The following is a 115,343-nucleotide window of genomic DNA, read 5'->3' as shown; positions in this document are numbered from 1 at the left end:
GCAGCCACCGAGCGCCTGAGCGGGTTTGCCCGTCAGGCCCGCGTCACGCCCAACACCCTGCTGCAAGCGGCGTGGCTGTTGCTGTTGCAACGCTACACCGGCCAGTCGACCGTGGCGTTCGGCGCCACCGTGTCGGGGCGTCCGAGCGAACTGCAAGGCATCGAGCAGCAGATCGGCCTGTTCATCAACACCTTGCCGGTGATCGCCACGCCGCACCCCGAACGCACGGTCAGCCAATGGATCGATGAAGTCCAGGCGCTCAATCTCAAGCTGCGCGAAGTCGAATACACACCGCTGGCGGATGTGCAGCGTTGGGCCGGTCACTCCGGCGAAGCGCTGTTCGACACCTTGCTGGTGTTCGAAAACTACCCGGTGGCGCAAGCGCTGGAGGAGGGCAATACCAGCGCGCTGAAGTTCTCCGGCATCCGTCACCACGACCAGACCAGTTTCCCCCTGGCCATCGCCGCCGAACTGGGCGAATGCCTGGACCTGCGCTTCAACTACGACACGGCGCTGTTCAGCGCCGAGGCCATCGCCGGATTGAGCGCACGTCTGCTGGCGCTGCTCGATGCCATGGTCGGCGCGCCGCAACAGCCATTGGGCCGCTTGAACCTGCTCGATGCCGCGCAAACCGCTCGGCAGGTCGAAGGCTTCAACCGCACCGTACAGACCTGGGCGGATGTGCGCCCGGTCTACCAGTGCTTCGAAGCCCAGGCACTGCAAACCCCGCAGGCGCCCGCCCTGGTGTTTGCCGGCCAGACCCTCAGCTATCGCCAGCTCGACCAACAGGCCAACCGCCTGGCGCACTACCTGCGCAGCCAGGGCGTGGGCGCCGAAGTGCTGGTGGGCATCGCCGCCGAGCGCTCGCTGGAACTGGTGATCGGCCTGCTGGCGATCATGAAGGCCGGTGGCGCCTACGTGCCGCTCGACCCGGACTACCCGCGTGAACGCCTGGAACACATGTTCGACGACAGCGGTGTGCACCTGCTGCTGACCCAGCGTCATCTGCTTGGGCAACTGCCGATTCCGCCCGTCACCACGGCGATCTGCCTTGACGACATGGGCGCACTGCTGGACGGCCTGAGCGACGAAAACCTGCCCTGCGTGGTCGGGCCGCAATCGCTGGCCTACATGATCTACACCTCCGGCTCCACCGGCAAACCCAAGGGCGCAGCCAACCACCATGAGGCCTTGTACAACCGCCTGGCGTGGATGCAGGACGCCTATCCGCTGGACGGGCGCGACACCGTGTTGCAGAAAACCCCGTTCAGTTTCGACGTGTCGGTCTGGGAGTTCTTCTGGCCATTGATGACCGGCGCACGCCTGGCCGTGGCCGCACCGGGCGCCCATCGCGATCCGGCGCAACTGGTCAGCCTGATCGAGCAGTACCGGGTCAGCACCCTGCATTTCGTGCCGTCGATGTTGCAGGCGTTTGTCCAGGGCGAAGGCTTCGAGCGTTGCGCCAGCCTGCGGCAGATCATGTGCAGCGGCGAAGCCTTGTCGGCGGACTTGCAGCACAGTCTGTTCCGCGTGCTGCCGAACGTTGGCCTGTACAACCTGTACGGCCCGACCGAAGCGGCCATCGACGTGACCCACTGGACCTGCATCGACGACGGCGCCGTCAGCGTGCCGATCGGTTATCCGATTGCCAACCTGGTCACCTACATCCTCGACGACAGCCTGCAACCGCAGGTGCAGGGTTGCGTCGGTGAGCTGTACCTGGGCGGCATCGGCCTGGCTCGCGGTTATCACAATCGTCCGGAGCTGACCGCTGAGCGCTTCGTCGCCAGCCCGTTCGGTGAGCGGGGCGAGCGCCTGTACCGCACCGGCGACCTGGCGCGCTACCGCGAGGACGGCGTGATCGAATACGTCGGGCGCATCGACCATCAAGTGAAGATCCGCGGCCTGCGCATCGAGCTGGGGGAAATCGAAGCCTGCCTGCTGGAACATCCGTCGGTGCGCGAAGCGGTGGTGATCGCCCTCGATGTCGGCAAGTCCAAGCAACTGGTGGCCTACGTCATCGGTGATGCCGACCTTGAGCCACTCAAACAACACCTGCGCAACGCACTGCCCGAGCACATGCAGCCAAGCCATGTGCTGCTGCTCGATCAGTTGCCGGTCACGCCCAACGGCAAACTCGACCGCCGTGCGCTGCCACAACCGGACCAGCAGGTGCGCGAGTACGTGGCGCCGCGCAATGCCGTGGAGTCGACATTGCAAGCGGTGTGGCAGGCGTTGTTCGAAGTGCCGCAAGTGGGCATGCACGACAACTTCTTTGAACTGGGCGGCGATTCCATCGTCTCGATCCAGGCCGTCAGCCGTGCACGCAAGGCCGGCTTGAGCATTTCGCCCAAGCATGTGTTCAGCCATCCGACCCTGGCCGAACTGGCCACGGTGGCCCAACCGGTTGCGGCGCACGAAGCCGTGCCGACGGTGGCTGCAATGGCGGCGAAAATCGAACTGAGCGAAGCGCAGTATCAGGCGCTGGAATTGACGGCGGACGAAGTCGAGGACGTCTATCCGCTGTCGCCGATGCAGCAGGGCATGCTGTTCCACTCGGTGCAGGACGGCGATTCGGGGCTGTACGTCAACCAGATCGAAGTGGGCGTGCGCGGCGTTGATGGTCCGCGTTTCCGTGAAGCCTGGGCCGATGCCGCCCGGCGTCACGGGATTCTGCGCACGGCATTCCTCTGGGAAGGCGACAAGGAACCGCTGCAAGTGGTGCTGCGTAACGCGCCTTCGCTGCTGACCGAACTGGACTGGCGCGGGCTGGATGATCAGCCTGCACGCGTCCGCCAACTGGCTCTGGAGGAGCGCGAACGCGGCTTCTCGCTGAACCGCGCCCCTTTGTTGCGCCTGTTGCTGGTACGCCTGGAAGACGACCGCTATCGCCTGATCTGGACCTACCACCACATCCTCATGGACGGCTGGAGCGTGTCGCGCCTGATCGGCGAAGTGCTGCGCCATTACAGTGGCGACGAGCACGAGCCGGTGGCCGCCTATCGCGACTACATCGACTGGCTCGGCCAGCAAGTCGCCGAGGCCAGCGAGGTGTTCTGGAAAGGCAAGCTCGCCAGCCTCGAAGGCGCCACGCATCTGGCCCGCGCCTTGCCGGTCAAGGCGCCGCAGGCGGGTTACCACGCGATCTACACGCACCTGAGTACCGGGCACACCGCACGTTTGCAGGCCTTTGCCCAACAGCAGCAAGTGACCCTCAACACCCTGGTGCAAGCCGCGTGGCTGTTGCTGCTGCAACGCTACACCGGCCAGCGCACGGTGACGTTCGGTGCCACGGTGTCCGGGCGTCCGGAAACCCTCAACGGCTCGGAGAACATGCTCGGCCTGTTCATCAACACCTTGCCGGTGGTCAACAGCGTGCCGACCGAGGTCAGCGTCGGTGACTGGCTGCGGGACATCCAGGCCTACAACCTCGACATCCGTGACTTCCAGCAAACCCCGCTGAGCGACATCCAGCGTTGGGCCGGGCAGGGCGGGCAGGCGTTGTTCGACAGCATCATCGTCTTCGAAAACCAGCCGGTGGACCGCACCCTGCGCGAGTGGAACGGCGACTCGCTGCGCTTCGAGGACGTTTCCGACTTCGGCCTGACCAGCTTCGCCATGGACCTGATGGTCAGCCTCGACGAAGGGCTGCGCATCGAATACATGCACCAGCGCGACCAGTTCGATCTGGCGACCGTCGAGGTCCTGCGCAGCCACATGGAAAGCCTGATGCAGCGCCTGTGCGACGACGCCGGACGTGCCGTCGGTGAGTTGGGCTTGCTGACCCTGGACGAAGGCCGGGCGCTGGACGGCGAACTGCCGGTGGTGGCGGACGGCGACGAGACCCCGGTGCACGAGCTGATCCGTCAGCGAGCGCGCCTGCAACCTGATCACACGGCGCTGGTCCTGAGCTATGCCGAGCGTGACGCCGAACAATTGAGCTACGCCGAACTGGACCGGCGTTCCGATGCCCTGGCGGTGCATCTGCTGGAGCAGGGCGTGCAAGCCGAAGACGTGATCGGCGTGTTCATGGAGCGTTCGCTGGAGCTGGTGGTGTCGCTATTGGCGGTGATGAAGTGCGGTGCCGCCTACGTGCCGCTGGACCCGCAATACCCGCAGGAACGCCTGCGCTACATGATGGCCGACAGCGACATGCGCCTGCTGCTGACCCAGGAGCGTCTGCGCGATTCGGCGCAGCTCAATCCGGGCACGGCGATGGTCGCGGTGGACCGCTTGAACCTCGATGTCGAGGTGACGCTGCCTTCGTGTTCCGTGCATGCCGAGCAACTGGCGTACCTGATCTACACCTCGGGCTCCACCGGCAAACCGAAAAGCGTCGCCGTGGCCCACGGGCCGTTGAGCATGCACGTGCAAGCCATCGCCGAGCTGTACGAGATGGACCCGGACAATCGCGAACTGCACTTCATGTCGTTCGCCTTTGACGGTGCCCATGAACGCTGGATCACCGCGCTGATCAGCGGCTCGACCCTGGTGATCCGCGACAACAGCTTGTGGACCGCCGAACAGACCCTGGCGGTGCTGCACCGCCAGCGCATCAGCGTCGCGTGCTTCCCGCCGGCGTACCTGCTGCAATTGGCCGAACACGCCGAGTTGCAGGGGGGGGATCCGCCGCCGGTGCGCATCTACTGCTTCGGTGGCGATGCGGTGCCGGACGCCACCTTCGAAAGGGTCAAGCACACCCTCAAGCCGCAATACCTGGTCAACGGCTACGGCCCTACGGAAACAGTGGTCACGCCGCTGCTGTGGAAAATCGCCGCCGACGGCCATTGCCAGGCGATGTACGCGCCGATTGGCCAACGCGTCGGCACTCGCAGCCTGCACGTGCTGGACATGGACCTCAACCCGCTGCCGGTGGGCATGGTCGGAGAGCTGTACATCGGCGGACGGGGTGTCGCACGCGGCTACCATCGTCATCCGTGGCAGAGCGCCGAGCGTTTCGTCGCCGATCCGTTCAGCAGCGAAGGCGGGCGCCTGTATCGCACCGGTGACCTGGTGCGCCGTCGCGAGGATGGCGTGTTCGACTACGTCGGGCGCATCGACCATCAGGTCAAGGTGCGCGGCTTCCGCATCGAACTGGGCGAAATCGAAGCCCGCCTGCGCGAGCAGGCCGGGGTCAACGATGCACTGGTGGTGGTGCGCGACAACGGCCAGGGGCCGCAACTGGTGGGTTATGTGGTGGCGGCGCAAGACGATGGCCTCGGTCCGCGTTGCCAGGTGGCATTGCGCGAGAGCCTGCCCGACTACATGGTGCCGACGCAGGTCGTGGTGTTGCCGCGCTTCCCGTTGACCCCCAACGGCAAGCTCGACCGCAAGGCCTTGCCGGATCCGGCCTTCACCGGCCGCGACTACGTGGCACCGCGCACGCCGCTGGAATGGGCGCTGGCGGATATCTGGCAACAGGTGTTGGGCATCGAGAAGGTCGGCATCACCGACAACTTCTTCGAGTTGGGCGGTGATTCGTTGCGCACCCTCAAGGTGATCTCGAAAGTCCGTGCCCTGAACGAGCCGGGCTTCCAGCTCAAGCTGCGCGACATGATGGCCAAGCCAACGATCGCCGGGTTGTCCGGTGTCGATGAGCAACCCGTGCGCCAGAGTCCGCAACCGCTGTTGTTGCTCAATCAGGTGGTAGGCGATCAGCCACCGCTGTTCTGCCTGCACGCCGGTTTCGGCACGGTGTTCGACTATGAACCGCTGGCCCGGCGCCTGGATGGCGAGCGCACGGTGTACGGCGTGCAATGCCGGATGCTGCTCGACCGCCAGTGGCACGACACCTCGCTGGCGCAGATGGCCGCCGACTACGTCGAGGCGATCCGCGCCCGGCAGCCCCAGGGACCGTACCACGTGCTGGGCTGGTCGTTGGGCGGAGCGTTGGCGTTGCTGGTCAGTGACTTGTTCGAACAGCAGGGCCAGCGTGTGGCGTTCGTCGGTCTGGTGGACAGCTTCGTGCCGACCCAGGCCAATGCTGTCGCCAGCGCGGATGAGTGGCATGTGGATCTGGCCGAGTTCCTCGGTGCCGCGTTGGGCATGGATGGCGAGGTGATTGCCCGGGCGTTGAGCAGCGAGTCGGCGGGGGACTTGGACGCCGTCGCGCGGATCATTCGCGCGGTGATCGACAGCCAAAGCGATCAGGCCAGCGGCTATGCGCTGCTCGGTGCCGATGAGCTGGCTCACACGTTCATGGTCAGCACGCGCTTGAAGGCGCTGTCGCGGCAGGTCGAAACCTTGCCGATCCCACAAGCCGGGCTGCATTGCTGGTGGGCCGATGGCAACCCGACGGCCGAACGCGCGACCCTGGAGTGCCAGCAGCCACGGTTGCGCAAGGTGCAGGTGGTGACGGCGGGGCACTTCGATATTTTGCAGCGGGATGAGTGTCTGGATGCCGTGGTGGTGGCGCTTGCGCGGGAGGTGGTGGCAGAGTTCTAAGCCGATAAATTGGTGAACTGGCTTCTCTGTGGCGAGGGGGCTTGCCCCCGTTCGGCTGCGAAGCAGTCGTAAACCCGAACATCGCGGTACGCCTGAATAACCGCGATGGCTGGCTTTGGGGCCGCTTCGCGACCCAACGGGGGCAAGCCCCCTCGCCACAGGTTTCATGTTCGGTCAGGGAGATTCTTCATTGATCAGGATGACGTCCTAATGAACAGCCCTCCCGGTTCGTTTATTGGGCGAGCTTTTTATTTTTTGGAGACTACCGCCCATGGCACTGCACCCGGACATCGAAGGTTTTCTGGAGCTGGCCGAGTTCGGCCGCCTCAGCGGCAAAAGCCAACCCATGCATGAGCTGAGCCCTCGGGACGCGCGACAACAATTCGAACAGACTTCACAGTTGCTCGATGCCGCCCCTTCGGGCGCGTTGACGGTGACGGCGGTCAGCATTCCTGCGCGGGACGGGCATTCGCTCAACGCGCGGCTGTACACCAAAGCGCAACCGGACAGCGAGCCGCGCCCGGTGTTGTTGTATTTCCATGGCGGCGGTTACGTGGTCGGCAGCCTCGACTCCCACGACACCCTGTGCCAGCGCCTGGCGCTGGCAGGGGAGTTTGCCGTGTTGTCGGCGGACTATCGCCTGGCGCCGGAACATCGTTTTCCGACCGCTTACAACGATGCCGAAGACGTGACGCGCTGGCTGGCAACTACCGGTGCCCAGGCATTGGGGCTGGACGCGAAGCGTATTGCGCTGGCCGGGGACAGCGTCGGCGGCAGCCTGGTGGCATCGTTGTGCATCGCCATTGCCCAGGATCCGTTGGGATGGCCGCTTGTGCCGCGCCTGCAAGTGTTGCTGTACCCGGTGATCGACGCGGTAAAAAAACGTCCGTCACTTGCGCGCTTCGCCGAAGGTTATCTGCTCGAAGCCACCACGCTGGAGTGGTTTTACCAGCAATACCAACGCAGTGAAGCGGATCGTGCCGACTGGCGTTTTTCACCCCTGTACGCCGAGGGCCTGCAACGGCTGACGCCGACGGTGCTGTGGCTGGCCGAGTACGATCCGTTGCTCGATGAAGGTCTGGCCTGGGCCGAGAAACTGCGTGCCGCGGGGCAACCCTTGGTGCTGGAGGTCAAGGCCGGCATGACCCACGACTTTGCGCGCATGGGCGAGATGGTCCAGGAAGTGCCGGGGATGCTGGTGCAACTGGCGGCGCAGATCGGCGAGAGTCTGGCCTGACTGCCCCCCCCTGTGGGAGCGAGCAAGCTCGCTCCCACAGGTTTTCCAGTGATCTGGAAATTGTGGTCAGGGCGGATCAAGCCGATCCAGCGCCCGATTCACCGCCAGTTCCCCCAGCATAATCACCTGCGCAATCCCCAACAGTGCATTGCGACTCGTCCCCTGCAGATGATCCACCAGATCGTTGGCCATGACACTGGCCGACGCCAGCGATTCGCAGGCGTGCACCAGCAGGGTTTCGGTACTGAGTTCGGGATTGACGATGAACATGGAGCAGGGTGTGCGCGGGGTGGCCATGATGTTGGGGCCGGGATCGAGGGCGCGTTCGGCGGCTTCGTGGAATTGTTTTGAGTCGGGGCTTTCGTACGGCGAGGCCGGGTCGGAGTCCGGCGGATTTGGAGTTACCTTGAACATAAAAATCTTCCTCTAGTAGGGAGCCCACAACCATCTCGCTACTAAACGAAAGGGTGGCGGCTGTGCGCAAGTTAGTAGACCGGTGAGGAAGCGAACCGGCGCGCCCGAGGGCGCCATGCACACAGCCACCATCAAGTGCAGACGAATGTCCGACTGGATGAAACTTGTGCAACCGTTCAACCTCATCGGGCTACTAAACCCGATCACTGACAATCAGTGACGGACTCAAGTTACCGACACCCCCAAAGGCGCACAAGCCGGCGGATTCTGGCGTACCTGTAGGCAACGACGCAAGGCGTTATGGCTTTCACGAAGTAACCTGTAGGCCGCTTAAACAAGCACTATCGAGTGGTCTTTAACCTGCTGTTTTACCTTGTCAAAGAGCGTTGAACTCCTCGGAGTCGGCAGGAAGAGTCCTACGAAAGTTTGCGGTTGGCCCTCGGACGTACAGCCCTTACGATCTGACGCGACGCAATGGTCGGTTAATCCAATGACATTCATCATTGCCAATGACGACAGCGGCTCTGGAGGCCAAAATGAACGCCGAACTTTCCCCCATCGTTTCCGGGCTGGAGACCGAAGAGCAAGTCGCCAGCCATGACCGTTGGTTCCGCGCCAAGGTGCAAGCTTCGATTGACGACCCGCGCCCGAATGTCCCGCATAATCGGATGATGGAAGATATGCGAGCCCTCATCGAGTCAAAGAGCAATATCAATGGACGAATGGGTGATATGTAAAATCTCCGGGCTCGCACCGCAAATCCGCGAGCTGGAAGAGCAGGCCGTTGCAGAAGGCTTCAGGTTCCTCACCCGGTTGATTGCGGAATGGGAAAGCGGCGCCAATCGATTCGATCAGCAAGGTGAGTGCCTTTTGGGGGTGTTTCGCAACGGACGGCTGATAGCCGTTGGAGGTCTTTCATCCGATCCATTTTCCGAACCGGGCGTAGGAAGATTACGGCGGGTGTACGTCGCCCCTGCATCAAGGGGTCGGAATGTGGGCAAAGCGCTGGTGCAGCAGCTACTGGAACTGGCGTCTGGGCATTTTCGCGTTGTGCGACTGTCCACGGACACGCCCGAGGGCGCTGCCTTTTATCTTCGCTGCGGGTTCCAGCCGATACACGCTGAACATGCGACGCATATGAAGTCATTGGTTGAGATCACATAGCCAATACGAAGTCACCGATCAAGTGCCTTGCCAGAGGCAAAGCACTGCGAAGTACGAAAAAACTGCCCGTTAATTGGCGGCATCAAAAAAGGTTTTCACGCAATTCCGGGAAACACCGATAACGCAATGCCTGTAGGAGCCGGCTTGCCGGCGATGGACTCAAGTGCACCGCGTTTATCCAGTTCACACGCGTTATCGTTAACGACCATCGCTGCGATGCGGCGACCCGACAAGCCAGCTCCTACAAGATCAAGTGACCTCCAAACCAGTGAAAGCCCTAAAAAACCTCATCAGTTGCCTGATATTCCCCATCGCTCCTGTCGCCGTCATTTTTCTCACTTGCGCCCTGTGCAGGGACATCTGGATGGAAAGCTTCTACACGCCTGGAGAGGACGGCGGCGAAGTGGAACCCACGCTGGCGCTCGTTATCATTCCGATCCTGCTGGTAATTGCCGCGCCATTGCTGGCGGGGCTGACAGCGTTGACTCGTTGGGGCACGCGGCGCTTTGAACCCGGTGCCTGGTGGCGATGGCTGATGGCGATTCCACGCGTTGTCCTGGTGGCCATTGCGTTGTTTCTGTTTGTGCTTTCGAGCGGTTTCCTGATGGGCGACACGTTCGGTCCGCTCAGGCATTGGCAGGTGGCTTGCGCATGGGCAGCCAGCGCAGTGACCGTCGGGGCATTTGTGCTTCAGCAACTTTCACGTCTGAGGGAATAGTCCTCAGGGCTCGGACAGGGTTCTGCCGAGCCATCTTCCGCATCCCCTGTCGGCTATGTATCATCGACCCCGGCCCGATGCTGCCCGCCGCTCGCTCCCGTTGGGAAAGGTGAAAGCATCGCCTTTTCATGCGAACCCAATCGCCTCTCTTGACGGTCGAGGTTTGGCAATGCGAGCACCAGAGCATCTCGGCCACAGGAGTAGCCATGTTTTCAATCGAGCAAGCCAAGCAAATGGCCAAACAGTTGCGCGCCTCGCTGGAGGAGCGCAATCAGGCGGTGAGCCATTCCACCGCGCTGGAACTGGTCGCGCAGCAACTGGGCTACAAGGACTGGAACACCGCATCGGCGTTGCTGGCCGAGGCCAACACCCCGCCAGTGCCGAGCATTACCTTCGATAAACCGATCCCCATCCTGCGCAGTTTCGACGAAGCCAAGGCGCGCGAGTTCTACCTGGATTTCCTCGGGTTCAGCGTCGAGTTCGAGCACCGTTTCGAGGCTGACCTGCCGTTGTACCTGGGCATCAGCCGCGACGGGCTGCAACTGCACCTTTCCGAACATCATGGCGATGCCAGCCCGGGAGCGACGGTGTTCGTGCCGATGCACAACATCGAACTGCTCAGGGACGAATTGCAGGGCAAGCGTTACGGCTACGGACGCCCGGATATTGTTCAGCAGGGCTGGGGCAAGGAATTGCAAGTCTACGACCCGTTCGGCAACCGGATTCGCTTCTGCCAATATTGATCAGGCGCAGCGGACCGGGGCGACCCGGTCCGCTTTCAATCACCCGGCATTAAGGATGAACAGGCTATGAGCACGCAGGACATTTCGCTTCAAGACATCGCCGCGCCAGAAGGCGTTTGTTATGGCTGCGGCAGCCAGAACCCGCACGGGCTGCACATCAAGAGCTTCTGGCATGAAGACGGCGTGCATGTCATGGCCGAGCATTTGCCCGATGACAAGTTTTGCGGCTGGCCGGACCTGGTCTACGGCGGTTTGATCGCGATGCTGGTCGATTGTCATTCCAACTGGGCGGCGATGGCTTATCACTACCGCGCGGAACAGCGTGAAGTGGGCAGCTTGCCGCACATTACCTGCGTCACCGGCAACCTCGGCATCAAGTTCATCAAGCCTACGCCGATGGGCGTTCTGCTGACATTGCGGGCGAAGGTCGAAGGTGAGGTCGGGCGCAAGAGCCGGGTCATCTGCGAGGTCTTCGCCGGGGATGTGCTGACCGCTGTCGGCGACTCGGTTTTCGTTCGCGTCGACACCGAGCAACTCCGGACCGCCGCGCACGACAAGAAAGTAGAGCTCTGACCCTGTTCTTTGCCGTTCGTCAGCGCGCCCGCACCTTTGCCGATGCCGGGTCTTCCAAGGTTTTATACCTCACCGGGAAGACCCCAATGATCAACAGAAAAATGCTCGCGCTCATGGCTGCGGGCCTGCTGTCGACGGCTTCGTCTTTTGCACTGGTCACCGAGAACGCGATGGCGGGCTCAGCCGCACCACCGGCTGCCATTCCCGGTATCAACCAGCCTCGGGGCGATGAACCCAAAAACGAGAAGGCCGACAAAAAGGGCGAGGAAGCCTCGGGTTCAAACTCTGGCGCCGAATCCCATGAGATGGAAAAGGACGCCGCGACCTCAAGCGGCTCGATGGACGATGAAAAACAGCCCAAACCCTAGTGGCTTGAGTCGCCAGGATTCGCGCAGGGCCTAGGCCATCACGCGGTTACGCCCGCTCTGTTTGGCCAGGTAGAGGCGCTCATCGGCTCGTTTGAGCACGCTTTCGGGCGTCAGGCTGTCCGCGTCCCGGCAAGCCGCGCCGATGGACATGGTCAGCCAGCCAACCTGCGGCACCTCGGTCTTCTCGATGTGTTCGCGTATCCGTTCGGCGATGGTCCTGGCGGTATCCAGCGGCGTGTCCGGCAGGATCAGCGCAAACTCTTCACCACCGGAGCGGCAGGCGAGGTCGCCGGTCCGCGAGTTCTGCTTGAGGATGTCGGCGACCGTTTTCAGTGCCACGTCACCGGCGTCATGGCCGAAGGTGTCGTTGACCTTTTTGAAGTGATCGATATCCAGCGCCAGCACCGAATACGCTTGCCCGGTTTTTTCCAGCAGTTCGAGAACGCTGCCCATGGCCCTTCGATTGGCCAGGCCGGTCAGGGGATCGCTTTGCGCTTGATGGCTGAGCTGCCCGAGCTTTTGCTGGAGCAACTGCACGCCGGTCAGCATGGCCTGGCGAATGGCCGACGCATCGCGGTACCAGGCATGGATCTGCTGCAGTTGCTGCGTCGTTTGCGGCGCGGCCAACTGGTCGGCGGCGGCCGATAACTGGCGCAGCGGGCGGGCGATCAATGCCGTACCCGCCAGAATCAGCCCGAGCCCCAACAGCCCGGCGGGAATCATGCCCAGCACCATGTCGCGCATGAGTTGGCCCAGCGGGGCGAGGCTGCGGTCCCTGGGTTGTTGCACGACGACCGCCCAGTTGGAATCCGGTACCTGGGCAAATCCGGCGAGCATGGGAACACCTTTGTAGTTCGGGCCTTCCAGGGAGCCATGTTCGCCGCGCAAGGCCGCATCGACCGTCAGGCTCCAGCCCAGGACTTCACCGATGCGCTTCTGGTCCGGGTGATACAGCAGCCGACGATTGCCGTCGGCGACGAAAGCAAAGGTCCCTTCGTGATGAAAATGCCGGCTGATGACCGTATGAAAGGCACTTTGCTTGAGCAGGTAGACAGAGCCGCCGACGACCCCGAGGAATTCCCCCGAAGCGTTGAAAACCGGCTGTGAAATGAACACCACCAGATTGCCCGCCATGGAGGTATAGGCCGCGCTGACCGATGGACGGCGCTCCTTGAGTAGCTGCTGGACACCTTGCGAAGTCAACGTGGCGCCGACAATCTGCGCGGTGTCGGGATAGGCCTGCAGCACTTTGCCGGCTGCATCCATGATGGCAATGGAGTTGAAATCGGAGTCCTGTGCTTGCAGGCGAATGGCTTCCTTGCGCAGCACTTCGGGGTCGTTCCAGTGCTGGCCGAGCGTATTGGCGCTGTAGTTCAGACGACTGTGCGCCGAGTTGAGAAACTCACCGATGCTGGAGGCGACCTTGGCTGCGTAGGCGGCGTTGGCCTCAAGCGTCGTATGGATCAGCGACTGGCGCTGCACCCGGTAGGCGACGTAGAGGCTGTTGCACAGCGTCGCCAGGACCGACAGCAGGACGAAGAAAAGAATCAGCCCTCGCAGGTCGATGGGCAAGGGCCTGGACAGCTTCGCGCGGCTGCCTTGCTCGTTGATGGCGCTGTTGGGTTCATCCGCTGGCGTCGCCATTTTCGGTCCGTGAATGGGAGTGGCGTGAGGGGGGTAAAGACTGCCTTGCAGGATAGGCAGAGCGCGCGGAGTTGTCACATACCCGGCGTAGAAAACAGAATCTGGCCCTTGCGGCAGTCAATGGACTGCCTTTTTTCTCCGGACTCGGAATCAGGACAGGAACCTACCATCCGCACTCAACGAAACCCCGAGTGGTATAGCTGCCAAGTACAGCACCACGCCGGCCATGTTCTGGATAGTTCTGTTTTTTATAGTAATTGGTTCTAAAGAACTGTCATTTATAACAGTTTTAATGAGGCAGGCGTTCATCGATATTAGAGCGCCACGTCGTTAAATGGCAATTCTGATTATCGAGACCAAATCATGACTGACACTATATCCGGAACAACCCAACCAAACCCTTTGCTGATCTGTCATGGGGCCGAAGGCGAACTTTCTCATACTTGCACTCTAATGCCTTTTGCAGATAATCCGTGGGCCAATCAGAAATTTAGTTTTCGCGACATCCTTTTTGAGGGCGGCGGTACACAGCCGTTTCCGATTACAGTTGCGCCTGGATTTGGTGAACTTCAGGAAATGCCAATTATTGAAGGGGCAAAGTTCAGAATTCATTGCCCAAAGGAAGGCACGGATCATAACTTTAGATTACGCTTGCAAAGTGAATTTACTGCCCCGCTTTACGAAATATCCATGACGGTAGGACACTATCGACGCAAAATTCTGGTCGAACTCGCCCCGCCCGGTGTTGTGACGAAGGGCGATGAAATAACGGCCGAAATTGCCGTTGAGTCGTTCTACATTCCGGGAAAATTGTTGGAAAGCATTGAAGTGGAGTGGTGGGTTGGGGGGGAGAGGGTGGCTACCGAACCGACATCGGATTCTGGCAAAAGCAAGTTTACCCATATTGTCGACACGGTGGGTGAACTGACCATTGCAGCAAAAGTCCACAATCCGTTTGATGACAAAGTGATTGCTCAGGAATTTAAATTAAGCGTTATTTCCGAAAGTCCCTGGGAAGGCGCTCGATGGTTCATTAACGGAAACGAGTCGTATGAGTTCGTGCCTGCCCGATTGCCGCTGGGGCAGACAAACAAGGTGAAATTGATAGCGCCACAATTAAAGGGAGGGCAGATCCGCCTCAACGGCGAGGAAGCAGCAGCGTTAAAAATCCAGGCGAACCCCGATTTCAATGCGCTGGTGACGCTTGATGCTGATGGTGCGGCCGAATGGGAATTTACGCAGGCTGATCCCGTTCGCGGCCATCTCACCTTGAGTGCAGAGTATCCAGGCGTGGGCCTGTTGCTAGAGCTTCGTTGCTGGGTGATGTCGGACAAACTGGCCGAAGAGGCGGATGTTGAAGTTGACGGTGTACCGGTTACCTCTGATTTCATCTGGTTTTTTCGCGACCAACCTCGAATCATCACGCTGGTACCCAAACGTGGCAGTCCGATTGGCGACTATCCAGTCGGGCTGACTCGACAACCGGGTGGTGACGTTGAACCAGACAATGTGGTGACGGAACCTGCTGGTACAGTATTAACCCACCGCTGGACCGTAACCGGATTTAACCAAAGCGGTACTTTTGGCTTGAATCTAGGTTTCTGGGCGGCGAGTTCAATTCAGCTTACGTTCTGCAAGCTGTTGTCGACGGACCTGGCCGACGAGGCTGATGCCTTGATTGATGGTGAAGTCTTTCCCGAGGGTTTTATTTTCAAAGCAGGTGAAAAAAAATCGCTTTCGCTGAGAGTCAAGAACAACAGTCCATTGGCGACTGTTCCGTTGAAGCTGAGTTATCTGGTTGTTGAAGGCGACGACGTCCAACTTGTCAGTGAACCTGATTTTGGTGTGGCGCAAACCGATTTCCAGTGGGACGTCATGGGAGCAACCGGGAATGGTATGTTTAAACTGGGAGTTGAAGCTGACGGTATGAATTCAGTGCTGTATATGCCGGTTTGCAGGATAATGTCGGATTTTGAAGAGGAACGGGTGATCATGTTGTTCGATGGTAAGCCTGTTCGTCATGGTGGGTGGGTAGTAGCACCCCATGGCATTGCGCACACTGTTATAGTTAAACATAACATACTGAGGCCTGAGAGAGTGTGGATCGAAACCTCTGATGTAACGGCAATTCCAGGCGACAAGGTCCTTCAGGAGGTCGATCCAGTGGAAGGTGCAACTTGGCAAGTTACGGGTCGGTATAGTCATTGGACAGCTTCGGTGTTCTTCTATCATGAGGCTTCGGACTCGAAACGCGAGATGGTGGGTTTTTTTCAAATGGTTCATCGGCCTGACTGAAGGTTGAGAGTAATCTGCTGCAAAGCCTGATGAGAGCAACTGCGGTCACTGGGTAGACCATGGCAGATTTCCTGTAAATGTTAAAAGTTGACGCTACATTGATATTGTATTTTCAAGAAAATCAGAGCTTTTATCACGCCTTGTTCCAGCCATAAGGCGGGTTAGATGTGCCGATTGTTTCTTAATGGTTAAAGGGCTGTTTATTTATCCATCGGAAATCACCGAAGTATCCGATCATAAATAAAAATGCCAGTCAGCTTGACTGACTGGCATTAGCCCTTGCGGCCCGGATTGTTATTGCGGATCAAGCAACGGTTATCAGTACTGCGCGCGCAGGCTCAGGGTCACGGTGCGCGGGTCGCCGTAGAAGTTGGTGCCCCAGGAGGCATCGACACGATCGTAGTACTTGCGGTCGAACAGGTTGTTGGCGGTCAGTGTCGACGACAGGTTTTCGTTGAACTTGTAGCCGACCTGCGCCGTGGTGATTGCATAGCCGCCTTGCTGGAACTTCACGTCACGCTGGTAGTAGGTGTCGCTGACCGCACGCACGCCGCCGCCGACGCTGAAGTCCTTGAGTGGACCGTCGGTGAACTCGTACTTGGTCCACAGGTTGAAGTTGTGCTTGGGCGTGATGGTGCTGAAGGTCTTGCCCTGGTTGGCCTCATCGGCGTCCAGGAACTTGGTGGAGGTGTAGGCGTAGCCGGTGACGATGCTCCAGTTGTCTGTCAGGTTGCCGCTCAGCTCGGTTTCCCAACCTTCGCTGCGCGCCTTGCCTTCGGTCATGTAGGCACCGGAGTTGTTGTCGTATTCGGCGCGGTTTTCATCGTAGATGCGGAAGGCGGCGATGCTGGCGTTCAGGCGACCGTCGAAGAACTCGCGCTTGAGGCCGACTTCGTACTGCTTGCCTTTGCGTGGGCCGACCGGCTCGCCGTCCGTGCCGATTTCGCTCTGCGGTTTGAACACGCCGGTGTAGCTGAAGTAGGTCGACAGTTCCGGGGTGATCTTGCCAATGATGGCGCCGTACGGCACGACTTTGCGGTTGATGCTGGTGTGGGCTTCGCCGAAGTTGTTGAAGAAGGCGTTGGCGTTCTTCGCGTCGCTTTCGTACCAGGTCACACGGCTGCCGCCGATGACGTCGAGCCAGTCGGTGACATTGAGCTTGGCACGGGTGTAGACACCGTACTGGTCGGACTTGGACCAGTTGCCGTTGACGTGCTCGTAGTCGTTGCGGGGAATGTCGATGCTGCCCGGATTGAACACGTTGATCGGAAAGTACTCGCCACCGCCGTAGGTGAACTCCTTGTCCAGGTGCTGGTACTCGGCGCCCACGGTGAATTCGTGGCGGCGATCGGCGAACTCGAACGGCGTGGTGACGAAGCTGTCGACACCGACGGTCTTGATGTGGGTGTAGTAGTCGTAGGCCACGGCCCAGCTGTCACCGGTGGCCGGGTCGACAGCGCCATCGGCCCAGGTGAAGTTACGCTGCGGGGTTTCGGCGTCGCGGTAGGTCACGGTGGTCTTGAACTGACCGCCGTTGTCCAGCTCGTGATCGAGTTCGGCAAAGCTCTCCCAGACTTTTTCGTTCAGGGTGTTCCACTTGGCGTCGACGAAGGTCGAGCGCGGAACGTCCAGCAACGAGCCGTCGGCATAGGCCGGCAAGCCGAACGCCGGGGTGGAGTCGTTCTTCTGGTAGGCACCGCCGACCGACAATGTGGTGGCCGGGTCGAGGTCGAATTCCAGGCGACCGTAGACCATCGGGCGTTCGTTTTGCGCGTAGTCGACAAACGACTTGTTGTTCTCGTAGGCGGTGATGAAGCGACCGCGTACGGTGCCCTGGTCGTTCAGCGGGCCGGTAACGTCCACCGATGAACGGTAGTGATCGTAGGAGCCGGCGGCCAGTTCGCCACCGAGGGCGAATTTGCTCAGGGCGCGCTTGCGCACCACATTGATCGTACCGCCGGGTTCGCCCGCGCCCTGGTACAGGCCCGACGGGCCGCGCAGCACTTCGATGCGGTCGTACATCGCCAGGTCGAAACTGGTGGCCATGTCGCCCTGGCCGGTGGGTTGCGAGACGCCGTCGACCTGCACCTGGTCGACGAGGAAGCCACGCATGTAGACGTCGTTGAGGCTGGAGCCGGAGTTGTAGGTCTTGATGGTCACGCCGGTGACTTGACGCATGGCGTCCTGCAGGCTGTTCATGTTCTGGTCGTCCATGCGCTGGCGCGTGACGACGGACACCGACTGCGGAATGTCCTTGAGCTTGATGTTGCCCTTGCCGATGGACACTTCATCGCTGGTGTAGGAGTGCGTGCCTTCGGTGGTCGGCCCCAGCGCGACGCCGGTGATGGACGTCGCGCCGAGTTGCAATGCACTGGAATCACCGGCCGACGGCACCAGCGACACGGTGTTGCCATTCAACTGAAAATTGATGCCGCTCCCCAGCAGCAAGGTTTTCAGTGCCTGTTCCGGTTCCATGTTGCCGGACACCGCCGTGGACTTGATGCCGTTGACCATGTCCTGGCTGTAGAGAATCTGCAGGTTGGTCTGCTGGCCCAGTTGGCGCAATGCACTGGCCAAGGACTGAGACGGCACATTGACGTTGACCGGAGCTGCCTCGACCTGGGAAGTACCCAGCAGCAACAGGGTCAGCAGCGCGCCCGGCACGACCGTGCGGAATTTCTTTTGCCGTTCGATGGCGAGTGCCAAAGGTGCGCGGGACAGAGTAAGGCTTTGCATTGCTCGAATCGCTCCAGAAGGGTGTGTGCAGTTTTTTAGTTAATGATAATTATTATTAGACGGACCACTTTGCCTAAACCGGAAAACAAACTTCAAAAAAACAATGATCTGCGTGCGGCAACGAGCGTCAGGCGGTCGCACGCTCGGTGACGACCCGGCCCGATTCCATGCGCACCAGTTGATCGGCCATGTCGAAATAGCGGTCGTCGTGGGAGATCACGATGATGGTTTTGCCCAGGCGTTTGAGGTCCGGCAGCAGCTCGGTGTAGAAGATGCGGCGGAAGGTCGGGTCCTGGTCGGCGGCCCATTCGTCGAACACCAGTACCGGGCGTTCTTCCAGCCAGGCATTGACCAGCGCCAGGCGCTTGCGCTGGCCGGTGGACAGGTCGGTGGTGGTGAAGCTGCCGTCGCGGACGCTGACCTTGTGCGCGATCTCCAGGCGTTGCAGATATTTGTTGGCGTCTTCGGGGATGTGCTGGTCGCCCTGCACCACGTCATCGAACAGGTAGTAATCGGCAAAGATCGTGGTGAACAACTGGCGGTAGTCGTCGCGATTCTGCGCATCGATGCCTTGGCCGTTGAGCAGGATTTCCCCCTGTTGCGGCGCGTAGAGGCCCAGCAGCAACTTGATCAGGGTGGTCTTGCCGCAGCCGTTTTCGCCGACGATGAAAATGATGTCGCCTTGCTCGATGGTCAGGTTCACCGGGCCCAGGCGAAACGGGTCGCTGCCGGGTGCGGCGGGGAAGGCGTAGCTGACGTTGTTCAGCTGCAGGCTGTCGACCACGACCGGTTGGGTGCCTTTGTCGTTGAGCAGCAGGTGCGGTTCCGGCGAGGAAAACCGGCTCGACAGTTCGGCGATGCGGCGGAAGGCGATGCGCGCGCGGCTGACGATCGGCAAGGTGCTGACCAGGTGCTCGATCGGGCCTTTCATGTACAGCAACACCAGCACGAAGCCGCTCATCACCGCCTTGTCGGCGCTGGGCCAGAACGATTGCAGGGCCAGCGCCAGGCCGATGACCACGAAGAACAGCATCGAGCCCAGGGTCTTGGCGATCACGAAGGTGTTGATCGAACGCACCTGGGTGTCGCAGATGAAATCGGCGGTGCCCTGGATGCCCTTGACGAACATGCGCTGGCGGCGCGGGCGGTGGATGCGCAACTCCTTGGCGCCGCCGGCAATGGCGTTGTAGTGCTTTTGCAGCTCGTCTTCGGCGTCGCGGGCGGCCATGAAACCCTGGATGCCCTTGCCCTGCGCGTAGAACTGGATGCCGGTGCCGATGGCAATCGCCAGCACCATCATCAGGAACATCGGCCACGACAACATCGCCAGGTAACCCATGCAGCCGAGGGTCACGGTCAGGGAAATGGCGAGCGGCGCGAAGGCGAAGGCAAAGTCGCTGATGGTGTCGACGTCGTGGGTCAGCACCGGGATCAGCCGGTGGCTGCGGTAGCGCTCGATCTGCTCGATGGGCGCGGAAAGGACTTTCTCCCCAAGCGTTTTGCGCAGCTTGGCAATGATGTGCTGGCCGACGTAGTTGGTGCCGATGTCCGAGCAGATCGAACTGCCCAGGGCCAGCACGCACAGGCCGGCGAACAGCGCGACCACGCCCTGGGTCAGGCCGTCCGGCGAGTGCAGCGCGTTGTTGATGGTGGCCAGCAACACCGTCACGCTCAGGCCACCGACCATGCCCATGAGGATCGACAGACTGACGACGAGCCGGAACGGTTTCAGGAGGCTGAACAATTCATGAATTGCACCGCGCGTTGGCTGGGTCATGAGCAGAGGGTTCCTTGGGTCTTGAGGCAGATACCCAGTAGAACGTCTGGTGGAGGGCTTAATTTAAAAGGTGGGAGACGGGTGGCGGGGACTCGGTTCGCTGACAGGGTACAAAACAGTGTGGGAGCGAGCCTGCTCGCTCCCACAAGGGTTGCGCAGGGGCTCAGAGATTGGGGGTCAGGTCGCGTACGACACGGAAACCGATCCAGTCGCCACGGGTTTGCGGGTCGATGTCATTGCGGTTGCCCGAGCGGGAAAACACCGGCGCTTCGCCCCAGTCGTTGCCACGGATACGCAAGGTGTCGCAGTTCGGTTCGGTCCAGGCGCTGCCGTCAGTGGGCGCGCCGACGTAGTCCGGGTGGTAGCAGTCGGCGATCCACTCATAGACGTTGCCGTGCATGTCGTACATACCGAAGGCATTCGCCGGATAGCTGCCCACGGGGGAGGAATAGCTGTAGCCGTCGGTCGGGCCGTAGGTGTTGGCGTGGGTGGCGATGCTGTACTCGGTGCCGGGGTCGAACGGGAAGGGGAAGGCGCCCGTCGATCCGCCACGGGCGGCGTATTCGCGCTGGGCTTCGCTGACGATGTGGTAGTGCTGGCCGGTTTTCATCGACAGCCAGGCGACGTAGGCGCTGACCTCGGCGAAGTTCATGCACACCGCCGGCTGGCGCGGGCCCTGGGGGTAACTCGGCTTGCCATTGGTGCAGGCGCGGCCGGGGCGGGTGTCGCCATCGGGCAGGGTGATGCCGGTTTCCTTCATGTATTGGTTCCATTCGCCGGCGGTGATCTGGTAACGGCTCATGGCGAATGGTTTGTCGAACGTCACCTCATGCATCGGGCCTTCATCGGGCTCGCGGCCGATTTCGTCGTCCGGGGTGCCCATGATGAAGGTGCCGGCGGGCAGCACCACCATTTCCGGGCAGTTGCGGCAATCCTTGAAGACTTTGCCCGGCAGTGGTGCCGTGTAGGCCTGGGCGAGGCCGGGCACGGCGCTGCCGAGCACCCCCAGCAACATCAGGGCACCGAGGTTTTTCAGGGTGTTTTTCATAAAAAATTCTCGTCCATTTAAATCGGTGGGTCAGAGCTTGCTCGCCATCAGCTCCATCAACTTGTCGATGTGCGCCTCGGTATTGAGCAGCCCCGGCGACACACGAATGATCGGCCCGACATCCCGGTCCACGGCATCGCAGACCACGCGCTGATCCATCAGGTAGTTGGCGACTTCTTCGCAGTCCCGGTCCTTGATGCGGAAGAAGGTGAACCCGGCGGAATATTCCGGTGACGGCGGCGTGACCAGCTCCACCGACGGATGCTGCTGCAAGCGTTTTTTCAGGTAGCTGTTGATTTCATGGATGCGTGCCGCGACCTCGGCCTTGCCCAGGTCCAGGTGCAGCTTGAAGGCTTCGGTCAATGCCCAGCGGTGTTCGAATGAGTGGTAGCCGCCGTAGGTCATCACCGTGGAGAATTGCGTGGCTTCGGAGAAGGTCGGGATGGTCGGGGTCACGTCCTTGAGCTCGTCGGAGCGGGCGCAGATGATCCCGGTGCCCCGTGGACCGAACATCCATTTGTGGGTGCCGGCGATGAAGAAGTCGCAGTGCATGTCCGGGAAGTCGACGTTCTCCACGCCGAAGCCGTGCACGCCATCGATCACGTAGAGGATGCGGTCCTTGTCCTCGCGGCCACGGTTTTCCTTTTCCACCAGTTTGCCGATCTCGCCGATGGGCAGCTTCACGCCGCTGCCGGAATGCACCCAGGTCATGCCCAGCACGCGGGTCTCGGGGCGAATGTTGCGCTCGATCGCGGCCAGCACTTCGGCGGTCGAGACCTTGTACGGGTCTTCGAACAATTTGATCTTGCGCACCTGGGTGCCGTCTTTCTGGGTGCGGTATTCGAACACGCTGTTGGCGGCGTAGTGCTCGTGTTCGCTGGTGAGGATTTCCTGGTCCGGGCGTACGTGGATGCCGGCGTAGATCATCGCCAGGCCTTCGGTGGTGCTGCCGGTCAGGGCGATCTGCGACGGCTTGGCTTTCAAGTAACGGCCGGCCCACACGCGCACCTCTTCTTCGCGCCGCTCGGTTTCTCCGCGATGCCAGTCCATGGCCAGGCCCGGGTTGCGATCGAGATTCTCGCGGTGCATCTCGATGGCCTCACGCACCGGGCGCGGGTGCGAGGTCACCAGGAAGTTGGCGAAGTGCAGGTAGTTCGGGTCCTGGGTGAACAGTTGGCGCAACTGGTCCCATTTGTCCTTGGGCAGTGGCGCCGGGCTTGCGGCCAGTGCCGGCAGGTTCACGGTGGAGGCCAGGGGAATGCCGGCCGCCAGAATGCCGGCCTGCTTGAGGAATGAACGACGGTTGGTCATGGGTTCGGTTCGCTTTGGCAAAAGGACAAAATCAGTTCTGGACCACAGGCCGGGAGGACTTCTGCACCTGGTCCCAGACCCGCAGGAAATTGCCGCCCCAGAGCTTGGCGATGTCGGCCTCGCTGTAGCCGCGGCTGATCAGTTCGGCGGTCACGTTGCGGGCTTCGCTGACGTCTTTCCAGCCGTCGAGGCCGCCGCCGTCGTTGAAGTCGGAGCTGATGCCGACGTGGTCGATGCCGATTTTCTTCACGGCGTAATCGATGGCGTCGCCGTAGTCCTTGAGGGAGGCCTTGGGTTCTTCGTCGAGGATCGAGTAGAGCTGGCTGGCGTATTCGCCGAAACGCTGCTCCGGCCAGACGGTGATCACCGGATCGCCCGGCATCAGGGCCATCTCCAAGCCTTGCAGCGGTTGCAGGTCGAAGCGCGCGCGCAGGGCGTTGAGCTTGTCCCGGGTGGCCTGGCTCAGCGGGCGGATGTAGGTCGGGAAACCGACAATCTGCACCACACCGCCGCTGTTCTTGATCAACTGCATTTCCGCGTCGCTGAGGTTGCGCGGGATGTCCACCAGCGCTCGCGGTGCCGAGTGCGAGGCGACCATCGGCGTGCGGCTCAGGTGCGCGACCTGCTCCAGGGCCTTGGTGGACATCTGCGACACATCGACGATCACGCCCAGGTCGTTGAGGCGCTGCACCGCTTGCTTGCCGATGTCCGACAGCCCGCCGAGGGCATCGCGCGAGTCGTTGAAGAACGGCAGCGGCCGCGACGAATCGGCCCAGGCGTTGTTGCCTACATAGCTGAAGCCGAACATGCGCATGCCGCGCGCGGCCCACTTGTCCAGGGCGTTGAGGTCGTTGCCCAGCGGGTAGGCGTTGAGCATGCTGATGAAGATCGCGAACTTGCCTTCGCCGTGCAGTCGACGGAAGTCGTCGGGGGTGTAGGCGATGGCTGTCTGGTTGGGGAAGTCACGCACCATCGCGCTGATGATCTTGTAGCGGGTTTCCTGCTCATGGCGGGCCTCGTCGATGAAGCCTGCGGTGGGACGATGGGGGGCGTTGGGGCCGTTCCAGATTTCCGGCCAGCCGAAAATTGTCAGGGCCGCACCGGACAGGCGCCCGCGTCCGGTCTTGACCAGGTCGAACTGGCCTTCGCCATCCTTGTCGACTTCGTTGCCGGCGGTGCCGAAGTCCATCGGCACGGTGATGTGGCTGTCGAACGAGAGGATGCGTTCCTGCAACTGGTCGGCCTGTTTCATCACCTTGACCGGGTAGCCGGGGTTGTCCCGAAACCAGTAGTCCCAGGCCGCGTAGCCTGCACCCGCGCTGATCGCCAGGGCCAGCGGCAGGCCGATGGAAAGAGCCTTTTTCGAACGTGGTTTTGTCATTGCCGTCTCAGTCAGGTTCGCCGTCGAGGGTCAGGCGCGGGGGCCTTTGCTATCTGGGGGGAACGAGTGGCTGGCCGGAAAATTTAGCGAAGCTGATGGCCCCATCGCGGGCAAGCCCGCTCCCACACTGGATCTGTGTCGCACTGAAGATCCCTGTGGGAGCTGGCTTGCCAGCGATGCTTTTAAATTTGTCCGGGTAACAAACGTTCTAGCTTGGATAAAGCCTGCTCCATGGCTGACACAGGTAGGGCAATGACGATTTCTCGACGATGGTTCCTCGCGGGTCTGGCGCTGACCGGTGCCGCCGTGCCTGCGGTGTATTACAGGCATCGCGAACTGACCAGGCCGGACCCGACGATCACCCCGGGCGAAGCCTCGTTCGACGTGGCGGATGTCGCCGGTCAGCGCCTGGCCGATTCCTTGCGCGGGGTCTGGCAGATTCGTTTCGAAGGTCGTGACGCCGGGATCGAAGGCTTGCCGCTGGAGGGCCTGGAAGTGTTCATTGATATCGGCCACAAGGGGCGAGGTGTCAGCGGTTATCTCGATACCACCGAGCGTTTGCGTTCCAGCGAAGAGCCTCGCTACCGAGTGTTGGGCGATCTGTCCGGGGCCGACCCGAAGCAGCTCGCCTGGCGATTGCTGGGTGCCAGCGGCTGCTGCGAATACGAATTCGACATGAGCCTGGACGAGGTCTGGGCCGGTTTCGGCAACGCCGGCAGCGGCAGTCTCAGCGGGCGCGTGCTGGACCTCAAGCGCCCGTTGATGCTGACGGCCCAGGACAATCGCTTCATTGCCGTCAAACGGGTATTCCCGGAAGCGCGCGAGCGCACGGGCCTCAATCCGACACTGCTGGCGTGGCTGGTATCGCCGGAGCACCGATTGTTCCACCAGCTCTGGCATGCCTCCCGGGACAAGTGGCACAAACTGTCCGAAGACCAGCGCGGTGCCTTGCGCGGGCTCGGCTGGCAGCCCGGCCCTCGGGATCAGGAACGCGATGCCCGTGGCGCGCGCAAGGATCGCAACGGTTCTGGCGTGGACTTTTTCTTCATGCACCGGCACATGCTCGGCACTGCGCGGTCGATGCAGGACCTGCCTTCCTGGACGCACTTTCCGTTGCCGCAGCCGGAGCTGATGCGCGATCGGCCCGGCTTCGCGCGTTACTACGACAACCACGACGGCACGGCGTTGCCGCCGACCTGGCTGGCCGAGGACGATGACGAGTACACGCAATGGGTCAGCGACATCAAGACCGGCGAGACGTACTCCAGCAATTTCCAGGTCTGGGAGTCGCGCTACCGTGATCCGCGTTACCTGTCGACGCTGACCCTCGGCCAGTTCGGCTCGGAGGTCGAACTGGGCCTGCACGACTGGCTGCACATGCGCTGGGCTTCGGTGCCGCGTGACCCGTCCAACGGTCAGCCGGTGCCGTTCGCCCGTGATCCGGCGGACTTTTCCGCACGCTGGTTCGCGGCGGAAAACGACTTCCTCGGCGACCCGTTCTCCTCCCATGTGAACCCGGTGTTCTGGCATTTCCACGGCTGGATCGACGATCGCCTGGAGGACTGGTTCCGCGCCCACGAGCGCTTCCATCCGGGGCAGGTCAGTCGGCTGCAGGTCAACGGCGTGCCATGGTTTGCGCCGGGGCGCTGGGTGGAAATCGATGACCCGTGGCTCGGCCCGAGCACTCACGGGTGCAGCACCACGCCCGGGTTGCAGGCGGGCAAGTCAGTGGAAATGGACTCGGAAACCATGAAGCTGGCGCTGCGTATCACCTTTGGCGAGGACGAGACGAAACTGGCCGGCTTGTTCCGCAAGGTGCCGCAACGGCCGTGGTATGCGCGACATCTGAAGGCTAAACAGAACCAGGCTTGATACCGCGTTATCGTTCAATCGCTGCCAAGCAATGTTGATGTTGGATGTGCCGGCCTCTTCGCTGGCAAGCCAGCTCCCACAGGGTTTTGTGTTTGCCGCATGATCCGGGCACGACGCATAACCTGTGGGAGCGGGCTTGCCCGCGATGGCGTCCTGTCAGGCAATGTTGATGTTGGATGTGCCGGCCTCTTCGCTGGCAAGCCAGCTCCCACAGGGTTTTGCGTTTGCCGCATGATCCGGGCACGACGCATAACCTGTGGGAGCGGGCTTGCCCGCGATGGCGTCCTTTCGCACACCACAATTAAAGAACCTGCCACCCACCCCCTAGCGCCTTGTACAACGCAATACTCGCCTGCATCCGCGACAGGCGCAGTTGCACGTTCAGATCCTGCGCGGCATACAGCGTGCGCTGGGTTTCCAGTACCGTCAGCAAATCCTCGGCCCCGGCCTGATAGCGGCTTTGTGCAATGTTGAAGGCAGTCTGCGCCTGGCTCAGCTCTTCACTTTGCCACCCGCGCTGTTCATCCAGCCCGCGAATGCTGTTGAGGGCTTTTTCGACGTCGGCGAAACCGTTGATGATCGTGCCGCGATAGGTCTCCAACAGCTCTTCCTGACGCGCCGTGGCCTTGTCGCGCTGGGCGCCGAGGCGGCCGTTGTTGAACACTGGCGCAAGCAGCCCGGCGGTGAGGTTGTAGAAGGGGCTGCGCAGAATGTCGTTGGCCCGGTCGGCGCCGGAGCCGATTTCGGCGGTGAGGGTCACGGTCGGCAGCATTGCGGCGCGGGCGACGGTGACGTCGGCCTGGGCGGCGGCCAGTTGCGCTTCGGCGCGGGCAATGTCCGGGCGGCGGCTGAGCAACTGGCTGGGCACCCCGGCATCGATGGCGGGCCAGGTCAGTTGGTCGAAGTGTTCCTGCCCCAACGACAGCGCCTGAACCGGCCGGCCGAGCAGGGTGGCAAGGCTGATTCGCGCATCCTCGGCCTGTTGCCGCACCAGCGGCAGCTGGCGTTGCTGCGCCGCCACCAGGCTTTTTTGCTGCGCCAGCTCCAGGGCCGTGGCCGAACCGGAATCAAAGCGGGTCTGCACCAGTTTCAACACGCTTTGCGCATTGGCCAGGTTCAATTCGGCGATGCGGCTCTGCTCCTGCAACGACAAGGCCTGCGCATAGCCGCTGGCCACGCCGCTGAGCAACGTCAGCTCCACGGTGGCCTGGTCGAACTCACTGGCTCGCAGACTCAATTGCGCACTGTCGCGGCCGGCCCGCTGGCCACCCCAGAAATCGATTTCGTAGCTGGCGACCAGGTTCGCCGTGAAGTAGTCGACGGCGTCATTGTTGCTGTCGGCATCGAGCTGACTGTAGCCGCTGCCCCGAATCAGCTTCTGGCGGTTGGCGTTGAGCCCGGCCTTGACCTCCGGCAGTTGCGAGCCGCCGGCAATCACCGTGTCGGCCTGGGCCTGGCGCACCCTGGCGATGGCCGCGGCCAAATCGTAACTGCCGAGCCGCGCCTGTTCGATCAGGCGCCCCAGCTGCGGGCTGCCGAAGCGGTTCCACCATTGCTGGTTGTCATGGATCGCGCCGACGGTGTGCGGCGAGTGCCAGGCGGCCGGCGGCCGGATACCGCTGTCGGGGCGCTGCACCGGGGTGCTGCAGGCGCCGAGCAACAGGCACAGGGTGAGCAAACTGAGTGACGGCTTCATAAATCGATCATTCACTGGTAAGGGCCGTGACCGGGTCGAGCCGGGCAGCTTTACGGGCCGGCATGTAGCCGAAAACAACACCGGTGACCAGGGCGCAGCCGAAGGCGCCCAGCACCGCTATCAGGGAGAACGCGACAGCCACTTCGCTGAACATCAGCACGCCGCCGACGATCAGCGCCAGGGCGATCCCGGTGAGGCCGCCCACTACCGAGAGCATCACCGCTTCGGTGAGGAACTGGCGCAGGATGTCGCGCTGGCGGGCGCCGGTGGCCATGCGGATGCCGATCTCGCGGGTGCGTTCGCGCACGGTCATGAGCATGATGTTCATCACGCCGATCCCGCCCACCAGCAGCGAAATGGCGGCAATCGAACCGAGCATCAGCGACAGGGTGTTTTGCGTGCGGGCCTCGGCCTGGATCATCGCCGCGTTGTTGGTCAGTTCGAAATCGTGCTTGCCGTCGTGCAGGCGCAGCATCAATTGCTCGATGGCTTTTTCGGTTTCCTTGACCTTGCGCGCGTCGGCGGCGGCGATGGCGATGTACTCGGGATTGTGCGTGCCGAACAGGCGCACGCTCGCGGCGGAGTAGGGGATGGCGATGCGGTCGTCGCTGTCGGAGTCGCCGGAGCTGGCGCCTTTTTCGGCGAGCACGCCGACCACCTGGAAGGGTACGTTTTCGATCAGGATGTACTGGCCGATCGGGTTGGCCACGTCCTTGAGCAGTTTGGTCCGCACCTTGTGCCCGATCACCGCGACCGCTGCGGCGTTCTGTTCATCGGCGTGGGTGAAGTAGCTGCCTTCGACCACCGGCCAGTTGAAGATCGTCGGAAAATTGGTGTCATTGCCGCCGACATAACTCAAATGGTCGAGGTTGCCAAAGCGCACCCCGGCTTCCTGGCCAATCACCGGCATGATCCGCGTCACTTGCGGCAAGCTGGCAATCGCCGCGACCTCATCGAGGGTGACGATGCCCATTGGCGTGCGCGGGTTGGGCGCCGAGCCGCTGAGGTAAATGATGTTGGAGCCGAACGCGCCCATCTGCGCCATCACCTGGCGCTTGCTGCCTTCGCCCACGGCGAGCATCACCACCACCGAGGCCACGCCGATGATGATCCCGAGCAGGGTCAGCGCGGTGCGGAACTTGTTGATCCACATCACCCGCCACGCCGCGTGCACGGCATCGACCAATTCGCCTTTCCAGGCGCCGGTGGCTTCGGCGCCCTCGCTCAGGCGCTTGCGCAAATCGACGGCTTGCAGGGCGCCGGGATTGGCCGAGTTTTGCGCGGCGGGATTGTCCCGGGCACTGTCGCTGATGATCTCGCCGTCGCGGATCTCGATGATGCGTTTGGCCCGGGCCGCCACTTCGCGGTCATGGGTGATGAGGATCACTACGTGGCCCTGGCTGGCCAGTTCGTCGAGCAGGGTCATGACCTCGGCGCCGCTGTGGCTGTCGAGGGCGCCGGTGGGTTCGTCGGCCAGAATGATGTGACCGCCGTTCATCAGCGCGCGGGCAATCGACACCCGTTGCTGCTGACCGCCGGAGAGCTGGTGCGGACGGTTGCCGGTGCGCGAAGCCAGGCCGAGGCGGTCGAGCAGGGCGGCGGCGCGGGCGTGGCGTTCGGCGGCCGGGGTGCCTGCGTAGATCGCCGGCATCTCGACGTTTTCCTGGGCCGAACCGGACGGAATCAGGTGATAGCCCTGGAACACGAAACCAAAGGCTTCGCGACGCAGCCAGGCCAGTTCGTCACTGTCGAGGGCGGCGACGTTTTCCCCGGCGAAGCGGTATTCGCCCGAGGTCGGGCGGTCGAGACAACCGAGGATGTTCATCAGCGTCGATTTGCCGGAACCGGAAGCGCCGACAATCGCCACGAACTCACCGGCATGGATCGACAGGTCGATGCCGCGCAACACATGAACTTCAGGCGCGTCGCCACCGCCGTAGGCTTTGCGGATGTCCGCAAGGTCGATCAGGGGCGTGTGCATTCAGCCGCCACTCCCGTCGACCGGACCGATCAACAGGTGATCGCCTTCTTGCAGGCCATCGAGGATCTGCACCCGCAGGCGGTCACTGATGCCGGTGCGCACGTTGCGCTGTTGGATGCTGCCATTGCTGGCGACCACTTGCGCGGTCTGCAGGTCTGGTTGTGTGCCGGCCTGCAGGGCGGCGATCGGCGCGGTGAGCACGTTCTGCGCCTGGTTGGCGACGAAGAACACCTGGGTGGTCATTTCCGCCATCAGCGCGTTGTCGACGTTGTCGACGTCCAGCAACACCGTGTACAGCACCACGCGGGCACTCCCGCTTTTGCTGGTGCTGGCGGGACTGCCGCCGCCCTGGCTGGTCTGGTCCAGCGGCTTGGGCGGGACAGGGAGGATTTGCCGCACGGTGCTGGTCCAGCGCCGGGTGCCGCCGCTCAGGGTGGTGAACCAGGCGTGCATGCCGGGTTTGACGTGGCCGATGTCGGCCTCCGAGACCTCGGCCCATACGGTCATGGGCGACAGCTTGGCGATGCGCAGGATCAGCGGTGTCTGCTGCTGGGCGTTGAGGGTCTGGCCTTCGCGAGCATCCAGGGCCACCACGGTGCCGGCCATCGGTGCATAGATCCGCGTGTAGCCGAGCTCTGCCTGATCGCTGCGCAGGCTGGCTTCGGCCTGGCGGATCTGCGCCTGGAACATGTCGATGCGCGCCTGGGTCACGCGCAATTCAGCCTGGGCGGTCTGCACGTCTTCATCACGGGTGGCACCGCCAGCGGCGAGGTTCTGTTGGCGCTGGTATTTCTGCCGGGCCAGTTCGTGTTGCGCCCGTTGTTCCTGCAGCTGCGCCTTGAGGTTTTCGATGGAGAACCGCCCGGCATCGAGTTTTGCCTGTTGCGTGGACGGGTCGATTTCCACCAGCAACTGGCCTTCCTTGACCCGGTCGCCGACTTCCACGTGGATCTTGTGGATCTGCCCGGAAGCCTGGGCGCCGACATCGACATAGCGCCGCGGTTGCAGGGTGCCCAAGGCCGTGACGCTGCTTTCGATGTCGGCGCGGCTGACCTGGACGGTGGCGAACTGGTCGCGGCCCGGCGGGATGAACTGCCAGGCGGCGACGGCGACTACTACAGGGATCAGGCAAAGTGTTGCAAGCAGCGCGCGGCGGGTCTGTCGGGGACGTTTCATGCAGGGTTCCGGCCAAAGGATATCGGCCCGTCGTTGAGCGGCGCAGAGACGGGAAGCTGTCCTGTAGACGTTGAACAGAGCAGAGAATTTAGCCGACAACACAAACCACTGTAGGAGCGAGCCTGCTCGCGATGGCCGCAAGGACGACGCGTTAAATCAGAAAGTACGCATCATCGTTCACGGCCATCGCGAGCAGGCTCGCTCCCACATAGTCCACGACTATTTATCGGGCAAGGCGACGCGGTACTTTAAATCTATATGAGAATTACTATAAATTACGCGATACTAATTGCCACTATCGTGCCACCGTTTATTTCAACGCTGGCACAAAGGGCTCAAGGACAGTAACCGCACCCCCGTGCGGACGGGAGTCATGTTGGAAAACTACTATCGCGAGCTGGTGTGTTTCCTGAACGCCAGGCTGGGCAACCGTCAGGTGGCCGAAGATGTGGTGCATGACGCTTACCTGCGGGTCCTGGAGCGTTCCAGCGAGACGCCGATCGAGCAGCCCCGGGCATTCCTTTATCGCACCGCCCTGAACCTGGTCGTCGATGACCATCGGCGCAACGCCTTGCGGCGCACCGAGCCGCTGGACGTACTCGACAGCGAAGAAAGCTGCTTCACGCCTTCGCCGCACAAGGTCCTCGATCACGGCCAGCGCCTGGACATGCTCCAGCGTGCCCTGGCGGAACTGCCACGGCTGTGCCGCGAAAGCTTTCTGCTGCGCAAGATCGACGGCCAGTCCCATTCGGAGATCGCCGGGCAACTGGGTATTTCCAAGGCCCTGGTGGAAAAACACATTGTCAATGCCATGAAGCATTGCCGTGTGCGGATGCGTCAGTGGGAAGAGCACTGATTCCGGCGGATTCATCAAGCCTTGTTAAATTTTGTTTCATTGTCCTCGTTCCTACTCAACAGACGACCTGTTGTGCGACCCAAAGCCTGTCAGGTCACTTAGGTTCAATGCCCCGCTTTAGCGGGGAACATCCAGAGGACACTGGAAATGACACAGGCAATTGCATCGCCCCTCGTTCACGACCTGATCGGCGTCGGATTCGGCCCGTCGAACCTGGCACTGGCCATCGCGCTGCAAGAGCGCGGGGCGAGCCAGGGCAATCTGGATGTGCTGTTTCTCGACAAGCAGGCCGACTACCGCTGGCACGGCAACACCCTGGTGACCCAGAGCGAGTTGCAGATTTCCTTCCTCAAGGACCTGGTGACCCTGCGCAATCCGACCAGCCCTTACTCGTTCGTCAATTACCTCAAGGCCCACGGGCGCCTGGTGGACTTCATCAATCTGGGCACCTTCTATCCGTGCCGCATGGAGTACAACGACTACCTGCGCTGGGTCGCCGGGCAGTTCACCGCGCAAAGCCGTTACGGTGAAGAAGTGCTGACCATCGAGCCGGTGCTGCACAACCATCAGGTCGAGGCGTTGCGGGTGATTTCCCGCGATACAAGCGGCCATCAGCATGTGCGCACCACCCGTGCGGTGGTGGTCAGCGCCGGTGGCACGCCGCGTATTCCCGAGGTGTTCAAGGCGCTCAAGGATGACGGCCGGGTGTTCCACCACTCCCAGTACCTGGCGCAGATGGCCAAGCAGCCGTGCGTGAACAACCAGCCGATGAGCATTGCGATCATCGGTGGCGGGCAGAGCGCGGCAGAGGCTTTCATCGATCTGAACGACAGCTTCCCGTCGGTGCAGGTGGACATGATCCTGCGCGGCTCGGCACTCAAGCCGGCCGACGACAGCCCCTTCGTCAACGAAGTGTTCTCGCCGGAGTTCACCGACCTGGTGTTCCAGCAGCCTGACAGCGAGCGCGAACGACTGGTCAACGAGTACCACAACACCAACTACTCGGTGGTGGACATCGACCTGATCGAGCGCATCTACGGCATCTTCTACCGGCAGAAGGTCTCGGGCATCGCCCGGCATGCGTTCCACACCCTGACCACTATCGAAAAAGCCACCGCCAACGAGCGCGGCGTCGAACTGCTGTTGCGCAACAACGCCACCGGTGAAGTCTCGGTTCGTCACTACGATGCCGTGGTCCTGGCCACCGGTTACGAGCGGCAGATGCACCGCAAGTTGCTGGCGCCGCTGGAAGAGTACCTGGGCGATTTCGAGGTCGATCGCAACTACAAACTGATCACCGACGAACGCTGCAAGGCCGGCCTCTACATGCAGGGCTTCTGCCAGGCCAGCCACGGGCTGAGCGACACCTTGCTGTCGATCCTGCCGATTCGTGCGGACGAGATTGCCGGCTCCTTGTATGAGCACGGCAAGCATCGCGGGCAGGGGCGGTCGGTGGTGGATTTGTTGTTGGCCACGGCCAGTTGAGTCCTGCGGCGCCTACAAAATTGCCATCGCGGGCAAGCCCGCTCCCACAGGTTTGGAGTGATCCTTGTGGGAGCGGGCTTGCCCGCGATGGCGGTCTGAAAAGCACCACATACATTGATTCCTGAACCCTTCCTGAAGATCCCCGAGATTGCCCCTGCAATATTTTGTATCGGGTTTACTCTGCAAACATCGGGGCGTAAGCTTCGCGCGTTTTCATCCATTACGGAGACCCACAGTGGGTACTTGTTCGAGTGACAGTTGTCGGCCGGTCTCGGTAACCGGCATTTTCTCGGCAAGATAACGCGCAGTCTCCTGTGCCGTTGTCTCGCCGACAAGCGAGCAGCGGCATCCCGATCATGGCCAGTCCCGGCCGTGTCCCGACGTCCCTCTCATCGACGCTGAACAGTGCGTGGTTTCGACTTTTTGTCGTGGCCGCCGCTCTATCGACACGCCTGTCATTCGTGACCGGCGCGCCAGGCCTTGCTTTGCCGGTTGTTCCGGCGGCAGCGGCGTGGACCTGCCTGCTCGACGGTTTCCCGGCTGACCAAAGGGGCACCAGCCATGAAACTTACCCTCAAGGAATTCTTCGCAGGTTTCCTGCGTAACCGCCACATCGCCCGGCACTTCCGCCGCCTGGCGTTGCTGGAAACCTTCACCGACACCACGGTCAGCCGTGAAGTCCCGCCCACCCTGGCGCAAACACTGGTGGCCGCTGCCGGCAGCGACACCGGTCAATTGCTCAACACCCTGGGCAGTCACACCGACGGCTTGAGCGAACTCGAAGCCGATGCCCTGCGCGAACAATTCGGCCTCAATGAAGTCGAGCACGAACAGCCGCTGCCGTGGTGGACGCACCTGTGGCACTGCTACAAGAATCCGTTCAACCTGCTGCTGACCTTGCTGGCGGTCATCTCCTGGCTGACCGAAGACATGAAAGCCGCCATCGTGATTTTCTCCATGGTGGTGCTCTCGACCTTGCTGCGCTTCTGGCAGGAAACCAAGTCCAACCAGGCCGCCGACGCCCTCAAGGCCATGGTCAGCAACACTGCCACGGTGATGCGCCGCGACCTTGAGGAACACAGCGCACAGCGCATCGAATTGCCGATCAGGCAACTGGTGCCGGGCGACCTGATCGTGCTGTCTGCCGGTGACATGATTCCCGCCGATTGCAGGGTACTCAGCGCCAAGGACCTGTTCGTCAGCCAGGCAGCAATGACCGGTGAATCGATGCCGGTGGAAAAATTTCCCCGCCAGCAGGACCGCGACACACTCAACCCCCTGGACCTGGACAACATCCTGTTCATGGGCACCAACGTGGTGTCCGGCACGGCCATGGCGGTGATTGTCACCACCGGCAACAGCACCTATTTCGGCGCCCTGGCCCAGCGGGTCGGCGCCACCGACCGGGCGCCGACGTCGTTCCAGACCGGGGTCAACAAAGTCAGCTGGCTATTGATCCGCTTCATGTTCGTGATGGCGCCGCTGGTGTTGTTCATCAACGGTTTCACCAAGGGCGACTGGACCGAAGCGCTGCTGTTCGCGCTGTCGATCGCCGTGGGCCTGACCCCGGAAATGCTGCCGATGATCGTCACCTCGACCCTGGCCAAGGGCGCGGTGTTCCTGTCGCGCAAGAAAGTCATCGTCAAGCGTCTCGACGCCATCCAGAACTTCGGCGCCATGGACGTGCTGTGCACCGACAAGACCGGCACCCTGACCCAGGACAGGATCTTCCTGGCGCGCAACGTCGACGTCTGGGGCAACGACTCGGATGACGTACTGGAAATGGCCTATCTCAACAGCTACTACCAGACCGGCCTGAAAAACCTGCTGGATGTGGCGGTGCTCGAGCACGTCGAAATCCATCGTGAGTTGAAGGTCGGCACGGCGTTTCGCAAGGTCGACGAGATCCCGTTCGACTTCACCCGCCGACGCATGTCGGTGGTGGTCGCCGGGCACGATCAACCGCATCTGCTGATCTGCAAGGGCGCGGTGGAAGAGATGCTGGCGGTCTGCTCGCGGGTGCGTCATGGCGCGGTCGATGAAGCCTTGAGCGAAGAACTGCTGGCACGCATCCGTCAGGTCACGGCCGCATTCAACGCCGAAGGCTTGCGGGTGGTGGCGGTAGCGGCACGGCCGATGATCGAAGGGCGCGACAGCTACAGCCTGGCCGATGAGCAGGCGCTGACGCTGATCGGTTACGTGGCGTTTCTCGATCCGCCGAAAGAAAGCACCGCGCCAGCCCTCAAGGCGTTGGCGGCCCATGGCGTGGCGGTGAAAGTGCTGACCGGCGACAACGAGCTGGTGACGGCGAAGATCTGCCGCGAAGTCGGCCTGGAACAGCAAGGCCTGCTGATGGGCAACGACATCGAACGCATGAGCGATGCCGAGCTTGCGAAGGCGGTGGAGACCACCAACGTCTTCGCCAAACTCACGCCGTCGCACAAGGAGCGCATCGTCCGCCTGCTCAAGGGCAACGGCCATGTGGTCGGCTTCATGGGCGACGGCATCAACGACGCCCCGGCCCTGCGCACCGCCGACATCGGTATTTCCGTGGACAGCGCCGTGGACATCGCCAAGGAAGCGGCCGACATCATCCTCCTGGAAAAGAGCCTGATGGTGCTGGAGGAGGGCGTGCTGGAAGGCCGTCGTACCTTCGCCAACATGCTCAAGTACATCAAGATGACCGCCAGTTCGAACTTCGGCAACGTGTTCTCGGTGCTGGTGGCCAGTGCGTTCATCCCGTTCCTGCCGATGCTGCCGATGCACTTGCTGGTGCAGAACCTGCTCTACGACATTTCGCAGATCGCCATTCCGTTCGATAACGTCGACGAGGAAATGCTCAAGCAACCGCAGCGCTGGCAGCCGGGCGATGTCGGGCGCTTCATGCTGTTTTTCGGGCCGATCAGTTCGATCTTCGACATCACCACGTTCGCCTTGATGTGGTACGTGTTCGATGCCAATACGCCGGATCACCAGACCCTGTTCCAGTCCGGCTGGTTCGTGGTCGGGCTGCTGACCCAGACGCTGATCGTGCACATGATCCGCACGCCGAAGATCCCGTTCCTGCAGAGCCGCGCGGCCATGCCGTTGCTGGTGATGACCGGGCTGATCATGGCCGTGGGGATTTTCCTGCCGATGGGACCGCTGGCGCACTACTTCAAGCTGCAGGCCTTGCCGTCGCTGTACTTCGTGTTCCTGCCGGTGATCCTGCTGGCGTACATGGCGCTGACCCAGGCGGTGAAGGGCTTCTACATTCGCCGGTTTGGCTGGCAATAAGGCCGCGAGGCTGGCCAATCAACACAATCCCTGTGGGGGCCAGGGTTTCCTTGGCAAGCGTCAGATTAACCGGCATTCATTTAGGAATATTCCTACATAAACCTAAGGTGGTCTTCCGTAGGCTTTGCGACCTCTTGAAACCGACATCCTTTTGGAGGTCACCTTGCCGAACAAATCCTTGCGCATCCTGATCGCCGATGAGCAGCACTTCAACCGCCTGCGGATCGAGCGGCTGTTCAACCAGCTCGGTTACTTCCGGGTGGCGCCGGTGCAGAGCCTCGGCGAGCTCCTGCCACTGGTGGAGTACGCTTGCGAGCCTCTGGATCTGGTGCTGGTCAATGGGGCGATGGCCAACGGATCGCTGGACCTGCCGGGTTTCCTTGCCGACAACCCGCAGGTTCATCACGGGTTTATCTTCAACGAACCGCAAGCGCCGATGCCGCCCGTCGGGGGCAAAGTCCGGGTCAGCCAGGCCGCCCTGCCTGATCTGGCGTCGATTACGCAGTTGATGAGCGTCGTTGAACGTCGCTTACCGTTCGTCGAAACTGTCATTTCTGTCAGGTAGTTCTTTGCCGCCTTCCATGCAAGAGTTTATGCGCAGCGTTGTGCCCAACGGCTGCGGGGCCTGGAGGGCATTTTTTTGCCCGATCGTGTGGTTTTGCACGGGAGTTGTCATGAAGTCAGCACTGATTGTGGAAGATCATCCGGTGGTTCGCTCCATGATCAAACTCGTACTCAATGGTGAGGGGTTCAAGCAGATTTACGAGGCCTCCCGTGGCGATGAGGTCCTGTCGTTGATCCGCGAGCATCAACCGGATGTCGTGCTGCTGGACCTGGGCCTTCCCGGTGTGGCCGGGCTTGAGGTGATGGACCGCATCAAGGCGGAACACACGCGCTGCCGCGTGGTGGTGTTCACCTCGCTGGAGGCGCAGTTTTATCAGGACCGCTGCATGCGTGCCGGGGCTGTGGCCTATGTTTCCAAGAGCCGGGACCTGGATGACCTGAAGGCGGCGGTGAATTCGGTGATGGCCGGCTACACCTATTACGCCCAGATCCCCTCGAGTTCCGTGTCGATGGGGGAGTTGCAACGCAGTGAAAAGCAGTTGATCGACAAGCTCTCCAATCGTGAACTGACCATTCTGCAGTACCTGGCCCGGGGCTCGAAAAACCTGGAAATCGCCGAGATCATGCACCTGAGCTACAAGACCGTCAGTACCTACAAGACCCGGCTCACCCTCAAGCTCAATATGAGCTCGTCGGTGCACTTGAGGGATTTCGCCCTGCGCAATCATCTGATCTGAATGAACGCCCTGAGACGACTGACAGTTTGGGCGCTGACGGGCCTTCTTCTATGGGCATCGACGGCCTGTGCGCAACAGTCGCTGACCCTGCTGGGACGTTCGAGTGTCGAAGGCCTGAGCGTCAGCCTGTCGGACACCGAGTCGCGCTGGCTACGGCAAAAGGGCCGACTGGTACTGGCCGTCTCGGCTCCGGACTATCCGCCCTTCGAGTTCAATACGGCGGGCAAGGTGTTCGAAGGCATAACCGCCGATTACGCCGGGTTGCTCGAACAATTGTTGAACGTCGCCATTGAGGTCCAGCGTTATCCGTCGCGGGCCGCCGCAGTGCAGGCCATCAAGCAAGGGCAGGCAGACCTGCTGGGAACGGCCAATCGCTACGAAGCCGAAGATCCGCTGCTGCAGATGTCCAGCGCCTACGCGGTTGATCAACCGGTGCTGGTCACGCGTACCGATTTTCCACCGGTGCGCGACCCGACACTGGCCGGCAAGCGATTGGTGATGCTGTATCACTACCTGCCCGAATACAGCGTGCAACAGTTCTATTCCAGGGCGCAGGTCCAGCTGTTTCCCTCGACACTGGCGGCGATCGGGGCCGTGGCTTTCGGCCAGGCCGATGTCTATCTGGGCGATGCGATCAACGCTCACTACCTGATCAGCAAGAACTACCTGAACAACGTGCAGCTGACGGACTTCTCGCCCATGGAGTCCGGGCGTTTTGCCTTTGCGATGGCCCGCGACAACGCTTCGCTGTTGCGCGTCGTCAACAAGGCGCTGGCGGCCGTCAGCACCAATGAACAGATGAACATCCTGCGCCGCTGGGGGGCAAACGGGGCGTCCATCCCGGGCACCCAGTCATTGCAATTGAGCGTGGCCGAACAGCACTGGCTCGAACGTCACCCGCTGGTCAGGGTGGCGATCAATGAAAACATCCCGCCGATTACATTCATCGACAGCGAAGGCCATTTTCGCGGTATCGGCGTCGACGTGCTGGCGAAGATCAGTTCGCGCACCGGGCTGCAATTCGACATCCAGGGCATGAAGTCGGTGGCCGAGATGATGGCCGGCATCAAGAGCGGGCAGATCGATGTGCTGGCCGGCATCGGCCTCAGCTCCCAGCGTGAAGATGAGCTGCTGTTCACCCGCGCGTTCCTCAGCAGCCCTTCGGTGCTGGTGACCCGTGCAGCCGCGGACAGCCCCCGGACGCTGGATGACATGGCGGGAAAAACCCTTGCCCTGACCCAGGGCAACATTGCCGGCGAGTACCTTCGCCAGCATTACCCGCTGATCCAGCCGGTGGATGCGCCGCTGTCCACGGACGCCATGGAAATGGTCGCCCAGGGCAAGGCCCAGGGCGGCATCAACTCGTTGATCAGCGCCCGATACCTGATTTCCCGGCAGTATCGCGATCGCCTGCAAGTGACCAGCACCGTAGGCACCGACCCTGCAAGAAGCACTCTGGCGACCAGTCGCGAGGCTGCCGAACTGCATTCGATTCTGGACAAGGCGCTGCTGAGTATCCCGCCCGAAGAAATAGACGAGCTGACGCAACCCTGGCGGTATGACTCGATGGTCGAGCAGAGTTACTGGCTGCGACACCGGCAGGCGATCGTGCAGGCGTTTGCGCTGGCGGGTGTCTTGCTGTTGCTGGCGTTGGCCGGGATCGTCTGGCAGCGCCGGCAGATTCGCCAGCGTCAGCAATTACTCGGGCAACTGCAGGAAGCCAAGGACGCGGCGGACGACGCCAACCGCGCCAAGACCACGTTCCTGGCCACCATGAGCCATGAAATCCGCACGCCGATGAACGCCTTGATCGGCATGCTCGAACTGGCGCTGAAACGGGCCGATGAAGGGGAGACCGACCGCGCCGCCATCGAGGTGGCGTCCAACGCCGGGCAGCAGTTGCTGGATTTGATCGGCGACATTCTCGACGTGGCGCGGATCGAGTCCGGGCATTTGTCGCTGGCACCGGAGCGGGTCAATCTGCACGCGCTGGTGGCATCGGTCTGCCGGGTTTTCGAAGGGCTGGCGATGCAGAAGAACCTGCAGTGGCGAGTCGAGCTCGACGAGCACAGCGACCGCGACGTGATGCTCGATCCCCTGCGCTTCAAGCAAGTGCTGTCCAATCTGCTGAGCAACGCGATCAAGTTCACCCGTCAGGGCCAGGTCAGCCTGACGCTGCGAGTGCAGCCCCAAGCCCCGGCGCATCTCGCCGTCAGCGTGCGGATCGAGGACAGCGGCATCGGTATCAGCGCATTCGACCAGCAGCGCCTGTTCAGCCCTTTCGTCCAGGCGGACAACAGTGCGCAGACCGCCCGGCAGGGTTCCGGCCTGGGCCTGGTGATCAGTCGCACCCTGTGCGAAACGATGGGCGGCCAGTTGCAACTCGACAGTGAGCTTGGGCGCGGCACGCGGGTGGAGATCAGCCTGCTGCTGCCCGCCCTGCAAGCGTTGCCTGCGGGGGAGATGGCCGGGGATTCGGCGCCGCTGGCGACCCGTGCGTTGTCGATCCTGGTGGTCGACGATTACCCGGCCAATCGCCTGTTGCTCTCGCGCCAACTGAGCTACCTGGGCCACCGGGTGGTACTGGCGGAGGACGGTGCACAGGGGCTTGAACAGTGGCGCGCAGAGGGCTTCGACCTGGTCATCACCGACTGCAATATGCCGGTGCTCAGTGGCTATGAACTGGCGGGCGCAATACGTGAGCAAGAGCGCGTGCAGGGGCTGTCGCCGACCTTGATTCTGGGCTTTACCGCCAATGCGCAGGCCGAGGAGAAGGCCCGATGCCAAGCGGCGGGCATGGACGATTGCCTGTTCAAACCGATTCGCCTGGTGGACTTGCAGGTGTGGCTGGCCCAACGCTTTGCCGGCACACCCTCGGCGGCAATCGATGACCATGGCTTCGCCGAGTTCGATTTGAGCGGGCTGGAACGTTTTGCGGATACGGAGCCTGGTTTGATCGAGCAACTGATGCACGATCTGGCGCTGACCAACCGCGAGGACCGCGTGCATCTGCTGGCCTTGCACACCAGCGGCAATCGCTCGGGTTTGCAGACGCTGGCACACCGGATCAAGGGCGGAGCACTGATGGTGCGAGCGCTGGGCCTGGTCGAATGTTGCGAACAGCTGGAGCGAGCGTGCAATGAAGGCAGCGCGGCACTGATCGACGACGCCGTCGATCAGTTGCAGCAAGCCATGACCCGCCTGGACCACAGTATCGGGCAGGGCTGAGGCTCAATCCCAGTTCGGCGCGATACCTTTTGGACTGGTCAACCGGTGGCCGCGATCCAGGGTCGCGATCAGCGCCATGTCGGCCTCGCTCAAGGTCAGTTCGCGAGCGTTCAGGTTGCTCTCGAGGTTGGCTCGCCGAGTGGAAGACGGGATCACCGCGTAACCCGATTGCATGGCCCACGCCAGGGTGACCTGGGCCGGTGTCGCTTGCAGGCGCTCGGCGATCTGCTGGATGAGCGGGTCCTTGAGGACTTCACCGTAGGCCAGGGTCATGTATGAGGTGATGCCAATGCCCTGGCTCTGCGCGAACTCGACGACTTTGCGGTTTTGCAGGTAGGGGTGCAGTTCGATCTGGTTCGTGGCGATGTGCTCGGCACCGATGGCTGCAATCGCTTGCTGCATCAGGTCGATGGTGAAGTTGGACACGCCGATCTGCCGGGTCAGGCCCAGGCGTCTGGCTTCGAGCAGGGCGCCCATGAATGCTGCGACGGGTACTTGATCGTCTGGCGACGGCCAGTGGATCAGGGTCAGGTCCAGGTAGTCGGTCTGCAGTTTGCGCAGGCTTTCCTTCAGGCTGTCGATCAAGCGATCACCGGCCAGGTTGGCGACCCAGATCTTGCTGGTGATGAACAGTTCTTCCCGGGCGATGCCGCTGGCAGCGATGGCCTCGCCGACCTCGGCTTCGTTCTCGTAGATTTGCGCGGTATCGATGGCCCGGTAGCCGAGCTGCAGGCCGGTGCTCACCGAATCGATGACCACCTGGCCTTGCAGGCGAAACGTACCCAGACCGAAAGCGGGGATAGACATTGATGACTCCAGGGGTTGCAGTGGGAATGGGCGGCAGTATCCGCGCCTGCATCCGTGAGAAAAACCGCTGGAGCGGCAAAGCAATGTTTACCGCAAATCAACAATCGGGTCAGACCGATGTTTTGAGGGTGTCTGGTCTGACGCCATCGCTGGCAAGCCAGCTCCCACAATGATCAGTGGTGTTCACAGGATTTGTTTTCACAACTGGATCCTGTGGGAGCTGGCTTGCCAGCGATGGCCGCGACTCGGTCTGAATCCTTACTGCCTTCAGGCAATATCACTGCGACTGAACTCCTCCCCAAGAAAATCGATCAACGTGCGCACCGACGGCAGCAAGCCCCGGCGCGAGGGAAAGATCGCATGAATCACGCCGCTCTTCGGTGCCCAGCCCGGCACCAGCTCCACCAGTTGCCCGGCAGCAATCTCATCGCGCACCACCACACTGGGCAGGTGCACGATACCGATCCCCGCAAGCGCCGCATGGCGCAGGGCCAACAGGTCATCGGTGACCATGCGCGGCGCATGCCGGATCATCGCGGTGCTGCCATCGGCACCGAACAGTTCCCACTGATACTCACGTTGCGCCGCACCCCAGTGCAGGCTCGGCAAGCCGCTGAGGTCGGCCGGGGAGGGCGGAGTCGACAGGCGCGATAGAAAGGCCGGGCTGCCGACCACGCTCTGGGTGCTGTTGCCCAGCACCTTCATCACCATGTCGGTGTTTTCCAGCGGCGGAAAACGTACCCGCAGGGCAACGTCGAAACCTTCGTGAATCAGGTCGACCCGGCGATTGGTGCTCTCGATGAACAATTCCACCAGCGGGTACTTGAGCATGTAGCGGGTCAGCATCGGCCCGACCCAGGAGTTGAGCAGCGCCGTCGGGCAACTGACGCGCACCATGCCCTGGGGTTCGGAGCGATTGCGCTCGATCAGTTCGGCGGCACTTTCCGCTTCCACGCGCATGGCCAGGCAACGCTGGTAATAGGCCTGGCCGATTTCCGTCAACGAGCAATGCCGGCTGGTGCGGTGCAACAGGCGCACGCCGAGGCGTTCTTCGAGTTCGGCAATGCGTCGGCTGAGCTTCGACTTGGGCATGTCCAGTGCCCGGCCCGCAGCGGCGAAACCGTGATGCTCCACCACCTGGGTGAAGTAGTAGAGGGTGTTGAGGTCTTCCACCATCGTTCTCCAAATAGAACGCTATAGCTGATTTTTGCAGTCTAGCGCAGCAATGGTCACGGTTTTAAGCTTTGTCCATGGCTTCACTCACCTCATCAGGAGACACCATGAAAAACATCATCGGTATCTACACCAGTCCACGGACCCACTGGGTCGGCGACGGATTCCCGGTTCGCACGCTGTTTTCCTACGACAACCTGGGCAAACACATCAGCCCGTTCCTGTTGCTCGATCACGCCGGCCCTGCGGAGTTCACCCCGACCACCGAACGACGTGGCGTTGGTCAGCATCCGCATCGCGGCTTCGAAACCGTGACTATCGTTTACAAGGGCGAACTGGAGCACCGGGACTCCACCGGCAGTGGCGGCAAGATCGGCCCCGGCGATGTGCAATGGATGACCGCAGCCTCGGGAATCCTGCATGAAGAGTTCCACTCCGAAGGTTTCGCCAAGAGCGGCGGCACCCTGGAGATGGTGCAACTGTGGGTCAACCTGCCCGCCAGGGACAAAATGGCCGACCCCGGCTACCAGACGATTCTCGACGGCGACATCCCGAGCATCGCCCTGAAGGACAACGCCGGCAGCCTGCGCCTGATCGCCGGTGAGTTCGACGGTCACAAGGGGCCGGCGCGCACCTTCACCCCGGTCGACGTGTGGGACATTCGTTTGAATGCCGGCAAGTTGCTCACCCTGGATCTGCATGACGGGCGCAACACCGCACTGGTGGTCTTGCGCGGCACGGTTCAGGTCAATGGCCTGGAACCGGTACGCCAGGGACAACTGGCCCTGTTCGAGCGCAAGGGCGACCGCATGACTCTCGAAGCCAGCGAAGACGCGGTGGTGCTGTTGCTCAGCGGCGAACCGATCGACGAGCCGATCGTCGGCCACGGGCCGTTCGTGATGAACACCGAGCAGGAAATCCACCAGGCCTTCGCCGACTTCCAGTCCGGGCGCTTCTGACCCGCTTCGTTTCAACAACCCGCTCTACACAGGATGCGTAGGCCGGTCCGAGGCCAGGGATGGCTGTTGCCTGAAAGAAAGAGGAAACGCACATGAGTACCGTCTACGCGGCCAACTTCAACGGCCAGAAACCGACCATCGACGCCAACGACAGCGCGATGCTGTTGATCGATCACCAGAGCGGACTGTTCCAGATCGTCAAGGACATGGACGTGCCCCAACTGCGCGCCAACGCCATCGCCCTGGCCAAGGCCGCGACCCTGCTGAAGATGCCGGTGATCACCACGGCTTCCGTTCCTCAGGGGCCGAACGGGCCGTTGATTCCGGAAATCCACGAAGCCGCGCCCCATGCGCAGTACGTGGCGCGCAAAGGTGAAATCAACGCCTGGGACAACCCGGAGTTCCACGCGGCGGTCAAGGCCACCGGCAAGAAAACCCTGGTGATCGCCGGCACCCTGACCAGCGTGTGCCTGGCATTCCCGTCCATTGCCGCCGTGCATGAAGGCTACAAGGTGTTTGCCGTGGTCGACGCCTCCGGCAACCACTCGAAACTGGCCACTGATCTGACCGTTGCCCGCCTGGCCCAGGCCGGGGTGGTGCCGATCGACATCATGGCTACGCTCTCTGAGCTGCAAGGCTCGTGGAACCGTCCGGATGCCGAGCAGTGGGCCGCCGTCTACGCCCAGGCCATGCCGCATTATCAATTGCTGATCGAGAGCTACCTCAAGGCCCAGCAAGTGGCGAACGAGCACGAAGTGCTGGACTCCCAGCGCTGACCGGTCAACCCACGCCGATTTCCATTCGGCATCGATAACCTGCGAGGACTACCGCAATGACTACTTCCTACAAGCGTCTGGACAAGGACAACGCCGCCGTTTTGCTGGTGGATCATCAGACCGGCCTGCTGTCTCTGGTTCGCGACATCGACCCTGATCGTTTCAAGAACAACGTGCTGGCCCTGGCCGACCTGGCCAAGTACTTCAAGCTGCCGACCATCCTCACCACCAGTTTCGAAAGCGGTCCCAACGGACCGCTGGTGCCCGAGCTCAAGGCCCAGTTCCCGGATGCGCCGTACATCGCTCGCCCCGGTCAGATCAACGCCTGGGACAACGAGGATTTCGTCAAGGCGATCAAGGCCACCGGCAAGAAACAGCTGATCATCGCCGGTGTGGTGACGGAAGTCTGCGTGGCATTCCCGGCCCTCTCGGCGCTGGCCGAAGGTTTTGAGGTGTTCGTGGTCACCGATGCGTCCGGCACTTTCAACGAATTGACCCGCGAGTCGGCGTGGAGCCGCATGACCGCCCAGGGCGCACAGTTGATGACCTGGTTCGGCCTGGCCTGCGAACTGCATCGCGACTGGCGCAACGATATCGAAGGGTTGGGCACGCTGTTCTCCAACCATATTCCGGATTACCGCAACCTGATGACCAGCTACAGCACGCTGACCAACAGCAAATAATCCCGTCCCCCTGTAGGAGCCGGCTTGCTGGCGATAGCTGCAACCCGGTGTGCCAGGCAAACCGCCATCGCTGGCAAGCCAGCTCCTGCAGGTTTTTTGGGTGTCCAGGCAGGCGTGTTCATCCAGCCAAATCAATTGCTCCTACACTATGGCCAATCCATGCGATCTTCGCGTTCTTGGCCCTGGCTGGAGTTGCTTGATGCTGTCATTGCTCACTGAACACCCACTGATCTGTGCAATGGCGCTGATCCTGATCGACCTCGGGTTGTGGTACTTGCTCAGCGCCTTTGGCAGTGCCTGGCGGCTGCTGGTGCGGGTGGTGATTTTTTCGTTGTTCAGCCTCCTGCTGTTCAACGAGGGCCTGAACCCGATGGAGCCCCCGCCCTGGGCCGACAATGTGCCGCTGCACCTGGCGGCCACCGGGTTGCAGATCGGCTGGTGGTTGTTCGGCGCGCGGACCCTGACAGTGCTGATCGGTGCGGTGATGATGCAGCGGGTCGGGCATACCGGGCGCTTGCTCCAGGATTTGCTCGGCGCGGTGATTTTCCTGATCGCGGTCATTGCCGCCCTGGCCTATGTGCTGGACCTGCCGGTCAAGGGCGTGCTGGCGACCTCCGGTGCGTTGGCGATCATTGTCGGCCTGGCCTTGCAAAGTACCCTCAGTGACGTGTTTTCCGGGATCGTCCTCAACACCACCAAACCCTATCAACTGGATGACTACATCTCCATCGACGGCATGGAGGGCAAGGTCACCGACATCGACTGGCGTGCCACGCGCCTGCAAACCTCCCAGGGTTGCATGGCGGTGATTCCCAACTCGTTGGCGGCCAAGGCCAAGATCATCAATTTCAGCCGGCCGAACGACATGTTCGGCATTTCCGTATCCCTGGAAGTGAGCCCCCACGCGCGGCCGAACACCGTCATCGAGGCGTTGGAGCGGGCCATGCAAGGTTGCCGCGCGCTGCTGGATACACCGTCGCCAAGCGTCGGCCTGAAAACCGCGAGCAACACCGGCGCGACCTACGAAATCAACGGCTTTGTCGCGTCGATGGACGAGAAACGCTCGGTGCGTAACCAGCTGTACGACCTGGCCTATCGGCACTTGCAGGCATCCGGGGTGAATCTGTTGTCGAGCGTGGAGCCCAGCCCGCCGATCAACCTGACACGACAGCGGTCGTTGCTGGACAGCTCGCCGATTTTCTCCACCTTGCGCCAGGAAGAGAAAGACACGTTCAGCCAGAACATGACCCTGCAAACCTTCCGCGCCGGCGAGGTGGTCCTGGAAGCGGGGGAGGTCAGCGATCACTTGTTCATTATCGAGTCCGGCGTGATCTCGGTGACCTTGATGCGCCACGGAGCGCCCTACGAATCCGGGCGCATGGGCCCGGGAGAGGTGATCGGCGAAGCGGGCATTCTCACCGAGAGCGCGCTGCCTGCGCAGTTTACCGCCAAGACCTTCTGTGGCCTGTACCGCATCGAAAAGTCATACCTCAAGCCGTGCCTGGATGCCCGTCACGATATCAATGATGCGATGACAGCCTTGCTCGATTACCGGCTGCAAAAAGCGAAAATCCTGAGTGAGGACCTGCCGGTGGTGGCGGCGAAAAAGGGCTTTTTGCAGTGGTTGCGCAATCGGGTGTGAATGGCCTCCTCGACTTCTGCAAGATTGGCTATTTGTGCAGACCGGTCGCGGGACTAACTTAGTGACACACCCATTTGCCCTGGAAACACACCATGAAAACCCGTATCGATTTCTACACCGCGTCCCCTGATGCCCTCAAAGCGATGATCGCTCTGGAAACCGCAGTGTCGAAACTGCCGCTGGAAAAAAACCTGATCGAACTGGTCAAGCTGCGTACTTCGCAAATCAACGGCTGCGCCTTCTGCCTGGACATGCACAGTGCCGACGCGCGCAAGGGCGGTGAATCCGAGCGGCGTCTGGCCACGTTGTCGGCCTGGCGCGAAACGCCGTTCTTTACCGAACGTGAACGCGCCGCACTGGCCTGGACCGAATCCCTGACCCTGATCAGCCAGACCCACGCCCCGGACGAAGACTACGAACTGGCTACCGCCCAGTTCGATGCCAAGGAATTGGTCGACCTGACCGTCGCCATTACCACCATCAACGCCTGGAACCGCCTGGCCATCGGCTTCCGCAAAATGCCTCAGGCCTGACCAGCACACGCATCAATGCGCATCGGCACTCGGCGCGGCCGGTGGTTGCACCTTGCGCATCAGGGGCACCATCGCCGTGGCGATGACGAAGCACACTCCGATCATCAGAAACGCGTCGCCATAGGTTTGTGTCTGGGCTTCGCGGTAGGTCAGCAGCCACAGCTGATGGAGGCTGGCGGTGACCCCGGCGTCACCGCTCTGGCCGAGGGCGGCGAAGTTGTTGCCGACCTGGGATAGCCACTGGTTGAGCGCCTCGTTGGTGCTGTTGAGGTTCTCCGCCAGCCGGGTGAAATGCAGGTTGGTGCGGTCGTTGAGAATGGTCGCACAGGCGGCAATGCCGATGGCGCCGCCCAGGTTGCGCATCAGATTGAACAACCCCGACGCATGCTTGAGCCGCGCCGGCGCCAGGCCGCCGAGGGTCAAGGTCACCGTCGGAGGCACCGCCAGTTGCTGGGCAATCCCGCGCAAGGCTTGCGGCAGCATCAACTCCCTGGCCCCCCAGTCATGGGTGATCGGGCTGAAATCCCACATCGATAACGCGAACAGCCCAAGGCCGGTCATCATGATCCAGCGCAGGTCGATGCGGTTGGCCAGAAAGGCATACAGCGGAATCGCCATGATCTGGAACACCCCGGTGGAGAAAACCGCCAGGCCAATGTCCAGCGCTCCGTAGCCACGCACCCGGCCGAGGAACAGCGGCGTCAGGTAAATGGTGGCGAACAGGCCGATGCCGGTGACGAACGAGAAGAAACAGCCAAGGGCAAAATTTCGATCCTTCAAGGCACGCAGATCGACAATCGGATTGGCGACATGCAGGGTCCTGCCGATGAACGCCAGGCCGGCCAGGCCGCTGATCCACGCGGTGGTCAGGATGGTGCGGTCGCTGAACCAGTTCCAGCGCGGGCCTTCTTCGAGGGTGTATTCCAGGCAGCCGAGGAACAGCGCCAGGAACACCATGCTCAAGTAATCCGCGCCTTTGAGCAGCGACAGTTCCGGTTGGTCGATTTTCACCAGCATCGGCACGGCCACGGCGACAAAGATGCCGGGGACCAGGTTGATGTAGAACAGCCAGTGCCAGGATGAAATGTCGGTGATCCAGCCACCGATCACCGGCCCCAGGGTCGGTGCCAACGAGGCCACCGCGCCGATCGTCGCGGCGGCGATTACCCGTTGCTTGCCGGTGAAGAAAATGAACGCGGTGGTGAACACCAGCGGAATCATCGAACCGCCCAGAAACCCTTGCAGGGCGCGGAAGGCAATCATGCTCTGGATGTTCCAGGCCACGCCGCACAGCAGGCTGGTCAGGGTGAAACCCACCGCCGATGCGCAAAACAACCATCGCGTCGAGAACACCCGCGACAGCCAACCGGACAGCGGGATCACGATGATTTCGGCGATCAGGTAGCTGGTTTGCACCCACGCGGTTTCGTCGGTGCCGGCGGACAGTCCGCCGCCGATGTCACGCAACGAAGCCGAGACGATCTGGATGTCCAGCAACGCAATGAACATGCCGATGCACATGCTGGCAAAGGCGAAGACCTTGGTCGCCGTCGCCATGTTCGCGGCATCGAATGGCTGCGCCGGGGCGGCGAGGGCGCGGCTCATGGCGCGCTCGCAACGGCTGGCGCTTCAGGCTCCTTGCGCGTGTCGACTTCGGCGGTCACAGACAGCCCCGGACGCAAGTGGCCGAGCACGCTGTCGGCCGGGTCGAGGTGAATCCGCACCGGCACCCGCTGCACGATCTTGGTGAAGTTGCCGGTGGCGTTTTCCGGCGGCAGCACACTGAATTGCGAGCCGCTGGCAGGGGCCAGGCTGTCGAGGTGGCCGTGGAACTCCTGACCCGACAGCACGTCGGCACGGATCACCACCCGTTGCCCCGGCACCATGCGGGCCAGTTGGTCTTCCTTGAAATTGGCATCGACCCACAGACCGCTGGCCGGCACCACCGAGAGCAATTGCGAGCCGGCCTGGGCATAAGCGCCGATCCGTGCCCGGCGATTGCCGATCACACCGTCGACCGGTGCCTTCAGTTCGGTATAGCCGACATTCAATTGCGCCAGGTCGCGCTCGGCCCTGGCCTGGATCAGGGCGGCCCGGGCTTGCTGTTTCTGGGTGTCGATCACATTCAACTGGCGTTGCGCGGCCAGCAGTTCAGCCTGGGCGCGGTTGCTTTGGGCCTGGGCCGTCTTGAACGTGGCGTTGGCCCGCTGCGCGCTCTCCACCGAGACGGCGTTGGTGCTCACCAGTTTTTTGTAGCGGCTGTCGTCGTTCCGGGAGCGGGCGGTTTCGGCACCGGCGGCGTCGATGCCGGCGCGGGCCTGGCCGATGACGGCCTGTTGCAGTTGTTCGGTGGCGTCGAGGTTGGCCAGCAGGGCTTCCTGGGCGGCCACTGCGCCTTCGGCCTTGGCCAGGTTGGCGCGGTAGTCGCGCGAATCGAGGCGAATCAGCACGTCGCCGGCCTTGACCTTCTGGTTGTCGGTCACCAGCACTTCGTCGATGTAACCCGCCACTTTCGACCCGATCACTGTGACATCGCCACCGATGTAGGCGTCGTCGGTTTCCTCGATGAAACGTCCGGCAGTCCACCAATGCGCGCCATACATACCGGCCAGAACCAGTGCTGCGATGCCCACGGTTGGCAGCAGCAGGCGTCTGAGCAGGGGCGGTTTGGCGGCAGTCACCGGGGCAGCCAGGTCGGGTTCAACGGTGGGCATGCTGGTCATGGAGGGATACCTGTCAGGGCGGCGGTTAATTATGATGACTATAATATGACGCATGTAATATTTTGTGGCAAATGCTTTATGCTGCCGGTCGTCAGGTCCTGTTTCAGCCAGTCGCCGGGGGTGATACCGGTCATGTCCTTGAAGAAGGCGATGAAGGCACTGTCACTGGCAAATCCCAGTTCAAAAGCGCTGTAGCCGATGTTTCGTCCGGTCGCGAGCAGTTCGATGGCGCGCATCAGCCGCCACTGTTGCCGCCATTGCTGATAACTCATGCCGGTCTCGCGCTGGAATATTCGGCCAATGGTGCGGCCGCTGGCGCCTATGCGTGCCTGCAGTGCCTGAAGTTTCGGCGGCAGCTTGTCGACGGTCGCGAGCAGCGGTGCCAGGCGTTTGTCCGACGGCAGCGGCAGCAGCATGGGCTGGCGGGCCGCGTCGCGAATTTCGCTCAGGCACAGCCCCAGCAGATGGACGTATTTTCCCTGCTGCCAGGCGGTGTCGAAGCGGGCGTGGGCTATCGACTCGAGCACGGCCCGCAGCAACGGGCTGACTTCAATCACGCAGACCTGTTGCGGCAGGTCTGCGCATAACTCGGGGCTGAGGTAGATGGAACGGTAGTCGACGCTCTGTTGCATCACGGCGCGGTGGGCCACACCGCAAGGAATCCACGCCGCGCGCGAGGGTGGCAACAGGCACAGCTGCTGCGCCAGGGTAATGCGCGTGCAGCCCTGGCGGGTAAACAGCAGTTGCCCGCGTTGATGTTGATGCAGGCCCGAATCGTGGTCACCGAGGGTTGCGGCGATGCCGATGACCGGTGCGGTGAAGCTGTCGGGATCGAAATGTGCGTGGGCGTCGAGCCAGGCCATGGGTTGTCCGATTTCAGCGATAAATTGGCAGGGTTCTGATAGTACGACAGTCACGATTTCTTAATCTGCACGGCAATCTCCTTTCAAAGTGAAGCCGTGATGAATGACAAGAAAATCGTGGTACTGGCCGTCGCGCTGCTGATGTTCCCGCAGTTGGCACAATCCATTTACAGCCCGGCGCTGGCGGACATCGGACGGGCCTTTGCCGTCGGGCCGCAGGCGGCGGCGCAAATGCTTTCCATCTATTTCCTGGCGTTCGCGTTCGGCGTGGTGGTGTGGGGGCGGATGTGCGACCTGATCGGGCGTCGCCCGACGATGCTTGCCGGGTTCGCCCTGTACGCCGCGGCTTCGTTGATGGCGCTCGGTGTCAGCACCTTCGATGCACTGTTGGCGGCCCAAGGCCTCGCCGCGTTTGGCGCAGCGGTGGGCTCGGTCGTTACGCAAACCGTGTTGCGCGACCGCTTCAAGGGGGTGGCACTGGCCCAGGTGTTTTCGCTCATGGGCATCGCACTGGCCGCCAGCCCGGCCATCGGGCTGTTCGCCGGAGCAAGCCTGGTACAAGGCTTCGGTTTTCCAGGCGTGCCGGGAGGGCTCCTGCTGCTATCGGTTGGACTGTGGTGCTGGTGCCTGCGGGTTTTGCCGGAAACCCGACCTCAGCCTGTGGCTTCGCCGGCGCTGTTCGAGACGCTGTGGCAAATGCTCCGGGATCGCGATATCTGGCGTTCGACGTTACTGGTGGCAGTCTTCAACATCGGCCTGTTCAGCTACTACAGCCTGGCGCCCTTCATGTTTGAGCGGCTGGGGCTGAGTGCGCAAATGTTCGGCTACAGTGGCGTCATCCTGGCCCTGGGCTCCGGCCTTGGGGCCGCGCTCAATAAACGCCTGCTGCAACGAGGCTGGAGTGGTGCACAGCTGATCCAGGCCTCTGGTCTACTGATGTTGGTGGGTGCCGGTTTCGTCTGGCTGATGGAGGACCGTGTGCTTTTCGTGCTGGCAATGGTGTTGGTGGTGCTGGCTTTCGGCATGGCGATCCCGAACATCCTCGGTTCGGCCTTGGTCAACTACGGTGATCGACTGGGTACGGCCGGCGCGCTGTTTGGGTTGCTGTATTACCTGTTGATCGGTGGCGGGCTGATCTTGGCGGCCTGGGGGCAGGCACTGGGCGCGACCTTGATGGTATGTGCGGTGGTGGCCTGGATGTTGGCGTGGATCAAGCCACAAAAGACCTAGTCATCCCGAGGTTTCTTGCCGCGGCTGCGGTAATGACGGATTACGAACCGTTCGCGGATAAAAGCCATCAAACAATCGGCGCGCGGAAATGAAAAAAAGGCCGGTGATCTGCGCGATCACCGGCCTTTTTTTGGCTATTGCTTAGACCCGCTCGAAAATCGCCGCAATCCCCTGCCCACCACCGATGCACATGGTCACCAGCGCGTAACGGCCGCCGGTGCGGTGCAGTTCGTGGATGGCCTTGGTGGCGATGATTGCGCCGGTGGCGCCCACCGGATGACCCAGGGCGATGCCCGAACCGTTCGGGTTGACCTTGGCCGGGTCAAGATCGAGTTCCTGGCTGACGGCGCAGGCCTGGGCGGCGAAGGCGATGTTGGCTTCGATCACGTCGAGGTCGGCGACGGTCAGGCCGGCGCGCTTGAGTGCCAGGCGGGTGGCCGGGATCGGGCCAAGGCCCATGAATTCCGGCTCGACGCCGGCGTGGGCGTAGCTGACCAGACGGGCGAGGGGTTTAAGGTTGTTGGCCTGGACCGCGTTGCCGCTGGCCATGACCAGTGCGGCGGCACCGTCGTTGAGGCCCGAGGCGTTACCGGCGGTGACCGAACCATCCTTCTTGAACGCCGGCTTCATCGCCGCCAGCTGTTCCAGGGACGTGGCGCGTGGGTGCTCGTCGACGCTGAACAGTTTGACGCCTTTACGATCCTGGATTTCCACGGTCGCGATCTGCTCGCTGAAGTGGCCGTTGGCAATCGCGTGGGCCGCGCGTTTCTGGTCTTCCAGCGCCAGGGCGTCCTGCATTTCGCGGGTGATGCCGTTGCGCGCGGCGACGTTCTCGGCGGTGATGCCCATGTGGATGCCATGGAACGGGTCATGCAGGATGCCGAGCATGTAGTCGATGACCTGGGCGTTGCCCATGCGCGAACCCCAACGGGCGGACGGCATCAGGTACGGGCCGCGGCTCATGGATTCGGCGCCGGCACCGACGACGATGTCGGCATCGCCAAGCATCAGGGTCTGGGCGGCGTTGATGATCGCCTGCAGGCCCGAACCGCACAGGCGGTTGACGTTGTAGGCCGGGGTTTCCTTCGGGATGCCGGCGTTCATCGCCGCGACGCGGGAGATGTAGGCATCGCGGGTTTCGGTCGGGATCACGTTGCCCATCACCAGATGGCCGACGAGCGCCGGGTCCACGGCTGCGCGCTCCAGGGCGGCCTTTACGGCCGTGGTCGCGAGGTCGGCCAGTGGCACGTCCTTGAGCGAACCGCCGAAGGTACCGATGGCGGTACGGGCGGCGCTGACGACGTAGATTTCTGGAGTGTTCATGACTGGTTTCCTTTCGGTGGATTCTTGTCTGTACTGCGATTGAGCAGGGCGTTCAAGGCGGTTTTCGCCTCGTCGGTGTTCAGGCGCTGGATGAACAGCGTGTTTTCTTCGCGCAGGGTGGCTTCCAGTTCGGCCAGGGACCCCTGTTTCATCAACTGACGGGACTGGCGCAAGGCTTGCTGGGGCATGGCCAGGAAGCGCTGGGCGATCTTGAGGGCCGCCGCCAGGCATTGCTCGCCGTCGTCAAACGCTTCGTTGGCAATGCCCCAATTGACCGCTTCGTTGCCGTCCAGGCCGTTGCCCAACAGCAGCAGGCTCGCAGCGCGGGCATGGCCGAGCCGGCGTGGCAGCAGCAGGCTGGCGCCGAACTCCGGGCACAGGCCGATGTTGACGAACGGCATGCGCAGCTTGGCGTTGCGGGTGACCAGCACCTGGTCGCAATGCAGCAGCAATGTAGTGCCGATGCCGATGGCCGCTCCGCAGACTGCCGCGACCAGCGGCTTTTGCAGGCGCGTGACGACTTTCATCAAGTGGAACGCCGGGGCGTCCAGATGAGTCGGCGGATTCTGCAGGAAGTCCACCAGGTCATTGCCGCTGGTGAAGCAGGTCGGGCCGCCCGTGATGATGATCACGCCGGTCTGCTCGTCTTCGTCGGCGGCCTGCAGCAGGTCGGCCAGTCGCGTGTACATGGCGTTGTTCAGCGCGTTGAGCTTGTCCGGGCGGTCGATGGTCAGCGTCAACACGCCGTCGCGTTGCTCGTGTTTGATCAAATCTGTCATCGCAGGCTCCGCAGGGTCGGTTCAGGCTGCCACTTTAAGCGCCGGACCCACCCCGATCTATGGCAAAACGGTTCAACTGCGCTGCCGCTTTTTGCCATGCCGGTGTGCCAAAAACGACACACACCCATTCGGGGTATGGTTGCGCCGGCTGAATCGACCAATAGTGAGGGCATCCGCTCATCCAGAGCCGAACTCGCTATAAGGTGCATTTGCTATGGGCAAGACACTGCTTAAGGTGATTTCCAGTCTGTTTGTTGTACCGCTGACATTGAACGCCTACGCCGCTCAAGTGGACGGCGGCAATACGCTGCGGCTGTACAACTGGGCGGACTACATCGGTGAAAAAACCATCGCCGATTTCGAAAAGGCCACCGGTATCAAGGTGGTCTACGACACTTTCGATTCGTATGAAACGGTGCAGGCCAAATTGCTCACCGGCCATTCCGGTTATGACCTGATCGTGTTGAATGCCTCCCTGGCGCCGCCGCTGATCAAGGCCAAGGTGTTCCAGCCGCTGGATAAAAAGCAGTTGCCGGGCTGGACCAACCTGGATCCGCAGATCCTCGAGGACCTGCAGGGCTATGACCCGGGCACCCAGTACTCTGCGCCGTACACCTGGGGCAGCAACGGCGTGACCTACAACGTCGACAAGATCAAGGAGCGCATGCCGGACGCGCCGATCGGCTCGCTGGCGATGATCTTCGACCCGAAAATCGTCTCGCGCTTCGCCGACTGCGGCGTGACCCTGCTCGACGCCCCGACCGAAGTCATCCCCATGGCCTTGACTTACCTGGGGCGCGACCCGAGAAGCGCCGCACCGGAGGATCTGAAAGCCGCCCAGGAACTGTTGCTGTCGGTGCGGCCCTACATCCGCAAGTTCGACTCGGTCAACTACCTGACCAGCCTGCCCAACGGCGACGTGTGCATGGCCATGACCTGGTCCGGCGACTACGCCACCGCCATGGCCCGCGCCGCCGAAGCCAAGAAGAAGATCGACCTGGCCTACTTCATTCCCAAGGAAGGCTCGCTGATCTGGTTCGACAACATGTACATCCCGGCCGATGCGACACACGTCGCCAATGCCCACAAGTTCCTCGAATACCTGATGCAGCCGCAGGTGATGGCCGATGTGAGCGATTACATCAACTACGCCAACAGCAACGCGGCGGCCACGCCGTTGTTGAACGCCGCTGTGCGCGACAACCCGGCGATCTACCCCGATGCACAGACCCGCGAGCGCCTGTTCCCGCAGAAGACCCAGGACGCCAAGGACATGCGGGCGATCACCCGGGTCTGGAGCACCGTGAAAAGCGGCATCTGATTTGTTTCGATCGTTAGTCAATTTCGGTTAGAGGTTTATTTATGGCGACGCCAACACGCACCGTTTTCTCCCCAGCGGACGAGTCCCGGCTGGTCAAGGCCGACAAGGCTCACCATATGCATGGCTATCACGTGTTCGACGAACACGCGGAGCAGGGCTCGTTGAACATCGTCGCCGGTGATGGCGCCTACATCTACGACACCCAGGGCAACCGCTTCCTTGATGCGGTGGGCGGCATGTGGTGCACCAACATCGGCCTGGGCCGCGAGGAAATGGCCGAGGCCATCGCCGATCAGGTGCGCCAGCTGGCCTACTCCAATCCGTTCTCCGATATGTCCAACAACGTGGCGATCCAGCTGTGCGAAAAACTCGCCAGCCTGGCCCCCGGCGACCTCGACCATGTGTTCCTCACCACCGGCGGCTCCACCGCCGTGGACACCGCCTACCGGCTGATCCAGTACTACCAGAACTGCCGTGGCAAACCCGAGAAGAAGCACGTCATCGCCCGGTTCAATGCCTATCACGGCTCCACCACCCTGACCATGTCGATCGGCAACAAGGCCGCCGACCGCGTGCCGGAGTTCGATTACGCCAACCCGCTGATCCACCACGTCTCCAACCCGAACCCGTACCGCGCGCCGGACGGCATGGACGAGGCACAGTTCCTCGAGTTCCTGGTCAAGGAATTCGAAGACAAGATCCTCTCGATCGGCGCGGACAAGGTCGCCGGTTTTTTCGCCGAGCCGATCATGGGCTCGGGCGGGGTGATCATTCCGCCACGGGGCTATCTCAAGCGCATGTGGGACGTCTGCCAGCGCTACGACATCCTGTTCGTCGCCGACGAAGTGGTGACCTCGTTCGGGCGCCTGGGCAAGTTCTTCGCCTCCTATGATGTGTTCGACGTGCAGCCGGACATCATCACCACCGCCAAGGGCCTGACCTCGGCCTACCTGCCGCTGGGCGCGTGCATCTTTTCCGACCGCATCTGGAAAGTCATCGCCGAACCGGGCAAGGGCCGCTGCTTCACCCACGGCTTTACCTACAGCGGTCACCCGGTGTGCTGCACGGCGGCGCTGAAGAACATCGAAATCATCGAGCGGGAAAACCTGCTGGCCCATGTCGACACGGTGGGCGCTTATCTGGAGGAGCGCCTGGCAACCCTGCGCGACTTGCCGCTGGTGGGGGATGTGCGCTGCCTGAAACTGATGGCCTGCGTTGAGTTCGTCGCGGACAAGCGCACCAAGGAATTGTTTGCCGACGAGATCAACATTGGCGAGATGATTCACTCCCGAGCGCAAACCCGGGGCTTGCTGGTGCGGCCGATCATGCACCTCAACGTGATGTCGCCGCCGCTGATCCTGACGTTTGCCCAGGTCGATGAAATCGTCGAGACCCTGCGCGAATGCATTGTCGAAGTGGCAGCGGAGCTTCAGGCCAGCGGTCAGTATGGCGGCCAATGAATTCGCCACACAGGCTGTTACCAAGGGGCTGTACTCCCGCTAGACTGCGGGGCATGAACAAACCAGACGACGATACGCTGATCGCGATGCCCTTCGGGGCATTGCACAAATGGCATGGGGGAATGCGCGAGGCATTCGCCCATATCGATGAGCCCGACGCCCTGCAACACCTGGCGTCGGCCTTGGCGCAGCTGGTATCCGTCGAGTCGATGATGATCAGCCTGGAGCGCAAGGACCGCGCACCGCAGCTACTGCATCAACGCGGGATTGCCCAGGAGTATCAGGTCTCGATTCTTGAGCGCTATTTTGCCGGGGGCTATTTGCTTGATCCGTTCTGCCTGGCGGTGGAGCAGGGGCTGGCGCAAGGGTTCTATCACCTGGAGGAAATTGCCCCGGACAACTTCTTCGACAGTGACTACTACAAGTCCTATTACCTGAAGGCGGGCTGCTCGGAAGACAGCTACTACATCGTTGATATCGGCAATGACACGAAGATTTCCGTCAGCCTCTATCAGGGCTTCGGCGGCGAATGCCTGAGCGCCGAACAGTTGAACCTGCTGCGCGCCGTGGAACCGCTGGTGCGTGAATTCATCAGCGAATTCAGTCAGCGCGGGATGCTGCGCAGTCACGAGATCCAGTGCGATAAAGACCAGGGCCTGCGCGATGATCTCAAGCACCGGGTGCAGTCGGCGTTCGAGCATTTCGGCAGTGACTTGCTCACCGAGCGCGAGCGGCAAGTGGCGCACATGATCCTGCGTGGGCATTCGGTGAAATCCACGGCGAGCCAGATGAGCATCTCACCGGAAACCGTGCGCATGCACCGCAAGAACCTGTACCTGAAACTGGAGGTGGGTTCGCAGTCGGAGTTGTTTGCGCTGTTTATCGAGTGGCTGCGCAAGCATTAGCAGGCAACGCAGATCAACTGTAGGAGCGAGCCTGCTCGCGAAAAAACCAAGAGCACCGCGTTCATCCTGAAAGCGCGTGCCATTGTTCACGTCCATCGCGAGCAAGCTTGCTCCTACAGTGATTTGTGGGTGCCGCAGATTTTTTATCCAGCCGAGAACCCTGTGGGAGCGGGCTTGCCCGCGATGAGGCCAGCACAGCCCACAGAGATTCCGGATGAAAATCAGTCTTCGCGTTTTACGACCAAGGTGAGAATGTCATAGCTCGCCACCAACTCTCCCAACTGGTTGGTCACTTCCACATCCCAAGCCACCACCCCTTGCGGAACGCCCTGCGGGCTCTTCTTGCCCTGGTCGATTTTGCGCTTGCAGGTCAGGCGCGCCTGGATGGTGTCGCCGATGCCCACCGGGTTGATGAAGCGCAGGGTGTCGAGGCCGTAGTTGGCCAGCACCGGGCCGACGCCTGGGGAGACGAACAGGCCAGCCGCGGCCGACAGTACGAAGTAGCCGTGGGCGATGCGCTTGCCGAACTGCGATTCCTTGGCGGCGATGTCGTCGAAGTGCATGTAGAAGTGGTCGCCCGACAGGCAGCCGAAGTTCACCAGGTCCGCCTCGGTGACGGTGCGGCGGTGAGTCAGCAGCGATTCGCCGATCTGCAGGTCCTGGAAGTGGCGACGGAACGGATGCACGTCGGTTTCGATGACCTTGGCGCCGCGCACGAACTCGCCGGTGACCGCCGCCAGCATGGTCGGCGAACCTTGCACCGCGGCGCGTTGCAGGTAGTGCTTCACCGCGCGCAGGCCGCCGAGCTCCTCACCGCCGCCGGCGCGACCCGGGCCACCGTGCTTGAGTTGCGGCAGCGGCGAGCCGTGGCCGGTGGATTCGCCGGCGCAGTTGCGATCCAGCACCAGCAGGCGCCCGTGCAGGGCTGCCGCCACCGGAATCGCCTTGGCGGCGATCTGCGGATCCTTGGTCACCAGGCTGGCCACCAGGCTGCCTTTGCCGCGAGCGGCCAGGGCCAGCGCTTCGTCCAGATCGTCGTAGGCCATCAGGGTGCTGACCGGACCAAACGCTTCGATGTCGTGGGCGCCGCCTTCGGCATGCGGGTCGCGGGCCTGCAACAGGGTCGGGGCGAAGAACGCACCTTTGTCGACATTTACACCACGGGGTTCGAAACCGTCGCGGGCGCCGAACAGCATGTCGCTGCTCTGCAACAGGGCTTCCAGACGCTCGGCCACGTCCTTCTGCTGGTCGTGGGAAGCCAGTGCACCCATGCGCACGCCTTCCACCGACGGATCGCCGACCACTACCTTGGCCAGGCGATCACGCAGGCGAGTAGCGACTGCGTCGATGTGCTTGGCCGGGACGATGGCGCGGCGGATGGCGGTGCATTTCTGCCCGGCCTTGGTGGTCATTTCCCGGGCGACTTCCTTGATGAACAGCTCGAACTCTTCGTCGTCCGGGGTCACGTCCGGGGCGAGGATCGCGCAGTTCAGCGAGTCGGCTTCGGCGGTGAACGGCACCGAGTTGCGAATCAGGTTCGGGTTGACCCGCAGCTTGGCCGCGGTGTCGGCGGAACCGGTGAAGGTCACCACGTCCTGGCCCTGCAGGCGGTCGAGCAGGTCGCCGGTGCTGCCGATGATCAGTTGCAGGCTGCCCGCCGGCAACAGGCCGGATTCATCGATCAGGCGCACCACGGCTTCGGTCAGGTAGCTGGTGGCGCTGGCCGGCTTGACGATGCACGGCATGCCGGCGAGGAAGCTCGGCGCGAATTTTTCCAGCATGCCCCAGATCGGGAAGTTGAAGGCGTTGATGTGCACGGCCACGCCACCGCGCGGCACGAGGATGTGGGTGCCGGCGAAGGTGCCCATCTTGCTCAGCTGCAGCGCGGGGCCTTCGTGGACGACGTTGCCCGAGGGCAGTTCACGGGAACCAAGGCTGGCGTAGGTGAACAGCGTGCTGTTGCCGCCTTCGATGTCGATCCAGCTGTCGGCACGGGTCGCGCCGCTGTGGTGGGAAATCGCGTAGAGCTGTTCCTTGCGCTCGCTCAGGTACAGGGCCAGGGCCTTGAGACGCTGGGCGCGCTGCTGGAAGTCCAGTGCCATCAGGCCGCTGATGCCTTGGCGGCGACCGTGTTCGATGGCTTCGGCGAAGTCCGGACGCTCTTCGTGGGTACGGAAGATTTCATGGCCGTCGAGGGCGCTGCGCAGCACTTGTGCGCCGTGTTGGCCGATCCAGCGACCGGCGATGAAACTTTGCAGGGTAGGGGCGTGGGACATCACGAATGCTCCTGATTGTGAACGGTTATGGCGCGGTCGCGACCGCGCCCTTGCGGAATTACCAAAGCGCCAGGGTGTAACCGACGATCAGCCGGTTTTCATCGAGGGCGGTCGTCAAGCCATCGCCGGAGCGGAAGGTCACGTTGCGCCAGCGCAGGCTGACGTTCTTGAACACACCGCTCTGGATGACGTAGCTGATATCGGTGTCGCGTTCCCATTCGCGACCGTCGTCGACGCTGCCGGCCTTGACGTGGCGGCCGTCGGTGTAGCGGGTCATGAAGGTCAGGCCGGGAATGCCTAACGCCGCGAAGTCATAGTCGTAACGCAGTTGCCAGGAATCCTCTTCGGCGCGGGTAAAGGTGTTGAACGTCACCAGGTTGACCACGTACGGATCGCCGCCGTTGAGGAACGGAAAGGCACTGTCGCCGGACAGTTGCTGGTAGGCGGCACTGACCTTGTGGGCACCGTGGGACAGGGTGAACATGCTGTTGAAGTTGCGGTTGTCGATGCGCCCGGCCTTTTCCGCGCCGTCACCGCGACTGTCGAAATAACGCAGGTCGCTGCGCAGGTTGAAACCGTTGCCCAGTGGTTGCGTATGCACCAGTCCGGCGAATTGCTGGCGATAGATCTGCTCGAGCTTGCCGTAGTAGTAGCTCAGGTTCAGTTGTGGACTGAACGCGTAGCTGCCGCCACCGAAGTCAAAGTGATCGCTGCTGGCGGCGGCGTAACCGATGTCATCGTTGCTGGAGGAATCGCGCAGGTTGGCCTTGGTCAGGCGACCGGCGTTCACCGTCAGGCCGTCGATTTCCTGGCTGGTCAGCAAGCCACCTTCAAAGGTCGAGCCCAGCAGGCGTGTGTCGTTGTAGGTCGCCACCGGCAACAAGGGTTGCAGGGTGCCGAGTTTCAACACGCTCTTGGATACTCGCACTTTGCCGGTCAGGCCCAGCTCGCTGTACTCGTCGTCGGGCTCATGGCTCTGCGGGCCGAACGGCAGCAGGCCGGTGCCACGGCGGTCCGGGCTGGAGTCGAGTTTCAGCCCCAGCTCGCCGAGTGCGTCGAGGCCGAAACCGAAGGTGCCGTCGGTGAACCCGGATTCCACGCGCGCAGTGAAGCCCTGGGCCCATTCTTCGGCCTTGGACTGCGGGGCGTTGTCCTGACGGAAATCGCGGTTGATGTAGTGGTTACGCATTTCGATACGGGCCTTGCTGTCGCCGATGAAGTCGGCCATGGCGCTGGGCGCGACCATGGGCAGACTCAATGCGGCGGCCAGCGAAAACAGTGATTCAAAAGGTGCAGTACGAGCGGGTCTCATTATTTTTATTCCCTGCCAACTGGTCGGTCGTTGTTAGTGATTGCTGGCGCCGGAGGCACCGATGCCGGTCATCGAGCGGATGAACTGCGCCAGGTAACGGCCACGCTCAAGGGCTGCACGGGGCGAGGTGTCGGTGACGGAAAACAGCCACGCACTGAAGAACGCCAGGCTCATGGAAAACAGGGCCGGGTTGGAGTACGGGAACAGCGCCTTGTCGTGGTGCATCACGTTGACCCACACCGCCGGGCTCAGCACCAGCAACACGATCGCCGAGACCAGTCCGGACAGGCTGCCGAGGACGGCGCCGCGGGTGGTCAGGCCTTTCCAGTACATGGAAAGGAACAGCACCGGGAAATTCACCGACGCCGCGATGGCCAGCACCAGGCCCGAGAGGAAGGCAATGTTCTGCGACTCGAACAGCAGGCCGAGGATGATCGCCAGCACTCCGATGCACAGGGTGGCGATTCGCGACACGCGCATCTCCTGTTGCTCGCTGGCCTGGCCCTTGCGCATCACGCAGGCATACAGGTCGTGGGACACCGCCGAGGCGCCGGACAGTGCCAGCCCGGCAACCACCGCCAGGATGGTGGCGAAGGCGACCGCCGAGATGAAGCCGAGGAACAGGTTGCCGCCTACCGCGTGGGCCAGGTGCACGGCGACCATGTTGCCGCCGCCGATGATCGCGCCGCTGGCGTCGCGGAACGTCGGGTCGGTGCCGACCATGACGATGGCGCCGAAGCCGACGATGATCAGCAGCAGGTAGAAGTAGCCGATGAAACCGGTGGCGTAGAACACGCTTTTACGCGCTTCCTTGGCATCGCTGACGGTGAAGAAACGCATCAGGATGTGCGGCAGGCCAGCGGTGCCGAACATCATGCCCAGCCCCAGGGAAATCGCATCGATCGGGTTGGACAGCAAGCCGCCGGGGGCCATGATCGCGTTGCCCTTGGCATGCACGGCGGTGGCGCCGGCAAACATCGCTTCAGTGCTGAAACCGAAGTGCTTGAGCACCATGAACGCCATGAAGGTGGTGCCGAACAGCAGCATCACTGCCTTGATGATCTGCACCCAGGTGGTGGCGAGCATGCCGCCGAAGGTCACGTAGAACACCATCAACACACCGACCAGCATCACCGCGTAGAGGTAGTCGATGCCGAACAGCAGTTCGATCAGCTTGCCGGCGCCGACCATCTGCGCCACCAGGTACATCAGGGCCACGGTCAGGGTGCCGAAAGCCGAGGTCAGGCGCACCGGGGTCTGTTCCAGGCGATAGGAAACCACGTCGGCAAAGGTGTACTTGCCCAGGTTGCGCAGGCGCTCGGCAATCAGGAACAGGATGATCGGCCAGCCGGCCAGCACGCCCAGGGCGTAGAGCAAGCCGTCGTAGCCATTGAGGAACATCATCGCGGAAATGCCGAGGAACGAGGCGGCCGAGATCATGTCGCCGGCAATCGCCAGGCCGTTCTGGAACCCGGTCATGCCGCCACCGGCGGTGTAGAAGTCGCTGGCGGAGCGTGTGCGCAGTGCCGCCCAGCGCGTCACGCCGAGGGTGAACAAAACGAACACCAGGAACATGCCGATGGCGTTCCAGTTCAGTGGGCGGGACGCGCCGTCGGCGGCCATCGCGACATCAGTGACCGCTGCCAGCGGCAGCAGTAACAGTGCAAGGAGGCGGTTCATCGGGCGCACTCCTGCTTGAGTTTTTCATTCAGCGGATCGATCACGTTGTTGGCGCGATAGACATAGAAACCGGTCAGCGCAAAGGCCAGCCCGACGATGACGACACCCACCAGCATGCCCACGGTGGTCACGCCGCCGCTCAGGGATTGGCCGAGGGTAGAAGGGGAGAATGCCACCAGCAGCACGAAGCCGAAGTAGATCACCAGCATGGCCAGGCTCAGTGACCAGTACAGCTTCTGTTTGCGGCGAACCAGCTGGATGAAATCCGGGTGCTGGCCGATGAGTTCTATTTCCTGGGGTGTCATGACGCGCGCTCCTTTGTTGTTTTTGTTTTGGGTGAAACGGTGTATCCGGGTCGATCACCGGACCCCTGTAGGAGCGAGCCTGCTCGCGATGGTCGTCAACGATAACGCTGGATACCTGATACCCAGTGGCGATCTCGGGTCCATCGCGAGCAGGCTCGCTCCTACAGGGTTTTGTGTTGTTTCAGAGCTGGTCGAAATCCAGCACCACCTTGTCGCTGATCGGGAAGGCCTGGCACGACAGCACATAACCGGCGGCCACTTCGTAGTCTTCCAGGGCGTGGTTGCTGTCCATTTCCACTTCGCCTTCGATGACCTTGCACTTGCAGGTCGAGCACACGCCGGCCTTGCACGAGTAGGGCAGTTCCGCGCCTTGCTCATTGCCCGCATCGAGGATGCTCTGGCTGTTGCGCGGCAGGTCGAAAGCCAGTGCGCGGCCGTCGCTGATCACGGTGATCTGGCTGACCGCCGCATCCACCTGGCGGGCGGCTTCACGGGCGGCGCGCTTGTGCTCGCTGCCGGCGGCGGCGAACAGTTCGAAATGGATGCGCTCGGGTTGCATGCCCTTGGCCTTGAGGCTGTCGCGCACGGTCTCGGTCATTTCCTGCGGGCCGCAAATGAAGGCGGCGTCGAGGGCCTTGACGTCGAGCCAGCGGCTGAACAGTTGCTCGCACTTCTCGGCGTTGATCCGGCCGTTGTACAGGTCGACGTCCTGCTGCTCGCGACTGAATACGAAAATCAGGTTCAGGCGTTGCAGGTAGCGGTTCTTCAAATCTTCAAGCTGCTCGCGGAACAGTGCGCCGGAGCTGGAGCGGTTGCCGTACAGCAGGGTGACGCGGCTGTGGGGCTCGGTTTGCAGGGTGGTCTTGATGATCGACAGGATCGGCGTGATGCCGCTGCCCGCCGCCACGGCCAGGTAGTTGCCGTGGCGAACCGGGTCGAGTTCGACGCAGAAATGCCCGGCCGGCGGCATCACTTCCAGGGTGTGCCCGGCTTTCAGCTGTTCGTTGGCAAACGCCGAGAAGCGCCCGCCGGCCACACGCTTGACGGCGACGCGCAGCTCACCGTCGTTGACCCCGGTGCAGATCGAGTACGAGCGGCGCACTTCCTCGCCGTCCAGTTGGGTGCGCATCACCAGGTGCTGGCCCTGGGTGAAGTGAAAGCTGTCTTGCAGGTCCTGCGGAATCTCGAAGGCGATGGACACCGCGTCACGGGTCTCGGCGCGCACGTCCTTGATGGTAAGGCTGTGAAATTTGCTCATTGTTGTTCTCCAGCTGGGACGGCCGATTCGCCGCTCAGATGCACTTGAAATAGTCGAACGGTTCCCGGCAATCGACGCAGCGGTACAGGGCCTTGCACGCGGTGGAGCCGAACTCGCTGAGCACCTCGGTGTGGGCGCTGCCGCATTGCGGGCAGATCACCTGCGGGCTGTCGCCGAGCAGGCTGCGCTTGCTGGTGCTGCCCTCGGGCGGCGCGATGCCGTAGGCGCGCAGGCGCTCGCGGCCGCTGTCGCTGATCCAGTCGGTGGTCCAGGCCGGGGTCAATTTGCGCTCAAGTTGCGGCGCCTTGAATCCGGCCAGTTCCAGCGCTTCGCGGATATCGCCCTCGATCACTTCGGTGGCCGGGCAACCGGAGTAGGTCGGCGTGACCACCACGTGAAGGTGGCCGGCCTGCCAGTCGAGGTCGCGGACGATGCCCAGGTCGACCACGCTGACCACCGGCACTTCCGGGTCCATGACTTCGCACAGGATCGCCCAGGCGGCGGCCAGGTCGGTCGGTTGAGCCGGCCGGGCGCCGAGGTCGCTGGCGATCAGCTCACCAGGTTGCATCGGGGTACGCTCGTGGCAGGAACTGCATTTCGGCGAGCAGGATGCCCAGGTGTTCGCTGTGCAGGCCCTTGCGTGCATTCAGGTAGAAGTAGTTCGGCGCCGCGGGAACGGGCAGGGTGGCGCTGGTGAAGATCTGCTCGACTTTGGCCTGCCACTGAACGGCGACGCTGGCGATGGCCGGGGTGATGCCGGCTTCGCACAGGCGCTGTTCGCTGTCGTCGGCGGCGATCAGTTCAATGGTGAAGCGCCAGACTTCAGGGATGGCCGCGAGCATGCGCTTGTGGCTTTCCTCGGTGCCGTCACCCATACGCTCGATCCACTCGCCGGAGCGGCGCAGGTGATAGGTCACTTCCTTCACGGCCTTGGCGGCGATCCCGGCGATGCGTTCGTCGCTGGACTGGCTCAGGCCCTGCAGCACCGGCAAGTGCCAGGCGTCATAGAGGAACTGCTTGAGCATGGTCACCGCGAAGTCGCCGTTGGGTTGTTCCACCAGCAGCAGGTTGCGGTAGGCGCGCTCGTCGCGACGGAACGCCAGGTCGTCGGCGTTGCGGCCGTCGTCCAGCAGTTCGGCGGCGTATTCCAGCCAGTTGCGCGCCTGGCCCACCAGGTCGAGGCCGACATTCATCAGCGCGAGCTCTTCTTCCAGTGCCGGGGCCTTGCCACACCACTGGCACAGGCGCTGGCCCTGGATCAGGGCGCTGTCGCCGAGGCGCAGCAGGTATTCGATCAGATCGGTCTTGTTATTCATGGTCGACCTCACATGTGCCCGACTTCGGCCGGCAGCTCGTAGAAGCTGGCGTGGCGGTAGACCTTGTCGTCCGACGGATCGAACAGCGGGTCTTTTTCATCCGGCGACGAAGCGGTGATCAATGCCGAAGGCACGACCCACAGGCTCACGCCTTCGCTGCGACGGGTGTAGAGCTCGCGGGCGTTCTCGATCGCCATGGTGGTGTCGGCGGCATGCACGCTGCCGACGTGCTTGTGGTTGAGGCCGTGCTTGCTGCGCACGAAAACTTCGAAGAGGGTCCACTCGGACATTTCAGTTACTCCACATCAGGTGGCCGGATCAGGCGGCGTTCTTGTTTTGTTTTTTGCGGGCGTGGGCGACGGCGGCTTCACGAACCCAGGCACCGTCTTCAATCGCCTTGCGGCGGGTGGCGACGCGTTCCTGGTTGCACGGGCCGTTGCCCTTGAGCACTTCGTAGAATTCGTTCCACTGGATTTCGCCGAAGTCGTAGTGGCCGCGCTCGGCGTTCCACTTCAAGTCCGGATCGGGGCAAGTGCAGCCCAGCAGTTCCAGCTGCGGGATGGTCTGGTCGACGAAGCGCTGGCGCAGTTCGTCGTTGCTCTGGCGCTTGATTTTCCAGGCCATGGACTGGGCGCTGTTCGGCGAGTGTTCGTCGCTTGGGCCGAACATCATCAGCGACGGCCACCAGAGGCGGTTGATCGCGTCCTGGACCATGTCTTTTTGCGCCTGGGTACCGTGACGCATCATGGTCAGGAGGATTTCGTAGCCCTGGCGCTGGTGGAAGCTCTCTTCCTTGCAGATGCGCACCATGGCCCGGGAGTAGGGGCCGTAGGAGGTGCGCTGCAGCACCACCTGGTTGACGATCGCCGCGCCATCGACCAGCCAGCCCACCGCGCCCATGTCGGCCCAGTTCAGCGTCGGGTAATTGAAGATGCTCGAGTACTTGGCCTTGCCGCTGTGCAGCTTGGCGATTTCTTCATCGCGGTCGGCGCCCAGGGTTTCCATGGCGCTGTACAGGTACAGGCCGTGGCCGGCTTCGTCCTGGATCTTGGCCATCAACTGCAGTTTGCGCTTGAGGCTCGGTGCGCGGGTGACCCAGTTGCCTTCGGGCAGCATGCCGACGATTTCGGAGTGGGCGTGCTGGGAAATCTGCCGGATCAGGGTCTGGCGGTAGGCATCTGGCATCCAGTTCTTGGCTTCGATCTTGATTTCTGAATCGATTTTTTCCTGGAAGGCGCGTTCCTGTTCGGACATTTCCGAGAGGTCCTTGATGCGCTTTACGCCTGTTTCTACTAGCTGTGCGTACATTTTGAGTTCCCGCCTTGAATCTGTTCTGGGGCATTGGGAACTTTATAAGCGATACAGAAATTAATATCAAACAGAAAATGACGTGTCGTATTTGTTTTTTGTATCGCTTTGGGTGGGTGGTCGTTTTTTGGGGGCAGGATGGTCGGTGTACATATCCGTTGCTTCGGTAACGGCCGCTTATGGTTTCGCCCTTACGGCGAGTCCCTTTTGGCAAACGCCCCAAAAGGAACCAAAAGGTCTCGCCCCTTGCGTCCGGCCCCTCGCTGTGGCTCGGCGTTCCTTCGCTCCGGTATTCATCCGGGGGCATCGCCCTCCGGTTGGCTTCGCTGGCACCTACATGCGATGAGTTCGACTGCGTCGAACGGCGCTGCGCGCCCATCCCCGGATGAACACCTCCGCTCAGCCTCCCGAGGGGGCGGGTGGATCAAGATCAAGAGCTGCAGGCGAGCTAACGCTCGGCCTGATGAGTGGTGAAAAGCGGCGGGTGTGGGCTGCTCAACTGTAGGAGCTGGCTTGCCAGCGATGGACGCCAGTGCGCCGCGTTTTTCCGGTTCTCGCGCGTCATCGTTGACGACCATCGCGAGCAGGCTCGCTCCCACAAGGGATATGTGTCGCTCACAAGACCTGTAGGAGCCGGCTTGCCGGCGATGGACTCCAGTGCGCCGCGTTTATCCGGTTCGCGCGCGTCATCGTTGACGACCAACGCGAGCAGGCTCGCTCCCACAAGGGATATGTGCCGGTCACAAGACCTGTAGGAGCCGGCTTGCCGGCGATGGACGCCAGTGCGCCGCGTTTTTCCGGTTCGCGCGCGTCATCGTTGACGACCATCGCGAGCAGGCTCGCTCCCACAAGGGATATGTTTCGCTCACAAGACCTGTAGGAGCCGGCTTGCTGGCGATGGGCTCCAGTGCGCCGCGTTTTTCCGGTTCTCGCGCGTCATCGTTGACGACCATCGCGAGCAGGCTCGCTCCCACACGGGATATGTGTCGCTCACAAGACCTGTAGGAGCCGGCTTGCTGGCGATGGACGCCAGTGCGCCGCGTTTTTCCGGTTCGCGCGCGTCATCGTTGACGACCATCGCGAGCAGGCTCGCTCCCACAAGGGATATGTGTCGCTCACAAGACCTGTAGGAGCCGGCTTGCCGGCGATGGACGCCAGTGCGCCGCGTTTATCCGGTTCACACGCGTCATCGTTGACGTCCATCGCGAGCAGGCTCGCTCCCACAGAAACGCTGATGGGTGTGCACTCAAAAACCAAAAAAAAGCCCCGCAAAAGCGGGGCCATAAGGGGTGCAGCAGTCATGCTTTGGGAGGTCATGCTTTCGGGCGTTTATCCACCACGTGGCAAGCCTTGCCCTCGGATCGCTTGATCGAATGGAAAGGCTGCAAGACGATCCTCGAACTGATCCCGATGTACGTCTTGATGTGCTTGCTCAACTCCCCGCAAACAGCCTTCTGCTGTTCGTCGGTCAGGTGCTGGTGCTCGGCCTTGAGCTCGACATGCACATCAACGCTGTCCAGGTTGCCATTGCGATACAGATGGATCTCATAGCACTCGGCAAGTTGTTTGATTTTCAGCACCTGTTCCTCGATCTGCGTCGGGAACACGTTGACCCCGCGAATGATCAGCATGTCGTCGCTGCGTCCGGTGATCTTGTCGATACGGCGCATCGGCCGCGCCGTACCCGGCAGCAGGCGCGTCAGGTCGCGGGTGCGGTAGCGGATCATCGGCAGGGCTTCTTTGCTCAATGAGGTGAACACCAGTTCGCCCATCTGCCCGTCCGGCAGTACTTTGCCGGTGACCGGGTCGATGATTTCCGGGTAGAAGTGGTCTTCCCAGATGGTCGGGCCGTCCTTGGTTTCGGCGCATTCCATCGCCACGCCCGGGCCCATGATTTCCGACAGGCCGTAGATGTCCAGGGCGGTGATGCCCAGGCGTTGCTCGATGGCGCTGCGCAGTTCGGCGGTCCACGGCTCGGCGCCGAAGATGCCCAGGCGCAGGGCCAGTTTGTGCGGGTCGATGCCCTGGCGTTCGATTTCGTCGGCGATGTTGAGCATGTAGGACGGCGTGACCATGATGATGTCCGGCTGGAAATCCTTGATCAGTTGCACTTGCTTCTCGGTCTGGCCGCCGGACATCGGGATCACCGTGCAACCCAGGCGTTCGGCGCCGTAGTGCGCGCCGAGGCCGCCGGTGAACAGGCCGTAGCCGTAGGAAATGTGCACCTTGTCGCCGCGTCGGCCACCGGCGGCGCGGATCGAGCGCGCCACCACGTTGGCCCAGGTGTCGATGTCGTTCTGGGTGTAGCCGACCACGGTCGGTTTGCCGGTGGTGCCGCTGGACGCGTGCAAGCGCACGATGTCGTTCATCGGCACGGCAAACATGCCGTAGGGGTAGTTGTCGCGCAGGTCGGACTTGGTGGTGAAAGGGAACTTCGCGAGGTCGTCGAGGGACTTGATGTCATCCGGATGCACGCCCAGCGCATCGAAACGCTGACGGTACAGCGGCACGTTGTTGTAGGCGTGGTTCAGGCTCCAGCGCAGGCGCTCCAGCTGATGCTGGCGCAACTCGTCGATGCTGGCGGTTTCCAGCGGGTCCAGCATTGGGCCCAGGGCGGCTTTGGCTATTGGCATGTTCATGTGTTCACTCGAATTGTTTTTGTGTTCCAGCCCTTTTGCACAAGGGCTTTGAGTGCATGCCCCAAGGATACCTCTCGGCTCCTTGGGAATCGCGATTCTTTAGTGGGATAGACGTTCGATGATCAGCGCGATCCCCTGGCCGACGCCGATGCACATGGTGCACAGGGCGTAGCGGCCATTGCGCTCCTCAAGCTCGTGCAGGGCGGTGGTGACCAGTCGTGCGCCGCTCATGCCCAGCGGGTGGCCCAGGGCGATGGCACCGCCGTTGGGGTTGACCCGTGGGTCGGTGTCGCTCAGGCCCAGTTCGCGCAGTACGGCCAGGCCCTGTGCGGCGAAGGCTTCGTTGAGCTCGATCACGTCCATGTCGGCCAGGCTCAGGTTGGCCACTTCCAGCACTTTGCGCGTGGCCGGGACAGGGCCGATGCCCATGATGCGCGGTTCAACGCCAGCGGTGGCCATCGCGACAACGCGGCCCCGTGCGGTCAGACCGTGACGCTTGGCGACTTCCGGACTGGCCAGCAGCAATGCGCAAGCGCCGTCGTTAACCCCGGAGGCATTGCCAGCGGTAATGCTGCCGCCTTCGCGGAACGGCGTGCCCAGTTTGGCAAGCTGCTCAAGCGTGGTGTCGCCACGCGGGTGTTCGTCGTGCTCGACCACTTTGGCCGGGCCTTTGCGCTGCGGGATTTCCACGGCGACGATTTCTTTCGCCAGGCGCCCATTGGCCTGGGCGGCCGCTGCACGCTGCTGGCTGCGCAGGGCGAAGGCATCCTGGTCGGCCCGGGAAATGTTGAACTGTTCGGCGACGTTCTCCGCCGTTTCCGGCATGGAGTCGATGCCGTAGGCCTTTTTCATCAACGGATTGACGAAGCGCCAGCCGATGGTGGTGTCGAACATCTCGGCTGCGCGGGAAAACGCCTGCTCGGCCTTGCCCACCACCAGCGGTGCGCGGGACATGGATTCGACGCCACCGACCAGCATCAGCCCGGTTTCGCCGCTGCGAATGGCGCGAGCGGCGGTGCCGATGGCATCCAGCCCGGAGCCGCACAGGCGGTTGAGGGTGGTGCCTGGCACGCTCACCGGCAGCCCGGCCAGCAGCGCCGACATGCGCGCGACGTTGCGGTTGTCTTCGCCGGCCTGGTTGGCGCAGCCGTAGATCACGTCGTCGACCGTGTTCCAGTCGACTTGCGGGTGACGGCGCAGCAGTTCGCGCAGCGGCACCGCGCCGAGGTCGTCGGCGCGCACGCTGCTCAGGACGCCGGCGTAGCGGCCGATGGGGGTGCGGACGGCGTCGATGATCAGGGCGTCATTCATTCGGGTTCTCCTGCGTCAGCACCGGGCCGCGCACTTTGTAGGATTTGCCATGGAACAGGGCGATCAACTGGCCCTGCTGGTTTTCGATGCGTACGTCGTAGTTGCCGGTGCGCCCGGAACGGCTCTGCTCGATGCAGTCGGCGTTCAGCGTGTCGCCCAGGCGGGCCGGGGCGATGTAGTCGATGCTGCAACCGATGGCCACGGTGGCTTCGTTGTAGCTGTTGCAGGCAAAGGCGAACGCCGAGTCGGCGAGGGCGAACAGATAGCCGCCGTGGCAGGTGCCGTGGCCCTGGACCATGTCGGCGCGCACGGTCATGCCGACCCGCGAGCAGCCGGGGCCGGCCGACAGCAGGCGCATGCCCATGGCCTGGCTGGCGGCGTCGCGCTGGAACAGTGTTTGTGCGCAGTCGCTGGCCAGCGACATGGCTTCATGGTTAGTCATGGAAGTTTCTCCCTTCGGCAACCCGACGGCGCAGCAACAGCGACGGCCGGTAGCGTTCTTCGCCATAACTGGCTTGCAGGTTTTCCAGCACGTTGAGGATGTGCGCCAGACCGATCGCATCCGCCCAGGCCAGCGGCCCCTGTGGATAATTGACCCCGGCGCGCATGGCCAGGTCGATGTCGGCGGCCGAGGCCACGCCTTGCAGCAGGGCGTCGGCGGCTTCGTTGGCGAGCATGGCGACGGTGCGCAGCACTGCCAGCGCCGGGCTGTCGCTGAGCAGGCTGACCTTGAGTCCAGCCTGTTGCAGCAGGGCAACGCCTTGTTCGAGTGCCAGCGGATCGATACCTGCCGCATGGCTGATGGCGATGCGTTTGGCGTTACCGTAATCGAGCGCCAGATCCAGCAGGATCAGGTTGCGCAGCCCGTCTTCGCGAGCGCGCTGGCAGGCCATGCGTCCGTCGCTCAAGGCCAGCACGGCGTCACCGACCCGCAGCAAGCCTCGACCATCGCGCTGGATGATCTCGACGCCTTGTTCATGCAAACGTGCGAGCAAGCCTTTAGCGATACCGAGGTCGCCTTCCACAGCACAAACCTCGACCTTCGCAGCGCTGTTGATTTCAGCGGCGTGCGGGCGCTCCGCACCTTGGGCATAGCTGTAGAAACCCTGACCGCTCTTGCGTCCCAGGCGCCCGCCGTCCACCAGCTCTTTCTGGATCAGCGACGGCAGGAAGCGGGTGTCCTGGTAATAGGCGTCGAATACCGAACAGGTCACCGCATAGTTGACGTCGTGGCCGATCAGGTCGGTCAGCTCGAAAGCACCCATGGCAAACCCACCGGCCTCACGCATCAGCGCATCCAGGGTCGAGCAATCCGCAGCACCTTCCTGCAACAGACGCAGGCTCTCGGCATAGAACGGCCGGGCCACGCGGTTGACGATGAAGCCCGGCGTCGAACGGGTGTGCACCGGTTTTTTGCCCCAGGCCTTGGCCGTGTCGTACAGGCATTCGGCAAGGGCTGGATCGCTGGCCAGGCCGGAAACGATTTCCACTAGCGCCATCACCGGCGCCGGGTTGAAGAAGTGCAGGCCGAGCAGGCGCTCTGGATGCTCAAGCTGTGCGGCGATGCTGGTGATCGACAGCGACGAGGTGTTGCTGGCGAGGATGCAATGCGTGCCGCAGATGCCTTCGAGCTGGCGGAACAGCGCACGCTTGACCTCGAGATTCTCGACGATCGCTTCGATGATCAAATCGCAATCGGCCAGCGCCTCGATAGCTTCCACGGCTTGCAGGCGGGCAATCGTTGCATTGCGCGACTCGGCGGCCAGTTTGCCGTTCTCGACCCGTTTGCCCAGTTGCCGGTCGATGCCTTCAATGGCCTGAGCGGCAGCGCCAGGGCGGTTGTCCAGCAGCAGCACCGGATGACCGGCCTGGGCCGCGACCTGGGCGATACCTGCGCCCATGGCGCCGGCGCCGATCACGGCGATGCGTGCAGATGTGTTCAGTGCGCTCATGACTCAGCGTCCCTTGAAAACGGCGGTGCGTTTTTCCATGAAGGCGCCGACGCCTTCGCGGTAATCCTCGCTGCGCCCGGCCAGGCGTTGCAGGTCGCGTTCCAGCTCGAGTTGTTCGTCGAAGCTGTTGCTCATGCTCGCGTTGAGGCTGCGCTTGATCAGCGCCAGGCCGTAAGTCGGCTGAGTCGCCAGGTGGCGGGCCAGTTTCAGTGCTTCGTCGCGCAAATCGGCGTCGTCCACACACTGGTAGATCAAGCCCCATTGCTCGGCTTGTTCGGCGCTCAGGCGGTTGCCCAGCAGTGCAAGGGCCTTGGCCCGAGCCATGCCAACCAGGCGCGGCAGGGTCCAGGTGCCGCCGGAATCGGGGATCAGGCCGATCTTGCAGAAGGCCTGGATGAAGCTGGCCGAGCGCGCGGCCAGGACCAGGTCGCAGGCCAGCGGAATGTTGGCGCCGGCACCGGCCGCCACGCCGTTGACCGCACAGATCACCGGCAGCGGCAGGTCGCGCAACTGGCGGATCAGCGGGTTGTAGAACTTCTCGATGGACTCGCCCAGGTCCGGCACGGCGCTGCCCGGCGCGACATTGCGGTCGCTCAGGTCCTGCCCGGCGCAGAAGCCGCGACCTTCACCGGTCAGCAGCAGGACGCGCACGTCCGGGTTCTGCCGCACTTGCTTGAGCGCTTCCTTCACTTCGCCATGCATCTGGGTGTTGAAGCTGTTGAGCTGGTCCGGCCGGTTGAGGCTGAGCAGGGCGACGCCGGCCTCGATGGAAAACAGGATGTGTTCGAAGTTCATGGTCTTGGCGCTCTCTTGGCGGTCGTTCGAATTCTGGGATTACTGACCGGTAAAGGTCGGCGTGCGCTTTTCCTGGAAGGCAGCGATGCCCTCGTCGCGGTCGCGGGTGCCGGCCAACACGGTGAAGGCGTGGCGCTCGAACCGCAGGCCGCTGGCGAGGTCGGTGTCCATGGCCTTGAGCAGCGACTCCTTGGCCAGACGCACGGCCAGCGGTGCCTTGGCGGCGATGCTGCGGGCGATGTGCAGGGCGCGGTCGACGGTGAACTCCGGCTGGGTCACTTCGCTGACCAGACCGGCGCGCTGGGCCTGGCGGGCATCGATCGGCTCACCGGTGAGCACCATCTGCATGGCCATGGACTTGCCGACGGCGCGCAGCAGGCGTTGGGTGCCACCGGCGCCGGGCATGATCCCGAGGTTGATTTCCGGCTGGCCGAAGCGCGCGTCTTCACCGGCAATGATGATGTCGGCGTGCATCGCCAGTTCGCAGCCACCGCCGAGGGCGAAGCCGTTGACGGCGGCGATCAGCGGTTTGCTGAAGCGCGTGATGGTTTGCCACGAGGCCTGGCGCGGGTCGTCGAGGATGCCGACCAGGTTGCGCTCGGCCATCTCCTTGATGTCGGCACCGGCGGCGAAGGCCTTGCGGCTTCCGGTCAGGACCACGGCGCGGGTGTCCGGGTCGGCTTGCGCGGCATTCAGTTCGTCGGCCAGTTCGCCCAGCAACTCGGTGGTCAGGGCGTTCAGGGCCTGCGGGCGCTGCAGGGTAATCAGGCGGACGCCAGGCTCGATCAATTCGACGGCAAGGGTTAGAGGCATGGCGGGTGCCCTCACGGTGCAGGCTCGGCGTGGTGCCGGCTCGTTATTGGATCGGCCGCAGGGGCCGGTTTTGCCCAAGTATAGCTGTAACGTGATACGTAAATGCAATATGAAAATAGATTTAATGTGTCTTATTGGTGATGATTTTGATTTGAGCGTCTCCTGGTGTATGAGCGCTTGTAGTGGTTTTTCTCCAGCGTTTATTGGGTTTTATCCTGATTTTTGTGTCCCGTTTGCATTCGTCGGAAAGTGCTGTTTCAAGTGATACGCTTTTTAGTCTTTGTGATTGTAAAAGTGATGTGATACAAAATGAGTCATTATTTGCATCGCTTTGTGAGGGACGCTTTCATGACCTGCTACAGCCTTGGTGGCCTGACTCCGGTGGTTGACCCGAGCGCCTATGTGCATCCGTCTGCCGTATTGATCGGTGACGTGATCATCGGTCCGCATTGCTATGTCGGTCCGCTGGCCAGCCTGCGCGGCGACTTCGGGCGGATCGTGCTGGAGGAGGGCGCCAACCTGCAGGACACCTGCGTGATGCACGGTTTTCCCGACAGCGACACCGTGGTCGAGCGCAACGGCCACATCGGCCATGGCGCGGTGCTGCACGGATGCCGGATCGGCGCCGACGCGTTGGTGGGCATGAATGCGGTGGTGATGGACAACGCCCGGATCGGCCCGCGTTCATTCGTTTCGGCGGCGGCGTTCGTCAAGGCCGGCTTCGAATGCCCTGAGCAGTCGCTGGTCATGGGCGCACCGGCCAGCGTCAAGCGCACCCTCAGCGATCAGGAAGTGGCGTGGAAACAGGCCGGTACTCGGGAATATCAGCAACTGGCCCAGCGTTGCCTTACGCAGATGCAGGTGTGCGAACCGCTGAGCGAACCGGAGCCGGATCGCCCGCGGATCAGCGACAGCGGGTTGCGGCCGAAAGGCAGCAGCCTGTGAACACGGACCCTTGTAGGAGCCGGCTTGCTGGCGAAGGTGGGTCAGCTACCTTGGCGTTGACTGATACACCATCGCCAGCAAGCCGGCTCCTACAAGGGGTTGGGCTTAACCGGCCGGCTTTCGGTATATTCCTTTTCTTTTTTCGCACGGAACGCCCATGTCGTCCCTGACTCCCTTGAACCATCTGATTACCCGCTTCCAGGAACAGACGCCGATCCGCGCCAGTTCCTTGATCATCACGTTGTACGGGGATGCCATCGAACCCCATGGCGGCACCGTGTGGCTGGGCAGCCTGATTCAATTGCTCGAGCCGATCGGCATCAACGAACGGCTGATCCGCACTTCGATTTTTCGCCTGACCAAGGAAGGCTGGCTGACCGCCGAGAAAGTCGGTCGGCGCAGCTACTACAGCCTGACCGGCACCGGTCGCCGGCGTTTCGACAAGGCCTTCAAGCGGGTCTACAGCACCACGATGCCGGCCTGGGATGGTTCCTGGTGCCTGGTGATGCTCTCGCAGCTGACCCAGGACAAACGCAAACAGGTGCGCGAGGAGCTGGAGTGGCAAGGTTTTGGTGCGATTTCGCCGATGGTGCTGGCCTGTCCGCGCAGTGACCGTTCCGATGTCAACGCGACGCTGCTCGACCTCGGCGCCCAGGAAGACACCATCGTCTTTGAAACCACCGCGCAAGACGTGCTGGCCTCCAAGGCGCTGCGCCTGCAAGTGCGCGAGAGTTGGAACATCGAGGAACTGGCAACCCACTACAGCGAATTCATTCAGCTGTTCCGGCCGCTCTGGCAGGCGCTTCGCGAGCAGGAAAACCTGCAACCGTCCGACTGCTTCCTGGCGCGAATCCTGCTTATTCATGAATACCGCAAGCTGCTGCTGCGCGACCCACAGCTGCCGGACGAATTGTTGCCCGGCGATTGGGAAGGCCGTGCGGCCCGGCAGTTGTGCCGCAACATTTACCGTTTGATCTATGCCAAGGCCGAGGAATGGCTGAACAGTGCACTGGAAACCGCCGACGGACCGTTGCCGGACGTGGGCGAGAGTTTTTATCGGCGGTTTGGCGGGTTGAAGTAAACCCGTCGCCGTTCAGGGAGAGTCGCTGTTCAGGAGAACCTGTGTTTTGACGTAGACAATAAAAATAAGCCTGCGTGAGGCCTGCCATGATTTCTACAAACGCACAGCGCCATGATGGGTTCGATCAGTGGATCCATCAGATCAACCAGATCTGCGGCGCCTTCAATGCACAACCCCTGGGCAACGAATTTGCCGGGCGCATCCGCGAATACCAGAGCGATGCGCTCAAGCTCAGTTTCGTCGACGCGTGCCAGGCGCGTTTGTACCGCACGCCCCAGGAAGTCGCGGCGGGCGAGGGCGGCAAGTATTTTGCGGTGTTCCAGCTCGACGGCACGGCGGGCATGGCCCAGGGCGACGACAAGGTCTTGCTGTCCCCCGGCGACATCACGCTGATCGATGCCGCGCGACCCAGCGACTTCACCTACAGCGAAAACTCCCGGCAGTTGTCGTTGATCCTGCCGCACCAACTGGTCGAGCAAACCCTGCGCTTCAATCAGGTCAAGTGCGGCCACCGGATTGCCGCGACTTCGCCCATCGCCATGCTCTCGCACCGGCTGATCCTCGATGCCACCCGCCAGCAGCACCTGACCCGACAGGAAAGCGAAGCGACCCTTGAGGCGATCGTCAGCCTGTTGCGCCCGGCCATCAGCCAGACCGACGATTGCGAGGATTCCCACGAGCGGATCTTCCGCAAGACGCTCAAGTTCATCGACGAACACATCCGCTCCGAAGACCTGTGCCCGGAATGGCTGGCGCGGGAAGTCGGCATGTCCACCCGTGGCCTGTACCGGATGTTTGCCAAGAAAGGGTTGGTGGTGGCGCGCTACATCAAGAACCGCCGCCTGGACCTGTGCGCCGAATTCCTGCGCCAATCGGGCAAGGAACAGAAGTTGTCGGTGTTGGGGTATTCGTGGGGGTTTTCCGATTCGAGCTACTTCTCCACCGCGTTCAAGTCACGCTTCGGCATTGCGCCGGGGGAGTATCGCAAGCGGTATGCCTGATCGGTTGCCTGAGCACCGAATAACCCTGTGGGAGCGGGCTTGCCCGCGATAGCGGTGGATCAGTGACAATGATGTCGACTGACACTCCGTCATCGCGGGCAAGCCCGCACAGGTTATATGAATTGCCCGGTTACTTCGGTGCGTTGAGGTTCAAGGTCGGCGTTTCATCGAAGAAATTCCACGGTTTGAGCAGCACATGCACCCATTCGGTCGGCATGATCGGCCATTCTTCGGCGCGGGCGATGTGGGTGGTGCCGGTGGTCAGCCAGACCACGTCGTCGGTGTTCTCGATGGAGTGGTTGTCCTGGGTGAACTGGCCCAGGCCCGAGTCCCTGTCCGAGCGGTTCGGGTACTTGCCTTCCGGGTATTTTTCCTCGGGGTTGTATTGCGTCACCCACAGTTGCTTGTCCATGAAGCTCAGGCGGTGGTAGAGCCATTCGTCCTTGCCGAAGTTGGCGCCCTTGGCCACCGGGTGCGTGCCGCCGGCATAAGGAATCAACTGGTAGGAAACCGGGTTGCCGACCTTGTTCTCCTTGCTGAAGTTGGTCAGCAGACGCACGGTCGACGGGTCGAATTTCTGCGCCGCCTGTTGCTCGGTGCCGACTACTTTGGTCTCGGTCTGCATGGTGCTGGTGCGCGGGCCGCCACGGTCGTTGGGCAATACCACCGGGTTCACTTCCACCAGTGAGTTCTGCTCGCCGTCCACGTCCATGTCGAGGCGGAAGTTGTAGATGTGCTGGTGCGTGGTGCCGACGATGTTGTGATCGAGCAGGGTGCCGTAGCGCGTGTCTTCCTTGGCGGTGTCTTCGTGCATGGTTTTCGATTTCACGCCCTTGACCGCTTCGATGCCGGTGGCGCCGGCGTCGATGCCGATGGTGCCGTTCTGCTGGAAGACCCAGTCGAAGATGTAGTCGTAGTTGCCCACGGTGCTGATCCAGCGCACCACCAGTTCACGGCGCTCGGTGCTGAGGTTGGGTTGGCCCATTTCCTGGTGTTTGTATTCGGGGCCGGCGTAGCGTTCGAACACCGCCATGGCGCGCGGGATCGCGGTCGGTGCGCCGGTGTAGTCGGCGATGGTGGCGTCCAGCAGCACGGCGTTTTCCGGGGCGTCTTTGCCACGGGCGATCGGTGAAGTCAGGGTGCCCATGCCGTAGTCGCCGGAGTCGAGGTAGGCCTTGAAGTACCAGCCGATGTCCGGGTCGCCGTAAGGCACGATCATGCCGCCCAGGGAGCCTTCGTACATGATCTTGCGTTTCTTGCCCTTGTCGTCGTAGGTGACGGTGGACAGGATCGGGCCGACCCGCGAATCGAGGCGAACGTGGAAGTCCCAGTTCTGCCAGTGAATGCTGTTGCCGCTGATGGTGTAGTTCTTGCCCTCGGGCTCGATGATTTCCAGCGGCTTGACGGCGACGCCCTGGCGTCCGCGACCGTCATAAGGCGTCGGTTTCATCGGCACCGGAATGAGCGCTTCGTCTTCGATCTTGATCAGCTTCTTCTGTTCCAGGTCGACAATCGCCACCAGGCCCTCGATCGGGTGCGCCCAGTAGTTGCCGTCACCGGTGTCGAGGTAGCTGACGATTTTCAACAGGCGCTTGTCCTGCGCCAGGCCATCCTTGCCGTCGAAGTAACCGACGGTCAGCGGCGTGGCCACGACCTTCTTCACGTCATTGATGCCGCGCTTGGCGAGGGCCTGGGCGTATTCCGGGCTGGACTCGACGGCTGATTGCACCGTGGCGAAATCATCCAGCAGGACCATGCCGTGGGCGCCTTCGATCGGCTTCCAGGACTTGAGTTCTTTCTTGTCGAGGTCGACCAGCGCTTCGATCACGTGCTTGCCGTCGAGCACGACGATGCTCGCCTGGCGCGGTTGCGCGACGTTCTGCCCGGTGAACACGAAGTTCCACACCTGATCCTTCGGCGGCTCCTTGACCGAGACTTCGGTGAAGCGGAAACCGGGTTTGTAGTTTTCCGATTGCTTGACGATGTCCACGGCCGTGGTGATTTCGCCTGCGCTCAGGGGATTGAGCGGGTTGGGGCGGGTCTCGACGACGAAGGTCTTGTCCAGCCCGGACTGGAACACCTGGTTGATGAAGTCGGTGGACATGAACGCCGTATGGTTCTTGAACACCACCGGGACAGTCAGCTCGATACGCTTGCCGTTGAGCATCGCCACTTTGCTGTCGGGCTTGACCTTGAGATAGACCCCGTCCTTGGCAATGGTGAACAGGTTGGCGTAATCGTCCCATTTCACCGTGGCGCCAAAGGCCTCCAGACCCGCCTGCAGCGGCACCATGTCGGCGTGACCGCCGTGGGCCTGGGCCGTGTTCGCCCAGAAAGGCAGGCCAAGGGTGCTCAGGGTGATGGCCAGGGCCAGGCGGGCAAGCGGGGTTCTTTTGGGCGAAGCTTTGGAGCTGAACATGGGTGAATTCCTGGGGAAAAGCCGGGTACGGGCATTCCTGCACTTTGTTACAACTCGTCAATGGACGCTTTTGAATGCCTGCCAGATTTCTTTGGTTGCGTGCCGCGATTGAGCTTTGCTGACGAAATGCACAATGGCAAGCAGACAAAGTGCCCGACCAAGGGGGATTGCTAACCATTGCTTCAGGTTAATAGGAAGCATTACTATTCACGCCCCGCCTCCACAGCACACCGCAATGACCCTCAAGCTGCCCCGCAGACACGGCTTTTTCGAGCACTACGAAGAGTTGGTTGGCACCTGGACCCGTCGCCTGAGGAATCGTCAGCAGGCCGAGGACCTGGCCCACGATACCTTCGTGCGGGTGCTTGAGTCCGATTCGGCGGCGGTGCAACAGCCTCGGGCGTATTTGCACCAGACCGCGCGCAACATCGCCGTGGATGGTTATCGGCGTGAGGACCGGCGGGGCGCCATGGAGTCAGAGGCGATTGATCTCAGTGAGTCGCCGACCGGCGACCCGGAGCATTTCATGCACGCGATCCAGTTGGCGGATTCCATTGAACGGGCGCTCACCGAGTTGCCGGTCAACTGCCGCAAGGTATTTGTCTGGCAGAAAATCGAGGGCCTGACCCAGGCCGAAATCGCCGAACGACTGGGACTGTCCAAGAACATGGTGGAAAAGTATATGATCCGCACGCTTCGGCACCTGCGTGATCGCCTGGACGGGTTGCAGTCATGATGGCCCATGCATTCTCCACCCCAGCCAGACAGGAACTTCCATGATGGATACTCGTGATTGTGCGTGCGGGCAAACGACGGTGCGCGATGAGGCGGCGCAGTGGTTTGTGCGTTTGCAGGAACCTGTCGTCGATGTCGAAGTGCGGCGCCGATTCCAGGCCTGGCTGGACGAACATCCCCAACACCGGGACGAATTCGATGTGCTCCAGGGTTTGTGGAGCGCCGCCGACCTGGTGCCGGCGGCGCGTTTGCAGGCCTTGTGCGATACCCCGCCAGCCCTGAAGAAACCTCGTCCCGTGCTGCGTTATGCGGTGGCCGCCAGCGTGTTCGCGGTGGCACTCGGCTTGGGCCTGTTCAGCGCTCTGAACCATCCGGCGCCTTACACCGCCGAGTTTTCAACGGCCTTGAATGAGCGGCGCCATGTGGCGTTGCCGGATGGCTCGGAAGTCGATCTGGACAGCCGCAGCCGGATTCAGGTGCGGTTTGAAAAGGGTCAACGCAACGTTGAACTGACCGCAGGCGAAGCGATGTTCAGCGTCGAGCACGACACCCGCCGGCCATTCGTGGTCGCGGCGGGCAGTGGCAAGGTCACGGTCACCGGCACCCGCTTCGACGTGCGTCGCGGCGCCAGCGAAACCCGGGTGGTGGTGGAGCAGGGCACCGTCAGGGTCCAGGGGCGCGAGGCCGCCGACAACGATTTCATCAATCTGACCGCAGGCCTTGGCACCCACGTCGATGCCCGGGGCAAGGTTGCCGCTGCCTACGCGGTCAACCCGGCGGAAATGACCGCCTGGCGCAGCGGCAAGCTGGTGTTCAACAACGCCAGCCTGGCCGACGTCGCCGAGCAGGTCTCGCGTTATCGGGAGAAGCCGCTGAAGGTCAGCAATGCGGCGGTGGGCAATCTGCGCCTGACCAGCGTGTTCAAATCCGACAACACCGACGCGCTGCTCAAGGCCTTGCCGAACATCCTGCCGGTGGCCGTGCGCACCCTTGGCGATGGCAGCCAGGAAATAATTTCAAAATAGAATTCAGGTTTTTTTCGAGTTCATCGTCTTCCTGTTCAACTGCAACTGGTTTGCATTAACAAGCGCACACTCTTGCGATCCACAGGACTACGTTCGACGTGAAAAACTCCACCGCTAAAAACAACAAACTCCCCTGGTTGCCGTTGGCGCTTGCGCTGGCGGTCAACGTTGCGCTGCCCCAGGCCTTTGCCGCCGATGGCATTCACATCCCGGCGCAACCTTTGGGGCAGGCCCTGAGTCAGTTGGGCCAGCAAACCTCGCTTCAGGTGTTCTTCAGCCCTGAACTGGTCGCTGGCAAACAGGCCCCGGCGGTGGATGGCAACCTTTCCCCGGAAGACGCGCTGCGCCAGTTGCTGCAAGGCAGCGGCCTGCAATACCAGATCGATGAAGGTTCGGTGACCCTGATGCCGGCGCCGACTGCCGCGGCCAACGGTCCACTGGAACTTGGCGTGACCGACATCAAGGTGGTCGGCGACTGGCTCGGCGATGCCGATGCCGCCGTGGTGCAGAACCATCCGGGCGCGCGAACGGTGATTCGCCGTGAAGCCATGATCGAGCAGGGCGCGATGAACGTCGGCGACGTGTTGAAGCGTGTGCCGGGCGTGCAAGTGCAGGAAGCCAACGGCACTGGAGGCAGTGACATTTCCCTGAACGTCGGTGTGCGTGGCCTGACCTCGCGCCTGTCGCCGCGCTCCACCGTGCTGATCGACGGCGTGCCGGCGGCGTTCGCCCCTTACGGCCAGCCGCAGTTGTCCATGGCGCCGATTTCCTCGGGCAACCTCGACAGCATCGACGTGGTGCGCGGTGCCGGTTCCGTCCGCTACGGACCGCAAAACGTCGGTGGCGTGATCAACTTCGTGACCCGCGCGATCCCGGAACAAGCCTCCGCTGAAATCGGCACCACCCTGGAAACCTCCCAGCACGGTGGCTGGAAGCACATCGACACGGCATTCATGGGCGGCACCGCCGACAACGGCATGGGCGTGGCGCTGTTGTATTCCGGCGTGAACGGCAACGGTTACCGTGAAAGCAACAACGGCAACGACATCGACGACGTGATCCTCAAGACCCACTGGGCACCGACTGATTACGACGATTTCAGCCTGAACTTCCACTACTACGACGCCAAGGCCGACATGCCCGGTGGCTTGACCCAGGCGCAGTACGACGCCGACCCGTTCCAGTCCGACCGCAACAACGACAACTTCAGCGGCCGCCGCAAGGACGTGTCGTTCAAGTGGATTCGGCAGATCGACGACCGTACCCAGGCCGAAGTGCTGACCTACTACACCGACAGCTTTCGTGGCAGCAACATCGCCGCACGTGATCAGAAGACCCTCGGCTCGTTTCCGCGGACCTACTACACCTTCGGCATCGAGCCGCGGGTGTCCCATGTGTTCGACGTCGGCCCCACCACCCAGGAAGTCAGTGTCGGCTATCGCTACCTGAAGGAGGCCATGCACGAGGAGGCCAGTCGCCTGGGGCTGAACAGCAACAACGAACCGGTCGTGACCAAGACCTCGGACGGCCACGTGTATCAGGACCGTACCGGTGGCACCGAGGCCAACTCGGTGTATGTCGACAACAAGATCGACGTCGGCAACTGGACCGTCACCCCGGGTATCCGTTTCGAGCACATCAGCACCGACTGGCATGATCGCCCGGTACTCGATACCGCCGGCAAGCCTGTACAGGAAAAGAAACGCAGCATCGAAAGCAACGAGCCGCTGCCGGCCCTGAGCGTGATGTATCACATGTCCGACGCCTGGAAGCTGTTCGCCAACTACGAAACCTCGTTCGGTGCCCTGCAGTATTTCCAGCTCGGCCAGGGTGGTTCGGGTGACAACCCCGCCAATGGCCTGGAGCCGGAGAAGGCGAAGACCTACGAAATCGGCACGCGCTACAACGATGATGTGTGGGGCGGTGAAGTGACGCTGTTCTACATCGACTTCGATAAGGAGCTGCAATACATCAGCAATGATGCGGGCTGGACCAACCTCGGCGCGACCACCCACCGCGGCATCGAGGCTTCGGTGCACTACGACATGGCGGCACTGGACCCACGCCTCGACGGCCTGACCGCCAATGCCGGTTTCACCTACACCCGCGCTGTCTATGAAGGGGATATTCCAGACTTCAAGGGCCGTGACCTGCCGTTCTACTCGCGTCAGGTAGCGACTGCGGGGCTGCGTTACGACATCAACCGCTGGACTTACAACCTCGACGCCTTCGCCCAGTCCAAACAGCGCTCGCCAGGCGTCGCGGTGAACGCCGACGGTAGTTTCAGCAACAACTACATCACCGAAGGCACCGCCGACGGCCAGTACGGCGATATTCCGGGTTACGTCACCTGGAACGTGCGCAGTGGCTATGACTTTGGTCCGCAGGTGTCGAACCTCAAGGTTGGCGCCGGGGTGAAAAACATCTTCGACAAGCAGTACTTCACCCGCTCCAGCGACAACAACTCGGGCATGTACGTCGGCGCGCCACGCACGTTCTTTGTGCAGGCCAGTGTCGGGTTCTGATAGATCGGGGTGAATTCATCGCTGGCAAGCCAGCTCCTACAGTTGATCAGCGGCGTACACCAATAATGTGTTCGCAGGATCCCTTGTAGGAGCCGGCTTGCTGGCGATGCTCTTCAGACCTTCAAAACTCTCCCGCCAATCGCCACCGCCACCAGCAACAGCGCCATCAAGGCAAAGGCAAAGCTCAGACTGCTGCCATGGGCGACGAAGCCGATGACGGCGGGGCCCGCGAGAATGCCCGCATAACCCAGTGTGGTAATTGCCGGCACGGCGATGCTTTCGGGCATGACCGTCTGCTTGCCGACTGCGGTGTACAGCACCGGCACGATGTTCGAGCAACCGGCGCCCAGCAGCGCGTATCCCACCAGCGCCGCCTTCCAGTCCGGCGCAAACGTCGCCAGGAACAAGCCGGCGGCGGCCGTCAGCCCGCCGAACACAATCACTCGTGTCGCGCCCAGTCGTCGCACGATTTTGTCACCGGTCAAACGCCCGGCCGTCATGGTCAAGGCAAACGCCGCATAACCGAGGCCAGCATATGCCGTGTCGATGCCACGTTCCTGCACCAGGAACACCGCGCTCCAGTCCAGCGCCGCGCCTTCGGCGAGGAACACGATAAAGCACATGCCGCCGATAAACAGGACGATGCCATGGGGCACCGCGAACGCCGGCCCCGAACCCTTGCTGCCGTAGGGCAACAGATGCGGCACGGCCTTGGCCAACGCGATCAGCAGCATCACGATCACCACCAGCGTGGCGCCCAGCGGGGAAATTCCCAGGCCAAGCAAGCCGCTGACGCCCGCTGCACCGACAATCCCGCCCAGGCTGAACAGGCCATGGAACCCCGACATCATGTTTTTGCCGCTGGCGCGCTCGACGATCACCGCTTGCAGGTTGACCGTCGAATCCACGGTGCCCAGGCCCGCGCCGAACATGAACAAGGCAGCGACCAAGGCCGGAATCGACGACACCGTCGCCAGCAGCGGCAGGGCGGTACAGATCAGCAAGGCTCCGCCAGTCGTCACCCGCCGGCAGCCGAAACGTGAGGACAGGATTCCGGCCAACGGCATCGCCAGAATCGAACCCACCCCAAGGCACAACAGCAGCAAACCCAGGGTGCCTTCATCCAGCCCGGCCCGTGCCTTGGCATAGGGCACCAGCGGCGCCCACGCGGCGATGCCGACCCCGGCGATGAAAAAGGCGATGCGCGTGGACATCTGTTCCAGGCGGCCGGGAACGAAGGTGGTCTGGCTGTTGAGGCTACTCATATCAATTCCTGGCAAAAAACGTCGCGTCCTCAACGGACAGTGATCGACCGGCGTGGGTTCGATCAATGTCCGCAAAAGCTTGCAGTCAAACAGGGCGATATCGTTGCACAGCGCCAGCGTGTTTCGCGATATGTTGGGCCATTTCAATGACACACGGGAGGGCGCCATGGCGCAGCGGTACGATGCACGGGGCAACATCTACATCGTGGTGGCACCCGAAGAATTGCGCCGTCAGGGCATCAACTTGCCCGATCAGGCCAGCCAGGCCGCGCAAACCCTCGAAGCCTGGGCGCTCGCGGCCATCGAAGCCTGCTGTAGCTGGGCGCCTGGCACTCGACCGCCCGGCAGCAAGGATCATCGCAGCGACGGTTTGCTGGTCGGTCCGTTTCAGGCGTCGCCTCCCTTTGACCTGTTGATCGTCAACACCGACGGCACCCTGGCCGAGCGCAGTGGCAACGGCTTGACGATCTTTTCCCAGGCACTGAGCGATCAAGGGCTGTTGCCGAAGGACGAAGCCTGTCTGCTCAGGGTTCATCACGACAAGGCTGATACGCCTTCGCCGGGGCAGACCTCGGTGAAAGCCGCAGAGGTCGATGGCGTGAAGGGTTTCTGGCTCGATCTGGGGCAGCCGGGATTCGGACCGGCAGCGGTCAGCGCGCATGGCGTTGAAAACGCGATGTTGAACGGTCGTGAACTCAGCCACATTGAACAATTGTCGGTACTCAACGGGGCCTGGTCACGCAGTCAGTTCGCCCGGGTCGGTAATCCGCATTGCGTGACGCTGGTCGAAAACGCCGAAGATTTGCCGAGCAATGAGCAGATGCGCGAACCGGGGTTGGCCGAAGGTCTGACGAAAATCGCCTACGCGATGCCGACCGGGGCGGGACGGCCGTGTCCGGCGGGGATCAACCTGCAATGGGCGATGCGCCTGGCCGAAGGGCACATCGCTGCCCGGGTGTTCGAGCGCGGCGAGGGGCCGACGGCGTCGTCGGGGACCAGCGCCAGTGCGGTGGCCTGTGCAGCTTGGCGGGTGGGTTGGGTCAGTGCTGGAGAGGTGAGGGTGACGATGCCGGGTGGCACGGCGCCGATCCTGCTGGAAGAAGAGCAGGGGGAGTTGAGGCGGGTCAGTCTGTTTGGTACGGCTCGAATGGTGGATTGATTTTTAGATTGCCATCGCGGGCAAGCCCGCTCCCACAGGATCGCAGCCGTACACCAATATCGTGGCCACTAAAAAACACTGTGGGAGCTGGCTTGCCAGCGATGGCGTCAGCCCGGTCACCACCAGACTCAGCCCAGCCCACCAAACTCCACCACCGGCATCGTCCGCTTCATCAGCACCTTGCCCTCGCGCACCGAATACAGCGGCAATCCCTGACTGCGGATCACTTCGTAGTCGCTGTCCGCCGACAGAATCAGCAGGTTCGCCGGCCGGCCGCGCTCCAGGCCATAACGATCGCCGAGGTTCATGGCCTTGGCGCTATTGTCCGTCACCAGATCCAGCGCACTTTGCAGGTTGCGATAGCCGAGCATGTGGCAGATGTGCAGCCCGGCTTCCAGTACCCGCAAGATGTTGCCGTTACCCAGCGGGTACCACGGGTCGACGATCGAATCCTGGCCGAAGCACACGTTCATGCCCGCTTCCAGCAACTCGTTGACCCGGGTCACGCCCCGGCGTTTCGGGAAGCTGTCGAAGCGACCCTGCAGGTGGATGCTTTCGGTGGGGCAGGAGACAAAGCTGATCCCCGAATGCCCGAGCAGGCGAAACAGTTTGGCGCAGTAGGCGTTGTCGTAGGAGCCCATGGCCGTGGTGTGGCTGGCCGTCACCCGCGAGCCCATGCCGCGGCTGCGGGCCTCTTCGGCGAGCACTTCGAGGAAGCGCGAATGCGGGTCGTCGGTTTCGTCGCAATGCACGTCGACCAGGCAACCGCTGCGTTCGGCCAGGTCCATCAGGAACTTCACCGAGCTGACGCCCTGATCGCGGGTGTACTCGAAATGCGGAATGCCACCGACCACATCGGCACCCATGCGGATCGCTTCCTCCATCAACTCGCGACCATTGCGGTAAGACTCGATGCCTTCCTGAGGGAACGCGACGATTTGCAGATCGACCAGGTGCCGGCTTTCCTCGCGCACTTCGAGCATCGCCTTGAGCGCGGTCAGTTGCGGGTCGGTGACGTCGACGTGGGTGCGCACATGCTGGATGCCGTGGGCGGCGAGGGCCTGGATGGTTTTTTTGGCCCGGGTCTTGGTGTCTTCCAGGGTGATGGTCGCCTTACGCTCGCCCCAGCACTCGATGCCTTCGAACAGCGTACCGCTCATGTTCCAGCGCGGCTCGCCGGCGGTCAGGGTCGCGTCGAGGTGGATATGCGGCTCGACAAAGGGCGGCACCACCAGATTGCCGCCGGCGTCCAGATCGTCAGGGCCCAGGGTCGGGGCTTCGGTCTGGCGGGCGATGCTGCTGATCAGACCGTTTTCCAGGTTCAACTCATGCAGGCCTTCCTGGTTGCGCAGACGGGCGTTGATGATGTGCATCGGGCAGATCCTTTTGGCGAATCGTATTGGCAATACCTCTACGTTAGCTCGCTGGCGGCAACTCCTGCCAGTTCAATTGGATGAATGTTGCGCAGGTAAAAACCGCAGCAGCGCAGCGACTATGGCTTCAGGTGCATCTTCCTGAACCAGGTGCCCGGCGTTGGGGATCGGATGAAACTGCGCGCCGGGAATCATCTGCTGCAAGGCGCGTCCGCGTTCGACGGGAATCCACTGGTCGTCTTGCCCCCAGAGAATCTGCACCGGGCAGCGGATCGCCGGATACAAACCCTCGGCCTCGCGGGTATAACGCTCGTCCATTTGCGCGATCTGCCGGTAGAACGCCGCTTGCCCCGGCTCCCCCAGCCATGGCTGCACGTAGGGGGCGAGTTCGGCATCGGGGATGTCGCGCTGGATGGCCCCGCGAATATAGGTCGGCACGATGGCGCGCTGGATGTAGTCAGGCAGTCCGCTGAACGCCGCTTCATGCTGGCGCACATGCTGCACGAACGGCGAGCCCCAGGGCGTCAATGCCACCGGATCGATCAGCGTCAGGCTGCGGTAATCCTTGCCGTCGAGCAGGTGCGTGCGCAGGGTGGTGGCGCCGCCGAAGTCGTGGGCCACCACATCGGGACGATCCAGGCCCCAGTGCTCCAGCAGTTGCGCCAATAGCCGGTTTTGCACACCAAGCGAGACATCGGCATCCGGTTGTGCCGACTGTCCATAACCCAGCAGGTCGAAGTAGTAGACACGGTGAGTGGCCATGAAATGCGGCGCGATCCGGTGCCATACATAAGAAGAAAAGGGTGTGCCATGCACGAACACCAGCGGCGGGCCGTCGCCGCCTACGGCGTAACGGACCGGGTGTCCGTTGAAGTCAAAGACCTGATCCAGCGGCCAGTCAGTCATGGGCTTGTCCTCTTGGCGGGGCGAGGGGAAAAGCATAGGCATAAAAAAACAGCCGATGAAGGCTGTTTTCTTTTTCTCTGACAAAACGCTGTTCCCCTGTGGGAGCGAGCCTGCTCGCGAAGAGGGCGTGTCAGTCACGGTACATGTTGTCTGACACACCGCTTTCGCGAGCAGGCTCGCTCCCACAGGTTATTTGTAATGTTTGACTTACTCGCCGCGATAGATGCAACCGCTGGTGCAAGTCTCGTGGATGCGGATCGCACTGAGCTCCGGCAGCAAGGGCTTCATCTCATTCCAGATAAACTTGGCCAGCACTTCGCTGGTCGGGTTTTCCAGGCCGGGGATGTCGTTCAGGTAGTTGTGGTCCAGGCGCTCGTACAGCGGCTTGAAGATTGCCTTGATTTCCGAGAAGTCGCGGATCCAGCCGGTATGCGGGTCGAGGTCGCCGCTCAGGTGGATCGCCACTTTGAACGAGTGACCGTGCAGGCGCCCGCACTTGTGGCCGTCCGGTACGTGGGGCAGGCGGTGGGCGGATTCGAAAGTAAATTCCTTGAAGATTTCCACAGTGTTTTCAGCTCTGTTCAGGTGGCGTTCGCCGCAGCGATTCGGGCAGGCGGCGAGTTTACCAGTTTGTCCTGACTAAAGGGTCAGCAAGCGTTCGCCGAGGCGACCGTTGGCGGCCAGTTCGAGGAATTCGTCGCCCATGCGGCGGCTTTCATCCATGGTCGTGCGCCAGTATTTCTGCCGGCTCGCGGCGTCGCCCATGAAGCGCTTGAAGTCGTTGCGGTCCGGCAGTTTGCCGTAGGGCAGGCGCGCCAGGTACTCCTTCGACGGCGCCAGCAGCAGCACGTTTTGCAGGCGTGTCGGGCAGGCGCGGCGCCATGGTAGGGTCTTGTCGAACCAGCCGGGAATCACCCTGTCGGTGAAGTGCGGGTAGAGCACGATGTCGTTGCCGCTGTAGGGCAGGTCCAGGTGATAGTCCAGCAGGCCGCCGTCGCGGAAGGTGCCGGCGCCAGCGCCCGGCAGGTTGCGCACGCCTTCCATCACCATCGGGATCGAACCCGAAGCCAGCAGGGCCTGACGCAGATTGCCGGCATCGAGGGCGACGAAGCGTGAAGGGAAGTCGTTCAAGGCATCGACCGGCGGGGCCAGGCGCGGATCGTGGATGATCAGGCGTTCGAAGTGCCGGGCCAGCCGCGCCCGGCCGCGCAGGTTGTCGGCGATGACCGATGACAGGCCCAGCCCGAGACGACCGCGATGATCGTCGGCGAGCAGGCCGTGGCTTTTGACCACCATGATGTTCAGGCGGTAATCGCTGTTGGCCAGGATCGAGGCATCGCGACCGTCGAGCAGGTCATTGAGCATGCGCCGCGAGCTCTGGCTGATCTGCGTCATGGTCACGCCCTTGGCGAAATGCTGCTCGGTGTACAGTTCCCCCAGGCGCCGGATGCCTTCGGCGGCATCCGGCAGGCAGGCGCTGGCGAAGCGCCAGGAACCCACCGAGGCTCCGATCAGCGAGCGTTCGCGCGGCGCCGCCGGCAGCCACTCGCCGAACAGCGCCAGGTCCAGACCCTGGATTCCCAGCGCCTTCGGCCCGCCCGCCGCGCCGGGCAGGGTGCCGACCTCGGCCGCGTTCAGGCCGTTGGCGCGGATGTGCGCCAGGGCGCGCGGGCCGGCCTTGAGGGTCAGGGAAGGGAATTTGATGTGGATGGCGGTCATTACGGTCTCGATGTGTGGCCTGCGGTGGAATTATACGCAACCCCTGTAGGAGCTGGCTTGCCGGCGATGGCGGTGTATCAGTCAGCATCGATGTTGCCTGACACTCCGCCATCGCCGGCAAGCCAGCTCCTACAGGGTTGGGGGTGGCAATGATGGCCATTCAGTTTCAATTAAGTTCATCCGGTTAAGGTGGCGCCCAGGCAACACCTGAAATCCGGAGACACCCATGAAAACCCTGACAGCCCTGTTCACCGCGTCCATCCTCGGCCTGACCGCGGGCATCGCCCATGCCCGGGAACTTGGCCCGGATGAAGCGCTGAGGCTGCGCGACGCTGGTACCATTGTCGCGTTCGAGACACTCAATGCCCGCGCGCTGGCCAGGCATCCAGGTTCCACCGTCAGTGAATCCGAGCTGGAACAGCATTACGGCAAGTACTTGTACAAGGTCGAGCTGCGCGATCCCCAGGGCATCGAGTGGGATCTGGAATTAGACGCTGTCAGCGGGCAGGTTCTCAAGGATCATCAGGATTGGTAATGAAGGTGTTTTTATTCAAACGATGCACCGGCAGCCGGATGGCACTGGTGCTTCTGGCATTTTGCTCGGTGGTGATGGCCCGCGACCTGGACCAGGATGAAGCCCTGCGCCTGCGCCAACAGGGTGTGATCCTGCCGCTCGAGCAACTGCTGCAACAGGCCATGGATCGTTATCCGGGCGCGAAACTGCTGGAAGCCGAGCTCGAAGAAAAACACGACGTCTACATTTATGAAGTCGAGTTGCTGACCCCTGAAGGCGTGGTCCGTGAGCTGGACATCGATGCCACCAACGGCCGCCTATTGAAAGACAAGGAAGACTGATCCATGCGTTTGCTTCTGGTGGAAGACCACGTACCCCTGGCCGACGAACTGCTGGCCGGTCTCAACCGCCAGGGTTATGCGGTGGACTGGCTGGCCGATGGTCGCGACGCGGTGCATCAGGGCAGCACTGAACCTTACGACCTGATCATCCTCGACCTCGGCTTGCCGGGCGTGCCGGGGCTCGAGGTGCTGGCGCAATGGCGTGCAGCGGGGCTGGCCACGCCGGTGCTGATCCTCACGGCCCGGGGTTCCTGGTCCGAGCGCATCGAGGGCCTCAAGGCTGGTGCCGATGACTACCTGACCAAGCCGTTTCATCCCGAAGAGTTGTTTTTGCGCATCCAGGCGTTGTTGCGCCGCTCCCATGGCCAGGTCAACCAGCCGACCCTCCAGGCCGCCGGGCTGCATCTGGACGAAGGTCGCCAGTGCGTGGTCCGCGACGGTGCCGACATTCAACTGACCGCCGCGGAGTTTCGCCTGCTGCGCTACTTCATGCTGCACCCCGAGCAGATCCTCTCCAAAAGCCACCTCGCCGAACACCTCTACGACGGTGAAACCGAGCGCGACTCCAATGTGCTGGAGGTCCACGTCAACCATTTGCGCCGCAAGCTCGGTAAAGACGTGATTGAAACCCGTCGCGGCCAGGGTTATCTGTTCGGCGGGCAAGCCCGGTGAGATCGATCCAGCGTCGCTTGAGCCTGGGCCTGATCAGCGTGATGGTGGTCGTAGGCCTGGTGCTGGCGCAAACCAGCCTGTGGCTGTTCGAACTGGGTTTGCAGCGCTACCTCGAAGCCGGCTTGCGCAATGACAGCGAGAACCTGCTGGCGGCACTGGTGCGCGGGCCCCAGGGCTTGCAACTGGATGAGCGACGCCTGTCGCCGGCCTATCAGCGGCCGTTTTCCGGGCATTATTTCCGTATTGATTTCACCGACGGCCATTGGCGTTCCCGTTCCTTATGGGATCAGGAACTGCCGCCGCTCGATCACCCCGGCCTGCACGACAACCTGCAACTGGGGCCGGAAGGGCAACAGTTGCTGGTACTGCGTACGGACTATCGACGCATGGGGGTGCCGATCTCCATCAGCGTCGCCGAGGATTACACGCCGATACGCGAAAGCTTCCGGCGCATGCAGCAGCTCGGGTTGGCCCTCGGTGTGGCCGGGCTGCTGCTGATTCTGCTGCTGCAACGGATCACGGTGCGCCGCGCCTTGCGCCCGCTGGAAAAGACCCGCGAGCAGATCGCGCAGTTGCAACAGGGCCAGCGCTCGCAACTCGATGACCAGGTGCCGGTGGAGCTGGAGCCGCTGGTGGCGCAGATCAACCATTTGCTGGCCCACACCGAGGACAGCCTCAAGCGTTCACGCAATGCCCTGGGTAATCTCGGCCACGCCTTGAAAACCCCGCTGGCGGTGCTGTTGAGCCTGGCTTCAAGCGAGCAGCTCGATGCGCACCCGCAATTGCGCAAAGTCCTCAAGGAGCAACTGCAACAGGTCGAGCAGCGGCTCAATCGAGAGCTCAATCGTGCGCGGTTGTCCGGCGATGCATTGCCGGGCGCATTGTTCGATTGCGATGCGGAGCTCCCGGGATTGCTGGCGACCCTGAACATGATCCACGGCGAACACCTGGCGCTGAGCTACCGCGCACCCGCCGGTCTGCAATTGCCCTGGGATCGCGAGGACCTGCTGGAGCTGTTGGGCAACTTGTTGGACAACGCCTGCAAATGGGCGGATGCCGAGGTTCGCGTGAGTGTGGCCGAGAACGCAGAGGGGTTTGAACTCTGTGTGGAAGATGACGGCCCGGGCATTCCCGAAGAGCGGCGTGATCAGGTGTTCAGCCGGGGCACGCGGCTGGATGAACAGACCGAAGGGCATGGCCTGGGCCTGGGCATCGTGCGCGACATCGTCGAAAGCTGGGACGGTAGATTGTCGTTGCTGGAAAGCGAGTGGGGCGGGTTGAAGGTGGTCATCGAGCTACCCAGACACTGAAACTCGCCCCCCTGTAGGAGCGAGCTTGCTCGCGATGATCGTTAACGATGACGCGCCCTTTCTGATTCACAACGGCGCCCTTGCGTTCATCGCGAGCAAGCTCGCTCCTACAGTGATTTGTGTCTACCTCAGGTGTGATGAATCTCCCGATCCTTGGTTTCCGGCATGAAGAAAATGCCCAGCACAGCCGTCATCACCGCGATGACGATTGGATACCACAGCCCGTAGTAGATATCCCCCGTGGCCGCCACCATGGCGAACGCCACCGTCGGCAGGAAGCCGCCGAACCAGCCGTTGCCGATGTGATAGGGCAGCGACATCGAGGTGTAGCGGATGCGCGCCGGGAACAGTTCCACCAGCCAGGCGGCGATCGGGCCGTAGACCATGGTCACGTAGATCACCAGGATCGTCAGGAGCAGCAACACCATCGGGTAGTTGGTCTTCGCCGGGTCAGCCTTCTCGGGGTAGCCGGCGTCCTTGAGGGCGGTGGCGAGGGTGGCGGTAAAGGCGTCGTTTTTGGCCTTGAAGTCGGCGGCCGGCATGCCGGTGCCCTCGAAGCTCTCGATCACTTTGTCGCCAATGCGCACCTGCGCAACAGCGCCAGGCTCGGCGTTGACGTTCTTGTAGGGGATGGCCCGTTTCGCCAACACGGTCTTGGCCAGGTCGCAGGAACTGGTGAATTTGGCCTTGCCCACCGGGTCGAACTGGAACGAGCACTGGTCGGCGTTGGCGACCACCGTGACCGGGTTCTTCTCCTGCGCAATGAACACGTCGGGGTTACCGTACTGGGTCAACGCATGGAAGATCGGGAAATAGGTCGCGGCCGCCAGAATGCAGCCGGCCATGATGATGCCCTTGCGCCCTATGCGGTCGGACAGGCTGCCGAAAATGACGAAGAACGGCGTGCCGATCAGCAGCGAACCGGCGATCAGCAGGTTGGCGGTCTGCGGGTCGATCTTCAGCGTCTGCAACAGGAAGAACAGCGCATAGAACTGCCCGGTGTACCAGACCACCGCCTGGCCGGCGGTACCGCCGAGCAGGGCCATGATGACGATCTTCAGGTTGTCCCAGCGGGCGAAGGATTCGGTCAACGGTGCCTTGGACGCCTTGCCTTCGGCCTTCATTTTCAGGAATACCGGTGATTCGCTCAGTTGCAGGCGGATGTACACCGAGACGATCAGCAGCAGGATCGACAGCAGGAACGGAATCCGCCAGCCCCAGGCCTCGAAGGCTTCGGTGCCGAGGACGGTGCGGCAGGCGAGGATCACCAGCAGCGACAGAAACAGGCCGAGGGTGGCGGTGGTCTGAATCCATGAGGTGAAGAAGCCGCGTTTGCCCTTGGGGGCATGTTCGGCGACATAGGTCGCCGCTCCGCCGTACTCGCCACCCAAGGCCAGGCCCTGGAGCAAGCGCAGGGTGATCAGGATGACCGGAGCCGCGACGCCGATGCTCGCATAGCCGGGCAGCAGGCCTACCACCGCCGTGGAGACACCCATGATCACGATGGTGATGAGGAACGTATGCTTGCGCCCGATCATGTCGCCCAGCCGGCCGAACACGATGGCGCCGAACGGCCGCACGGCGAAGCCGGCGGCGAAGGCGAGCAGGGCGAAGATGAAGGAGGTCGTTTCGTTGACGCCGGCGAAGAAGTGCTTGGCGATGATCGCCGCGAGGGAACCGTACAGGTAGAAGTCATACCATTCGAACACGGTGCCCAGGGACGACGCGAAAATGACCTTGCGCTCCTCCCGGGTGATGCCGCGGTTGGGCGTGCTGCCCGTGGTGGTGTTGTCGATGGCCGCCATGAGTGTTCTCCGTTGTTATTGTGTAGGCCGGAGCACCTCTCATATGTTGCCGCACCCTGGCCCTGGGGCTGATGTCGTCGGATTGCGCAAAGCTTGCTTTGAAGTTGACGTCGTTGATTGCTGCGAGGTTCCCTGAAGCATAATCAGGTTCTGCTAGATATCCACTCGCCATCATTTGATTGAGGTGCGCGCAGAAACAAATGTGGGAGCGAGCTTGCTCGCGATGGCGGTGGGTCAGACAACATCTTTGTTGATTGACACTCGGCCATCGCGAGCAAGCTCGCTCCCACAGGTATTTTGTGCGACTTGCAAGGTTTAAACGCGGAACTGGTCCATCAGGCTCTGTTGCTGGTTCGCCAGGCTGTTGAGCGACTGGCTGACCCGTGCCGATTCATTGGCCTGGCCCGACAGTGATTCGGTCACGTCGCGAATGGTCGCCACGTTGTTGTTGATCTCCTCGGCCACCGCGCTTTGCTCTTCGGCGGCGCTGGCGATCTGCATGTTCATGTCGTTGATCACGGTCACCGCGTCGCCGATCTGGCGCAGCGCCGTCACGGCCTGGCCAACCTGCTCGACGCTGCCCTGGGCCTGACGATGGCTGTTGTTCATCGAACCCACCACATCCTGGGTGCCGCTTTGCAGTTGCTCGATCACCAGGCGGGTTTCTTCCACGGACTCCTGGGTACGCCGCGCCAGGTTGCGCACTTCATCGGCGACCACGGCAAAACCGCGTCCGGCCTCTCCGGCACGGGCCGCTTCGATCGCGGCGTTGAGGGCCAGCAGGTTGGTCTGCTCGGCAATCGCGCGGATCACTTCCAGTACCGTGCCGATCTTCTCGCTGTTGGCGGCCAGGCCTTCGACCTGGATCATCGCCGCGCTCATGTCGGCGGCAAGGTTGTCGATGCTGGCGGTGGTGCGGTCGATCACGGTCAAACCCTGACGGGTCGCCTGATCGGCATCGCGGGCGGCATGGGCCGCCTGCGCGGCGCTGCGGGCAACATCCTGGGCAGTGGCGCTCATCTCGTGGGAGGCGGTGGCGACCTGATCCACCTGGCGGTATTGCTGCTCCATGCCGGCGCTGGTCTGGGTGGCGATGGCGGACGATTGGTCCGCGGTGCTGCGGGCGTCCTGCACCGAGCGTTTCACTTCGGCAATGATCGGTTGCAGCTTGTCGAGGAAACGGTTGAACCAGCCGGCCAACTGGCCCAACTCATCTTTCTTGTCGTAGGCCAGGCGGCGGGTCAGGTCACCTTCGCCGCTGGCGATGTCTTCGAGCATGTGTGCCACGCCGAGGATCGGCCTGGTGACGCTGCGGGCCATCAGCCACACCAGCATCAGGCCGAGCAGGGCGGCCAGAACTCCAAGGCCGAGCTCGATCAGCGTACCGGCGGTGTTGCTCTCGTCCAGCTGCTTTTTCAGGGCTTCGGCGGGGCCGACCAGGACTTTCTCCGGCACGTCGAGCAGCACGCCCCAGGACTTGCCGCCGGGAATCGGCTGGAATGGAGCCAGCACTTTCAGTTGCTGGTTGCTGTGCAGGCTGGCGGTTTTGCTGCTGGCGCCGAGCATCCGCAGCAGTTCGGCACCGCTGGCCTTGTCCACGGCGTCCAGGCGCTGGCTGAGCTTGCTCGCGTCTGGGCTGTAGCCGGCGAGCAGGCCGGCCGGGCTGATGATGCTGACACTGGTCTGGCCGTCGTAGAGCTTCTTGCTGGCGCCCAGGCTGATGGCCTGCAGGCTGTTGAGGTTGATGTCCACCGACAGCGAGGCGATGACCTTGCCGTTGACCATCAGCGGGAAAACGATGCTGGTCATCAGCACGTTCTGGCCGTCGATCTCATAGAAGTAGGGTTCGATCACGCATGGCTTGAGCGTGGTGCGCGGGCAAGTGAACCAGGCGTTGGCCGCTTCGCCGCTGGGGCCGGTGCTGGTGTCGGCCATGTCCTTTTCCGGCAGGGCCATCGAGATGACCTTGCCCGGCGTCGGCTGCGACCAGTAGAGGGCGAAACGGCCCTTGTCGTTGCTGCCCAGTTCCGCTTGTCCGGCGAACAGTTCGTCCTTGCCGTCCAGGCCGTTGGGCTCGAACACCAGGGACAGGCCGAGCAGCTCGGGATTGGCCTGCAGGGCCGACTTGACCTGGCGGGTCAGGTCTTCGCGCAGATCGAAAGCATCGAGAAAGCGCTTTTCGGCCTGGTCGCGCAAAAACAGCACCTGCCGCGAGAAACCGTGGCCGTACTGATAGGCGTCCATGAACTGCTGGCGAATCCCCAGCGCCTGGTTTTCGCCCTGGGACTCGATCCGCGCCTGGGCCGCGTCAGTCAGCATCTCCATGCTCGAGGCTTTCACCAGCGCGGAGCTGTGCTCCATGCGATACAGCGAAAGACCCACCAACAGGGTCACGATGCCCGCCAGGCACAGCCCGGCCAGCAGGGTGATTTTCCATTGAATGGAGAGTTGTCTGAGCGACATGGAGACGTCCTTATTCGATAAATATCTGAGACTTTGCCCTGTAACGGCCGCGATCAGGTTTTCTTTATGCTGCCCATTGAATATCGAATCACCCCTTGTAGGAGCTGGCTTGCCAGCGATAGCGGCCTCAAGATCACCGCCATGTTCCACGGCCCCATCGCCGGCAAGCCGGCTCCTACAGGGGGTGTGGGCTTTGACAAGGCGGCAGCGGTCCGGCAAAGTGCGCGCCCTCTAATAAGACCCATTCCTTTTATCCGCTGGCGGCTCTCGCAGACTGCCGGCCGGACTCTTTTCGCTTGCCCAGAGGTATGACAATGAATGCAGTAATTGCCGCGGTCGGCATCATGCTGGTGCTCAGCCTGTCCCGCGTGCATGTGGTGATCGCCCTGATCGTCGGTGCGCTGGTCGGTGGTCTGACTGGTGGCCTGGGTATCGAGGCGACGCTCAAGGCTTTCAACAGCGGCCTCGGTGGCGGGGCGACGGTGGCGTTGTCCTACGCCTTGCTCGGTGCTTTCGCCGTGGCCATTGCCAAGTCCGGCATGGCCCATGCGCTGGCCGACAAGGCCCTGGCGATGGTCGATCGCCAGCACGCCAGCGGCGGTGGTCAGGTCAAATGGCTGCTGATCGGCCTGCTCTGGGTCGTGGCCATCGCCTCGCAGAACATCCTGCCGATCCATATCGCGTTCATTCCGTTGCTGGTGCCGCCGCTGCTTTATGTGCTGACCAAGCTGCAACTGGACCGTCGCCTGATCGCCTGTGTCATGACCTTCGGCCTGATCACGCCCTACATGTTCCTGCCGGTGGGCTTCGGCAACATCTTCCTCAACGAGATCCTGCTGGCCAACGTCGCCCGCAGCGGTGTGGACATCAGCGGCATCAACGTGACCCACGCCATGGGCATTCCGGCGCTGGGCATGGTGGCGGGCCTGCTGATCGCGTTTGTCAGCTATCGCAAGAAGCGTATCTACGACCTGGCGAAGATCGAACAGGTCGAGCAGGTGGCGGTGCAATACAACCCGCTGAGCCTGATGGTGGCCGGTGTGGCCATCGCGGCGGCGTTCATCGTTCAGCTGTTGTTGGACTCGATGATTATCGGTGCGCTGGCCGGTTTCCTGATTTTCTCGGTGTCGGGCATCGTCAAATGGCGCGACACCGATGACCTGTTCACCGAAGGCATGAAAATGATGGCGATGATCGGCTTCATCATGATCGCCGCCTCCGGGTTTGCCGAAGTGATGAAGGCCACCGGTGAGGTGCAGACGCTGGTCGAGTCGTCGGCGGCGTACATCGATCACAGCAAAGGCGTTGGTGCCTTGCTGATGTTGCTGGTGGGGTTGCTGGTGACCATGGGCATCGGTTCGTCGTTCTCCACCGTGCCGATCCTCGCGGCGATCTTCGTGCCGCTGTGCGTGCAACTGGGCTTCAGCCCGATTGCGATCGTGTGCATCGTCGGCACTGCAGGTGCCCTGGGCGACGCCGGTTCACCAGCTTCGGACTCGACCCTCGGCCCGACCTCCGGCCTGAACATCGACGGCCAGCACCATCACATCTGGGACACCGTGCTCCCGACCTTCCTGCACTACAACCTGCCGCTGCTGGCGTTTGGCTGGGTGGCCGCGATGGTGCTGTAACTTCACTTGTAGGAGCCGGCTTGCCGGCGATGGCGATTCCTGGGGCGCCATCGCCGGCAAGCCGGCTCCTACAGTTTTGATTTTTGGTGCCGTTAAAGCCTTTAACCACGCCAACAAAATCAAAAGAGTGAACGTCATGCGCATGAGCCTCAAGGCCAAAGTCCTGTCCCTTGCCGTCCTCCCGGTGTTGCTGTTTGCGCTGGTCATCAGCCTGACCACGCTGTTCATTCTTCAGGATCAGGCGCGCAAGGAAGTCGAGCAGACCCGCGAACGCCTGCTCAGCGATGCCAAGGCGACCTTGCAGAGCTACGTGGCCGTGGCCATGACCACGATCAAACCGCTCTACGACGCGGCCGCTCCCGGCGATGAGGCGGCGCGGGCCCAGGTGATCAAACTGCTGTCGAGCATCACCTATGGCAAGGACGGCTACTTCTTCGGCTACGACTCCAATACCGTGCGCCTGTTCAAGGCCAACAGCCCCGAAGGCGTGGGCCAGAGCTTCAAGGACAACCGCGACCCGAACGGTGTCTACGTCAACCGCGACCTGGTGAAGGTGGCGAAGGACGGTACGCACTATCTGCAATACAGCTCGCCATTGCCCGGCAACACCCAGGTGCTGGTGCCCAAGCTCGGCTACACCGAATACCTGCCGAAGTGGGACATGGCGTTCGGTACCTCGGTCAACCTCGACGGCATCGAAGCACAGGTGGCGGTGGTCGAGGCCAAGGTCCAGGAGCGCATGCAAGGCATGGTGCTGAGCATCGTCGGCGTGGCGCTCGTGCTGCTGCTGGTGATCGCCGCTGCCGGGATGTTGCTGGCCAACACCATTCTGCGTCCGCTGCATTTGATGAAAGCCAACCTCGACGACATCGCCGCGGGCGAGGGTGACCTGACCCGTCGCCTGACCATCACCAGCCAGGACGAACTCGGTGAACTGGCCGGCTCGTTCAACCGTTTTGTCGACAAGATCCACGGACTGGTGCGGCAGATCACCGAAATGACCTCGCAACTGACCGGGCTGGTGACTCAGGTGTCCGACCAGGCCAATCGCTCGGACCAGGCCATGGAGCGCCAGCGCCATGAGACCGATCAGGTGGCCACGGCGATCAACGAAATGTCCGCAGCGGCCCAGGAAGTGGCCAAGAGCGCGCAAAACGCCGCGGTGGCAGCCCAGCAGACTGACGAAGAAGGGCAGGCGGCCAAGCGCGTGGTGGCCGGCAGCATCGAGAAGATCCATGCCTTGGTGGACGACATTCGCAGCAGCGGTGTGTCCCTCGACAGCCTGCAAAAAGACGTGTCGTCGATTGTCAGCGTGCTCGGGGTGATCCGCTCTATCGCCGAACAGACCAACCTGCTGGCACTCAACGCCGCCATTGAGGCGGCCCGCGCGGGCGAGGCCGGGCGTGGTTTTGCGGTGGTGGCCGATGAGGTGCGGGCGCTGGCCAGCCGTACGCAAATCAGCACCCAGGAAATCCAGGGCATGATCGACCGCCTGCAGGCCGGCACCCAGTCGGCGGTGGAGGCGATGCGCCGCTCCAGCGAGGCGGGCGACGGCACCTCGGCCCAGGCCAACGAGGCGGGCGCTTCGCTGGACACCATGGCTCAGTTGATCGCGACCATCAATTCGATGAACGCGCAGATCGCCAGTGCGGCGGAGGAACAGACCGCCGTGGCCGAAGAGATCAACCGCAGCGTGCATCAGATTGCCGTGGCCGTGGACAACGTCGCCGACGAAACCCAACTCGGCGCGCAGACCTCGCGCAGCCTGGCCGACCTCGGCCAGCGCCTGGGCAGCCTGGTCGGGCAGTTCCGTATCTGACAGTTATGTTTAACAACGCGAAACGGCTTGGTTTTTATAACTAAACAGTATTGAACAACTGTCATATTTGACAGTTGTTGCCGGTGGCTTATTGGTCTTTCATTTCAATGACATAGCGAGGTAACTGATAAACCATACAAGAACAGGGGCTAAGTATGAGGTTCTGGCAACTCTCATGTTTCATCCTGGTTGGCGGCTGTGTCGTTACCGTGACGGCACAGGCCCTGGAGATACCCAGCTCAATGGACTGGCGCACCCAGGGCGCTGTCACGAGAGTCAAGCAATTGGGGTCTTGTGGCTCCGGTTATGCTTTTTCAGCCGTCGGTGCCCTGGTGGGCGCACTGTTTTTGCAAACCGAAAGACTGGTCGAGCTTTCCGAGCAGCAGATTCTTGATTGCAGCAGTGAGCAAGGTAATCAAGGTTGTGATGGCGGGCTGATGGATTACACCTATGACTACGTCAAGCAAAACGGTATTCAGTCAGCAGAATATTACCCTTACACAGGGGACGGAGGACGCTGTGGTGCCGGCATGATCAAGGCTGTCGCCGCCAATACGGTGACCTATACGAATATCCCTCATGGCGACGAGGAGGCACTGCGCCAGGCCGTAGCCAGAGGGCCGGTAGCGGCGGCGATCGACGCATCCGACAACTTTCAAAAATACTCCGGCGGGGTATTGAATGATGAAAGTTGCGATGAAGATGATTTGAATTACGCCGTGCTTATCGTTGGTTATGGTACCGAAGATGGCGAAGATTATTGGCTGGTGAAAAACAGCAGGGGCCCGGAGTGGGGGGAGGCCGGGTATATAAGGATGTCCAGAAACAAGGATAACCAGTGTGGCATCGCCTCTTACGCGTCATTCCCGGTCCTCGCGAAACGGGTCATACATCAAGGACTCAAGTAGTGCGCTGTTGCGGTGTGGCAGTCGACCCCTACACTGAAAAGCACGGGTTGTTTTCATCTCCCCCCGACGACCACCACCCACAGGAGTCAAACCCATGACCGAGCGTCAATGCGATTGTCCGAAGTGTTCCTGCAAACTCGGTGAACATCCGATCGTGCGTCACGGCAAGCACTATTGCTGTGAAGCCTGTGCCAAGCATCACGAGCATGGCGAGGAGTGCGCTTCCCAAGGCTGCAAGTGTGCTCACTGAGCTCCCCCGCACACGCCAGCCCGCACACGCCAGGGTGGAGCCTAGTCCGGCTCCACTTCCAGCCTGAGGCTGTCATCCTCCAGGCGCTCGCTGTGGCGAACGGTGCCCTGCAAGCGCCGCCCTTCGACCCGTAGCACCAGGGTCTTGGCCTGCTCCAGATCTTCCGGCAGCGGTGCCGGGACGCGTATGGCGAAGCAAAACGGGTCGTTTTCGACCGGTTCCAGTCCGATCCGGCACTCCGCGCTTTTGGTCACGCGGCCGAACAACGTGTCCAGGCCGTAGTCCAGCTGTGCAGGGCTGGTGACGGATGTTGTGCTCATTTCCCTTCCCCCGAACCTGATAGTCGCCAGAGATTAGTTCGCCGGCCGCCACTTGACGTTTTCCACGCCGAATTTTTCCGCCATCGGCTTGCTGGTCTTTTGCACCTTCTCGCGTCCAAAGCGCGGGATTCGCCCCACCCCCGCATCACAGCTCGCCCAATGCCAGGCTTCTGCGTTATCCATTCTTTCCAGTCGGATAATGAAAGACTTTGGAGTGCCATGGAGTGTGTACTCGATGACGAATAATTTTGCACTGTTCATAAAGCCCCGGTTCCTCCCTGTTGTACATAAAAGGATCGCGCGCCATCGGGAAAATTCATTCGGATTTTCGCAAGGCGGCGGTTGCTGGCGACAAGTTCCCTGCCTCGTTACCATGTGGCTTCCCCGATCCCCCAATGAACATAGACCATGGCCCTCGCCGTACCGCCCGACCTGAGTGATACCGATGTGCCAGTACAGCCGCTGGCCCGCACCTATCCGCGCGGGTTGTTCATCGAGCCGCATGAGCACGTCTGGGGCCAGTTGCTGTATGCGATGAGCGGGGTGATGTGGGTCGAGACGCCGCACGAGGCGCTGGTGGTGCCGCCGCAGCGGGCGGTGTGGTTGCCGCCGGGCGTGCCCCACGGGATTCGTGTGGTGTCCGACCTGCAAATGCGCAACATCTACCTGCGCCCGACCCTGGCGGCGACCCTGGATGACAGCGTGCAGGTCATCGAGGTCGGCGGCTTGCTGCGCGAGCTGATTGTCGGTCTGGTGGAGCAGGGCAACGACGGGCCGCCCGAGTATTACGACGCGCTGGTGCGGTTGGCACTGCTGGAGCTCAAGCGTGCCCGGCGTTCGCTGTTGAAAATCCCGCTGCCGGACGATTCCGACCGGCGGCTGATGAATCTGTGTCAGGCGGTCATGTCTGCGCCTTCACTGGACATTCCGTTCGAACAGCACGCAGAAACTGCAGGTGCCAGCGTGCGCACCCTGGCGCGGCTGTTCAAGGATGGCCTGGGCATGGGCTTCGCCGAGTGGCGGCGCCAGGTGCAACTGGCGACGGCGGTGGCCGGGTTGATCCAGGGCGTGCCCGTCAGCGCGATTGCCCGGGAGCTGGGCTATTCGCCGAGCAGTTTCAGCGACATGTTTCGTCGTGAACTGGGTGTTGCCCCTTCGCAGTTTCCTGCGGCGCAACCCCAGGGCTGAATTGGCCGCCGCCATGCTTTGGCCGATATCCAGAAGCACTTGACCGATGCTTACAGGCGTCGCCCTCTAGACTCGGCGCATACCTCAACTGCCCCGGAATCTGCCATGAAAGCTCTGCAATTCGATAAGACCGGTGATCTCTCGGCCTTGCGCTACGTCGAGGTGCCGACCCCCGTGCCCGGCGCCGATGAAGTGCTGGTCGAGATCAAGGCCGCCGGTCTCAACCCCAGCGACGTGAAGAACGTGCTGGGACGTTTTCCCTACACCACCTTGCCGCGCATTCCCGGTCGTGATTTTGCCGGGGTGGTCGTGGCCGGCCCGCAGGCGCTGATCGGCCAGGAAGTCTGGGGCACGGGGCGGGAACTGGGCTTTTTCGCCGACGGCTCCCACGCCCAGTTCGTCAAGCTGCCGGCCAATGGCGTGGCACTCAAGCCCACCCACCTGAGCTTCGCCCAGGCCGCCAGCCTCGGTGTGCCGTACACCACGGCATGGGATGCGCTGGAACGCAGCCTGGTAACCGCCGAAACCCGATTGCTGGTCATCGGTGGCGGCGCCGTCGGCAGTGCCGCGCTGGCCCTGGCCAAGGTGCGCGGTGCCCGGGTGTTGGCGGCCGCGCGGCGTCCTGAGCAGGTCAAGGATTTGCAGGACCAGGGCTACCCGACCCTGCAACTGGATAAACCCGAAGACCTCGGGGCGCAGGTCAACGCGGTCTACGCTGGCGGTGCCGACGTGATTTTCGACACCACCGGCTTCTGGCTGCCGGCCTCGGTGCCAGCCCTGGCGACGTTCGGCCGCATCGCGATCATCGCCGCGCCCGTGGACGGTCACGTGCAGTTGCCGGCCCTGGCGTTGTATCGCAAGGGTGGTTCGGTGGTGGGAATCAACTCGTTGCTGTACGGGGTGAAGGCCTGTGCGGCAATGCTCGAGCAGTTTGGCCGGTTCTTCGATCAGGACCTGTTGCCGTTGCCCCAGGGTTTGTTCGAGTCACCATTGGCCGAAGGCCTGGAGCGTTACGCCGAAGTGAATCAGGGCAGCGGTGACAAGGTGATTCTGTTGCCATAACTGCGATCAATGTGGGAGCGAGCCTGCTCGCGAAGGCGTAGTGACATTCAACAACTATGTCGACTGACAGGGCCTCTTCGCGAGCAGGCTCGCTCCCACAGGGGGAGCATTGCTTAGCAGCGCATCTCCTACAAAGGAAAAGGCGCGTTGCTGTAGGATTAGTTACCTTGACTCCAGGAGGTAACCCCATGAGCGAGCCGATTCGCCTGACCCAATACAGCCACGGCGCCGGTTGCGGCTGCAAAATCTCCCCCCAGGTGCTGGAAGTGATCCTGGCCGGCAGCGGGGCGCAGAACCTTGACCCGAAACTCTGGGTCGGCAACGCCTCGCGTGACGACGCGGCGGTCTATGCCATCGACGAAGAGCGCGGTGTGGTCTCGACCACGGACTTTTTCATGCCGATCGTCGACGACCCTTTCGATTTCGGCCGAATTGCCGCCACCAATGCCATCAGCGACATCTACGCCATGGGTGGCGATCCGTTGATGGCGATTGCGATTCTGGGCTGGCCGGTGAACGTGCTGGCCCCGGAGATTGCCCGGGAAGTGATACGCGGCGGCCGTTCGGTGTGTGACGAGGCGGGCATCCCGCTGGCAGGCGGGCACTCCATCGACGCACCTGAGCCGATCTTTGGCCTGGCCGTCACCGGTCTGGTGGAAAAGCGCCACATGAAGCGCAACGACACCGCCACCGCCGGTTGCCTGCTTTATCTCACCAAGCCCCTGGGCATCGGTATCCTCACGACGGCCGAGAAAAAGGGCAAGTTGCGTCATGCCGACATCGGCCTGGCCCGGGACTGGATGTGCACCCTGAACAAACCCGGCAGTCGTTTCGGCAAGCTCGAAGGCGTGACCGCGATGACCGACGTCACCGGTTTCGGCCTGCTCGGGCACCTGGTGGAAATGGCCGATGGCAGCCAGCTCACCGCACGCATCGAATACGAGCGCGTACCGCGCCTGCCGGGCGTCGAGTATTACCTTGAACAGGGCTGCGTACCGGGCGGGACGCTGCGCAATTTCGACAGCTACGCCAGCAAGCTCGGGCGCCTTCAGGAACTGCACAAACGCGTGCTCTGCGATCCGCAGACCAGTGGTGGCCTGCTTATTGCGGTGACGCCCGAAGGCAACGAGCAATTCCTTTCTGTGGCCGCCGAACTGGGCCTGAACCTGGAACCGATCGGTGAACTGGTCGAGCGACAGAGCAACGCAGTCGAGGTGTTTTGATGTTCGTCGACTGCACTGATTACCGCGACATCTTCCTCAACGACCGGGCAATGATGGACGCCCGCGCGCCCGTCGAATTCAGCAAAGGCTCGTTTCCCGGCGTGATCAACCTGCCGTTGATGAATGACCTTGAACGCCAGCGGGTCGGCACGTGCTACAAGCAGCACGGTCAGCAAGCAGCCATCGTGCTCGGGCATCAACTGGTGTCGGGCGCGGTCAAGGCCGAACGCATCCAGGCCTGGGCCGATTTTGCCCGGGCGCATCCGGATGGCCTGTTGTATTGCTTTCGCGGCGGCCTGCGTTCGCAGATCGTCCAGCAATGGCTCAAGGACGAGGCCGGCATCGACTATCCACGGGTGGGCGGCGGCTACAAGGCCATGCGTACCTTCCTGCTCGATACCCTCGATCAGGCGATTGCCCAGTGCGATTTTGTCCTGTTGGGCGGGATGACCGGCACCGGCAAGACCGAGGTGCTCGCGCAATTGGCCAACAGCGTGGACCTTGAAGGCCATGCCAACCACCGCGGCTCCAGTTTCGGCAAGCGCGCCACGGGCCAGCCTTCGAATATCGACTTCGAAAACCGCCTGGCCGTGGACGTGCTGAAAAAACGCGCCCGGGGCATCGAGCAGTTCGTACTGGAAGACGAAAGCCGTGCGGTGGGCAGTTGCGCGTTGCCGTTACCGCTGTACCAGGGCATGCAGCAGTTTCCGATGGTCTGGCTCGAAGACAGCCCGGAAGGTCGGGTCGAGCGGATCCTGCGCGATTACGTAGTGGATCTGTGCGCCGAATTCATCGGCGTGCATGGCGAGGAGGGCTTTGCGCTGTTTTCCGAGCGCTTGCTGGCGAGCCTGAACAATGTGCAGAAACGCCTGGGTGGCGAGCGTCACCGGCGCATGTTGATTTTGATGGAGGAGGCGTTGACGGAACAGGGCCGCAGTGGCGCGGTGGATCTGCACCGCGGCTGGATCGAAGGTTTGCTGCGCGAGTATTACGATCCGATGTATGCGTTTCAGCGGGAGAAGAAGGGCACACGGATCGAGTTTGCGGGGGAGCGGGGGGCGGTTCTCGAGTATCTGTGTGAGCGTGGCAGTCTGCGCCATTGATGCAGTCTTCGCTGGCCCCATCGCGAGCAGGCTCGCTCCCACAGTAGATCTTCAGTGATCACAGGTTTTGTGTATAGCGCAGATCCAATGTGGGAGCGAGCCTGCTCGCGAAGGGGCCCGATCAAACAATGCAAAATCTCAGGTCGGGCAGGTTTCAGCGCCGTTATCCAGCCCCTGCTTGTACACATTGCTCTGCAAGCTGGCCTTGCCGTTGTGCCAGGTCAGGGTCAGCACGTACAGCGAGTCGTAGTCGCCGGACTCCCAGTCTTCGGTGATCTTCATTTTTTTGCCGGTGGCGTCGCCGGCGACCTTGTTGATCAGTTCCGGTAGGTAGCCGTGGGACCAGGCCGTGTAGATGACCGAGTTGTGATACTTGTCGTGCAGCAGTTCATCGGCCAGGTCGCTGGTGTCATTGGCGGAAAAGTTGATGTTCACCGGCAGGCCGAGCTTGATCGCGCTGGGGCTGATGGTCATCAGGGGGCGGATGTAGCTGTAGGAGTTGTCGAACTCGCCTTCCTCGACGTTGCGGGTCGGGTTCGCCGCAAACACGTAGTTGGCCTTGCCGAACTTTTCCGGCAGCAGCGTGGCCAGGTCGATGGCGCGGTTCAGCCCCTGGCAATTGAGCTGGCCCAGGCCACCGTCGGGTTTTTCCCCGTGGCGCAGGAACACCAGCGTCTGCGTGCCATCCATCGGTTGGGCGCGACTCAGGCTGGATTCCAGCAACAGAAACACCGCACTGACCGCCAGCAAGACAGGCAACAGCAGGTAGGCGCGGTGTTTAAAACGTTGGGTGATATTGAACAGATTCATGAATATAAAGGTTCTTCAGCGCAATTCGGTTAAGGCTGACAAACCTTTACACCGCGACTTTCCAGCGTCGGGTGTTTTCCATGTCGTTGAAGCCGGTCCGTTTTTCAAGGGAGTGGTGCTCAGAGTCCCATGAGCCCGTTTGGTTCGATTCCGGCCAGGAGCGCAGCAATGTACCGGTAACCTTTAACGGATTGCAGTGAAGGTTATCGACAGGATGTTGCGGATTTGTGGACACCCTAACCGAACTGCGTTGAGGCGGGTCCTGATCTCTTTTGATCTCCTCTATCAGCGATATTGATGGCTTCAAGGGATCGCAGAGCCGATATCTCCATTATCATCGTCACTCTCAATGTCTTCGTGGATCCAGCCCATGACCGATCTGTCCGCATTCCCCATCACCCGCAAATGGCCTGCCCAATACCCTGAGTGGCTTCAGCTGTACTCCTTGCCGACCCCCAACGGCGTCAAGGTTTCGATCATGCTCGAAGAGATCGGCCTGCCGTACGAGCCTCACCGGGTGGGCTTCGACACCAACGACCAGATGTCCCCGGAATTTCTTTCTCTGAATCCCAACAACAAGATCCCGGCGATCCTCGACCCCCACGGTCCCGACGACCGGCCGCTGGCCTTGTTCGAGTCGGGAGCGATCCTGATCTACCTGGCCGACAAGAGCGGGCAACTGCTGGCCCAGGAATCGGCGGCGCGCTACGAGACGATTCAGTGGCTGATGTTTCAGATGGGCGGCATCGGTCCGATGTTCGGCCAGCTCGGTTTTTTCAACAAATTCGCCGGCAAGGACTACGAGGACAAGCGTCCCCGTGACCGTTACGTCGAGGAGAGCAAGCGCCTGCTCAAGGTGCTCGACGGCCGGCTCGAAGGGCGCGACTGGATCATGGGCGAGCGCTATACCATCGCCGATATCGCCACCTTCCCGTGGGTGCGCAACCTGATCGGTTTCTATGAAGCCGGCGATCTGGTGGGCATCGAGAATTTCCCTAACGTCACGCGGGTGCTGGAACGCTTCCTGGCGCGGCCGGCGGTGGTGCGCGGGTTGCAGATCCCCAACCCGGTCGCTGGTTGAACACATTCCCCTGTAGGAGCCGGCTTGCTGGCGATAGCGGTACGTCAGACACATGGATGCCAAATGTGCCGCCGTCATCGCTGGCAAGCCAGCTCCTACAAGGGCGTGGTGTTTTCAGGGCGCGCCAAAAAACGGCCGGATCCCGTGATCGCGGAAATACCGTTCGATCACTTTCGGGTCCGAGCAGGTCTCGGCAATCGCTACATAGGTATCGGGGCGCAACAGATAAAAGCCGTTGCGCCCCAGGCCCGCCGCTTCGAACGCCGGTCGCCAGGCGAACACATGCAGCGGCAGATGGTGCTCGTGGCACCAGGCGATCATCTCGTCGCTGGTGTCGCCGTAGACATGCACCTGCCAGGTCAGGCATTTGAGCGATTCAAAATTATCCCCCTCGCCGTCATGGGCCCAGGGCAGGCGATCACCGCCATGCACGTGCCCGGCCACGCCTGTACTCAATGGCATGCCCCGATAATTCAGGGTGATCTGCGACACCGTGCGGAACAGGAACTGGCGGGAGGTTTCGAACGAGGTCATTTTCGGTATCAGGAACGGGGCCAGGCGTGTACGCAACAAATCGGCAATCGGCCCGTCGGCGGTGACGAAGGTGAAGACCCGGTCGGTGGTGGCCACCAGTTTGCGGGCGAAGGCGATGCGCTCGGTTTCATAGCTGTCGAGCAATCCGGCCTCGGCGCCGCCGCTCAACACGGCCGCGAGTTTCCAGGCCAGGTTGATGGCGTCGCCAATCCCGGTGTTCATGCCCTGGCCGCCCGCCGGGCTGTGCACGTGTGCGGCATCACCGAGCAAAAACGCCCGGCCGTGGCGAAAGTGATCCGCCACCCGGTGATGCACGCGGTAAGTCGAGAACCAGTTCAGTTGCTCGATCTGCACCTTCATATGCTCGATGGCCCGGCTGCTGACGTCCTCGAAGCAAAGGGTCTCGGCGTGTTCGGCACGCTCGTCGCGCACGGTGCCGATCAAGCGCGCGCGACCACTGCCTGCCAGCGGGAACACGGCGAGGAAGTCCGCCTCGTCGAGATCGACATGCAGTTCGCCGTTGAACGCCGGGCCGCTGCCCTGCACGTCGGCGACGTAGAAAATCTGCTGGTAGGTGCCACCGGGAAATCCAGTGTCCAGGGCCTTGCGCACGATCGAGCGGGCGCCGTCGCACCCGGCCAGGTAACAGGCCTGGCAGATTTCCTGCTGGCCGTCGGGCAGATGCAGCGTGGCCGTGATGCCGTCTGCGGTTTGCTCGAAGCTTGCCAGATCGGTGTTGCGTTCCACCGAGATGCCGAAGGCTTGCAGGCGCTCGATCAGCAGCCGTTCGTGTTCGTCCTGGGGGAAAATCTCGAGGAACGAGTATGGCGTCAGCCCCTCGCCAACCTGGGTCAGCGGCAAGTGCGCCACAGGTTCACCCTTGACCCAGAAGTTGGCGGCCGCCACCCGGTGGCCGTTTTGCACAACCGCGTCGGCAAGGTCGAGCTGGCGATACAGTTCCAGTGTCCGCGCCTGGACGGCCAGCGCCCGGGACGTGGTGCCGGGCGCGGAGGCCTTGTCGACAATCCGCACGCGAACCCCCAGTTTGCAGAGCCACAACGCCAGGACCAGCCCGGTCGGGCCGGCGCCGATGATCAACACGTCGCTTCTGTGCATGAGCCTGTCCTCCTCGCGGGGTAGGACAAGTATGGACGACGCCGGGCAGGGTGACCTCAATCAGAAATCGATGGTCCCCGACAACTTCGCCGTGCGCGGTTCGCCCTGGGTCAGGTAACCACCCTGGGCCGATTCCCAGTAGCTCTTGTTGGCGACGTTTTCCACGTTAAAACGCAGGGTCACGTCTTTTTCCTGGACCTTGAAGGCGTAACGCGCGCCGGCATCGAAGCGATTCCAGGTCGGCAGGCTGAGGTTGTTCGCCGCGTCGGCGTATTGGCCGCCGGTGCGCAACATGCGTCCGTTCAGGGCTACGCCGGGCAGGCCCGGTACGTCCCAGTCCACGCTGGCATTGAACTGGAAGCTCGGCACACCGATGGCCTGATTGCCGTCGTTGAGGCCGCCCTGGGTTTTCTTCAGCTCGGTGTCCATCACGGTCAGGCCGCTGAGCAAGCGCAGGCCGTCGATGGGTTCGCCGAACACATTGAGTTCCACCCCCTTGTTGACCTGCTCACCGTCATGAATGAACACGGCGGTGGTGTCGTCGATGACCTGGGTGTAGCCGTCAGCCGGTTGTTCGATGCGATACACGCCCAGGGTCGCACCGTAGGTGCCCATGTCGACTTTGACACCCGCTTCAACCTGTTTGGAGCGCGACGGTGCGAAGACTTCATTGCCGTTGACCACGACTCGCGAACCGGAGGTCGTCGGAGCCGTCGGCCCTTGCGCCAGTCCCTCGATCCGGTTGGCGTAGAACGACACGTGGTCCCACGGCTTGTACACGATGCCGTACACCGGCGTAGTGATCGACTTGTCGTAGTTGGAGGTGCGGTTCTGTGTGTTGTAGTCGTAGCCTTGCACGACCAATTGCTGACGGCGCACGCCCAGGGTGACCAGCAGGCGATCATCGATGAAGCCCAGGGTGTCGGACACGGCGACGCTGCGCATGAAGGTTTTGCCGGTGATGCCCGGATCGCCCAGGTCGCCACCGGAGAAGCCGCCCGTTGGTGCCGGAACGTCGATCGGGTGGTAGATGTTGTTCGGGTATTGGGTCAGGTCGAAATCGAAGGCGTTGCGCTGTTGGGTCCAGATCCCGGCCAGGCCGAAGTTGAGTTTATGGGTCACAGGGCCCGTGGCGAAGCGGCCGTTGAGGCCGGCCATGGCGCTGGTGTTGTCTTCATCGTGGGGAATGAACGAACCGCTGGTCACCGAGCTGCCGTCGTTGCCCACAAGGGTGGTGGAGTCGTAGTTGCCGACTTCGCGGCTGTGCTTGGCGCCGGCAGCGGCGTAGGCGGTCCAGCTGTCGTTCAGGTCGTACTCGGCGCGCAGCATGCCGAAGGTGTCTTCGATCTCGCTGAAACCCCACTTCTGCGCGTAGTTGGTGTCGGCAGAGGGGGCATCGGGGATGTGCGTGGCGTCGCCAAGGTTGACCGAACTGCGCCCGCCGTTGACGCGTTCCTTCGAATAGATGAAATCACCGGACAGGCGTAGCGCATCGCCGCGGTAGTCGAGGCCGAGGGCGAACAGTTTCGAGCGCTGGTTCTCGTCGTCGATGGCGGTGTCGCCTTCGCGTTGGGACAGGTTGAGGCGGGCGCCGAAGCGGTTGTCCTCGCCAAAGCGCTGACCGATGTCCAGGTGTTCGCCGATGCGCCCGTCGTCGCTGATGTCGGTGGTGAAGCGTCGCAGTGGCACGTCACCGGCGCGCTTGGGTTGCACGTTGACGCCGCCACCGATGCCGGAGCCGGTCGGGGTGACTCCGTTGATGAAGGCGTTCGGCCCCTTGAAGACTTCCACGCGCTCCAGGGCATCGGTGGAAATGATCTGCCGCGGCAGGATGCCGTACAGGCCGTTGAAGGAAATATCATCGCCGTTGAGCGGCAGGCCGCGAATCATGAAGGTCTGCGCCTGGTTGGAAAAACCGGAAGCCTGACGCACCGACGAATCGTTGAGCAGCACGTCGCCGACGGTTTCGGCTTGCTGGTCGCGGATCAACTCTTCGGTATAGGAGGTCATGGTGAACGGAACGTCCATGATGTCCTGGTTGCCCAGGATTCCCAGTTGAGCGCCGCGTGCGACCTGACCGCCGGCGTACACCGGGGGCAGGTCGGAGGGAGTCGGGGCCTGGGCGTTGACATTGACGTCGCCGAGCACCAGCGGTTTTCCCTGGTTCTGTGTTGTTTCGTCCGTGGCGGCATGGGCCGTCAGGGACAAGGAGCAAAACAGGGCGGCTAGCGTAGGACGAAAAGGCACGCGGAGTCGGGCTGGAGTGGTCATGGTTCGTTCCTGGGCGGCGCGCGGCCGATTGGAAAAAGGGGCTGCGCGGGAACTCCTTGCGCAAATACGACTCCAGGTGCAAATGGTAGTTGTTCTCTTTAACGTTGTGCAATGCGTTTTTGTGCAAGGTACGCAGGCATTTTCTGCAAGCGCAGAGGTCGGATGTCGGTGATTCAGGGCCGTTTTAGCGGCCTATAAAGGCAAGTGGTGGTCACGGCCGTAGCCTGTGCCATGCCATTGCTCGTATGGTTACGCCGGACCAATGGACCAGATGGAACGACATGCAAGCCAATCGATTGATCTCAAGCATCGCCGCTTTGTTGCTACTGGCCGGTTGCGGCAGCCAGCGGACGCAGGAACAGGCAACGCGCAGTCCGGCCCAGGTGCAGGCCGAGATTGTGCGTTTGCTGCCGGCGAAAGCCGCCGATCCCCAGGGTTGGGCCAGGGATATCCAGGTGGCGTTTACCGCGCAGGACCTCTCGCCGACCACGCAAAACCTGTGTTCGGTGCTGGCCGTGACCGAGCAGGAGTCGACCTTTCAGGTCGATCCGAGCGTCCCCGGCCTGGGCAAGATCGCCCGCGACGAAATTGACCGTCGCGCCGCCAGCGCACACATCCCCGGCCTGCTGGTGAGCGGTGCGCTGAAGCTCGATTCGCCCAACGGCAAAAGCTACAGCGACCGCCTGAATGCCGCGCGCAGCGAAAAGGAGCTGAGCGCCATTTTCGACGATTTCATTGGCATGGCTCCGATGGGCAAGACCCTGTTCGGCGGTTTCAACCCGGTGCATACCGGCGGGCCGATGCAGGTCAGCATCGATTTTGCCGAGCAGCAGGCCAAGGGCTATCCGTACCCGGTGCAGGGCTCGATTCGACATGAGGTGTTCACCCGCCGCGGCGGCATGTATTTCGGCATCGCGCACCTGCTCGGGTATCCGGTGAGCTACCCACAGCCGCTGTACCGTTTTGCCGACTTCAACGCGGGTTGGTACGCCAGCCGCAACGCCGCGTTTCAGAACGCGGTGAGCCGGGCTTCCGGTATCCCGTTGGCGCTGGATGGCGACCTGGTGCGCCACGGCTCGATCATGCCCGGCACCACGGAACTGGCCGTGCGTACCCTTGGCAGGCAACTGGACATGCGCAACCCGACGATCCGCGAGCAACTGGAGGAGGGCAATACCCTGGCGTTCGAAGACAGCAAACTCTATCGACGGGTTTTCGAGCTGGCCGAACGGGCCGAAGGCCGGCCATTGCCCCGTGAAGTGTTGCCCGGCATCGTGCTGAAAAGCCCGAAGATCACCCGCAAACTCACCACCGCGTGGTTCGCCAAACGGGTCGATGAGCGTTACCAGCGCTGCATGGCGCGGGCAGGGAAGTAATCACGGCGAAAAAAAGGTTGTCCACGCAATCCCGGGAAACTGTAGGAGCCGGCTTGCTGGCGATGGACTCCAGTGCGCCGCGTTTGTCCGGATCATGCGCGTTATCGTTGACGACCATCGCTGGCGAGCCAGCTCCTACAAGGGATCGTGTTCCAGTCGAAATGATGTGAACGCCAAACTGTAGGAGCCGGCTTGCTGGCGATGGACGCAAGTGCGCCGCGTGTATCCGGTTCATGCGCGTCATCGTTGACGACCATCGCTGGCGAGCCAGCTCCTACAGGGGCTGCGTCCGAGCCGAAATGATGTGAACGCCAAACTGTAGGAGCCGGCTTGCCGGCGATGGACTCAAGTGCGCCGCGTTTATCCGGTTCATGCGCGTTATCGTTGACGACCATCGCTACAAGCCAGCTCCTACAGGGATCGTGTTCCAGTCGAAATGATGTGAACGCCAAACTGTAGGAGCCGGCTTGCTGGCGATGGACTCAAGTGCGCCGCGTTTATCCGGTTCATGCGCGTTATCGTTGACG

Annotated in this window: 90 protein-coding genes and 3 pseudogenes (1 of these 93 running past the window's edge); 47 read left to right on the top strand and 46 right to left on the bottom strand. The window is 62.1% G+C overall.

What is annotated here, in order from left to right; translation table 11 throughout:
- Together EI969_RS10730 and EI969_RS10725 are read left to right on the top strand one after the other, a co-directional pair.
- On the top strand, positions 1-6,444 hold the 3' portion of the coding sequence (locus EI969_RS10730) for a non-ribosomal peptide synthetase (protein ID WP_160387744.1). It extends 5,361 nt beyond the left edge of the window; the window shows 6,444 of its 11,805 coding nt (coding positions 5,362-11,805); its start codon lies off the left edge, out of view; its stop codon occupies positions 6,442-6,444.
- A 271-nt stretch (positions 6,445-6,715) separates the two neighbouring features.
- A complete protein-coding gene (locus EI969_RS10725; RefSeq protein WP_160387742.1) occupies positions 6,716-7,681 on the top strand; it encodes an alpha/beta hydrolase in 966 nt (321 codons plus the stop codon).
- Positions 7,682-7,747: 66 nt separating this feature from the next.
- On the opposite strand, the gene EI969_RS10720 is transcribed toward EI969_RS10725, so the two are convergent.
- Entirely contained in the window at positions 7,748-8,095 is a 348-nt protein-coding gene (locus EI969_RS10720; protein ID WP_160387740.1) for a DUF6124 family protein, read from the bottom strand.
- A 536-nt stretch (positions 8,096-8,631) separates the two neighbouring features.
- Between EI969_RS10720 and EI969_RS10715 the strand changes: the two genes are divergently transcribed.
- From EI969_RS10715 to EI969_RS10690, 6 genes are all read left to right on the top strand, one after another.
- A complete protein-coding gene (locus tag EI969_RS10715; protein ID WP_110663123.1) occupies positions 8,632-8,832 on the top strand; it encodes an antitoxin in 201 nt (66 codons plus the stop codon).
- The gene (locus EI969_RS10710; RefSeq protein ID WP_160387738.1) at positions 8,810-9,259 is read left to right on the top strand and encodes a GNAT family N-acetyltransferase; all 450 of its coding nucleotides are present in this window, start codon (positions 8,810-8,812) and stop codon (positions 9,257-9,259) included. The genes EI969_RS10715 and EI969_RS10710 overlap by 23 nt, the downstream gene beginning before the upstream one ends.
- A 364-nt stretch (positions 9,260-9,623) precedes the next feature.
- Complete coding sequence (locus tag EI969_RS10705) at positions 9,624-9,977, top strand: hypothetical protein (protein ID WP_160387736.1); 354 nt, start codon at positions 9,624-9,626, stop codon at positions 9,975-9,977.
- A gap of 206 nt (positions 9,978-10,183) precedes the next feature.
- Complete coding sequence (locus EI969_RS10700; RefSeq protein WP_160387734.1) at positions 10,184-10,720, top strand: glyoxalase superfamily protein; 537 nt, start codon at positions 10,184-10,186, stop codon at positions 10,718-10,720.
- Positions 10,721-10,786: 66 nt separating this feature from the next.
- The gene (locus tag EI969_RS10695) at positions 10,787-11,293 is read left to right on the top strand and encodes a PaaI family thioesterase (protein WP_160387732.1); all 507 of its coding nucleotides are present in this window, start codon (positions 10,787-10,789) and stop codon (positions 11,291-11,293) included.
- Positions 11,294-11,382: 89 nt separating this feature from the next.
- Positions 11,383-11,661, top strand: coding sequence for a hypothetical protein (locus EI969_RS10690; RefSeq protein WP_160387755.1), 279 nt, complete (start codon positions 11,383-11,385; stop codon positions 11,659-11,661).
- Positions 11,662-11,691: 30 nt separating this feature from the next.
- On the opposite strand, the gene EI969_RS10685 is transcribed toward EI969_RS10690, so the two are convergent.
- Entirely contained in the window at positions 11,692-13,305 is a 1,614-nt protein-coding gene (locus EI969_RS10685; protein ID WP_160387729.1) for a sensor domain-containing diguanylate cyclase, read from the bottom strand.
- Positions 13,306-13,668: 363 nt separating this feature from the next.
- Here EI969_RS10685 and EI969_RS10680 point away from each other — a divergent pair, with 363 nt between their 5' ends.
- Entirely contained in the window at positions 13,669-15,600 is a 1,932-nt protein-coding gene (locus EI969_RS10680; protein WP_160387727.1) for a hypothetical protein, read from the top strand.
- A 318-nt stretch (positions 15,601-15,918) separates the two neighbouring features.
- Here EI969_RS10680 and EI969_RS10675 read toward each other — a convergent pair whose 3' ends face one another.
- From EI969_RS10675 to pvdM, 5 genes are all read right to left on the bottom strand, one after another.
- On the bottom strand, positions 15,919-18,336 hold the full coding sequence (locus EI969_RS10675) for a TonB-dependent siderophore receptor (protein WP_160387726.1): 2,418 nt from the start codon (positions 18,334-18,336) through the stop codon (positions 15,919-15,921).
- A 127-nt stretch (positions 18,337-18,463) separates the two neighbouring features.
- The gene (locus tag EI969_RS10670) at positions 18,464-20,113 is read right to left on the bottom strand and encodes a cyclic peptide export ABC transporter (RefSeq protein WP_160387724.1); all 1,650 of its coding nucleotides are present in this window, start codon (positions 20,111-20,113) and stop codon (positions 18,464-18,466) included.
- Between the two features lie 163 nt (positions 20,114-20,276).
- Positions 20,277-21,161: a formylglycine-generating enzyme family protein gene (locus EI969_RS10665; protein ID WP_160387722.1), complete on the bottom strand. Its 885-nt coding sequence runs from the start codon at positions 21,159-21,161 to the stop codon at positions 20,277-20,279.
- A 30-nt stretch (positions 21,162-21,191) separates the two neighbouring features.
- On the bottom strand, positions 21,192-22,472 hold the full coding sequence (locus tag EI969_RS10660; protein ID WP_160387720.1) for an aminotransferase class V-fold PLP-dependent enzyme: 1,281 nt from the start codon (positions 22,470-22,472) through the stop codon (positions 21,192-21,194).
- Positions 22,473-22,503: 31 nt separating this feature from the next.
- A complete protein-coding gene (gene pvdM / locus EI969_RS10655; protein WP_160387718.1) occupies positions 22,504-23,853 on the bottom strand; it encodes a pyoverdine-tailoring dipeptidase-like protein PvdM in 1,350 nt (449 codons plus the stop codon).
- A gap of 252 nt (positions 23,854-24,105) precedes the next feature.
- Here pvdM and EI969_RS10650 point away from each other — a divergent pair, with 252 nt between their 5' ends.
- A complete protein-coding gene (locus tag EI969_RS10650) occupies positions 24,106-25,725 on the top strand; it encodes a PvdJ/PvdD/PvdP-like protein (RefSeq protein ID WP_160387716.1) in 1,620 nt (539 codons plus the stop codon).
- A gap of 301 nt (positions 25,726-26,026) precedes the next feature.
- On the opposite strand, the gene EI969_RS10645 is transcribed toward EI969_RS10650, so the two are convergent.
- Genes EI969_RS10645 through EI969_RS10635 form a run of 3 tightly spaced genes read right to left on the bottom strand, consistent with a single transcriptional unit; the run spans position 26,027 to position 30,578 of the window.
- On the bottom strand, positions 26,027-27,421 hold the full coding sequence (locus tag EI969_RS10645; RefSeq protein ID WP_160387696.1) for an efflux transporter outer membrane subunit: 1,395 nt from the start codon (positions 27,419-27,421) through the stop codon (positions 26,027-26,029).
- Positions 27,422-27,428: 7 nt separating this feature from the next.
- Entirely contained in the window at positions 27,429-29,402 is a 1,974-nt protein-coding gene (locus tag EI969_RS10640) for a MacB family efflux pump subunit (RefSeq protein ID WP_160387694.1), read from the bottom strand.
- The gene (locus EI969_RS10635; RefSeq protein WP_160387692.1) at positions 29,403-30,578 is read right to left on the bottom strand and encodes an efflux RND transporter periplasmic adaptor subunit; all 1,176 of its coding nucleotides are present in this window, start codon (positions 30,576-30,578) and stop codon (positions 29,403-29,405) included.
- 373 nt (positions 30,579-30,951) lie between these two features.
- Between EI969_RS10635 and EI969_RS10630 the strand changes: the two genes are divergently transcribed.
- The 6 genes from EI969_RS10630 to EI969_RS10605 all read left to right on the top strand — a co-directional run bounded on the left by EI969_RS10630 (position 30,952) and on the right by EI969_RS10605 (position 40,724).
- A complete protein-coding gene (locus EI969_RS10630; RefSeq protein ID WP_160387690.1) occupies positions 30,952-31,434 on the top strand; it encodes a sigma-70 family RNA polymerase sigma factor in 483 nt (160 codons plus the stop codon).
- A 147-nt stretch (positions 31,435-31,581) separates the two neighbouring features.
- Positions 31,582-32,919 carry a lysine N(6)-hydroxylase/L-ornithine N(5)-oxygenase family protein gene (locus tag EI969_RS10625; RefSeq protein ID WP_160387688.1) on the top strand — a complete coding sequence of 446 codons (1,338 nt, stop codon included), beginning with the start codon at positions 31,582-31,584 and terminating at the stop codon, positions 32,917-32,919.
- Positions 32,920-33,480: 561 nt separating this feature from the next.
- Positions 33,481-36,195 (top strand): magnesium-translocating P-type ATPase, encoded by a 2,715-nt coding sequence (gene mgtA, locus EI969_RS10620; RefSeq protein ID WP_160387686.1) that lies wholly within the window; start codon positions 33,481-33,483, stop codon positions 36,193-36,195.
- Between the two features lie 163 nt (positions 36,196-36,358).
- Positions 36,359-36,760, top strand: a complete 402-nt coding sequence (locus EI969_RS10615) for a chemotaxis protein CheY (protein ID WP_160387684.1) — start codon at positions 36,359-36,361, stop codon at positions 36,758-36,760.
- Between the two features lie 109 nt (positions 36,761-36,869).
- Positions 36,870-37,496: a response regulator transcription factor gene (locus EI969_RS10610; protein ID WP_160387682.1), complete on the top strand. Its 627-nt coding sequence runs from the start codon at positions 36,870-36,872 to the stop codon at positions 37,494-37,496.
- A complete protein-coding gene (locus EI969_RS10605; protein WP_160387680.1) occupies positions 37,497-40,724 on the top strand; it encodes a transporter substrate-binding domain-containing protein in 3,228 nt (1,075 codons plus the stop codon). It abuts the gene before it with no gap.
- Positions 40,725-40,727: 3 nt separating this feature from the next.
- Here the strand turns inward: EI969_RS10605 and dkgB are convergent, their stop codons facing one another.
- Positions 40,728-41,531 (bottom strand): 2,5-didehydrogluconate reductase DkgB, encoded by an 804-nt coding sequence (gene dkgB / locus EI969_RS10600; RefSeq protein WP_160387678.1) that lies wholly within the window; start codon positions 41,529-41,531, stop codon positions 40,728-40,730.
- Positions 41,532-41,798: 267 nt separating this feature from the next.
- A complete protein-coding gene (locus EI969_RS10595; protein ID WP_160387676.1) occupies positions 41,799-42,707 on the bottom strand; it encodes a LysR family transcriptional regulator in 909 nt (302 codons plus the stop codon).
- A 104-nt stretch (positions 42,708-42,811) separates the two neighbouring features.
- Here EI969_RS10595 and EI969_RS10590 point away from each other — a divergent pair, with 104 nt between their 5' ends.
- From EI969_RS10590 to EI969_RS10570, 5 genes are all read left to right on the top strand, one after another.
- Complete coding sequence (locus EI969_RS10590; protein WP_160387674.1) at positions 42,812-43,663, top strand: pirin family protein; 852 nt, start codon at positions 42,812-42,814, stop codon at positions 43,661-43,663.
- Positions 43,664-43,755: 92 nt separating this feature from the next.
- Entirely contained in the window at positions 43,756-44,439 is a 684-nt protein-coding gene (locus EI969_RS10585; RefSeq protein ID WP_150715790.1) for an isochorismatase family protein, read from the top strand.
- 56 nt (positions 44,440-44,495) lie between these two features.
- The gene (ycaC, locus tag EI969_RS10580) at positions 44,496-45,122 is read left to right on the top strand and encodes an isochorismate family cysteine hydrolase YcaC (protein WP_160387672.1); all 627 of its coding nucleotides are present in this window, start codon (positions 44,496-44,498) and stop codon (positions 45,120-45,122) included.
- 199 nt (positions 45,123-45,321) lie between these two features.
- Positions 45,322-46,764 carry a mechanosensitive ion channel domain-containing protein gene (locus EI969_RS10575; protein WP_160387670.1) on the top strand — a complete coding sequence of 481 codons (1,443 nt, stop codon included), beginning with the start codon at positions 45,322-45,324 and terminating at the stop codon, positions 46,762-46,764.
- A 92-nt stretch (positions 46,765-46,856) separates the two neighbouring features.
- Positions 46,857-47,297, top strand: coding sequence for a carboxymuconolactone decarboxylase family protein (locus tag EI969_RS10570; protein WP_150715793.1), 441 nt, complete (start codon positions 46,857-46,859; stop codon positions 47,295-47,297).
- 12 nt (positions 47,298-47,309) lie between these two features.
- Here EI969_RS10570 and EI969_RS10565 read toward each other — a convergent pair whose 3' ends face one another.
- The 3 genes from EI969_RS10565 to EI969_RS10555 are packed head-to-tail and all read right to left on the bottom strand — an operon-like array spanning position 47,310 to position 50,883.
- A complete protein-coding gene (locus EI969_RS10565; protein WP_160387668.1) occupies positions 47,310-48,902 on the bottom strand; it encodes a DHA2 family efflux MFS transporter permease subunit in 1,593 nt (530 codons plus the stop codon).
- Complete coding sequence (locus EI969_RS10560) at positions 48,899-50,020, bottom strand: HlyD family secretion protein (protein ID WP_160387666.1); 1,122 nt, start codon at positions 50,018-50,020, stop codon at positions 48,899-48,901. The genes EI969_RS10565 and EI969_RS10560 overlap by 4 nt, the downstream gene beginning before the upstream one ends.
- Positions 50,021-50,058: 38 nt before the next feature.
- Complete coding sequence (locus tag EI969_RS10555; RefSeq protein WP_160387664.1) at positions 50,059-50,883, bottom strand: helix-turn-helix transcriptional regulator; 825 nt, start codon at positions 50,881-50,883, stop codon at positions 50,059-50,061.
- A gap of 99 nt (positions 50,884-50,982) precedes the next feature.
- On the opposite strand from EI969_RS10555, the gene EI969_RS10550 reads away from it, so the two are divergent.
- A complete protein-coding gene (locus EI969_RS10550; RefSeq protein ID WP_160387661.1) occupies positions 50,983-52,113 on the top strand; it encodes an MFS transporter in 1,131 nt (376 codons plus the stop codon).
- A gap of 141 nt (positions 52,114-52,254) precedes the next feature.
- Here EI969_RS10550 and EI969_RS10545 read toward each other — a convergent pair whose 3' ends face one another.
- The gene (locus EI969_RS10545) at positions 52,255-53,436 is read right to left on the bottom strand and encodes an acetyl-CoA C-acyltransferase family protein (protein ID WP_160387659.1); all 1,182 of its coding nucleotides are present in this window, start codon (positions 53,434-53,436) and stop codon (positions 52,255-52,257) included.
- Positions 53,433-54,215, bottom strand: a complete 783-nt coding sequence (locus EI969_RS10540; protein ID WP_160387657.1) for an enoyl-CoA hydratase-related protein — start codon at positions 54,213-54,215, stop codon at positions 53,433-53,435. The genes EI969_RS10545 and EI969_RS10540 overlap by 4 nt, the downstream gene beginning before the upstream one ends.
- A gap of 214 nt (positions 54,216-54,429) precedes the next feature.
- Between EI969_RS10540 and EI969_RS10535 the strand changes: the two genes are divergently transcribed.
- From EI969_RS10535 to EI969_RS10525, 3 genes are read left to right on the top strand one after another with little or no spacing between them, the layout of a single operon-like run.
- Positions 54,430-55,536 (top strand): polyamine ABC transporter substrate-binding protein, encoded by a 1,107-nt coding sequence (locus EI969_RS10535; RefSeq protein WP_160387655.1) that lies wholly within the window; start codon positions 54,430-54,432, stop codon positions 55,534-55,536.
- Positions 55,537-55,577: 41 nt separating this feature from the next.
- Positions 55,578-56,996: an aminotransferase gene (locus EI969_RS10530; RefSeq protein ID WP_160387653.1), complete on the top strand. Its 1,419-nt coding sequence runs from the start codon at positions 55,578-55,580 to the stop codon at positions 56,994-56,996.
- Entirely contained in the window at positions 56,993-57,901 is a 909-nt protein-coding gene (locus tag EI969_RS10525) for a helix-turn-helix transcriptional regulator (protein WP_160387651.1), read from the top strand. The genes EI969_RS10530 and EI969_RS10525 overlap by 4 nt, the downstream gene beginning before the upstream one ends.
- A gap of 221 nt (positions 57,902-58,122) precedes the next feature.
- Here EI969_RS10525 and paaZ read toward each other — a convergent pair whose 3' ends face one another.
- The 15 genes from paaZ to paaF all read right to left on the bottom strand — a co-directional run bounded on the left by paaZ (position 58,123) and on the right by paaF (position 74,866).
- Positions 58,123-60,177, bottom strand: coding sequence for a phenylacetic acid degradation bifunctional protein PaaZ (gene paaZ / locus EI969_RS10520; protein WP_160387649.1), 2,055 nt, complete (start codon positions 60,175-60,177; stop codon positions 58,123-58,125).
- A gap of 58 nt (positions 60,178-60,235) precedes the next feature.
- Entirely contained in the window at positions 60,236-61,489 is a 1,254-nt protein-coding gene (locus EI969_RS10515; RefSeq protein ID WP_160387647.1) for an OprD family porin, read from the bottom strand.
- Positions 61,490-61,522: 33 nt separating this feature from the next.
- Positions 61,523-63,169 carry a cation acetate symporter gene (locus EI969_RS10510; protein ID WP_160387645.1) on the bottom strand — a complete coding sequence of 549 codons (1,647 nt, stop codon included), beginning with the start codon at positions 63,167-63,169 and terminating at the stop codon, positions 61,523-61,525.
- Complete coding sequence (locus tag EI969_RS10505; protein ID WP_160387643.1) at positions 63,166-63,474, bottom strand: DUF485 domain-containing protein; 309 nt, start codon at positions 63,472-63,474, stop codon at positions 63,166-63,168. Before EI969_RS10505 ends, EI969_RS10510 begins: the two co-directional genes overlap by 4 nt.
- A 181-nt stretch (positions 63,475-63,655) precedes the next feature.
- On the bottom strand, positions 63,656-64,732 hold the full coding sequence (gene paaE, locus EI969_RS10500; protein ID WP_160387641.1) for a 1,2-phenylacetyl-CoA epoxidase subunit PaaE: 1,077 nt from the start codon (positions 64,730-64,732) through the stop codon (positions 63,656-63,658).
- A 34-nt stretch (positions 64,733-64,766) separates the two neighbouring features.
- Positions 64,767-65,300: a 1,2-phenylacetyl-CoA epoxidase subunit PaaD gene (gene paaD, locus EI969_RS10495; protein WP_160387639.1), complete on the bottom strand. Its 534-nt coding sequence runs from the start codon at positions 65,298-65,300 to the stop codon at positions 64,767-64,769.
- On the bottom strand, positions 65,287-66,048 hold the full coding sequence (gene paaC, locus EI969_RS10490) for a 1,2-phenylacetyl-CoA epoxidase subunit PaaC (protein WP_160387637.1): 762 nt from the start codon (positions 66,046-66,048) through the stop codon (positions 65,287-65,289). The genes paaD and paaC overlap by 14 nt, the downstream gene beginning before the upstream one ends.
- Before the next feature lie 8 nt (positions 66,049-66,056).
- Positions 66,057-66,338: a 1,2-phenylacetyl-CoA epoxidase subunit PaaB gene (gene paaB / locus EI969_RS10485; protein ID WP_007943393.1), complete on the bottom strand. Its 282-nt coding sequence runs from the start codon at positions 66,336-66,338 to the stop codon at positions 66,057-66,059.
- Between the two features lie 28 nt (positions 66,339-66,366).
- Positions 66,367-67,356, bottom strand: coding sequence for a 1,2-phenylacetyl-CoA epoxidase subunit PaaA (gene paaA / locus EI969_RS10480; RefSeq protein WP_160387636.1), 990 nt, complete (start codon positions 67,354-67,356; stop codon positions 66,367-66,369).
- 1,313 nt (positions 67,357-68,669) lie between these two features.
- On the bottom strand, positions 68,670-69,995 hold the full coding sequence (gene paaK / locus EI969_RS10475; protein ID WP_160387633.1) for a phenylacetate--CoA ligase PaaK: 1,326 nt from the start codon (positions 69,993-69,995) through the stop codon (positions 68,670-68,672).
- A gap of 99 nt (positions 69,996-70,094) precedes the next feature.
- Entirely contained in the window at positions 70,095-71,306 is a 1,212-nt protein-coding gene (gene pcaF / locus EI969_RS10470; protein ID WP_160387631.1) for a 3-oxoadipyl-CoA thiolase, read from the bottom strand.
- Entirely contained in the window at positions 71,299-71,748 is a 450-nt protein-coding gene (gene paaI / locus EI969_RS10465; protein WP_160387629.1) for a hydroxyphenylacetyl-CoA thioesterase PaaI, read from the bottom strand. The genes pcaF and paaI overlap by 8 nt, the downstream gene beginning before the upstream one ends.
- Positions 71,741-73,258 (bottom strand): 3-hydroxyacyl-CoA dehydrogenase PaaH, encoded by a 1,518-nt coding sequence (gene paaH, locus EI969_RS10460; protein WP_160387627.1) that lies wholly within the window; start codon positions 73,256-73,258, stop codon positions 71,741-71,743. Before paaH ends, paaI begins: the two co-directional genes overlap by 8 nt.
- Before the next feature lie 3 nt (positions 73,259-73,261).
- On the bottom strand, positions 73,262-74,053 hold the full coding sequence (paaG, locus tag EI969_RS10455) for a 2-(1,2-epoxy-1,2-dihydrophenyl)acetyl-CoA isomerase PaaG (RefSeq protein WP_160387625.1): 792 nt from the start codon (positions 74,051-74,053) through the stop codon (positions 73,262-73,264).
- Between the two features lie 39 nt (positions 74,054-74,092).
- Positions 74,093-74,866, bottom strand: a complete 774-nt coding sequence (gene paaF / locus EI969_RS10450; RefSeq protein WP_160387623.1) for a 2,3-dehydroadipyl-CoA hydratase PaaF — start codon at positions 74,864-74,866, stop codon at positions 74,093-74,095.
- A gap of 348 nt (positions 74,867-75,214) precedes the next feature.
- On the opposite strand from paaF, the gene paaY reads away from it, so the two are divergent.
- The 3 genes from paaY to feaR all read left to right on the top strand — a co-directional run bounded on the left by paaY (position 75,215) and on the right by feaR (position 77,893).
- Positions 75,215-75,811: a phenylacetic acid degradation protein PaaY gene (paaY, locus tag EI969_RS10445; RefSeq protein WP_160387621.1), complete on the top strand. Its 597-nt coding sequence runs from the start codon at positions 75,215-75,217 to the stop codon at positions 75,809-75,811.
- A gap of 157 nt (positions 75,812-75,968) precedes the next feature.
- Positions 75,969-76,892: a phenylacetic acid degradation operon negative regulatory protein PaaX gene (paaX, locus tag EI969_RS10440; protein ID WP_150715821.1), complete on the top strand. Its 924-nt coding sequence runs from the start codon at positions 75,969-75,971 to the stop codon at positions 76,890-76,892.
- Positions 76,893-76,978: 86 nt separating this feature from the next.
- On the top strand, positions 76,979-77,893 hold the full coding sequence (gene feaR, locus EI969_RS10435) for a transcriptional regulator FeaR (protein WP_160387619.1): 915 nt from the start codon (positions 76,979-76,981) through the stop codon (positions 77,891-77,893).
- Positions 77,894-78,023: 130 nt separating this feature from the next.
- Here the strand turns inward: feaR and tynA are convergent, their stop codons facing one another.
- On the bottom strand, positions 78,024-80,312 hold the full coding sequence (tynA, locus tag EI969_RS10430) for a primary-amine oxidase (protein ID WP_160387617.1): 2,289 nt from the start codon (positions 80,310-80,312) through the stop codon (positions 78,024-78,026).
- A 235-nt stretch (positions 80,313-80,547) separates the two neighbouring features.
- Between tynA and EI969_RS10425 the strand changes: the two genes are divergently transcribed.
- The 3 genes from EI969_RS10425 to EI969_RS10415 all read left to right on the top strand — a co-directional run bounded on the left by EI969_RS10425 (position 80,548) and on the right by EI969_RS10415 (position 84,597).
- Positions 80,548-81,048 carry a sigma-70 family RNA polymerase sigma factor gene (locus EI969_RS10425; RefSeq protein WP_008049809.1) on the top strand — a complete coding sequence of 167 codons (501 nt, stop codon included), beginning with the start codon at positions 80,548-80,550 and terminating at the stop codon, positions 81,046-81,048.
- A gap of 40 nt (positions 81,049-81,088) precedes the next feature.
- Entirely contained in the window at positions 81,089-82,072 is a 984-nt protein-coding gene (locus EI969_RS10420) for a FecR family protein (RefSeq protein WP_160387615.1), read from the top strand.
- Positions 82,073-82,170: 98 nt separating this feature from the next.
- Positions 82,171-84,597 (top strand): TonB-dependent receptor, encoded by a 2,427-nt coding sequence (locus tag EI969_RS10415; protein WP_160387613.1) that lies wholly within the window; start codon positions 82,171-82,173, stop codon positions 84,595-84,597.
- Positions 84,598-84,710: 113 nt separating this feature from the next.
- On the opposite strand, the gene EI969_RS10410 is transcribed toward EI969_RS10415, so the two are convergent.
- On the bottom strand, positions 84,711-85,862 hold the full coding sequence (locus EI969_RS10410) for an MFS transporter (RefSeq protein WP_160387611.1): 1,152 nt from the start codon (positions 85,860-85,862) through the stop codon (positions 84,711-84,713).
- Between the two features lie 166 nt (positions 85,863-86,028).
- Here EI969_RS10410 and EI969_RS10405 point away from each other — a divergent pair, with 166 nt between their 5' ends.
- On the top strand, positions 86,029-87,021 hold the full coding sequence (locus EI969_RS10405) for a diaminopimelate epimerase (protein ID WP_160387609.1): 993 nt from the start codon (positions 86,029-86,031) through the stop codon (positions 87,019-87,021).
- Positions 87,022-87,149: 128 nt separating this feature from the next.
- On the opposite strand, the gene codA is transcribed toward EI969_RS10405, so the two are convergent.
- The 4 genes from codA to EI969_RS10385 form a co-directional block, all read right to left on the bottom strand.
- Positions 87,150-88,394 (bottom strand): cytosine deaminase, encoded by a 1,245-nt coding sequence (gene codA, locus EI969_RS10400; RefSeq protein WP_160387607.1) that lies wholly within the window; start codon positions 88,392-88,394, stop codon positions 87,150-87,152.
- A gap of 72 nt (positions 88,395-88,466) precedes the next feature.
- Positions 88,467-89,300 carry an alpha/beta fold hydrolase gene (locus EI969_RS10395; protein ID WP_160387605.1) on the bottom strand — a complete coding sequence of 278 codons (834 nt, stop codon included), beginning with the start codon at positions 89,298-89,300 and terminating at the stop codon, positions 88,467-88,469.
- A 207-nt stretch (positions 89,301-89,507) separates the two neighbouring features.
- Positions 89,508-89,864 (bottom strand): 6-carboxytetrahydropterin synthase QueD, encoded by a 357-nt coding sequence (queD, locus tag EI969_RS10390; RefSeq protein ID WP_003223505.1) that lies wholly within the window; start codon positions 89,862-89,864, stop codon positions 89,508-89,510.
- Positions 89,865-89,939: 75 nt separating this feature from the next.
- Positions 89,940-91,019, bottom strand: coding sequence for a patatin-like phospholipase family protein (locus EI969_RS10385; protein ID WP_160387603.1), 1,080 nt, complete (start codon positions 91,017-91,019; stop codon positions 89,940-89,942).
- Between the two features lie 226 nt (positions 91,020-91,245).
- On the opposite strand from EI969_RS10385, the gene EI969_RS10380 reads away from it, so the two are divergent.
- Genes EI969_RS10380 through EI969_RS10365 form a run of 4 tightly spaced genes read left to right on the top strand, consistent with a single transcriptional unit; the run spans position 91,246 to position 93,856 of the window.
- Positions 91,246-91,554, top strand: a complete 309-nt coding sequence (locus tag EI969_RS10380; RefSeq protein ID WP_160387601.1) for a PepSY domain-containing protein — start codon at positions 91,246-91,248, stop codon at positions 91,552-91,554.
- Positions 91,554-91,874 (top strand): PepSY domain-containing protein, encoded by a 321-nt coding sequence (locus tag EI969_RS10375; protein ID WP_160387599.1) that lies wholly within the window; start codon positions 91,554-91,556, stop codon positions 91,872-91,874. Before EI969_RS10380 ends, EI969_RS10375 begins: the two co-directional genes overlap by 1 nt.
- Positions 91,875-91,877: 3 nt before the next feature.
- Entirely contained in the window at positions 91,878-92,546 is a 669-nt protein-coding gene (locus EI969_RS10370) for a response regulator transcription factor (RefSeq protein ID WP_150715834.1), read from the top strand.
- A complete protein-coding gene (locus EI969_RS10365) occupies positions 92,543-93,856 on the top strand; it encodes a sensor histidine kinase (RefSeq protein ID WP_160387597.1) in 1,314 nt (437 codons plus the stop codon). The genes EI969_RS10370 and EI969_RS10365 overlap by 4 nt, the downstream gene beginning before the upstream one ends.
- Positions 93,857-93,984: 128 nt before the next feature.
- Here the strand turns inward: EI969_RS10365 and EI969_RS10360 are convergent, their stop codons facing one another.
- The 3 genes and pseudogenes from EI969_RS10360 to EI969_RS30970 form a co-directional block, all read right to left on the bottom strand.
- Positions 93,985-95,661 carry an MFS transporter gene (locus tag EI969_RS10360; protein ID WP_160387595.1) on the bottom strand — a complete coding sequence of 559 codons (1,677 nt, stop codon included), beginning with the start codon at positions 95,659-95,661 and terminating at the stop codon, positions 93,985-93,987.
- Between the two features lie 315 nt (positions 95,662-95,976).
- Positions 95,977-96,570: pseudogene (locus tag EI969_RS30975) on the bottom strand (methyl-accepting chemotaxis protein); the annotation flags it as partial.
- Positions 96,571-96,834: 264 nt separating this feature from the next.
- Positions 96,835-97,905: pseudogene (locus EI969_RS30970) on the bottom strand (HAMP domain-containing protein); the annotation flags it as partial.
- A gap of 533 nt (positions 97,906-98,438) precedes the next feature.
- On the opposite strand from EI969_RS30970, the gene EI969_RS10350 reads away from it, so the two are divergent.
- From EI969_RS10350 to EI969_RS10335, 5 genes and pseudogenes are all read left to right on the top strand, one after another.
- Entirely contained in the window at positions 98,439-99,755 is a 1,317-nt protein-coding gene (locus tag EI969_RS10350) for a Na+/H+ antiporter family protein (RefSeq protein WP_160387591.1), read from the top strand.
- Between the two features lie 136 nt (positions 99,756-99,891).
- Positions 99,892-100,716: pseudogene (locus EI969_RS30965) on the top strand (cache domain-containing protein); the annotation flags it as partial.
- Between the two features lie 36 nt (positions 100,717-100,752).
- Positions 100,753-101,574, top strand: a complete 822-nt coding sequence (locus EI969_RS30960; protein WP_371925915.1) for a methyl-accepting chemotaxis protein — start codon at positions 100,753-100,755, stop codon at positions 101,572-101,574.
- Positions 101,575-101,729: 155 nt separating this feature from the next.
- Positions 101,730-102,482, top strand: a complete 753-nt coding sequence (locus EI969_RS10340) for a C1 family peptidase (protein ID WP_160387587.1) — start codon at positions 101,730-101,732, stop codon at positions 102,480-102,482.
- 94 nt (positions 102,483-102,576) lie between these two features.
- Entirely contained in the window at positions 102,577-102,732 is a 156-nt protein-coding gene (locus EI969_RS10335; RefSeq protein ID WP_150715841.1) for a metallothionein, read from the top strand.
- A gap of 41 nt (positions 102,733-102,773) precedes the next feature.
- Here EI969_RS10335 and EI969_RS10330 read toward each other — a convergent pair whose 3' ends face one another.
- Both EI969_RS10330 and EI969_RS10325 read right to left on the bottom strand, forming a co-directional pair.
- Positions 102,774-103,052 (bottom strand): hypothetical protein, encoded by a 279-nt coding sequence (locus tag EI969_RS10330; protein WP_160387585.1) that lies wholly within the window; start codon positions 103,050-103,052, stop codon positions 102,774-102,776.
- Between the two features lie 33 nt (positions 103,053-103,085).
- Entirely contained in the window at positions 103,086-103,313 is a 228-nt protein-coding gene (locus tag EI969_RS10325) for a DUF6555 family protein (protein WP_160387583.1), read from the bottom strand.
- 147 nt (positions 103,314-103,460) lie between these two features.
- Here EI969_RS10325 and EI969_RS10320 point away from each other — a divergent pair, with 147 nt between their 5' ends.
- The 4 genes from EI969_RS10320 (at position 103,461) to mnmH (ending at position 107,628) form a co-directional block, all read left to right on the top strand.
- Entirely contained in the window at positions 103,461-104,240 is a 780-nt protein-coding gene (locus EI969_RS10320; RefSeq protein WP_160387581.1) for a helix-turn-helix domain-containing protein, read from the top strand.
- Between the two features lie 105 nt (positions 104,241-104,345).
- Positions 104,346-105,302 carry a zinc-binding alcohol dehydrogenase family protein gene (locus tag EI969_RS10315; protein WP_160387580.1) on the top strand — a complete coding sequence of 319 codons (957 nt, stop codon included), beginning with the start codon at positions 104,346-104,348 and terminating at the stop codon, positions 105,300-105,302.
- A 188-nt stretch (positions 105,303-105,490) separates the two neighbouring features.
- On the top strand, positions 105,491-106,525 hold the full coding sequence (gene selD / locus EI969_RS10310) for a selenide, water dikinase SelD (RefSeq protein ID WP_160387578.1): 1,035 nt from the start codon (positions 105,491-105,493) through the stop codon (positions 106,523-106,525).
- Positions 106,525-107,628, top strand: coding sequence for a tRNA 2-selenouridine(34) synthase MnmH (mnmH, locus tag EI969_RS10305; protein WP_160387576.1), 1,104 nt, complete (start codon positions 106,525-106,527; stop codon positions 107,626-107,628). Before selD ends, mnmH begins: the two co-directional genes overlap by 1 nt.
- A 138-nt stretch (positions 107,629-107,766) precedes the next feature.
- On the opposite strand, the gene EI969_RS10300 is transcribed toward mnmH, so the two are convergent.
- Positions 107,767-108,438 carry a histidine phosphatase family protein gene (locus tag EI969_RS10300; protein ID WP_160387574.1) on the bottom strand — a complete coding sequence of 224 codons (672 nt, stop codon included), beginning with the start codon at positions 108,436-108,438 and terminating at the stop codon, positions 107,767-107,769.
- Positions 108,439-108,808: 370 nt separating this feature from the next.
- On the opposite strand from EI969_RS10300, the gene EI969_RS10295 reads away from it, so the two are divergent.
- Positions 108,809-109,519: a glutathione S-transferase family protein gene (locus EI969_RS10295; RefSeq protein WP_160387572.1), complete on the top strand. Its 711-nt coding sequence runs from the start codon at positions 108,809-108,811 to the stop codon at positions 109,517-109,519.
- Positions 109,520-109,633: 114 nt separating this feature from the next.
- Here the strand turns inward: EI969_RS10295 and EI969_RS10290 are convergent, their stop codons facing one another.
- Positions 109,634-111,169: an FAD-dependent oxidoreductase gene (locus tag EI969_RS10290; RefSeq protein ID WP_160387570.1), complete on the bottom strand. Its 1,536-nt coding sequence runs from the start codon at positions 111,167-111,169 to the stop codon at positions 109,634-109,636.
- Positions 111,170-111,229: 60 nt separating this feature from the next.
- Complete coding sequence (locus EI969_RS10285; protein ID WP_160387568.1) at positions 111,230-113,440, bottom strand: TonB-dependent siderophore receptor; 2,211 nt, start codon at positions 113,438-113,440, stop codon at positions 111,230-111,232.
- Between the two features lie 281 nt (positions 113,441-113,721).
- Here EI969_RS10285 and EI969_RS10280 point away from each other — a divergent pair, with 281 nt between their 5' ends.
- Positions 113,722-114,816 carry a DUF1615 domain-containing protein gene (locus EI969_RS10280; RefSeq protein ID WP_160387566.1) on the top strand — a complete coding sequence of 365 codons (1,095 nt, stop codon included), beginning with the start codon at positions 113,722-113,724 and terminating at the stop codon, positions 114,814-114,816.
- The last annotated feature ends 527 nt before the right edge of the window (positions 114,817-115,343 follow it).

The sequence above is a fragment of the Pseudomonas sp. PB101 genome, from assembly GCF_009764265.1.
Lineage (GTDB): Bacteria > Pseudomonadota > Gammaproteobacteria > Pseudomonadales > Pseudomonadaceae > Aquipseudomonas.
Note: the sequence above shows the minus strand (reverse complement) of the source record. Positions and strands in the feature narration are given on the sequence as shown.

What these genes read in the sequence shown, in the direction of transcription:
- EI969_RS10685 (WP_160387729.1), bottom strand. Translation starts at nt 13,305, where the DNA reads ATGGCGACGCCAGCGGATGAACCCAACAGCGCCATCAACGAGCAAGGC.
- EI969_RS30960 (WP_371925915.1), top strand. Translation starts at nt 100,753, where the DNA reads ATGACCTCGCAACTGACCGGGCTGGTGACTCAGGTGTCCGACCAGGCC.
- EI969_RS10525 (WP_160387651.1), top strand. Translation starts at nt 56,993, where the DNA reads ATGAATTCGCCACACAGGCTGTTACCAAGGGGCTGTACTCCCGCTAGA.
- EI969_RS10380 (WP_160387601.1), top strand. Translation starts at nt 91,246, where the DNA reads ATGAAAACCCTGACAGCCCTGTTCACCGCGTCCATCCTCGGCCTGACC.
- EI969_RS10360 (WP_160387595.1), bottom strand. Translation starts at nt 95,661, where the DNA reads ATGGCGGCCATCGACAACACCACCACGGGCAGCACGCCCAACCGCGGC.
- EI969_RS10700 (WP_160387734.1), top strand. Translation starts at nt 10,184, where the DNA reads ATGTTTTCAATCGAGCAAGCCAAGCAAATGGCCAAACAGTTGCGCGCC.
- EI969_RS10530 (WP_160387653.1), top strand. Translation starts at nt 55,578, where the DNA reads ATGGCGACGCCAACACGCACCGTTTTCTCCCCAGCGGACGAGTCCCGG.
- codA (WP_160387607.1), bottom strand. Translation starts at nt 88,394, where the DNA reads ATGCACATCATCAACGCCCGTCTGCGCAACCAGGAAGGCCTGCATGAG.
- paaF (WP_160387623.1), bottom strand. Translation starts at nt 74,866, where the DNA reads ATGCCTCTAACCCTTGCCGTCGAATTGATCGAGCCTGGCGTCCGCCTG.
- EI969_RS10585 (WP_150715790.1), top strand. Translation starts at nt 43,756, where the DNA reads ATGAGTACCGTCTACGCGGCCAACTTCAACGGCCAGAAACCGACCATC.
- EI969_RS10540 (WP_160387657.1), bottom strand. Translation starts at nt 54,215, where the DNA reads ATGACAGATTTGATCAAACACGAGCAACGCGACGGCGTGTTGACGCTG.
- EI969_RS10405 (WP_160387609.1), top strand. Translation starts at nt 86,029, where the DNA reads ATGGCGCAGCGGTACGATGCACGGGGCAACATCTACATCGTGGTGGCA.
- dkgB (WP_160387678.1), bottom strand. Translation starts at nt 41,531, where the DNA reads ATGTCTATCCCCGCTTTCGGTCTGGGTACGTTTCGCCTGCAAGGCCAG.
- EI969_RS10590 (WP_160387674.1), top strand. Translation starts at nt 42,812, where the DNA reads ATGAAAAACATCATCGGTATCTACACCAGTCCACGGACCCACTGGGTC.
- paaI (WP_160387629.1), bottom strand. Translation starts at nt 71,748, where the DNA reads ATGACTAACCATGAAGCCATGTCGCTGGCCAGCGACTGCGCACAAACA.
- EI969_RS10330 (WP_160387585.1), bottom strand. Translation starts at nt 103,052, where the DNA reads ATGAGCACAACATCCGTCACCAGCCCTGCACAGCTGGACTACGGCCTG.
- EI969_RS10645 (WP_160387696.1), bottom strand. Translation starts at nt 27,421, where the DNA reads ATGAAGCCGTCACTCAGTTTGCTCACCCTGTGCCTGTTGCTCGGCGCC.
- pvdM (WP_160387718.1), bottom strand. Translation starts at nt 23,853, where the DNA reads ATGACAAAACCACGTTCGAAAAAGGCTCTTTCCATCGGCCTGCCGCTG.
- EI969_RS10315 (WP_160387580.1), top strand. Translation starts at nt 104,346, where the DNA reads ATGAAAGCTCTGCAATTCGATAAGACCGGTGATCTCTCGGCCTTGCGC.
- EI969_RS10320 (WP_160387581.1), top strand. Translation starts at nt 103,461, where the DNA reads ATGGCCCTCGCCGTACCGCCCGACCTGAGTGATACCGATGTGCCAGTA.
- EI969_RS10290 (WP_160387570.1), bottom strand. Translation starts at nt 111,169, where the DNA reads ATGCACAGAAGCGACGTGTTGATCATCGGCGCCGGCCCGACCGGGCTG.
- EI969_RS10300 (WP_160387574.1), bottom strand. Translation starts at nt 108,438, where the DNA reads ATGAATCTGTTCAATATCACCCAACGTTTTAAACACCGCGCCTACCTG.
- EI969_RS10575 (WP_160387670.1), top strand. Translation starts at nt 45,322, where the DNA reads ATGCTGTCATTGCTCACTGAACACCCACTGATCTGTGCAATGGCGCTG.
- EI969_RS10280 (WP_160387566.1), top strand. Translation starts at nt 113,722, where the DNA reads ATGCAAGCCAATCGATTGATCTCAAGCATCGCCGCTTTGTTGCTACTG.
- EI969_RS10650 (WP_160387716.1), top strand. Translation starts at nt 24,106, where the DNA reads ATGACGATTTCTCGACGATGGTTCCTCGCGGGTCTGGCGCTGACCGGT.
- EI969_RS10350 (WP_160387591.1), top strand. Translation starts at nt 98,439, where the DNA reads ATGAATGCAGTAATTGCCGCGGTCGGCATCATGCTGGTGCTCAGCCTG.
- EI969_RS10670 (WP_160387724.1), bottom strand. Translation starts at nt 20,113, where the DNA reads ATGACCCAGCCAACGCGCGGTGCAATTCATGAATTGTTCAGCCTCCTG.
- EI969_RS10510 (WP_160387645.1), bottom strand. Translation starts at nt 63,169, where the DNA reads ATGAACCGCCTCCTTGCACTGTTACTGCTGCCGCTGGCAGCGGTCACT.
- EI969_RS10395 (WP_160387605.1), bottom strand. Translation starts at nt 89,300, where the DNA reads ATGACTGACTGGCCGCTGGATCAGGTCTTTGACTTCAACGGACACCCG.
- EI969_RS10535 (WP_160387655.1), top strand. Translation starts at nt 54,430, where the DNA reads ATGGGCAAGACACTGCTTAAGGTGATTTCCAGTCTGTTTGTTGTACCG.
- ycaC (WP_160387672.1), top strand. Translation starts at nt 44,496, where the DNA reads ATGACTACTTCCTACAAGCGTCTGGACAAGGACAACGCCGCCGTTTTG.
- EI969_RS10710 (WP_160387738.1), top strand. Translation starts at nt 8,810, where the DNA reads ATGGACGAATGGGTGATATGTAAAATCTCCGGGCTCGCACCGCAAATC.
- EI969_RS10725 (WP_160387742.1), top strand. Translation starts at nt 6,716, where the DNA reads ATGGCACTGCACCCGGACATCGAAGGTTTTCTGGAGCTGGCCGAGTTC.
- EI969_RS10595 (WP_160387676.1), bottom strand. Translation starts at nt 42,707, where the DNA reads ATGGTGGAAGACCTCAACACCCTCTACTACTTCACCCAGGTGGTGGAG.
- EI969_RS10325 (WP_160387583.1), bottom strand. Translation starts at nt 103,313, where the DNA reads ATGAACAGTGCAAAATTATTCGTCATCGAGTACACACTCCATGGCACT.
- EI969_RS10570 (WP_150715793.1), top strand. Translation starts at nt 46,857, where the DNA reads ATGAAAACCCGTATCGATTTCTACACCGCGTCCCCTGATGCCCTCAAA.
- feaR (WP_160387619.1), top strand. Translation starts at nt 76,979, where the DNA reads ATGATTTCTACAAACGCACAGCGCCATGATGGGTTCGATCAGTGGATC.
- EI969_RS10340 (WP_160387587.1), top strand. Translation starts at nt 101,730, where the DNA reads ATGAGGTTCTGGCAACTCTCATGTTTCATCCTGGTTGGCGGCTGTGTC.
- EI969_RS10370 (WP_150715834.1), top strand. Translation starts at nt 91,878, where the DNA reads ATGCGTTTGCTTCTGGTGGAAGACCACGTACCCCTGGCCGACGAACTG.
- paaB (WP_007943393.1), bottom strand. Translation starts at nt 66,338, where the DNA reads ATGTCCGAGTGGACCCTCTTCGAAGTTTTCGTGCGCAGCAAGCACGGC.
- mgtA (WP_160387686.1), top strand. Translation starts at nt 33,481, where the DNA reads ATGAAACTTACCCTCAAGGAATTCTTCGCAGGTTTCCTGCGTAACCGC.
- paaG (WP_160387625.1), bottom strand. Translation starts at nt 74,053, where the DNA reads ATGAACTTCGAACACATCCTGTTTTCCATCGAGGCCGGCGTCGCCCTG.
- EI969_RS10705 (WP_160387736.1), top strand. Translation starts at nt 9,624, where the DNA reads ATGGAAAGCTTCTACACGCCTGGAGAGGACGGCGGCGAAGTGGAACCC.
- EI969_RS10695 (WP_160387732.1), top strand. Translation starts at nt 10,787, where the DNA reads ATGAGCACGCAGGACATTTCGCTTCAAGACATCGCCGCGCCAGAAGGC.
- EI969_RS10515 (WP_160387647.1), bottom strand. Translation starts at nt 61,489, where the DNA reads ATGAGACCCGCTCGTACTGCACCTTTTGAATCACTGTTTTCGCTGGCC.
- EI969_RS10635 (WP_160387692.1), bottom strand. Translation starts at nt 30,578, where the DNA reads ATGAAACGTCCCCGACAGACCCGCCGCGCGCTGCTTGCAACACTTTGC.
- paaH (WP_160387627.1), bottom strand. Translation starts at nt 73,258, where the DNA reads ATGAGCGCACTGAACACATCTGCACGCATCGCCGTGATCGGCGCCGGC.
- EI969_RS10375 (WP_160387599.1), top strand. Translation starts at nt 91,554, where the DNA reads ATGAAGGTGTTTTTATTCAAACGATGCACCGGCAGCCGGATGGCACTG.
- paaY (WP_160387621.1), top strand. Translation starts at nt 75,215, where the DNA reads ATGACCTGCTACAGCCTTGGTGGCCTGACTCCGGTGGTTGACCCGAGC.
- EI969_RS10555 (WP_160387664.1), bottom strand. Translation starts at nt 50,883, where the DNA reads ATGGCCTGGCTCGACGCCCACGCACATTTCGATCCCGACAGCTTCACC.
- EI969_RS10410 (WP_160387611.1), bottom strand. Translation starts at nt 85,862, where the DNA reads ATGAGTAGCCTCAACAGCCAGACCACCTTCGTTCCCGGCCGCCTGGAA.
- EI969_RS10640 (WP_160387694.1), bottom strand. Translation starts at nt 29,402, where the DNA reads ATGCACACGCCCCTGATCGACCTTGCGGACATCCGCAAAGCCTACGGC.
- EI969_RS10605 (WP_160387680.1), top strand. Translation starts at nt 37,497, where the DNA reads ATGAACGCCCTGAGACGACTGACAGTTTGGGCGCTGACGGGCCTTCTT.
- mnmH (WP_160387576.1), top strand. Translation starts at nt 106,525, where the DNA reads ATGTTCGTCGACTGCACTGATTACCGCGACATCTTCCTCAACGACCGG.
- paaX (WP_150715821.1), top strand. Translation starts at nt 75,969, where the DNA reads ATGTCGTCCCTGACTCCCTTGAACCATCTGATTACCCGCTTCCAGGAA.
- tynA (WP_160387617.1), bottom strand. Translation starts at nt 80,312, where the DNA reads ATGTTCAGCTCCAAAGCTTCGCCCAAAAGAACCCCGCTTGCCCGCCTG.
- EI969_RS10675 (WP_160387726.1), bottom strand. Translation starts at nt 18,336, where the DNA reads ATGCAAAGCCTTACTCTGTCCCGCGCACCTTTGGCACTCGCCATCGAA.
- EI969_RS10545 (WP_160387659.1), bottom strand. Translation starts at nt 53,436, where the DNA reads ATGAACACTCCAGAAATCTACGTCGTCAGCGCCGCCCGTACCGCCATC.
- EI969_RS10625 (WP_160387688.1), top strand. Translation starts at nt 31,582, where the DNA reads ATGACACAGGCAATTGCATCGCCCCTCGTTCACGACCTGATCGGCGTC.
- EI969_RS10425 (WP_008049809.1), top strand. Translation starts at nt 80,548, where the DNA reads ATGACCCTCAAGCTGCCCCGCAGACACGGCTTTTTCGAGCACTACGAA.
- paaK (WP_160387633.1), bottom strand. Translation starts at nt 69,995, where the DNA reads ATGAACATGCCAATAGCCAAAGCCGCCCTGGGCCCAATGCTGGACCCG.
- EI969_RS10385 (WP_160387603.1), bottom strand. Translation starts at nt 91,019, where the DNA reads ATGACCGCCATCCACATCAAATTCCCTTCCCTGACCCTCAAGGCCGGC.
- EI969_RS10610 (WP_160387682.1), top strand. Translation starts at nt 36,870, where the DNA reads ATGAAGTCAGCACTGATTGTGGAAGATCATCCGGTGGTTCGCTCCATG.
- EI969_RS10420 (WP_160387615.1), top strand. Translation starts at nt 81,089, where the DNA reads ATGATGGATACTCGTGATTGTGCGTGCGGGCAAACGACGGTGCGCGAT.
- paaD (WP_160387639.1), bottom strand. Translation starts at nt 65,300, where the DNA reads ATGCAACCTGGTGAGCTGATCGCCAGCGACCTCGGCGCCCGGCCGGCT.
- EI969_RS10560 (WP_160387666.1), bottom strand. Translation starts at nt 50,020, where the DNA reads ATGACCAGCATGCCCACCGTTGAACCCGACCTGGCTGCCCCGGTGACT.
- EI969_RS10720 (WP_160387740.1), bottom strand. Translation starts at nt 8,095, where the DNA reads ATGTTCAAGGTAACTCCAAATCCGCCGGACTCCGACCCGGCCTCGCCG.
- paaC (WP_160387637.1), bottom strand. Translation starts at nt 66,048, where the DNA reads ATGAATAACAAGACCGATCTGATCGAATACCTGCTGCGCCTCGGCGAC.
- EI969_RS10335 (WP_150715841.1), top strand. Translation starts at nt 102,577, where the DNA reads ATGACCGAGCGTCAATGCGATTGTCCGAAGTGTTCCTGCAAACTCGGT.
- EI969_RS10505 (WP_160387643.1), bottom strand. Translation starts at nt 63,474, where the DNA reads ATGACACCCCAGGAAATAGAACTCATCGGCCAGCACCCGGATTTCATC.
- EI969_RS10715 (WP_110663123.1), top strand. Translation starts at nt 8,632, where the DNA reads ATGAACGCCGAACTTTCCCCCATCGTTTCCGGGCTGGAGACCGAAGAG.
- EI969_RS10550 (WP_160387661.1), top strand. Translation starts at nt 50,983, where the DNA reads ATGAATGACAAGAAAATCGTGGTACTGGCCGTCGCGCTGCTGATGTTC.
- EI969_RS10565 (WP_160387668.1), bottom strand. Translation starts at nt 48,902, where the DNA reads ATGAGCCGCGCCCTCGCCGCCCCGGCGCAGCCATTCGATGCCGCGAAC.
- EI969_RS10295 (WP_160387572.1), top strand. Translation starts at nt 108,809, where the DNA reads ATGACCGATCTGTCCGCATTCCCCATCACCCGCAAATGGCCTGCCCAA.
- pcaF (WP_160387631.1), bottom strand. Translation starts at nt 71,306, where the DNA reads ATGAATGACGCCCTGATCATCGACGCCGTCCGCACCCCCATCGGCCGC.
- EI969_RS10630 (WP_160387690.1), top strand. Translation starts at nt 30,952, where the DNA reads ATGTTGGAAAACTACTATCGCGAGCTGGTGTGTTTCCTGAACGCCAGG.
- EI969_RS10665 (WP_160387722.1), bottom strand. Translation starts at nt 21,161, where the DNA reads ATGAAAAACACCCTGAAAAACCTCGGTGCCCTGATGTTGCTGGGGGTG.
- paaZ (WP_160387649.1), bottom strand. Translation starts at nt 60,177, where the DNA reads ATGTCCCACGCCCCTACCCTGCAAAGTTTCATCGCCGGTCGCTGGATC.
- paaA (WP_160387636.1), bottom strand. Translation starts at nt 67,356, where the DNA reads ATGTACGCACAGCTAGTAGAAACAGGCGTAAAGCGCATCAAGGACCTC.
- paaE (WP_160387641.1), bottom strand. Translation starts at nt 64,732, where the DNA reads ATGAGCAAATTTCACAGCCTTACCATCAAGGACGTGCGCGCCGAGACC.
- EI969_RS10660 (WP_160387720.1), bottom strand. Translation starts at nt 22,472, where the DNA reads ATGACCAACCGTCGTTCATTCCTCAAGCAGGCCGGCATTCTGGCGGCC.
- EI969_RS10285 (WP_160387568.1), bottom strand. Translation starts at nt 113,440, where the DNA reads ATGACCACTCCAGCCCGACTCCGCGTGCCTTTTCGTCCTACGCTAGCC.
- EI969_RS10680 (WP_160387727.1), top strand. Translation starts at nt 13,669, where the DNA reads ATGACTGACACTATATCCGGAACAACCCAACCAAACCCTTTGCTGATC.
- selD (WP_160387578.1), top strand. Translation starts at nt 105,491, where the DNA reads ATGAGCGAGCCGATTCGCCTGACCCAATACAGCCACGGCGCCGGTTGC.